At 50.8% G+C, this 97,284-nt stretch carries 84 protein-coding genes; 53 read left to right on the top strand and 31 right to left on the bottom strand.

Features of this window, described 5'->3' with window-relative positions:
- Positions 1-497: 497 nt before the first annotated feature.
- Positions 498-1,388: a CPBP family intramembrane glutamic endopeptidase gene (locus tag ACFOE0_RS22785; protein ID WP_248937569.1), complete on the top strand. Its 891-nt coding sequence runs from the start codon at positions 498-500 to the stop codon at positions 1,386-1,388.
- On the opposite strand, the gene ACFOE0_RS22790 is transcribed toward ACFOE0_RS22785, so the two are convergent.
- The 8 genes from ACFOE0_RS22790 to ACFOE0_RS22825 all read right to left on the bottom strand — a co-directional run bounded on the left by ACFOE0_RS22790 (position 1,360) and on the right by ACFOE0_RS22825 (position 10,719).
- Entirely contained in the window at positions 1,360-1,872 is a 513-nt protein-coding gene (locus tag ACFOE0_RS22790) for a hypothetical protein (protein WP_248937570.1), read from the bottom strand. The genes ACFOE0_RS22785 and ACFOE0_RS22790 overlap by 29 nt on opposite strands.
- Positions 1,873-1,941: 69 nt before the next feature.
- Entirely contained in the window at positions 1,942-2,268 is a 327-nt protein-coding gene (locus ACFOE0_RS22795; protein ID WP_248937571.1) for a DMT family transporter, read from the bottom strand.
- A 116-nt stretch (positions 2,269-2,384) separates the two neighbouring features.
- A complete protein-coding gene (locus ACFOE0_RS22800; RefSeq protein WP_248937572.1) occupies positions 2,385-3,512 on the bottom strand; it encodes an S-(hydroxymethyl)glutathione dehydrogenase/class III alcohol dehydrogenase in 1,128 nt (375 codons plus the stop codon).
- A 210-nt stretch (positions 3,513-3,722) separates the two neighbouring features.
- Positions 3,723-4,325 (bottom strand): paraquat-inducible protein A, encoded by a 603-nt coding sequence (locus ACFOE0_RS22805; RefSeq protein WP_248937573.1) that lies wholly within the window; start codon positions 4,323-4,325, stop codon positions 3,723-3,725.
- 76 nt (positions 4,326-4,401) lie between these two features.
- Positions 4,402-7,287 carry an alkaline phosphatase family protein gene (locus tag ACFOE0_RS22810; RefSeq protein ID WP_248937574.1) on the bottom strand — a complete coding sequence of 962 codons (2,886 nt, stop codon included), beginning with the start codon at positions 7,285-7,287 and terminating at the stop codon, positions 4,402-4,404.
- Between the two features lie 89 nt (positions 7,288-7,376).
- The gene (locus ACFOE0_RS22815; RefSeq protein WP_248937575.1) at positions 7,377-9,620 is read right to left on the bottom strand and encodes a M14 family zinc carboxypeptidase; all 2,244 of its coding nucleotides are present in this window, start codon (positions 9,618-9,620) and stop codon (positions 7,377-7,379) included.
- A 162-nt stretch (positions 9,621-9,782) separates the two neighbouring features.
- Positions 9,783-10,130, bottom strand: coding sequence for a hypothetical protein (locus tag ACFOE0_RS22820; protein WP_248937576.1), 348 nt, complete (start codon positions 10,128-10,130; stop codon positions 9,783-9,785).
- Positions 10,131-10,440: 310 nt separating this feature from the next.
- Complete coding sequence (locus tag ACFOE0_RS22825; RefSeq protein ID WP_248937577.1) at positions 10,441-10,719, bottom strand: 2Fe-2S iron-sulfur cluster-binding protein; 279 nt, start codon at positions 10,717-10,719, stop codon at positions 10,441-10,443.
- Positions 10,720-10,875: 156 nt separating this feature from the next.
- On the opposite strand from ACFOE0_RS22825, the gene ACFOE0_RS22830 reads away from it, so the two are divergent.
- Positions 10,876-11,118 (top strand): hypothetical protein, encoded by a 243-nt coding sequence (locus tag ACFOE0_RS22830; protein WP_346347873.1) that lies wholly within the window; start codon positions 10,876-10,878, stop codon positions 11,116-11,118.
- Between the two features lie 103 nt (positions 11,119-11,221).
- Here the strand turns inward: ACFOE0_RS22830 and ACFOE0_RS22835 are convergent, their stop codons facing one another.
- From ACFOE0_RS22835 to ACFOE0_RS22855, 5 genes are all read right to left on the bottom strand, one after another.
- The gene (locus ACFOE0_RS22835; protein ID WP_248937578.1) at positions 11,222-12,544 is read right to left on the bottom strand and encodes an MFS transporter; all 1,323 of its coding nucleotides are present in this window, start codon (positions 12,542-12,544) and stop codon (positions 11,222-11,224) included.
- A gap of 96 nt (positions 12,545-12,640) precedes the next feature.
- A complete protein-coding gene (locus ACFOE0_RS22840) occupies positions 12,641-12,928 on the bottom strand; it encodes a 4Fe-4S dicluster domain-containing protein (RefSeq protein WP_115138699.1) in 288 nt (95 codons plus the stop codon).
- The gene (fixC, locus tag ACFOE0_RS22845; RefSeq protein ID WP_248937579.1) at positions 12,925-14,217 is read right to left on the bottom strand and encodes an FAD-dependent oxidoreductase FixC; all 1,293 of its coding nucleotides are present in this window, start codon (positions 14,215-14,217) and stop codon (positions 12,925-12,927) included. Before fixC ends, ACFOE0_RS22840 begins: the two co-directional genes overlap by 4 nt.
- A 52-nt stretch (positions 14,218-14,269) precedes the next feature.
- Positions 14,270-15,202: an FAD-binding protein gene (locus ACFOE0_RS22850; RefSeq protein WP_248937580.1), complete on the bottom strand. Its 933-nt coding sequence runs from the start codon at positions 15,200-15,202 to the stop codon at positions 14,270-14,272.
- 18 nt (positions 15,203-15,220) lie between these two features.
- Positions 15,221-15,994, bottom strand: a complete 774-nt coding sequence (locus ACFOE0_RS22855) for an electron transfer flavoprotein (RefSeq protein WP_248937581.1) — start codon at positions 15,992-15,994, stop codon at positions 15,221-15,223.
- Positions 15,995-16,936: 942 nt separating this feature from the next.
- On the opposite strand from ACFOE0_RS22855, the gene caiT reads away from it, so the two are divergent.
- From caiT to ACFOE0_RS22895, 8 genes are all read left to right on the top strand, one after another.
- Entirely contained in the window at positions 16,937-18,535 is a 1,599-nt protein-coding gene (caiT, locus tag ACFOE0_RS22860; protein ID WP_248937582.1) for an L-carnitine/gamma-butyrobetaine antiporter, read from the top strand.
- A 38-nt stretch (positions 18,536-18,573) separates the two neighbouring features.
- Complete coding sequence (gene caiA, locus ACFOE0_RS22865) at positions 18,574-19,707, top strand: crotonobetainyl-CoA dehydrogenase (RefSeq protein ID WP_115138704.1); 1,134 nt, start codon at positions 18,574-18,576, stop codon at positions 19,705-19,707.
- A 61-nt stretch (positions 19,708-19,768) separates the two neighbouring features.
- Positions 19,769-20,986 (top strand): L-carnitine CoA-transferase, encoded by a 1,218-nt coding sequence (gene caiB, locus ACFOE0_RS22870; RefSeq protein WP_248937583.1) that lies wholly within the window; start codon positions 19,769-19,771, stop codon positions 20,984-20,986.
- Positions 20,987-21,084: 98 nt separating this feature from the next.
- Positions 21,085-22,650 (top strand): crotonobetaine/carnitine-CoA ligase, encoded by a 1,566-nt coding sequence (gene caiC / locus ACFOE0_RS22875; protein WP_248937584.1) that lies wholly within the window; start codon positions 21,085-21,087, stop codon positions 22,648-22,650.
- Between the two features lie 69 nt (positions 22,651-22,719).
- A complete protein-coding gene (caiD, locus tag ACFOE0_RS22880; RefSeq protein WP_248937585.1) occupies positions 22,720-23,505 on the top strand; it encodes a crotonobetainyl-CoA hydratase in 786 nt (261 codons plus the stop codon).
- A gap of 130 nt (positions 23,506-23,635) precedes the next feature.
- The gene (locus ACFOE0_RS22885) at positions 23,636-24,493 is read left to right on the top strand and encodes a MaoC/PaaZ C-terminal domain-containing protein (protein WP_248937586.1); all 858 of its coding nucleotides are present in this window, start codon (positions 23,636-23,638) and stop codon (positions 24,491-24,493) included.
- 301 nt (positions 24,494-24,794) lie between these two features.
- The gene (locus tag ACFOE0_RS22890; protein WP_248937587.1) at positions 24,795-25,553 is read left to right on the top strand and encodes a TetR/AcrR family transcriptional regulator; all 759 of its coding nucleotides are present in this window, start codon (positions 24,795-24,797) and stop codon (positions 25,551-25,553) included.
- 411 nt (positions 25,554-25,964) lie between these two features.
- Positions 25,965-26,117, top strand: a complete 153-nt coding sequence (locus ACFOE0_RS22895; protein ID WP_248937636.1) for a helix-turn-helix transcriptional regulator — start codon at positions 25,965-25,967, stop codon at positions 26,115-26,117.
- 100 nt (positions 26,118-26,217) lie between these two features.
- Here ACFOE0_RS22895 and ACFOE0_RS22900 read toward each other — a convergent pair whose 3' ends face one another.
- Positions 26,218-26,478, bottom strand: coding sequence for a helix-turn-helix domain-containing protein (locus tag ACFOE0_RS22900; protein ID WP_248937588.1), 261 nt, complete (start codon positions 26,476-26,478; stop codon positions 26,218-26,220).
- A gap of 250 nt (positions 26,479-26,728) precedes the next feature.
- Here ACFOE0_RS22900 and ACFOE0_RS22905 point away from each other — a divergent pair, with 250 nt between their 5' ends.
- The 11 genes from ACFOE0_RS22905 to ACFOE0_RS22955 all read left to right on the top strand — a co-directional run bounded on the left by ACFOE0_RS22905 (position 26,729) and on the right by ACFOE0_RS22955 (position 40,439).
- Positions 26,729-26,893: a helix-turn-helix transcriptional regulator gene (locus ACFOE0_RS22905; RefSeq protein ID WP_248937589.1), complete on the top strand. Its 165-nt coding sequence runs from the start codon at positions 26,729-26,731 to the stop codon at positions 26,891-26,893.
- Positions 26,894-26,985: 92 nt separating this feature from the next.
- Positions 26,986-27,246, top strand: coding sequence for a hypothetical protein (locus tag ACFOE0_RS22910; RefSeq protein ID WP_248937590.1), 261 nt, complete (start codon positions 26,986-26,988; stop codon positions 27,244-27,246).
- A gap of 74 nt (positions 27,247-27,320) precedes the next feature.
- Entirely contained in the window at positions 27,321-27,713 is a 393-nt protein-coding gene (locus ACFOE0_RS22915; protein WP_248937591.1) for a hypothetical protein, read from the top strand.
- Positions 27,714-27,870: 157 nt separating this feature from the next.
- Positions 27,871-28,044, top strand: a complete 174-nt coding sequence (mads1, locus tag ACFOE0_RS22920) for a methylation-associated defense system helix-turn-helix domain-containing protein MAD1 (RefSeq protein WP_031777608.1) — start codon at positions 27,871-27,873, stop codon at positions 28,042-28,044.
- On the top strand, positions 28,037-30,937 hold the full coding sequence (locus tag ACFOE0_RS22925) for an SNF2-related protein (RefSeq protein ID WP_248937592.1): 2,901 nt from the start codon (positions 28,037-28,039) through the stop codon (positions 30,935-30,937). Before mads1 ends, ACFOE0_RS22925 begins: the two co-directional genes overlap by 8 nt.
- A 12-nt stretch (positions 30,938-30,949) precedes the next feature.
- A complete protein-coding gene (locus ACFOE0_RS22930; protein ID WP_248937593.1) occupies positions 30,950-32,785 on the top strand; it encodes an AIPR family protein in 1,836 nt (611 codons plus the stop codon).
- Between the two features lie 54 nt (positions 32,786-32,839).
- A complete protein-coding gene (locus tag ACFOE0_RS22935) occupies positions 32,840-34,546 on the top strand; it encodes a site-specific DNA-methyltransferase (RefSeq protein ID WP_380712874.1) in 1,707 nt (568 codons plus the stop codon).
- 21 nt (positions 34,547-34,567) lie between these two features.
- Positions 34,568-37,309, top strand: coding sequence for a DEAD/DEAH box helicase (locus tag ACFOE0_RS22940; RefSeq protein WP_248937594.1), 2,742 nt, complete (start codon positions 34,568-34,570; stop codon positions 37,307-37,309).
- A 371-nt stretch (positions 37,310-37,680) separates the two neighbouring features.
- Entirely contained in the window at positions 37,681-38,706 is a 1,026-nt protein-coding gene (locus tag ACFOE0_RS22945) for a nuclease-related domain-containing protein (RefSeq protein ID WP_248937595.1), read from the top strand.
- A gap of 6 nt (positions 38,707-38,712) precedes the next feature.
- Positions 38,713-39,390, top strand: coding sequence for a class I SAM-dependent methyltransferase (locus ACFOE0_RS22950; RefSeq protein WP_248937596.1), 678 nt, complete (start codon positions 38,713-38,715; stop codon positions 39,388-39,390).
- The gene (locus ACFOE0_RS22955) at positions 39,387-40,439 is read left to right on the top strand and encodes an HNH endonuclease (protein WP_248937597.1); all 1,053 of its coding nucleotides are present in this window, start codon (positions 39,387-39,389) and stop codon (positions 40,437-40,439) included. The genes ACFOE0_RS22950 and ACFOE0_RS22955 overlap by 4 nt, the downstream gene beginning before the upstream one ends.
- Positions 40,440-40,711: 272 nt before the next feature.
- Here ACFOE0_RS22955 and ACFOE0_RS22960 read toward each other — a convergent pair whose 3' ends face one another.
- Positions 40,712-41,575: a YicC/YloC family endoribonuclease gene (locus ACFOE0_RS22960; RefSeq protein WP_248937598.1), complete on the bottom strand. Its 864-nt coding sequence runs from the start codon at positions 41,573-41,575 to the stop codon at positions 40,712-40,714.
- Between the two features lie 268 nt (positions 41,576-41,843).
- On the opposite strand from ACFOE0_RS22960, the gene rph reads away from it, so the two are divergent.
- Positions 41,844-42,557: a ribonuclease PH gene (rph, locus tag ACFOE0_RS22965; RefSeq protein WP_115138717.1), complete on the top strand. Its 714-nt coding sequence runs from the start codon at positions 41,844-41,846 to the stop codon at positions 42,555-42,557.
- 116 nt (positions 42,558-42,673) lie between these two features.
- Positions 42,674-43,315 carry an orotate phosphoribosyltransferase gene (gene pyrE, locus ACFOE0_RS22970; protein WP_248937599.1) on the top strand — a complete coding sequence of 214 codons (642 nt, stop codon included), beginning with the start codon at positions 42,674-42,676 and terminating at the stop codon, positions 43,313-43,315.
- 82 nt (positions 43,316-43,397) lie between these two features.
- On the opposite strand, the gene folE is transcribed toward pyrE, so the two are convergent.
- The 5 genes from folE to coaBC all read right to left on the bottom strand — a co-directional run bounded on the left by folE (position 43,398) and on the right by coaBC (position 48,728).
- Positions 43,398-44,045, bottom strand: a complete 648-nt coding sequence (gene folE / locus ACFOE0_RS22975; protein WP_248937600.1) for a GTP cyclohydrolase I FolE — start codon at positions 44,043-44,045, stop codon at positions 43,398-43,400.
- Positions 44,046-44,209: 164 nt separating this feature from the next.
- Complete coding sequence (locus tag ACFOE0_RS22980) at positions 44,210-46,180, bottom strand: alpha/beta hydrolase family protein (protein ID WP_248937601.1); 1,971 nt, start codon at positions 46,178-46,180, stop codon at positions 44,210-44,212.
- A 142-nt stretch (positions 46,181-46,322) separates the two neighbouring features.
- Positions 46,323-46,916, bottom strand: coding sequence for a nucleoid occlusion factor SlmA (gene slmA / locus ACFOE0_RS22985; protein ID WP_115138722.1), 594 nt, complete (start codon positions 46,914-46,916; stop codon positions 46,323-46,325).
- 160 nt (positions 46,917-47,076) lie between these two features.
- A complete protein-coding gene (gene dut / locus ACFOE0_RS22990) occupies positions 47,077-47,535 on the bottom strand; it encodes a dUTP diphosphatase (RefSeq protein WP_115138723.1) in 459 nt (152 codons plus the stop codon).
- Positions 47,532-48,728: a bifunctional phosphopantothenoylcysteine decarboxylase/phosphopantothenate--cysteine ligase CoaBC gene (coaBC, locus tag ACFOE0_RS22995; protein WP_248937602.1), complete on the bottom strand. Its 1,197-nt coding sequence runs from the start codon at positions 48,726-48,728 to the stop codon at positions 47,532-47,534. The genes dut and coaBC overlap by 4 nt, the downstream gene beginning before the upstream one ends.
- Before the next feature lie 179 nt (positions 48,729-48,907).
- Here coaBC and radC point away from each other — a divergent pair, with 179 nt between their 5' ends.
- The 5 genes from radC to ACFOE0_RS23020 all read left to right on the top strand — a co-directional run bounded on the left by radC (position 48,908) and on the right by ACFOE0_RS23020 (position 52,239).
- Positions 48,908-49,585 carry a RadC family protein gene (gene radC / locus ACFOE0_RS23000; protein WP_248937603.1) on the top strand — a complete coding sequence of 226 codons (678 nt, stop codon included), beginning with the start codon at positions 48,908-48,910 and terminating at the stop codon, positions 49,583-49,585.
- A 121-nt stretch (positions 49,586-49,706) separates the two neighbouring features.
- Positions 49,707-49,943 carry a 50S ribosomal protein L28 gene (gene rpmB, locus ACFOE0_RS23005; protein WP_011758449.1) on the top strand — a complete coding sequence of 79 codons (237 nt, stop codon included), beginning with the start codon at positions 49,707-49,709 and terminating at the stop codon, positions 49,941-49,943.
- 6 nt (positions 49,944-49,949) lie between these two features.
- Positions 49,950-50,123: a 50S ribosomal protein L33 gene (gene rpmG, locus ACFOE0_RS23010; RefSeq protein ID WP_011758450.1), complete on the top strand. Its 174-nt coding sequence runs from the start codon at positions 49,950-49,952 to the stop codon at positions 50,121-50,123.
- Between the two features lie 210 nt (positions 50,124-50,333).
- Entirely contained in the window at positions 50,334-51,665 is a 1,332-nt protein-coding gene (gene argA, locus ACFOE0_RS23015; protein WP_248937604.1) for an amino-acid N-acetyltransferase, read from the top strand.
- 64 nt (positions 51,666-51,729) lie between these two features.
- Entirely contained in the window at positions 51,730-52,239 is a 510-nt protein-coding gene (locus tag ACFOE0_RS23020) for a PH domain-containing protein (protein ID WP_248937605.1), read from the top strand.
- Between the two features lie 305 nt (positions 52,240-52,544).
- Here the strand turns inward: ACFOE0_RS23020 and rarD are convergent, their stop codons facing one another.
- Both rarD and ACFOE0_RS23030 read right to left on the bottom strand, forming a co-directional pair.
- Positions 52,545-53,444, bottom strand: coding sequence for an EamA family transporter RarD (gene rarD / locus ACFOE0_RS23025; RefSeq protein ID WP_248937606.1), 900 nt, complete (start codon positions 53,442-53,444; stop codon positions 52,545-52,547).
- 137 nt (positions 53,445-53,581) lie between these two features.
- Positions 53,582-54,052, bottom strand: coding sequence for a thioesterase family protein (locus ACFOE0_RS23030; RefSeq protein ID WP_248937607.1), 471 nt, complete (start codon positions 54,050-54,052; stop codon positions 53,582-53,584).
- A 220-nt stretch (positions 54,053-54,272) separates the two neighbouring features.
- On the opposite strand from ACFOE0_RS23030, the gene recQ reads away from it, so the two are divergent.
- On the top strand, positions 54,273-56,078 hold the full coding sequence (recQ, locus tag ACFOE0_RS23035; protein ID WP_248937608.1) for a DNA helicase RecQ: 1,806 nt from the start codon (positions 54,273-54,275) through the stop codon (positions 56,076-56,078).
- On the opposite strand, the gene ACFOE0_RS23040 is transcribed toward recQ, so the two are convergent.
- Entirely contained in the window at positions 56,075-57,838 is a 1,764-nt protein-coding gene (locus ACFOE0_RS23040; RefSeq protein ID WP_248937609.1) for a hypothetical protein, read from the bottom strand. The two genes, recQ and ACFOE0_RS23040, sit on opposite strands and share 4 nt — an antisense overlap.
- 401 nt (positions 57,839-58,239) lie before the next feature.
- On the opposite strand from ACFOE0_RS23040, the gene leuA reads away from it, so the two are divergent.
- The 5 genes from leuA (at position 58,240) to ACFOE0_RS23065 (ending at position 64,751) form a co-directional block, all read left to right on the top strand.
- The gene (gene leuA, locus ACFOE0_RS23045; protein ID WP_115138732.1) at positions 58,240-59,808 is read left to right on the top strand and encodes a 2-isopropylmalate synthase; all 1,569 of its coding nucleotides are present in this window, start codon (positions 58,240-58,242) and stop codon (positions 59,806-59,808) included.
- Complete coding sequence (leuB, locus tag ACFOE0_RS23050) at positions 59,805-60,893, top strand: 3-isopropylmalate dehydrogenase (RefSeq protein WP_248937610.1); 1,089 nt, start codon at positions 59,805-59,807, stop codon at positions 60,891-60,893. The genes leuA and leuB overlap by 4 nt, the downstream gene beginning before the upstream one ends.
- The gene (leuC, locus tag ACFOE0_RS23055; protein ID WP_248937611.1) at positions 60,893-62,359 is read left to right on the top strand and encodes a 3-isopropylmalate dehydratase large subunit; all 1,467 of its coding nucleotides are present in this window, start codon (positions 60,893-60,895) and stop codon (positions 62,357-62,359) included. Before leuB ends, leuC begins: the two co-directional genes overlap by 1 nt.
- Before the next feature lie 2 nt (positions 62,360-62,361).
- Positions 62,362-62,967, top strand: a complete 606-nt coding sequence (leuD, locus tag ACFOE0_RS23060; RefSeq protein WP_248937612.1) for a 3-isopropylmalate dehydratase small subunit — start codon at positions 62,362-62,364, stop codon at positions 62,965-62,967.
- Between the two features lie 491 nt (positions 62,968-63,458).
- Entirely contained in the window at positions 63,459-64,751 is a 1,293-nt protein-coding gene (locus ACFOE0_RS23065) for an outer membrane protein transport protein (RefSeq protein WP_248937613.1), read from the top strand.
- Positions 64,752-64,880: 129 nt separating this feature from the next.
- On the opposite strand, the gene nrfD is transcribed toward ACFOE0_RS23065, so the two are convergent.
- From nrfD to ACFOE0_RS23085, 4 genes are all read right to left on the bottom strand, one after another.
- Positions 64,881-65,828 (bottom strand): NrfD/PsrC family molybdoenzyme membrane anchor subunit, encoded by a 948-nt coding sequence (nrfD, locus tag ACFOE0_RS23070; RefSeq protein ID WP_248937614.1) that lies wholly within the window; start codon positions 65,826-65,828, stop codon positions 64,881-64,883.
- Complete coding sequence (locus ACFOE0_RS23075; RefSeq protein ID WP_115138738.1) at positions 65,825-66,397, bottom strand: 4Fe-4S dicluster domain-containing protein; 573 nt, start codon at positions 66,395-66,397, stop codon at positions 65,825-65,827. Before ACFOE0_RS23075 ends, nrfD begins: the two co-directional genes overlap by 4 nt.
- Before the next feature lie 4 nt (positions 66,398-66,401).
- Entirely contained in the window at positions 66,402-68,681 is a 2,280-nt protein-coding gene (gene phsA, locus ACFOE0_RS23080; protein ID WP_248937615.1) for a thiosulfate reductase PhsA, read from the bottom strand.
- A 279-nt stretch (positions 68,682-68,960) separates the two neighbouring features.
- Complete coding sequence (locus ACFOE0_RS23085) at positions 68,961-70,823, bottom strand: sensor histidine kinase (RefSeq protein ID WP_248937616.1); 1,863 nt, start codon at positions 70,821-70,823, stop codon at positions 68,961-68,963.
- Between the two features lie 159 nt (positions 70,824-70,982).
- Between ACFOE0_RS23085 and ACFOE0_RS23090 the strand changes: the two genes are divergently transcribed.
- Positions 70,983-71,600, top strand: coding sequence for a response regulator transcription factor (locus ACFOE0_RS23090; protein ID WP_248937617.1), 618 nt, complete (start codon positions 70,983-70,985; stop codon positions 71,598-71,600).
- Between the two features lie 59 nt (positions 71,601-71,659).
- Positions 71,660-73,144: a glycerol kinase GlpK gene (gene glpK / locus ACFOE0_RS23095; protein WP_248937618.1), complete on the top strand. Its 1,485-nt coding sequence runs from the start codon at positions 71,660-71,662 to the stop codon at positions 73,142-73,144.
- A 66-nt stretch (positions 73,145-73,210) separates the two neighbouring features.
- Here the strand turns inward: glpK and ACFOE0_RS23100 are convergent, their stop codons facing one another.
- The 3 genes from ACFOE0_RS23100 to ACFOE0_RS23110 are packed head-to-tail and all read right to left on the bottom strand — an operon-like array spanning position 73,211 to position 75,356.
- Positions 73,211-73,576, bottom strand: coding sequence for a hypothetical protein (locus ACFOE0_RS23100; protein ID WP_248937619.1), 366 nt, complete (start codon positions 73,574-73,576; stop codon positions 73,211-73,213).
- Positions 73,577-73,635: 59 nt separating this feature from the next.
- Positions 73,636-74,664: a 2Fe-2S iron-sulfur cluster-binding protein gene (locus tag ACFOE0_RS23105; protein WP_248937620.1), complete on the bottom strand. Its 1,029-nt coding sequence runs from the start codon at positions 74,662-74,664 to the stop codon at positions 73,636-73,638.
- Positions 74,661-75,356, bottom strand: coding sequence for a PepSY domain-containing protein (locus tag ACFOE0_RS23110; RefSeq protein ID WP_248937621.1), 696 nt, complete (start codon positions 75,354-75,356; stop codon positions 74,661-74,663). Before ACFOE0_RS23110 ends, ACFOE0_RS23105 begins: the two co-directional genes overlap by 4 nt.
- A gap of 374 nt (positions 75,357-75,730) precedes the next feature.
- Here ACFOE0_RS23110 and mraZ point away from each other — a divergent pair, with 374 nt between their 5' ends.
- The 15 genes from mraZ (at position 75,731) to lpxC (ending at position 92,751) form a co-directional block, all read left to right on the top strand.
- A complete protein-coding gene (mraZ, locus tag ACFOE0_RS23115) occupies positions 75,731-76,201 on the top strand; it encodes a division/cell wall cluster transcriptional repressor MraZ (protein WP_248937622.1) in 471 nt (156 codons plus the stop codon).
- A gap of 25 nt (positions 76,202-76,226) precedes the next feature.
- A complete protein-coding gene (gene rsmH, locus ACFOE0_RS23120; protein WP_115138746.1) occupies positions 76,227-77,168 on the top strand; it encodes a 16S rRNA (cytosine(1402)-N(4))-methyltransferase RsmH in 942 nt (313 codons plus the stop codon).
- A 20-nt stretch (positions 77,169-77,188) separates the two neighbouring features.
- Positions 77,189-77,503 carry a cell division protein FtsL gene (gene ftsL, locus ACFOE0_RS23125; protein WP_115138747.1) on the top strand — a complete coding sequence of 105 codons (315 nt, stop codon included), beginning with the start codon at positions 77,189-77,191 and terminating at the stop codon, positions 77,501-77,503.
- Positions 77,500-79,251 (top strand): peptidoglycan D,D-transpeptidase FtsI family protein, encoded by a 1,752-nt coding sequence (locus tag ACFOE0_RS23130; RefSeq protein WP_248937623.1) that lies wholly within the window; start codon positions 77,500-77,502, stop codon positions 79,249-79,251. Before ftsL ends, ACFOE0_RS23130 begins: the two co-directional genes overlap by 4 nt.
- Positions 79,248-80,741 (top strand): UDP-N-acetylmuramoyl-L-alanyl-D-glutamate--2,6-diaminopimelate ligase, encoded by a 1,494-nt coding sequence (gene murE / locus ACFOE0_RS23135; RefSeq protein WP_248937624.1) that lies wholly within the window; start codon positions 79,248-79,250, stop codon positions 80,739-80,741. The genes ACFOE0_RS23130 and murE overlap by 4 nt, the downstream gene beginning before the upstream one ends.
- Positions 80,738-82,105 (top strand): UDP-N-acetylmuramoyl-tripeptide--D-alanyl-D-alanine ligase, encoded by a 1,368-nt coding sequence (locus ACFOE0_RS23140; RefSeq protein ID WP_248937625.1) that lies wholly within the window; start codon positions 80,738-80,740, stop codon positions 82,103-82,105. The genes murE and ACFOE0_RS23140 overlap by 4 nt, the downstream gene beginning before the upstream one ends.
- Positions 82,105-83,187 carry a phospho-N-acetylmuramoyl-pentapeptide-transferase gene (mraY, locus tag ACFOE0_RS23145; RefSeq protein ID WP_248937626.1) on the top strand — a complete coding sequence of 361 codons (1,083 nt, stop codon included), beginning with the start codon at positions 82,105-82,107 and terminating at the stop codon, positions 83,185-83,187. The genes ACFOE0_RS23140 and mraY overlap by 1 nt, the downstream gene beginning before the upstream one ends.
- Before the next feature lie 5 nt (positions 83,188-83,192).
- On the top strand, positions 83,193-84,536 hold the full coding sequence (murD, locus tag ACFOE0_RS23150; protein ID WP_248937627.1) for a UDP-N-acetylmuramoyl-L-alanine--D-glutamate ligase: 1,344 nt from the start codon (positions 83,193-83,195) through the stop codon (positions 84,534-84,536).
- On the top strand, positions 84,526-85,740 hold the full coding sequence (gene ftsW, locus ACFOE0_RS23155) for a cell division protein FtsW (protein ID WP_248937628.1): 1,215 nt from the start codon (positions 84,526-84,528) through the stop codon (positions 85,738-85,740). Before murD ends, ftsW begins: the two co-directional genes overlap by 11 nt.
- Before the next feature lie 3 nt (positions 85,741-85,743).
- On the top strand, positions 85,744-86,850 hold the full coding sequence (gene murG, locus ACFOE0_RS23160) for an undecaprenyldiphospho-muramoylpentapeptide beta-N-acetylglucosaminyltransferase (RefSeq protein ID WP_248937629.1): 1,107 nt from the start codon (positions 85,744-85,746) through the stop codon (positions 86,848-86,850).
- A 2-nt stretch (positions 86,851-86,852) separates the two neighbouring features.
- Positions 86,853-88,298 (top strand): UDP-N-acetylmuramate--L-alanine ligase, encoded by a 1,446-nt coding sequence (gene murC / locus ACFOE0_RS23165; RefSeq protein ID WP_248937630.1) that lies wholly within the window; start codon positions 86,853-86,855, stop codon positions 88,296-88,298.
- 130 nt (positions 88,299-88,428) lie between these two features.
- The gene (locus tag ACFOE0_RS23170) at positions 88,429-89,193 is read left to right on the top strand and encodes a cell division protein FtsQ/DivIB (RefSeq protein ID WP_248937631.1); all 765 of its coding nucleotides are present in this window, start codon (positions 88,429-88,431) and stop codon (positions 89,191-89,193) included.
- 3 nt (positions 89,194-89,196) lie between these two features.
- Positions 89,197-90,432, top strand: a complete 1,236-nt coding sequence (gene ftsA / locus ACFOE0_RS23175; protein ID WP_115138756.1) for a cell division protein FtsA — start codon at positions 89,197-89,199, stop codon at positions 90,430-90,432.
- Between the two features lie 32 nt (positions 90,433-90,464).
- The gene (ftsZ, locus tag ACFOE0_RS23180; protein ID WP_248937632.1) at positions 90,465-91,652 is read left to right on the top strand and encodes a cell division protein FtsZ; all 1,188 of its coding nucleotides are present in this window, start codon (positions 90,465-90,467) and stop codon (positions 91,650-91,652) included.
- A 181-nt stretch (positions 91,653-91,833) separates the two neighbouring features.
- Positions 91,834-92,751, top strand: a complete 918-nt coding sequence (gene lpxC, locus ACFOE0_RS23185) for a UDP-3-O-acyl-N-acetylglucosamine deacetylase (RefSeq protein WP_115138758.1) — start codon at positions 91,834-91,836, stop codon at positions 92,749-92,751.
- A 10-nt stretch (positions 92,752-92,761) separates the two neighbouring features.
- Here the strand turns inward: lpxC and ACFOE0_RS23190 are convergent, their stop codons facing one another.
- Positions 92,762-93,214 carry a DUF721 domain-containing protein gene (locus ACFOE0_RS23190; RefSeq protein WP_115138759.1) on the bottom strand — a complete coding sequence of 151 codons (453 nt, stop codon included), beginning with the start codon at positions 93,212-93,214 and terminating at the stop codon, positions 92,762-92,764.
- 27 nt (positions 93,215-93,241) lie between these two features.
- On the opposite strand from ACFOE0_RS23190, the gene ACFOE0_RS23195 reads away from it, so the two are divergent.
- Both ACFOE0_RS23195 and secA read left to right on the top strand, forming a co-directional pair.
- On the top strand, positions 93,242-94,144 hold the full coding sequence (locus tag ACFOE0_RS23195) for a M23 family metallopeptidase (protein WP_248937633.1): 903 nt from the start codon (positions 93,242-93,244) through the stop codon (positions 94,142-94,144).
- Positions 94,145-94,199: 55 nt separating this feature from the next.
- A complete protein-coding gene (gene secA, locus ACFOE0_RS23200; protein WP_248937634.1) occupies positions 94,200-96,923 on the top strand; it encodes a preprotein translocase subunit SecA in 2,724 nt (907 codons plus the stop codon).
- Positions 96,924-97,284 lie beyond the last annotated feature (361 nt).

The raw sequence follows: 97,284 nt of genomic DNA on the forward strand, positions 1-97,284 counted from the left end.
AAACGCAGCTGCGCCGATGGTAGTGTGGGGCTTCCCCATGTGAGAGTAGGTCATTGCCAAGCGCCTAATAAACGAGAAAGCCCGTTGCTGATGCAACGGGCTTTTTTCGTTTATGCGCTTTTCACAATGACCCTCTCACATGGGGAGAGTAGAAAGTGCTTCACGCAGTGAAGCTTCCATTCATGTGATAGTAGGGCGAATATCGCAATAGCGATGTGCTTATGAGCGCGAAGCTTTAGCGTAGCTGGCCATTGCCAAGCACCTACCCCCGACGTCAGTCCTCCCAAAGGGTCGGTAACTGTTCCATTCGCTCCTCATTCCGCGTAAATCCAGCACTGAAAGCTGCTCATTGCCAAGCGTCTAATAAACAATGACCCTCTGTTTTAGTGTTGGTACTTCGTAACTTATTAAATGACCCAATTGCCTTATTCACTACTTCTCTTTTTATTCCGTAGTATCTTGTCATCGGCTTGGGGAGATGGATTTAAGGATTAGTGATGATCAATGGGGTGATCTGGGGGGCTTTGGGCCTGGCTGTTGTGCTTGGGTTTGGTCGGCAGCGGCTGCCTGTGTTGGGCATGGTAGCGCTGGCGCTGGTGCTGATGGCATTGGGGATGGCGTGGGCCGTGGATTACCTGACGCTGATGGGGCTTATTGGTTCCGGGGTGGGTCTTGCTCTTGGGTGGCTGCTTGGTCGTGAGGGCAATAATACAGATATGCCTGCCAATGACTCTGAGAGTCACTTGAGATGGCGCTCTTTTGCCACTGCTGCCGGTTATGCACTACTGCTGGTCTGGTCGATAGCCATGTTCCTGCATTGGCTGCCGGGTGTGTTTAATCAGCAGGTGCTGGATGGCGTTATCGTCAAGCCAGACAGTGTGCCTTTCAGCCTGTATCTGAATCTTGATAAGCCCCTGGTGTTCTTTGCCTGGTTGCTGGCGCTGCCGGGCATTCTGGGGCAGTCCAGAGCCTTTGACTATCGCAAGCTGTTACTGATCCTGCTTCCGCTTTTTGCCCTGTTGCCGCTGGCTGCAGGTTTGGGCGCATTACGCCCTGAAATCGGCTTACCGACCTGGTGGTGGCTGTTTGCATTGAACAACTTGCTGTTTGCTTGTGTGGCAGAGGAGACTTTGTTTCGGGGAGTGATACAGCAGACGTTGGCAAAGCGTTTTGGGTTAACCACAGGATTAGTGTTGGCCAGTGTGCTGTTTGGTGTGGCGCATATGGGAGGTGGTGTATTGCTTGTGGTATTCGCGACTCTGGCGGGCCTGGGCTATGGCGCTGTGTTTGCCTTGACCGGCAGGTTGTGGGCCGCAGTGCTGACCCACTTTCTGTTTAACTTTATCCACCTGGCCTGCTTTACTTATCCTGTGTTGCAGGCTCAGTAACTTCAGTAACAGTAACTTTGGCAAAGGAGGTCGCATTATTCGGTAATCTGCGCCAGACCTCCTCTTCTTTCAACACACCCTCTTCGATGCGCTGGGTATGCCATTGGTCACCGACCAGCTTAAACTGAAAGCTGAATCCCTGACCTTCAGGCACTTTGAATGAATTGAGGGTGGGGTATTCGGTATATTGATTGCCATCCAGGATGAAGTGACCACTGCCTGCGGCCCAAAGGGCTTTGCCTTTACTCTTCTTGTCCGGGGCGACTGTGGTGAAACTGAAATGACCGTCAGCAACCACCTTGATCGCCTCCAGGCCCAGTGTTTTGTATTCCACCCATTTGCCATTGCCGTCCAGATAACGGCCCGATACCAGCTCCCAGCTGCCTTCCAATTGTTCGGCGTCCATTGCCATGAGATTGGATGACAGGAGCACAGAGCCTGTACTCAGAGCCACCAGAGCGGCCTTTCCAAACTTGAATTTCATATTCAACATCCTGTTTTTATTGGTATTGCCAGAGTAAGACAATTTACCACAGGATTAACGCTTTTACAGTCAGTGACTGTGGCCCTGGCTGAGCGCGATCAGGCCCAATCCCACAGCAACAAATGCCATACCCACCCAGACAGAAGTGTCCAGATGCTGTTGATAGATAAAGGTCGACAGCAGGGTAACCGTCATAATGGCCAGACCCGCCCAGACGGCATGGGCAATTCCGACGGGGATCCCTTTCATTGCCAGGCCGAGGAAGATAAATGCAAACAGATGGCCAAGCGCCACCATAGCCAGTGGCAAAGGTTTGTTGAAGCCATCAGTCGCTTTCAGGGCAACGTGTGAAAGGGCTTCGGCAACAACGCCTAAAATCAGAAAAAGCCAGCTCATTTTATTTACCTGACCTAAAAAGAGGATGAAAAGAGAAGCAGTAAGAACTGTGTTCTTACTGCTTTGGAGTCAATGTTTAATTAAATGCCAGCCTGACAGTTGGCATTTCGAGTGCGTTAGTCGAAATGAATCACGGTTCTGATGCTCTTGCCTTCGTGCATCAGGTCGAAGGCGTGGTTCACATCTTCAAGCTTCATGGTGTGGGTAATAAAGTCGTCCAGTTTGAACTCACCTTTCATGTAGCGTTCTACATATTCAGGCAGTTCGCTGCGTCCTCTTACGCCACCGAATGCACTGCCGCGCCATACACGACCGGTTACCAGTTGGAATGGACGGGTTGAGATCTCCTGGCCGGCACCGGCAACACCGATAACGACGGATTCACCCCAGCCTTTGTGACAGCATTCCAGCGCACTGCGCATCACGTTGACGTTACCGATACACTCGAATGAGTAATCCACGCCGCCATCAGTCATTTCAACAATCACGTCCTGAATAGGCTTGTCGAAATTCATTGGGTTAACACAGTCGGTGGCACCCAGCTTACGGGCCAGTTCGAACTTGCTTTCATTGATATCAATCGCAATGATGCGTCCGGCTTTTGCCATGGTTGCACCGATAATGGCAGACAGACCAATACCACCCAAACCAAACACTGCGACTGTGTCACCTGGCTGTACTTTAGCTGTGTTGATTACAGCGCCCATACCTGTGGTGACTCCACAGCCCAGCAAACACGCTTCTTCCAGTGGTGCCTGAGGGTTTACTTTAGCCAGCGAGATTTCTGGCAGTACTGTGTACTCAGAGAAGGTAGAGGTGCCCATGTAGTGATAGATAGGCTGACCGTCTTTGGAGAAGCGGGTCGTACCATCTGGCATCAAGCCTTTACCCTGGGTCTCACGGATCTTCTGGCACAGGTTGGTTTTACCTGAGCGGCAGTATTTACACTCACCACATTCAGGGGTGTACAGAGGAATAACATGGTCGCCAACGGCAACACTGGTTACGCCTTCGCCGATAGATTCAACAATACCGCCGCCTTCATGGCCGAGAATACAAGGGAAGATACCTTCAGGGTCGTCACCGGAAAGGGTAAAGGCATCGGTATGACAGACGCCGGTAGCAACCATACGAATACGTACTTCGCCAGCCTGTGGTGGCATTACATCAACGGTTTCCATAGACAGTGGCTGACCGGGGCCCCAGGCAACAGCCGCTTTTGATTTGATAACTTGTGCAGTCATTTGTGCTCCAAAAAAATTGACCGGGTGCATGCATCAGGCAGGCACTGTGTTTCGATGGGGCACAGTATATTTATTTCTTGAGAGGTGATAATCCGCTTTTTATGCAATTAATCTTTGCTGATTGGTAATAATCTGGGGTGAGGGAAGTGGATTATTGATGCGGGCTGTTATTAGCCCGCATAGTAAAAGGTGAGTGTCAGAGCCAGTTTGCTATTGGCTCTTTGGCATCAACTGATTGGAGGCGATGGCAAACAGGCAGTAGCCGGTGAACAACCAGAAACCCATTTCCAGCTGGGCATTCATGATGATGAGATCACCCATCTGACCTGAGGCACTGCCCGCCATATAGCTGACAATAATGGCGACAACAAATACATCCACCATGCTCCACTTGCTGACCGCGCGGATGAAACCATAAAGCGCGGCAGAGATCTCGCCAGGCTTGATATACAGCAGCGCTGCCTGGGACAACAGCTTCAGGGTTGGGATAATCACAGAGAAAGTTGCAATTAACAGACCGACCAACAGGTTGCCACCGCGCATCAGATCTTCCACTGTGCCCATAATGCTGCGGGTTTTATGGAAAATTTCTACATGCCCCTGCAGATCATTGAATCCCATAAAAGCTGAGACAGAAGCCAGCAGGCCGCGAACATCATTATCCTGAGTCACCATATCGATAGTGGTTTTGGCGAATTGCGCCTTATCTGCGTCGGCAGTCAGGCTCAACATGGGTTGAGTGACCCCGGGAATAAGCAGGGCGAGGGCGATAAGGATCAGCAGTAGATGGGCCAGTTTGCGTTTGGCTGACATGGCAGCTCCAGTGATAAATACAGTGGAGTGGATCCTAACTCAGGACCCATTCCATTTCGACTCCGGTGTTATCTACTTACTTACTGTTATCGCTTTGCAGCTGCGGCCACAGAGAAGGGAATCCCCAGCCATCTTCGCCTGCCACGACGGGATAATTTGTCAGGTATTGATAAATAGTGGGGGCCAATGACCCATTTACCGCCGTTGCTATGGGCTGCCTGGTGGTCACCGGTGTGCCCCAGAAACCGATAAAGGCATCTTTTTCGTGGAAGTGCTCACCGGCATGGCGACCGGGGACCTTGGTGTTGAAACCGATACCCTGAGCAGGGAACAGGTTGATGGTGCCCGCTCTGTCTTCATCGTACAGATGAGCCAGCTGATTCACGCTGTCCGGTCTGGGGGAGAAGCGGGTCAGCTGCCGCCATTGGGTGGCGTCGCACCAGGTCTCAGGTTTGTTGGTGACAGCTTTGGTCATACAGGCGTCCAGCAGTTTTTGTCTTTGCGCCTGTTCGGATTCACTCAACTCATCGGCATAAGGGTTCAGCTCATACAGCTGCAGCAATTTGGGTGGGTTGCCGTTCAGGCTTTGATACAGACTTTTGTTGTTGATACGTGTGATGCGCTCGTCCAGCAGTTTGCCGTTGTGCCGGGCTTGCAGCCTCAGGGTACAGGTTTGCAGATCGCAGGCAGATTCCCTTACCGCCAGATAGTCGAGGCTGTCACCCAGCCTGTCGGTGATTTCACTCAGCAGCTCGATTGGCGCTGCATCTTCAGCACTATTCAAAGGTCGCCACTGGTTTATCTCTGTCAGTACTGGTTGGGTTTGCCAGCCCTGTGCAGAGTTGAACAGGTCAATCATATAGTTGCCACCTGCGGTGGAGGCGACAATCAGATCGATTCCCCGGTTGCTGGGATAGTTGAAGGTGTGGGTGATCTTGGGGCCTTCCCCCTCATCGGAAGAGATCTTGCGGATGTTGAGCGGCACATTATGGTCACTGCTGATACCGTCGAATACCTGCTGTTCCGGGTTCACTATATGATGGATAGGGGTCAGACCATGGTCGCCAGCCATACCCCACAGTACTCTGTCGTATACCCCTGCATCGCGATATACCCTCTCCATTTGTCCAAGCCAGTAATCCAGCCGGTTAAGCTCGCCGGTAGGGGCGAGAATCTCATTGGCGAAAGGGCCGGTGAAGTGGGCGAAATGATCGGGCCAGGGATTATAGGCCAGCACAAAGTCCGGCAATCCCTGTTGAGATTTATCAGCATATTCCCGGATCAACTGCTCTATGCGAAGGCTCTTGGAGATCCGGGTTGCCGGTGTCCACCAGGAGATCTCGCTGTGGTCGGCAATCATGTCGATCAGATCCAATCTGGCCTGCTGCAGGTTAACCTCCTGCTCGCCCCGACGCTCCAGTTCTTTCAGGCACCTTTGCTCACCAAAGTCGCGGATGGCTTCACCTACCCCCAGATTAATCAGGGGTTCAAAGCTGGATTCAGCGTACCAGTCATACTGGGCATTACAGTTCAGGGTGACCATGGGGACCAGTCGCTCGAATTGCGTCCTGGCGCCGTTATCGGCGAAGATTCTGTCCAGCTGCAGGGCATCATTGCCAAAGAAGTAGTAGGCCCTGTCCTGATACCGGTCGACAAAGTGGAAGTTGGGAATACCCGTGCCGCCAGGGCCTGCGACTTCTGCACCGGTTTTGATAATGGGCAGGTTACGCACGCTGATGGTGGGTGTGGTGGAAACGCCAAACTCGACAATGCCCGCCCTGTAATTCTGGTAGATACTCTTGAAGTAGGGCAGGTATCTGGGATCTGTCAGGGGTTGCTTTGCCAGTTGTGCAGCAAAGCTGTTATCCGGTATGTGCTCAGGCGCAGTGACCTCCATTCCTTTGGGGGTCATGGACTGGGCATTGTCCTCGTCAGCCATTACCTGTTGCAGAAACCGGGAAGGCTCAGGGCTGACCAATGCCCGCATTAACCCCTGCTGCAGACCATCGACGGTGATCTGCACCGCTAAAGGTCTGTGGTTCTGATGCAGCAGGTAGCTGATAAGCTTGTTGGGATCTTCATCGAACAGATCCTGCATCCAGTCGTTAAGACTGTTGGCCTTGGCTTGCTCCAGCAAAAACTGTCGGTAGCCCTTGATAACGGTCAGGCGCACAAAATCCACCAGGCTGATGGTGATTGCCTGCGCCTTGTTGTTGGGCTTGTTCTGATTCTCAGGTTTGCCATCTTCGATGATGGCCTGGACCGCAGCTTTGATATCACCTTCCGGCAGACTGTCGCTGTAGTTGCTCAGAGTGGCTATCAGAATACTTTGCACCCGGGCAACGGTTTGCCTGTCTTGCTCGCTGTCGGTCAGATACTGGTATTGATCCGGGATCTCATCGCCATACAGCAGCTTATCTTTACCAAACAGGGCATCGTACAGGGTTACCAGGGCCGCTATAAAAGTGCGGTTCATAGTGACAGCTGACTCTTGCGCAGACTCGCTACTCTCAGACGCCTCTTCAAGGGTGAACAGTGTATGTTGCCAGGGCTTAAGTTCCTCTTCGCTGTAGATGGTCAGCAAGTGCTGTCGAAAGATGTCCTGATTAACCACTTCCCCTGTGTACTTGTCGTAGAAGCTGTATAGCAGATGCCCGAGCTGGATAGAGTATCTGGGATTGGTGAGCTGAGCCATGACCCGGGTTTTGACCTTTGCCTCCAGGGGCAGCGTCAGAATAAGGGTATCGAGTGTCACGCTGCCTGCAGTAAACAGCGACAGGTCCCTTGAGGCGTCGAGACCGAACTCCATAGAGTTGAATATACCTGAATAGAGTATCTTGCTGCTGTTATAGACGGTTCCAATCAGTGGCTTGTTTCCCAACTCTTCGGTGCTTTCGGCTATTGCTACAGACAATGGCAGGGAGGCTGTCAGGACGGCGAGGGTCAGCTTCTTTATATTCATCAGTTGCTTGGAGTTGGTATCTATTTTTTGCTCAGCATACTTGAGTCTCAGGACGGGTTAAAGTTTATCCGCCCTGAGACTCGTCGCTGTTACTCTCGACTTGTGACAGCTGTGCGGGTCGGGATTAACAGCAACAAAGCCAGCAACCACAGGCTTAATGAACCGCCGCCGGACCCACCGGATGAGGGTTGTGATACCGATACATTGCGACTGTTGGTTTGGGTTGCCCCCTCATTGTCTGTCACTGTCAGTTGTACCTGATAACTGCCGCCGCTGCTGTAGCTGTGGCTGGCTTTGTCCCCGCTACTGCTGCTGCCATCTCCCCAGTTCCAGCTGTAACTGGCAATAGAACCATCGGGATCGCTGCTGCCGGTTGCATCTGCACTACAACTCAGTTCAGTACAACTGATACTGAAGCTGGCCACAGGTTTTTGATTACCCACTGGCGTCGCTGTTTTTTGGCTGTTTTGTTGAGCACCGGCATCGTCAGTGACTGTCAGGGTGACAGTGAAACTTCCACCCTCTGCGTAATCATGGCTCAGGCTTTGACCAGAGCCGGTTTCACCATCGCCGAATTGCCATTGATAGCTGCTGATACTGCCGTCCGGATCGCTGCTGTTCGACGCATCAAAGTCGCACTTGAGTTTGTCACAGCTGACACTGAAATCCGCTATCGGCAAGCGGTTTGCGGCTGCCGTGACATTGAGGAACATAGCGGACACGCTGCCGAACTGACCTGAAGTATCGCTGCTGCGCAGGTAAAGCCTGTGTTTACCTTCGCCCAGCTCAGTCAGGTCCAGGCTGTAGCCCGCTGATTCGGTCACTTCATCATAGCTGCCATCCGTTGGCGACAGCGTGATGGGTTGGGCATTGATCTCTTCGGGGTAGTTGTTGATAAACAGCTGGATTTGGCTGATCGCCTGGGTAGGCTCTGTACCCCGGCTATTGTTAAATCTGGCATCTGATGAGGTGACTTGAAGCTTGGCGTCATAATTGACAGGAATACTGAAGTCATCCCCGTCATTGAGCTTGATGGCGGTAATGTCCGGGCCCGCCGGGATCAGATAAGGCGCTTTAACCACTTTGGCGGCGTATTTGAGCGCTTTCAGGTTGTCCGGTTTGACTTTGCTGTTGTATGTATCACAGGCCTGAAAGAAGGCCGTGCCCAGCTCAAAGGTAAAGTGAGCAATCCCCAATTCGCCATAACTGATGTCATCGCTGGTGCCATCAGTAGGGTACAGGCCAACACTCTGAATCGGGGTATAGCCGTTAAAGCGTGCCAGTTTACGTCCCAGTGTTTGCAGGGCCGTGCCATTGGGAGCCGGAGTGTCGACATCCCCCCAGGGCCAGAGAACCAATTCGCTGTAAGAGTGGATATCGATATGCATGCCGGGAGTATCTGCTGGGGCGGCATCGGCGCGGTTTGGTCCGCGATGATCGCCAAACAGATTTCTGAGATATGCTTCCACCGCCTGGGTTTCAGGCTCAGACGCTGCGGACTGACCTCGATAGGTTTCGGCACACTGATTACCACTGGAGCCCACACCTCCGGTAGTGTTCCAACCCCAGCTGAAATTGCGGTTAAGATCCACCCCTTTGGCGTCTGGGTTTGAACAGACACTCTGGTTCATATTCTTGCGCCAGTAGACCTGCTTTTCAGCCTCTTTTCTGCCATCTGGGTTCATATGCAGCAGCAGATGGATCTCATGACGGTCAAGTATCCACTGACTGTCGGCATCGGTTTCATAGGTTTGCAGCAGGTGGGTCGCAAAATCCAGTGCCAGCGGCGAGGTGGCGTACTCTCTGGCATGCATGGCGGCGTGAATAAACAGCTTGGGTTTGTCGCCCGAGGTTCCTTCATTGGTGAGTTTAAGCACTTTGAGGTCGAAGCCACCGATACCATTTTGTTTCAGCCAGGAATCACCAATATCAGTCAGGCTGGCCAGCTTGGGGTACTGACTGACCAGTGAATCCATGGCATCAAAGGTTTCTTCCACTGTGGGGTAACAGGCATAGCCGGGAATGCCGCTGCTCTGGGTAGCATTAAGGGAAGTGACAGCCTCAGGAGAAAGGCCTGTCGGCGCTGTTACCCTCTTGTCCGGGGCCATCTTTATTCCCAGCGTCTGCAATTTTTCCAGGGTTTCAGCATCCAGCTCTGCCCAGTGGACAAGCGCCTGGCTGTCACTTTTCAGCAGTTGGCTGTGCAGGCTGATGCCTGCCTGTTGATAACGGGTCTTATCGTTAAATTCCAATCTATAAACCGGATCTGCCACAGCCGGCGCAGCAAAGGCTGCCGACAACAGCAGGGGCAGAGTGAGTCCTGGGGTTTTCATTGTATTCCTCTCCTCTTTGCGGGAGCTGTCCCTGATTTTGCAATCAGGGAACAAAAATTAGCCACACCTCATTATTCAGTTATCGCTAATAAAGGCAAATTCAGCGGGATCAAAAAAGCCCTCGGGCGAGGGCTTAGGGGAGTGTCAGTCTCAGTCTTAGTCTTAGAGGCTGATAATAAGCAGCAGTGCAATACTGAACAGGGTAATACCTAAAAGGTTATAGCCTCGACTGTCTTCTGAACGGCGGCTGCGTTGTCTGAGCAGGGAAAATGCCGCCAGACTCATCATGGAGCAAACCATGAGTATGATATACAGAAGTGGCTTGGTTCCTGTCAGCCAGTCTTCCCGGACATCTACCTGCATATAGCGCAGCAGGCCGTAATCTATCTCGGGGCGGGCGTAGTGGAACAATAGCAACGCGGCAAAGAACAGCGCCCAGCACAACAGGTTCACGATGCGGATCAGGCTGCTCAGCGGATCGGCTACCATGTGTCGTCTTTCTGTGTTCATAGGCATTCTCCCGTCTGTTCACTTCTGGCGGAATCGCTTCCAGCATACCTCAAAAGAGTCGGTCATCAAAATTTGAGCCGTTTTATCAAGTGGGATAACTCTGCCACCCAGGCATAGATAGCAGTGATATGGCCGGTCTGAGAGGGGCTTTTTGGGTTTCGAAGGAAAAGCGCTTCCTCGCTGTGCTCACATCGAATTTGTTATAAAAGCTATATGAGTATTTTTTAAATACCTTTTAAATAACAAGCTATTGGCAGATGTTTGCGAGGTCAAGAGGATTTGTTGGCACCGGGGTGCCAACCAGGATAATTCAGAGGGGCTGAATGGTGATATCTCCGGTCAGGATGCACTGACAGGCGAGGCGACGCTTATGTCCGTTCTCGTCGATATTATCCAGTACATCATTTTCTTCTTCGCTTTTGGGATTGAGGTTTTCCATCCCATTCAGCACTTCCATGGCGCAGGTGCCACAGGCGGCAGAGCAACAACCAAATGGCAGGACATCCTGCTCGAATTGGAGCTCCTGTAATGATGTTCCTGACGGGATTTCCAGTGGCTTGCTAATCCCGGCTATGGTCACTTTTGGCATTGCTGTCTCCCTGGACACTGACTCAATATCAGATTAGTTCCAATTTCATTGGCTTGCACTATGGTGACAAATTCAGGCGGCAGAAGATGACGTTTGTCACTGGTGGTACTTTGAACGATTGCGCATACTGGACCCATATTGTTCAGAAGGAGCTTAATGATGAATGCAGGAACACTGGCGTTACTTATCCCAATCGTGGCTATCGTTGGCAGCTTTATTATTTCAGCGATGAAGATTCAAAAGCAGCAGGGGCGTATGAGCAAGAAGCAGGAGGCTGAATTGACGGCACTGCGTGACGAGATTGCTGAACTGAAAAACCGGATTCAGGTATTGGAAGAGTTGGCTACCGATGATGGTGAGTCGCTCAAGCGTGAGATTAACAACCTCAAGCGAGCCTGATGAGCTGCAAAAAAGCCGGCACAAAAAGGGTGGCTTTGTGCCGGCAGAAGGTCAACCATTAAGGTTGTTTTGCGCAGTGTGCAAACTGATTATCAAACGGGTATCAGGCCTGTTTCAGCCCCATTTGACTGGTTTCTGCCAGTGACATCCCCTTGGTCTCCGGTGCCATAGCAATGGAGATACCTAAACCAATTAAAGAGATAGCTGCACCTGCCATCATGGTGGCAGAAATGCCGTAAGTGGTCATAAAGATCGGCAGGGCATAGGTGGAGATAATGGTACCTATGCGGCTGACAGACATGACTGCGCCGACGGCCGATGCCCTGATCTCAGTTGGGAACAGCTCATTGGGATACAGCCACTGCAGAATACCCGGGCCACCGGAGAAGAAGGCGTACAGACCGAAGGCTGCAACAATCACCCAGATGCTTGGATTTTCAAACAGTCCCAATAAGGCCAGCGCCGCTGTCATAATGGCGAAACTGCCGATCAGCAAAGGTCTGCGACCTATGGAATTGAGCCAGAATACCGCCGGCAGACAGCCCGCCATAAAGAAGGCGCTGATAACTATGTTACCCAGGGCTGCATCCCGACCATCCACCAGACCAAACAGGCCGATAATTTGCGGGCCAAAGGTGTAGATGGCGAACATGGGGATTACCTGGCAGCTCCAGATGGTGCCGATAAACAGGATGTTCTTCAGGTGTCTTGGCTCAAACAGGGTGCGGTAGGAAGTTTGTGTCGCTTCCTCCTCTTCCAGGGTGACGCCCTTGCCAAAATACTTGGTCATAATGGCCTGAGCTTCAGCATAGCGCCCCTTTTTCATCAACCAGCGGGGAGATTCCGGCAGGCTGAAGCGACCGAAAAAGATGATCACACAGGGTATAAGTGCGCTGCCGAACATCCAGCGCCAGCCGTCCTGCATATCGTAGAACATGTATCCCACAAAGTTAGCGGCAGTGGCACCCACGTACCACATGGCGGCGATAAAGCCCATGGTAAAGGCGCGCTGTTTGGTGCTGGAGAACTCGGCGACCATACTGGTGGCAATAGGGTAATCGGCACCGATCACCACACCGATAAGAAAGCGCAATACGATAAGTTCAACCGGCGAGGTGACAAACATGGTTGCCGCCGACAGTACGGCAATGGCCACCACATTGACCATAATCATCAGCTTGCGGCCAATCAGGTCGGCTACATAGCCAAACAATGCGGTACCGATAAACAAACCTGCAAGAGTGGCTGCGCCCACCAAACCTATCATTTGGGCGTCCAGCTGCAGTGTGGGGATCAGTTGTTCAAGCGCGATACCAATAATGACCAGTACAAAGCCGTCGAGGAAAGGCCCGCCGCTGCCCCACAACATGATTTTTCGGTGCAGGGGGGTGAATTCCAGGTCATCAAAACTCTTGCTCTTTTCCATAATAACTTACCTGCAAATAGCGGTATTGAATTGCTTTTATTGTGTAAATACAGAAAAGGGCAACCGCTGACTGTGGTTGCCCGTTAATGCTGTTTATCAGCCGTATCTGTATTCAATACCGAAGGTGCCGCGTGGGAATTCCCACTTTTCCAGAATGGTGTCGCCACAGAGGATTTTGCAGGTGCCGCACTCCAGGCAACCGGCATAATCAAACCGGATGGAGCCATCGTCCAGCAGCTTGTACAGGCCTGCGGGGCAGGCGATCATCAGCTTGCGGAACTCCTGCATATCAGGGTGATCTTTGATGACGATATGGGGCTGTTCTTCATCCACATAGAACTTGTTTACCCCAAGTTTGACATCCACATTGACTGCGTCGCTCATATTGCCTGTACCCCTTTAATTCCGTCTTTAATCAGGTTCATGTAGCCCACTTCTTTACAGCGCTTCATGATCTTCTTTCGAAGAGGCTCTGATGGGGTACCGTCGACAGTGAACATATCTGCCATAATATTGGCTACCATTTTGGGATAAGTGTTGAAAATCCTTGGATTTTCCATAAACGCTGGCGCGTTTTTGTAGAGTTTCATGTCCTGCATCACGAAACTCTCGTCCAGCAAAGTCTGGTAGCTGGCGAGACCCGCGGCGCTGAAGTCATTGGACTCTTTGGCTTTGAGTACAGCTTTGGCAGCGGCTTCACCGGCGGCAATCGCCAGGTCCATACCGCGAACGTTAAAGCCCAGATTCATACACAGACCTGCGGCATCACCGGTCAGCATTACGCCGTCGCGGATCAGTTCAGGCAGCATGTTAATTCCGGCTTCGGGAACTACGTGGGCTGAGTATTCAGTCATCTTGCCGCCTGCGATCAGTGGCTTGATAACCGGATGGTTTTTAAAGTCTTCCATCATCTGAGGCACGGTTTTATCTGAGTCTTCGATATGACCCAGGCCGCAAACCAGACCCAGAGAGATGGAGGATTCATTGGTATAGAGGAAGCCGCCGCCCATCAAACCGTTGGAAGGATTACCGGCGAACAACCAGGCGACGCCCTCTTCATCTGTGATATTGAATCTGTCCTGCAGCTGACCCTTTGGCAGCTCAATCAGCTCTTTAACGCAAACTGCGGTGGCATGGGCTGAGACTCTTGGCTTTACCATGCCCAGCTTTTCGCCGAGGATGGAGGTCACCCCATCAGCCAGAATCACTACTTTGGCTTCCAGCTCATCACCGTCGGCTTCCACGCCCACTACCTTGCCATCGCGCATCAGCAGGTTATCGACCCGAATCCCGGTAATAAACTGAGCTCCGGCGTTTTCAGCCTGCTCTGCCAACCACTGATCGAACTTACCGCGCAGCACAGTGTATGACTCTTTCACCGGCGCATCAGGACGCACTGTGTGATAGTCCATGGTCACGCCGGTATCGTCTGTCATAAAGGAGATCTTCTCCTTGGTGACCAGACGCTCGATGGGGGCATTTTTGGCAAACCCGGGGATTACCTTTTCCAGACTGTGGGCGTACAGGCGACCGCCTGTCATATTCTTGCTGCCGGCATAGTTGCCGCGTTCGATCACCAGTACATCGGCACCTGCCTGAGCCAGAACCAGAGCGGCGGTACATCCCGCCAGACCGGCTCCAACGATGATCGCGTCAAAAGCTTCTTCAGACATAATCAACTCACTATTTACAGGGGAGGAGGGCACCTTGGATGCCCTTGCTGAATCAGGCTTCCAGCGCCTTCACCAGAGCAGGCAGTACCTTGTTGATATCGCCCACCAGACCATAGTCTGCGTATTGGAAGATTGGCGCGTTCTTGTCTTTGTTCACCGCCAGAATAGTCTGGGCAGTGTTGACGCCAACCACGTGCTGGATTTGACCGGAGACACCTAGTGCCAGGTAGGTTTCAGGCTTGAGCATCACGCCGGTTACGCCGATATAGCGCTCTTTTTCCATCCACTTTTCAGTTTCAGCGATAGGACGGGTACAACCCAGTTCGGCGCCCATCAGCTCAGCCAACTTACCGGCAATGCCCAGGTTTTCCTGGCTGCTGATACCGTTACCGATACCGATAACTTTCTTGGCTACGCTTAAGTCGACGCTTTCACCTTCTTTGACGCGGCGCTCGATGCACTTGATCTGACCCTTTGGCTCAACAAAAGCGATGTTGATGGCTTCGCCCTGAGCTTCACCAGCCTGAGCTGGCTCGAACACACCGGCAGTCAGGGTGACCACTTTGATGTCAGACAGCAGGCGCTCTTCGCCCAGTGCCAGACCGCCGTACACCATGTGTTTGGCGCGCACTGCACCATCTTCAATGCTGATTTCACTGGCGTCGTTGAATACTGCAGCATTCAATTTGATACCCAGGCGGGAGGCAAGCGCCTTACCGCGACGGCTGTTGGCCATCAGTACCAGACCATTACCTTCGATGGCAGATGCCATGGTGGCTGCATAGTCTTCAACGATACGAGCTGAATCCTTGTCGCCCAGATACAGCACCTTGTTGGCACCCAGAATTTGTGCCTGAGTGATCTTGTCTTCGGCACCGATAACAAACACGTTTACTTGGTCAGCCAGAGCTTTGGCACCGGCGATGATGTCGGCCAGACGGGCTTCGCTGTCACTGAATACCCAGGCGTTGGTTAATTTGGTCATCTTAGTTCTCCCAAAAAATCAGTTGATGGCGTTGCGCAGGTGAGCGACGAAGGCAGCAATTTGTTCATCGTCATCGCCTTCGATAACGATTTGCTGACGCTGCTTTTGCTTAGGTGCATTCACGGCGATGGTTTCCGCCAGTGCAGGCACTTGTGCCATCTCGATATCAGCCACAGTCATGGCATTAACCGGCTTCTTGGCCGCGCCCAGAATGGCTTTCATAGATGGGATTTTTGGGTTGTTGATATCGGCTGAGACGGCGATAACTGCAGGCAGAGTGATTTCCAGCACTTCTACTTCGTCATCCAGAGCGCGTTCAACTGTGATACTGGATTCTGTGGCTGCAACAATCTTGCTGACGCCGTTGATGGTGGCTACCTCAAGCAGTTCGCCTGCCAGCAGACCTACCTGCTGGGCGTACAGGTCACCGCTGCCATCGCCGCAGATAATCAGGTCGAAACCTGTTTTTTGTGCAGCTGCCGCGATAGCACGGCCAGTGTGGTGAGGCAGTGCCTGCTCAAATTGCTCATCAATCACCAGAGCCAGTGAATCAGGGCCACGGGACAGCACGTCTTTACGGGCTTTAACTGCTTCCAGCGCTTTGCCACCCACACTCAGTGCGGTAATGGTGGCGTCACCCTGCATGGCTTTGATGTCTACAGCCGCTTCAATGGCATTCAGGTCAAAGGTATTGATTTTGAATTCGGCTCTGGAGGTGTCCAGGCTGCCGTCTGGGTTGACTGTGATGTCCTGATCTTCAGGAACCAATTTGTAGCAGGCGATAATGTTCATCTTCTCTCCGATTTACATTTCAATGATTCGGTAACCCGTTACCGGGTGGCAAAGAAGGTGTCAGCTGCGCGGGGCAGGGCTGATTGTCGGTGCATGCCGCAGGCGGCATGTGAGCCAAATTCCTTCTGGTTCACCAGGTTCGTTGTCACTGACGACGTAAGTGATGTTTTTATTCCCTGTATCTGTGGCTGCCAGATTTTGTGGGAACAGTGTGGAAATAAGTTCCGGACATTTATTTGAAATTAAATTCTGGAATTTATTTCCGGACAAATATCTATTAATTGTTTCTGGAATTTATTTCCGCTGATAAATCACTTTTTATTGGCTGGAAATTTATTCCGGAACTTGTTCAATAGATATTGTGGTAACGCTTTGTCTGAGTTCGAAGATATATATTTAAATTTTTAAGGTAAATAGAAAATTCGATGTGATTTATTAAATGTTATATCGATCACCAACTTATTTCCAAAGTAAGCCAGTGGCTTGTTTATGTCGGTGATCGCAACCTTGTGCTGTGCATAAGTGATTGATTTTAATTGGTTTGGTGTGCTGTTTGAACATGGTTTTAAGCTGTTATTTATCAAAGCTTTATGCGTGTTTGATCACATTTTTAGACTAACTATGATATCTGTTGTTAAACCTATTCCGGACTCTCATAAATATAAAAATCGCTTTTCGTATTTAATCGTGATTGTAATCACTGAATGTTGTTATTTCTGTCGGCAAGATTATTTTGCAATTTAAATCTGGCTGTTAATTACTGAGTTAATAAATACAGTCAGACCTATCACAAAGCATTTAACTGTCAAAAGTTAACTTGGTAATAGTACGGGATTGTTCCTATAGCATGCATGGCCAATTGCATCACTCCGTTCCGGAGCTGCGACTGAACATGCCGGGATGGGTGCTAACGGATAACTTCATTATTAGGAAATATGAAAGATGAGTGATGCAAACACACAGAAAAAGAAGATTGGCATTGAGCCAAAAGTCTTTTTTCCGCCGCTGATCATCGTGGGCCTCCTCTGTTACCTGACGGTACAGGATCTTGAGGCATCCAACCGGGTGATTAGTGCCTTTTTTACCTATGTAACCCATAACTTCGGTTGGGCGTTCGAGTGGTACATGGTGGCCATGGCTATCGGTTGGGGTTGGATGTTGTTCGGTCCATACGCCAATAAAAAACTGGGTGATGAAAAGCCTGAGTTTAATACTGCAAACTGGATCTTTATGTTGTTCGCCTCCTGTACCTCGGCGGCGGTGCTGTTCTGGGCTTCGTTTGAAGCTTACTCCTACGTGGCAACTCCACCTTTCGGTATGGAGCCTTTCTCGCAGGCGTCGAAAGAGTATGGTCTGGCTTACTCCCTGTTCCACTGGGGACCGCTGCCATGGGCTGTATTTGCCTTCTTTACCGTGGCCTTTGGTTACTTCCTGTTTGTGAAGCGTCTGGATGTGATCCGTCCAAGTGCCACCCTGGAGCCGCTGGTAGGTAAAAAGCATGCTTACGGTGCCTTCGGCGTCATCGTCGATAACCTCTACATTGTGGCGCTGATCCTGGCCATGGGTACCAGTTTGGGTCTGGCGACGCCGCTGGTAACTGAGTGTCTGCAGTGGATGTTTGGTATTCCACACACTCTGGGTCTGGATGCTGCCATTATCGCTTTCTGGATTGCCTTTAACGCCATCTGCGTTGCTTTCGGTCTGTCCAGCGGTATCAAGATTGCCAGTGATATCCGTTCTTACCTGAGTATCTTCGTACTGGTTTGGGTACTGTTGATTGGTGCCTCTACCTTTACCGTTAACTACTTCACCGATTCTGTCGGCATCCTGCTGAACAACTTCGGTCGCATGCTGTTCTCCACCGACCCTATCGGCCAGGGCGGCTTCCCACAGGGCTGGACCGTGTTCTACTGGGCCTGGTGGGTTATCTACACCATTCAAACCTGTGTGTTCCTGGCGCGTATCTCCCGCGGTCGTACCGTGCGTGAAGTGTGTCTGGGTATGGTACTGGGCCTGACTCTGTCTACCTGGTTTATGTGGACTGTACTGTCTTCCAACACCATGAACCTGATCCAGCAGGAACTGATCAATATGCCTGCGCTGGTGGCTGAATACGGCGCGCCTCGTGCAGTTATCGAAACCTGGGCAGCCCTGCCATTCAGTGGCTTCACCATCGCTGTGTTCTTTGTGCTGTGTTTCGTGGCAACCCTGACGCTGGTTAACGCCTGCTCTTACACCCTGGCGATGTCCACCTGTAAGAACGTGTCTGCCTACGATGAGCCTCCTGTGTGGATCCGTGTGGGTTGGTCTGTGCTGGTGGGTGTTATCGGTATCGTGCTGCTGGCACTGGGTGGCCTTAAGCCGCTGCAGACCGCCATTATCGCCGGTGGCTGCCCACTGTTCTTTATCAACATCATGATCATCTGGTCCTTCCTCAAGGATGCCAAGAAGAGTGCCTGGGGCACCCGTGATGTCGCTGAGGAGCCTGTAGCTGAGCCTGCAGTCACCGAAGCCAGGCCACAACTGGCTAAAGCCAAGTAATTATCAACCGAATTTAACTGAACAATTGGAAGTGAGTTATGGAATTCAAATTGAGTGAAGAGCAAGAGCTGTTTGTAGCCGGTGTGCGCGAGCTGATGACCCGTGAAAACTGGGAAGCCTACTTTGCCGAGTGTGATGACAAGCATGAGTACCCAATCCGCTGGGTAAAAGAGCTGGCTGATTTGGGTATCGACACCATGACACTGCCGGAAGAGCACGGCGGCATGGGCGCAGACATGGTGACTCTGGCAGCGATTTGGGAAGAGCTGGGCCGCCATGGGGCACCTACCTATGTGCTGTTCCACCTGCCTGGCTTCAACACCATTCTTCACTGGGGCACCCAGGAGCAGATCGACAAGATCTTCGAATACCGTGGTACCGGCAAGCAGATGTGGAACTCTGCCATCACTGAGCCAAGTGCCGGCTCTGACGTAGGCAGCCTGAAGACCACATATCAGCGTCGTGACGGCAAGATCTACCTGAATGGCCAGAAGTGCTTTATCACCAGCGCCGCCAACTCACCATTCCTGGTGGTTATGGCCCGCGATGCTGACGCCGAAGGTGCTGTGTATTCAGAGTTCTTCGTTGATATGAGCAAGCCTGGCATCAAGATGAACAAGCTGGACAAGCTGGGTCTGCGCATGGACAGCTGCTGTGAGCTGAGCTTCGACAATGTAGAGCTGGAAGAGAAGGACTTCTTCGGTGAGGAAGGCAACGGCTTTAACCGCGTGAAGGAAGAGTTTGACGCCGAGCGTTGGCTGGTGGCCTGTACCAACTATGGTGTGGCTCTGTGTGCCTTCGAAGATGCGGCCAAGTATGCCAACCAGCGTGTGCAGTTCGGTGAAACCATCGGCCGTACCCAGCTGATCCAGGAGAAGTTCGCTCATATGTCCATGAAGCTGAACGCCATGAAGAACATGATCTTCGAAGCGGCCTGGAAGTGTGACAACGGCAATATGACTTCAGGTGACAGCGCCATGTGCAAATACTTCTGCGCCAACATGGCTTTTGAAGTGGTGGACGACGCCATGCAGGTACTGGGTGGTATCGGCGTGACCGGTCACCGCGTGGGTCGCTTCTGGCGTGACCTGCGTGTAGACCGTCTGTCAGGCGGCTCTGACGAAATGCAGATCCTGACCCTGGGTCGTGAAGTACTGAAGCGCTATCGCTGATAAGGCTGGCCGGAGCCCAGTGGCTTCGGCCTCCTCACTGAATTTAAGAAGGATTTTAAGTATGTCCAAATTGAATGTTCCAGAGTTCGGCCCACTATCAGGCCTGCGTGTTGTGTTCTCAGGTATTGAGATCGCCGGTCCTTTCGCCGGTCAGATGTTTGCCGAGTGGGGCGCAGAGGTAATCTGGATTGAGAACGTGGCCTATGCCGATACCATTCGTGTGCAGCCAAACTACCCACAGCTGTCCCGTCGTAACCTGCATGCGCTGTCGCTGAATATCTTCAAGGATGAAGGTCGTGATGCTTTCCTTAAGCTGATGGAAACCACTGATATCTTTATCGAAGCCAGTAAAGGTCCTGCCTTTGCCCGTCGCGGTATTACCGATGAGCTGCTGTGGCAACACAACCCCAAGCTGGTTATCGCTCACCTGTCCGGTTTCGGCCAGTTCGGCACTGATGAATACACCCACCTGCCGGCTTACAACACCATTGCTCAGGCCTTCAGTGGCTACCTGATGCAGAACGGTGATGTTGACCAGCCAATGTCAGCCTTCCCTTATACCGCTGACTACTTCTCAGGTATGACAGTGACTACCTCTGCACTGGCAGCGTTGCATAAGGCACAGCAAACCGGCGTGGGTGAGAGCATCGATGTGGCCATGTATGAAGTGATGCTGCGCATGGGCCAGTACTTCATGATGGATTACTTCAACGGCGGCGAAATGGCACCACGTCAGTACAAGGGCCGCGATCCTTACTACGCAGGTTGTGGTCTGTACAAGTGTGAAGACGGCTACATCGTGATGGAGATGGTGGGTGCCAACCAGATTGAAGAGCTGTTCAAGGATATCGGTCTGGCGCATTACCTGCACACTGACGCAGTACCGACAGGTTGCCAGCTGATCCACCGTATCGAGTGTCCACACGGTCAGGAAATCGAAGATGCACTGGAGCGTTACATCGGTCTGCGCACCATTGAGCAGGTGCGTGAGCGCTTTGCTGAACTGAACATCGCCTGCGCCAAGGTACTAACCCACGCCGATTTGGAATCCAACCCACAGTATGTGGCCCGTGAATCCATCACCACCTGGGAAACCATGGATGGTAAGACCTGCAAAGGCCCGAACGTGATGCCTAAGTTCAAGAACAACCCGGGCAAGATCTGGCGCGGCATGCCAACCCACGGCATGGATACCGCTGCCATTCTGAGTGATATCGGTTATGGCGAAGACGCTATTCAGGATCTGGTAGCCAAAGGTCTGGCCAAGACCGGCGAGTAAGGCACAGCCATGTAGTTAACCAGTTCCCCGGGGCCTTTCACTCTCTCCCGCCCCGGGGAGCTGGCATTGAGTCTCTCTAGGTATTTGAAAGGTGCACGATGGATATTATTGGAAGGCAGAGTCTGCGTCAGGCCTGGGATGATTTGGCTGAACTCTATGGTGAAAAGACAGCCCTGATTGTCGAGGATATTGCCGGTCATACCCAGCAGTACTCTTACCGGGAATTGAACGAAGAGATAAACCGGGCTGCCAACCTGTTTACCGTGCAGGGCATAGTCAAAGGTGACAAGGTGGCAGTGCATTTGCGTAACTGCGCCGAGTTTATTTTATGCTGGTTTGGTCTGGCAAAAATTGGTGCCATCGTGGTGCCTGTAAATGCCCATTACCTCAAAAATGAGAGCAGTTACCTGCTGACCAAGTGCGATGTGCACACTGTGGTCACAGAGAAAGAGTTTCTGCATATCTATGAAGAACTGGCGGAACTGCCGGAGCACAACCTTAATCAGCTGATGCTGGCCCGTTGTCATGATGGCGAAAGCTATGAAGGCACACTTAACTTCAACCAACTGCTGCACCAACAATCGGCGATCCTGATGTCCGATGTGCCTCTCAGTGCTGAGGACACAGCGGAGATCCTGTTCACCTCAGGGACAACTTCCCGTCCCAAAGGGGTGGTGATTACCCACTACAACCTGCGTTTTGCCGGTTACTACACCGCCTGGCAGGCGGCCATTCGCAGCGATGATGTGTATCTCACTGTGATGCCCGCATTCCATATCGACTGTCAGTGCACCGCAGCTATGGCGGCCTTCAGCGCCGGTGCCACCTTTGTGCTGCTGGAGAAGTACAGCGCCCGCAAGTTCTGGAGTCAGATCTGCAAATACCGGGCAACCATTACCGAATGTATTCCCTTGATGGTGCGCACTTTGATGCTGCAGCCCAAAACCCCCTGGGAGCAAAACCATTGCCTGCGTGAAGTCTTCTTCTATCTGACCCTGTCTGATCAGGAAAAGCAGGCCTTCCTCGACAGGTACAAGGTGTCGTTTCTGACCTCCTACGGCATGACGGAAACCATAGTCGGTTTGATTGGCGATCGCCCCGGAGACAAGCGTCGCTGGCCCTCTATCGGTCGTACCGGATTTTGCTACGAAGCCAAAATCATCAACAGTGAAGGCGAGGTAGCCGCTGTGGGTGAGATGGGGGAGATCTGTGTCAAAGGCGAGCCGGGCAAGACCATATTCAAAGAATACTACCGCGACCCGGAAGCGACAGCCAAAGCCCTGAGCAGTGATGGCTGGCTGCGCACCGGTGACGCCGGCTATATGGATGAGGAAGGCTTTTTCTACTTTGTTGACCGCAATATCAACATGATTAAACGTTGCGGCGAGAACGTCTCCTGCGTCGAGATTGAAAATGTCATCTCGGCTCATCCCAAGATTTTTGAAGCTGCGGTAGTTGGCGTGGATGACGCCATGTGCTGCCAGGCCATCAAAGCCTTTGTTATCCCCAAGGAAGGTATGGAAGTGACAGAGGATGAGTTGATCACTTACTGCGAAACCCATCTGGCCCGCTTTAAGGTGCCTTCCAGCATTGAAATCCGCAAAACCTTTGCCCGTACCAGTACCGGCAAGGTTCAGAAACATTTTTTGTGTGGCATGAACTGAGATGGGTTTTCCCGTCTGCAAATGAAAACAGTGAATGGAGTCAGTTCTGACTCTTTATGGAGAATGAAGATGAGCGAATCGTTACACGTTACCCGCAATGGTCATATTCTGGAGATCGTTCTGGATCGTCCAAAAGCCAATGCCATTGATGCCAAGACCAGCTATGAAATGGGTGAAGTCTTTCTGATGTTCCGCGAAGACCCAGAGCTGCGGGTAGCCATTATTACCGGTGGTGGTGAGAAGTTCTTCTCTGCCGGTTGGGATTTGAAAGCCGCCGCTGAAGGCGAAGCGCCTGATGCTGACTTTGGCCCGGGCGGTTTTGCCGGTCTGACCGAGATTTTCGATCTGGATAAGCCGGTAATTGCTGCGGTTAACGGTTATGCCTTCGGTGGTGGTTTCGAACTGGCACTGGCTGCGGACATGATTGTTTGCTCTGAAAATGCCAGCTTCGCACTGCCTGAAGCCAAACTGGGTATCGTGCCTGACAGCGGCGGTATGCTGCGTCTGCCTAAGTTGCTACCTCCAGCCATTGTTAACGAGCTCATGATGACTGGCCGTGGCATGGATGCGCAGGAAGCGTTGCGTTGGGGCGTGGTCAACCAGGTTGTTGAAAGCGACAAGCTGATGGATGCTGCCCGTGAACTGGCTGCGCAGATTGGTCAAAGTGCCCCTCTGGCGCTGGCTGCCATCAAGGAAGTGTACCGCGAGACCAGCGAACTGTCGGTGGAAGAAGGCTACAAGCATATTCGCAGTGGCGCTCTGAAGCACTATCCTTCTGTGCTGCATTCTGAAGATGCGCTGGAAGGCCCGGCTGCCTTCGCTGAGAAGCGTGAGCCTGTGTGGAAGGGTAAGTAATTCCATACTGATCCGGGAGCCGCGCCTCCCGGATCCCTGCACGCCGGACTGGCTGCTATCGACCTTCCCTTTTCCAAACCCCCTTTGGCAACAGTCCGGTTTGTTTGATGCTTTTTGATAAGGATTGATCATGGCATTGAAACTGGAAATGCAGGGCCAGACCTATGGCCCTTTTATCAATGAATACACCCCACGTGATTTGATGTTGTTTGGCCTTGGCTGCGGTGCCGGCTTTGATGGCCAGACTGATCTGCAATATGTCTACGAAAAACAGCTTAAAGTCCTGCCTATGTTCGCTGCCATGCCCATAGTGGATGGCGAAGTCACCAAGACCATAGATTATGGTTTTGAATGGGGTGGCAGTTTGCACTGGGGCTTTGACTTCCACATTCATCAACCTCTGACTCCAGAGGCTGTTACCGGCAAACTCAGCACCAGTGTGCTGCTCAAAGCCCTGTATGACAGAGGCGAGGGCAGGGGCTGTTTGGCTCAGCATATTGGTGAAACTGTTAATGAAGCGGGTGAGAAGCTGTTTACCACTGAAAGCTGGGACTGCGCTTTGTATGACGGTGGATTCGGTGGTCCCAGGGCACCTGTGGATATCGTCGAGATCCCCGACAGGGAGCCGGATTTTGAGATTATTGAGCAGGTGCCGTTGAATCAGGCGCTGATCTATCGCCTGTCCGGTGACGATCATCCCCAGCATGTGGATTGGAAGTATGCCCAGGAATTTGGTCATCCCAAGCCAAATCTGCATGGAGTGAGTACAGCAGGTGTTGCCTGTCGCCATATTATTCAAGCGGTGATCCCGGGTGAGCCAGAGCGTTTGACCCGATTCAAGACCCGGTTAACCAAGTCTATCTATCCCGGTAGTACCCTGAAAACCCGTATCTGGAAATGGGGTGAAAATTGCGTTCACTTCAATGTCCAGGATGCTGAGGACCCTGAGGTTTTCTACCTGAATTACGGGCTGGTGGAGTGGCGTTAATCCCGGTTTTAAAGTGACAAAGCAGGCTTGGTTCAGGCCTGCTTACCTGTATTTAAAATCAATCCTGGAATTATGACGAACATCTGGTTTTTATTTAACTATTCAAAGTAGGAGTTATAAATATAGATTCATCATAATTAATGAATTAAATTAGCAATGAATATATCAGCAAAATAAACCCCTACGGTAATCACAGTTGCAGCTTTCAAAACTCTGAATTGGTTGACTGGGAAATAAGTCAGACCAATACTCGTTTAAATGTTGTCGATACTGAAAAAGTATCCAAACTAAGGATCTATCTATGGGGTGCCAAAAGTCCGAGCAGGATCGTGAGATCTGCAATGGAATTATGCGGGAAGCAGAAAAGCTGATTTTGGAGCACGGAGTGCTGTCTTTTCCCTATACCAGCATTATCAAGAAAAACCTCTGCTCTGCACGGGTGTTCTATAAGCATTTTTCCAGCCGTGAAGACATACTGGTCTGTACCCTGATGCGTCGCAGCATCACCTGGGATGTAGAGCATTTTCTGGCAAAGAACCCGGACCTGTCGAAAAAGGTGCAGGTATTCATTCCTACCCTTATCAGCCTTGAGATCTCCAGGGTTGATCCCGTCTATGTATCTGCCTGTCTGATCGCCAATAACTCCAGTGTGTGGCAGCTTGCCAGCGAGGAGAAGATGCGTCTGCTGCGTATGCTTGATGAGAGGTACTACAAGTGCATCCGTGATGCCACCAGACAGGCAGTAGATGCAGGCATTCTGGAAGTGACCCAGGAAGAGTGCGACGCACTGACTGATGACCTTTATTATTACTGCCTTGGAAAACTCGCCTCTGTACCGTTAATTATTACTAACTATCGCCCGTTAGCCTGTTTAAAAAAGAATGAAGTCCAAAGTTTGATATCGCTCACCAGCCATCACAACTGGAAAGAAGCTGTTACTAAAGAAGAATTAGAAGAAGCCTATAAACGGGTAGTTGATTATTTCCATGACGCCAGAGATGGTATCGACTGCGAGCGTTGTATTTATATTCGTGAAACACAAGAAAAAGTGACTCACTGATATATGGATTGAAAATAAAAAGCCCTGCTGAGCAGGGCTTTTTATTATTTTAAATGGAATAACTTGTTTATTCCATATTCTGGATCTATTTCGTCATCGGTAAACTAAAATTATTTATAAACAGTGTCTTAAGCTGTTTTTGTGAAAATTTTTCAAGGTCAAGTCACCACAAAGTCACCACTCAAAAATTGTGCTGGATGTTTAACATTGAGTAGTCGCGAGCCAAGGTGGAAAATATCTATACAAATCAAGAGGATATTGTTTTGGCAGTGTACAACTCCCTAACATATGGCATGTCTAAACTGCTTGTCTAAGCATAATCACTTTTTTTGTAAATTTTTTTGCTGGTTCAACATGAGGCTCCTTTTACAGCGAAATGGAGTAATCCTTATGAAGCCTCTTTTCATCAGTATGGATAGCCTTGTTGTGCTAGTCGACCTGAGTGAGTCAACCATCAGACGTCGAATACTAGAGGGTGCTTTTCCCCAATCTGTTGAGCTCAGCGACAATCGCGTTGCTTGGTTCGTGAGTGATATCGAACAGTGGGCCGCATCACGTAGGTAAGGCAGCCACTTCAATTATACCTTTTATGAGAGCCATCACTGCCACCAGTAATGGCTCTTTTATTCTTGTTACTCTTCAATTTCGTTTAGTCTCTTAGCGTTTACCAATCTTCCGGCCATGCATTTTCAGCTGCTTTTGGGTTCTTACTGTTATTTCTTGGCTTTAGCTCGAGTTCTAGTTCCAGTGCCGATAACAGCTTGAATAGTGTTTCTAGAGTAGATTTGTCTGGACGTTGCTCGAATTTTGAAATGGTGGCTTGTCTTAAGCCGACTCGTTCGCCGACTTGGGTTTGCGACATGCCATCTTGCTTACGGATGTCTTGGATATAGTTGCTAAGTTGCTTTGATGTGGTGACTTTCATTTTCTCCCCTGCCCTTACCTGCGATTGAGCTGTTGAGTATTCAGTGAATGATAGAACAAGTTATTGAGTTCAATTTTCACCTGATAAAGTAATCTATACGCGATTGCGTATAGGTGTTCAGTTATACGCTTTTGCGTATTTTTTGCTTTGATAAGGTATTGTTGAATCAGGCTCCAGCATAATCTGAAATTAGTTGGCTAAAAATTATCGTTCATGATGCCCATGTCTTTTACCTGATGTGGAGTTTCAAATGAATTACCGAGTTGCCGATATGCTGAAGATGTTAACTGTTGGCCGGACTACGTTGTGGCGTATGGTTAAAGCGGGGCAGTTTCCAGAGCCGAACCGTGAAAACAGCAGGAAGATTTTCTGGACAGAGGAGCAGTTGAAACAATGGGCTGCGTCTTTGAAGTGAACCTGCGATTGCCGCTAACGCTTAATAGTCCTCAATAATTTGCCTTTTACCCTCCTAGTTACCTCCTGAAGACAATTAAACAGGAGGTAACTATGCCAACCCAAGTCTGTACACAAGCAAAAGATTCTGAAAGCAAAACAACCTATCAATTTCGGTTAGCCAAACTCGAGCAGGCACTCTTTGTCATGCACTGTATCGTTGCCAAGGAGCTATCTATGCCGATTGCTGATCAGCCTGATGATGGCATCGAGCAGCAAATCTTGATGATGTTACTGAGGCGTGCCATCACTAAAGAGGATTGTTTGCCTGAGATGGCTTTAGGATTTGTTGAGCAGTTTTTAGAACAGGCCTGATTTTCCTCACTGGGAGCTTATTTACGGCTGTGGACACTTGTATAGACAAGAGCGATTAGTAAGGAGAGGCCAACATGAATCCATTGATACGAGTATATAAACGACCATCCAAAAGCCCCTGGCAGGATCATCACACCGTAATGCTACTGGCAGATACGTCAGTGAATAATGAAGGGGATTTGCTACTGGGGTTTGGGCGATACATCTATCTTCACCGCGACAGCCAAGGCCAACAGTTAGGGATTAGTATCAGCAAAGCTATGCTGGCTGATATGCCTGAACTTGAAAGCCAGTACCTGTCCGGAGATGAGATGAAAGCTGTGCTGTATCTCTACCTGGATGAAATTTCAGCCTTTTGTGAGCTTTTCAGTGATGACTTTGAGCAGGTGTTTGGCCTACCACCATCCATCTACATTGAAGCGGCTGAAAACCACTTGGCTGAAGCGATACTCCAGCTTGAATGCTGATATTATGAGCTTGAGTATCAACGACTAGCGAGCCGTAAGGCTCGCTTTTTCGTCGCTTGTAATAAGTTGTGTATCCAGATCATTGTTGCTTCCTCAATTTTCCCATATTCTCCCTTAATTCAATTTATCTACTGAAGCTTAGAGAAAACACTCAGCAATGGATGACCAAATATTAACACTTAAGGAAGTGGCTGCTTACTTGAAGCTTGCAGAAAAAACGGCGTACCGACTTGCAAGTGAAGGCAAGCTACCAGGCTTCAAAGTCGGTGGCTCTTGGCGCTTTAAGAAAGACGACTTAGAAAAGTGGATAGAGAGCCAAAAGCATGCTTAACAATATCACGCCATACCACGCGAAATATTTTGCGCATGAGTTAACTATCAGACACGCTGAAAATGGTGTTGATAAGCTGTCGCAATCGCTTTTTGATGCGAGTGTCGATCTCAACCCGCACCAAATTCATGCTGCACTTTTTGCACTGAACAACCCTTTAAGCAAAGGTGTGGTGCTAGCTGACGAAGTGGGACTGGGGAAAACAATTGAAGCGGGTCTTGTATTGTCACAGTACTGGGCAGAGCGTAAACGTCGCATTCTGATTATCTGCCCTGCTTCGCTACGACGACAGTGGGCACAAGAATTAGCTGATAAGTTTAACTTGCCTGCTCAGGTTCTAGATGCAAAAACTTGGCGAATAAATGTTAATAGTGGGCAGGTGAACCCGCTTGCCAATCAATGCATTTCTATTATGTCTTACCACTATGCTGCGCGTATGGAGGCGCAGCTAATGCTAGAGCCATGGGACATTGTGGTTATCGACGAAGCTCATAAGTTGCGAAATGCGTACCGTGTTAGCAACAAAATGGGACAAACGTTACGCCGCGCATTGGAGGGCAGTAAGAAGCTATTACTTACTGCCACTCCACTACAAAACTCACTAATGGAGTTGTACGGTTTATCAACCATCATTGACGATCAGATTTTTGGTGATGAGCGTAGCTTTAAACAACAATTCGTTTATAACGAGAGTGCGTTAGTTCACCTTAAACAACGGCTAAATGGATTCATACAGCGTACATTGCGTAAAGATGTCCTTGAATATGTCCGCTACACCCAACGACAAACGTTGACTGTGCCGTTTACTCCTTCTATTGCGGAAATCGAGCTTTATGAAGGCATTAGTGCCTTATTAGAAAAAGAAGAAAGCTATGCGCTACCTAAAAATCAGCGTCACTTAACAGGCTTAATTCTTAGAAAGCTGCTCGCGTCCAGCTCGCACGCGGTACTTAATACTCTCGAAACGATAAAGCGCCGACTAGTTGACTTAAAAGTACAGGCTAAATCCGAACTCGATCTTATCAGCGAGCTTGTTGAAACTGATGATTTGGGAGAAGAGTACAGTGAGTTTATGTATGACGCACACAATGTTTCTACTGAACAAGACATTGATTTAGAGCTGCTTGATACCGAAATTGTAGAGCTAGATCACTACATAGAACAGGCTAAATCAATCACTACAGACAGCAAGACCCAAGCCTTGCTTACCGCTTTGAATCTGGGCTTTGCCAAGATGGAAGAAATGCAGGCACCTCGTAAGGTCATCATTTTTACCGAGTCTAAGCGCACACAAGAATACCTAGCTCGATTCCTTGAGGTGAATGGATTTGCCGACAAACTAGTGACTTTTAATGGCAGTAATAATCACCCGGAGGCGACCAAAATCTATCAGCAGTGGCTTGTTGAAAACCAAGGTAGCGATAAGGTTAGTGGCTCGCCACAAATAGACCGGCGTACCGCACTAATTGACTATTTTCGCCATCATGCTGAAGTGATGATCGCAACTGAAGCGGCAGCTGAGGGAGTGAACTTACAGTTTTGTTCATTACTCATTAACTATGATTTGCCTTGGAACCCACAACGAGTCGAGCAGCGCATCGGTCGCTGCCATCGTTATGGCCAGGAGTTTGATGTTGTTGTTATCAACTTTCTAAATGAAGCGAACCAAGCGGATCAGCGTGTATTAGAGCTACTTACCGAAAAATTTCACTTATTTGATGGTGTGTTTGGAGCATCTGATGACGTGTTAGGTAGCATCGAATCGGGTATTGACTTTGAAAAACGTATCCAACACATCTATGAAACTTGTCGCCAACCAGCTGAGATTGAAGCTGCTTTTGACCAACTACAAAAAGAGCTTGAAACTGAAATAAATCAAAAGATGCGTGAAACCCAGCAACTTTTGCTTGAGAACTTTGATGAAGATATTCATGACTTACTCAAAATCCAGCTTGATGCTGCTCAGCAGCGGCTAGACAAAGTAGGTCGATGGTTTTGGCAACTAAGCTGCCATGAACTAGCTGACGTAGCAGAGATTAACGCAAGTAACCATAGCTTAGATCTTAAGCAATCAATCAACAATGCACCAGCGGGTATTTACCAACTAGTTCGTCGTGGCCAACAAAGTAGCACGGATGAGTCAGGTAAACTTCCACATGCGCATATTCTTCGTATTACCCATCCAATAGGCGAATGGGTCATTGATAGGGCGTTGGAGCGGAAACTTCCTGATGCAAAGATAGTTTTTGACTACAGTAATCATCCAAATAAAATCAGCATGTTAGAGCCGCACATTGGTTCTTCTGGCGTACTAAGCCTACAAAGGTTTAGTGTTGAGTCATTGGAGCGTAGTGAGGACCACTTGCTCTTTGCTGCTCAGAACCAAAATGGAGAAGTATTGCCAAGTGAGGTTTCACAAAAACTGATGCAGCTTAACGGTAGTGCCCAAGGTAAAGTGACAGAACAGGATTTAGAACACCAGTTCCCTGGTTATCAAGTGGCTCTCTCTGACGCGTTTACGCTGGCGCGTCACACGATAGAAAAACAAGTAAACGAACGCAATCTTGGTTTTTTTGAGCAGGAAGTTAGCAAACTAGATGCATGGGCTGATGATTTAAAAGAAGGGATTGAGCAATCAATCAAAGAGCTCGATAAGCAGATCAAACAAGTTCGTCGAGAGGCCAAAATAGTGGCAACGCTGGAAGAGAAACTGAGTTTACAGAAACAACAACGACAACTCGAAAGTCTACGTAACAAAAGTAGGCGAGAACTGTTTGATCGACAAGATGAGGTGGACGAACGTCGTGAGGTTTTGATTGAAACCTTAGAACAGAAGCTCAATAAGAAAACTGATGTGGCAACGCTATTTACGATCAGTTGGCAATTAAAATAAGGAAACTGAAAATTGGCAGCATTACAACCACAATTTCTTGCCCCATTAACGGAACTGCTACAGCAGCGTTTTGTGCCGCATTTACCGCCATTGCTTGGGCAAGGTGGGCGAGAAGATAAACCCAAAAAGCAAATTTCTAGGGCTTTTAGTGCATTCGTACTTCAGCAAAAATTCGATTTAGACGTAGTGACTGCGGCAAAAGCTGTGGTGGACGACTATGAAGACCATGGTATCGATGCCATCTATTATCACGAAGCAGACCAAACGCTGTACTTAGTGCAGTCAAAAATGAAGGAAGATGCGCAATTCCAACTGGGCGAAGCACAGGCTTTTATTGAGGGTGTAAAGTTACTTTTAAACAAGCAATTTCAACGCTTTAATCAAAATGTGCAAAATCTTCAAGCAGATATTGAAACAGCATTAGATGAGTGCGAAAGCATTCAACTGCTTGTCGCATACACAGGCAATGGCATTACCATACAAGCACAAAACTACCTACAACCAGCGATCCAAAAGCTAATTGATGAAGGTGAAGAGCAAATCGAACCTGGTTATCAAGAGTTCACTGCCACCTATATTGAGCAGGCTCTTCGCAGTGAACATGCGGTTGATACGGTAAACGAGCGTGTCGCCGTATATAAGTTTCGAGTGCAAGAACAACCACGAAAAGTCGTATTTGGTATCGCCAAACTAACCGATTTAATTGCTTTGCACACTACTCATGACCGTAAACTTTACGAGAAAAATATTCGCTATTTTATTGGTGCAGGTAGGCGCGGTGTAAATAAGGCGATTAAAGATACCCTTTTACATGAGCCAGAAAATTTTATTTATCTTAACAATGGCATTACGCTGGTTGGCAATACAGTAAAACCAAAAGGGAATATTAGAGGCCACACAGGTAGCAAGCATGTTGCAGTCGATGGCCTGTCTGTCGTTAACGGTGCACAAACCATCGCCAGTGCTGCACAGTTTATGCGTGAAAACCCAACGGCGGATATTAGTCAAGCAAAAGTTATGGTAACTATTATCAACACGGGTAACGATGCATTTCACAAACAAGTAACCAAAGCGCGAAACCTGCAAAACCCGGTCGATTTAGCCAACTTTGCTGCGCTTGATGATACCCAAGAACGCTTGCGCCAAGAGATGAGAATGTTTGGTGTCGAATACCTCTATCGGCCACAACAAAGCGCAGCAGCGGGTATTCGCAGCATCACTATCGACACCTTGGCAAAAGCGCTGGCCTGTATGCAAGCTGATGTACGCGTGCCTTATCAACTAAAGGCAGAGCCAGGTAAGTTTACCAACCAGGAAAGTGACGAATACCAAACCATTTTTAGTTCAAATTTACAGGGGGCCGTCGCTATTAACGCGGTGAACTGTTACTTGGCAATACAAGGCTTATGTACTGCCGCTGAGCGCAGTAATCCAAGCCCCGAAAAACTGGTATGCCGCCATTTTACTTACTGTATAACCACGTTATTAATGGCGCAGTTTAAAGGCGCTATTACTGCGCCCGAGGTTACCGAGCAAGTCGTATTTGAGGGCTTAATCAGCCACGCCTTTGATGAGCTGCGCCAGCAATTTTTTGATAGTTTTACGGTATTAGCATTGGGCAGTGCGCCGCACGCATACTTCAAACGCTTGGGGGATACCGCGCGTTTAATGCAAACGGTGTGGATCAGCCATTTAAACTCGGCAGAAAGTCCGGCAGTTGTTGCAAAACAACGACTGCAACCTAATGACCCACACAACCAGAATTTATTCAGTTACTTAGCCGAACAAGCGCATCGCCAGCAAGAGCAAAACGCCCAAACTGCTAATCGGCATGCACAGCCAGCGTAGTCATTGCGGTGGAATAAAAACGCTAAGTAACGAACACAAAATAAGAGCACAGAAATGATGAGTAAAACCAAATTAGAACTGACCTGGATAGGAAAAAACGAGCGCAAAAAGCTTGAACCGCGCATTTTATTAGAGGACTCAAGCAAGTCTTACCACGCCAGCCAAAAAGTTACAGACAACGACATTTTTGATAATAAACTGATTTTTGGCGACAACCTTTTGGCGTTAAAAGCTTTAGAGCAAGATTATGCAGGGAAAGTCAAGTGTATTTATATAGACCCTCCATATAACACTGGCGCAGCATTCGAACATTATGATGATGGTTTAGAACACTCAACTTGGCTGTCTCTGATGAAAGACAGGATGCTAATACTAAGATCTCTTTTGCATAAAGAAGGGGTCATTTTTGTTCAAATAGATGACAAAGAAATGGCTTACCTTCGTATTCTAATGGATGAAGTATTTGAGAGAAGAAACTTCCTTAATATGATGGTAGTTAAAACATCTGATCCATCTGGCCACAAAACTGTTAACCCTTCTCCGTATTCTCAAACTGAATATATTCTGATGTATTGCCGAGATAGGCAGAGTTATCAATATGAGCAACAATATATAAAATCTGAATATGACACATCCTATGGTAAATATATCAAAAATATTGAAGAGCATTATTCTGATTGGGAAAGTTGCTCTCTAGTTGAGATAGTTGCAAAAAATCGGGGATATGAGGATGCTAGAGCAGCGAGAAAGGCCATAGGTAAACTGGATTTTGAATTATTGGTTGCTGAATTTGCAAACAAAAACTCGGGTTCAGTTTACCAAGCAACTGCTATAAGTAATGCCGCGGGAAGAGCAATCGTTGAAATGCGGGATGAGTCTAAGTCTAATCCAGGAGTTGTATATAAATTTCCTCGAGATGATTACGATGATGTTTATATTCTTAACGGGCGTCAGATTTATTTTTACTCAAACAAAATGAAGGAAGTTGAAGGTGAGCTTGTCCCCGCGAAGCCTCTAACAAATTTATGGTTAGACATTCCATGGAATGGTATCGCGAGAGAAGGTGACGTAACGTTTAAAAATGGAAAAAAGCCAGAGAAGCTTATTAAGCGCTGCATTGAGATGACAACAAAGCCAGGGGATATTGTATTGGACTCCTTCGCTGGTTCAGGCACAACAGGTGCTGTTGCACATAAAATGGGACGTCGTTGGATTATGGTTGAGTTAGGTGAACATTGTCATACGCATGTTATTCCACGCCTGAAAAAAGTGGTAGATGGTGAAGATCAAAGCGGTATTTCCAAGGCAGCGAATTGGCAAGGTGGTGGCGGCTTCCGCTATTACAAACTCGCGCCGTCTTTAATTGTTAAAGATAAATTTGGATTGGAAGTGATCAATAAAGAGTACAACGCAGAAATGCTCGCCGAGGCTGTTTGTAAGCTGGAAGGCTTTACTTATGCGCCATCAGAAGTGGATTGGTGGGATCACGGCTTTTCAACCGAAACAGATCATATTTATGTCACCACACAGAGCCTATCAGTCGACAAGTTAGAAGCGTTGGCCGAAGAAGTGGGTAGTGATCGTACGTTATTGGTGATGTGCGGTGCATTTCGCTGTGAGGTCGATCGTTTTTCTAACTTAACCCTCAAAAAGCTACCGAAAACTATTTCGGATAAATGCCAGTTTGGTCGAGATGATTACTCATTGAATGTCACCAATTTAATGGATGACGCAACCGATGATGAAGATGAATCTGAATAATAGATTTTATAAGGAATTAGTATGACCATGGATTTATCAAGCTTAAAAGCTGATCAGTTTCGCGCCATTAACGACGTTATCGGCCGATTAAGTTTACGCCAGCCGCAACAAGATTCGCTGCGTGCTTTGGCTGTGGCAATTGGAGTTTCGGAGCATAAACTGCTTAACTCCAAACGCGACGTACCGCAGTTATTAGAAACCTTAAAAGCACAATTCCCCAAACTTAGTGACTTTGAGCGTGAGTTTCCATCACTGTGTTTTGCCTTGGCTACCGGTGTAGGTAAAACCCGATTGATGGGGGCTTTTATTGCTTATTTGTATCAGGTTCACGGTATCCGCAATTATTTTGTGTTGGCACCAAACCTGACCATTTACGAGAAACTGATCAATGACTTTTCCCCCGCTTCACCTAAGTACGTATTTAAAGGCATTAACGATTTTGTGCTAGAGCCTCCGATTGTTATTACAGGGGATAACTACAACCAAAGCGGTGCCCAATTAGCTAATGACTTATTTGGTGACCAGCAAATCGTGACTGTGAATGTTTTTAACATTTCTAAAATCAACACTGAGGTGCGAGGTGGCAAAGCCCCTCGAATTAAACGTTTAGCGGAAACCTTAGGTAAAAGTTACTTCGAGTACTTATCAAACTTACCTGACTTAGTGCTGCTAATGGACGAGTCACATCGGTACCGTGCAGATGCAGGTATGCGTACGCTTAATGAATTGAATCCCTTGTTCGCTTTAGAGCTTACGGCAACACCATTTACCGAATCTAACCGTGGCCCAGTGCACTTTAAAAATGTGGTGATTGATTACCCTCTAGCATGTGCTATGGATGATGGTTTTGTTAAAGAACCCGCCGTTGTCACGCAGCGTAATTTTGATGCCAGCCAATATGATAAAGACGAACTAGAAACCATTAAATTGATGGACGGCATTCGTTTACATGAGCAAACCAAGGTGGATTTAACCACTTATGCACATGAAAACGATGCCAAGTTAGTTAAGCCTTTTATGTTGGTGATTGCCCGTGATACCACTCATGCTGCCGAGCTATTAAGTAAGCTTGAAAGCGTATTCGAAGGGCGCTACCGTGGCAAAGTAATTCAGGTTGATAGCAGTAAAAAAGAAGAAGAAACCATTCAAGCACTGCTGAATGTTGAACACGTCGATGAGCCCACAGAGATTGTTATTCACGTTAACATGCTGAAAGAAGGTTGGGACGTGACTAACCTGTACACTATCGTGCCACTGCGCGCCGCCAACGCAAGAACCCTAATTGAACAGTCGATTGGTCGTGGTTTACGTTTACCTTATGGCAAACGTACTGGTGTTGAAGCCGTCGATACGCTAAGCATTGTCGCACATGACAAGTTCCAAGAGATTGTTGATGAGGCCAACGACCCTAACAACCCGCTGCGTCTGAAAACGCGAGTATTAGATCGCCCAGAAGAAGATATAACTAAACAAAGTGTGCAGGTGAAATCGAACCTAGAGCAACATCTCACTGGTTCTGGTGTAACCGCAACTGGTGCGGATGGTAACCGTGAGGTACAAGAACCTAAAGCCACTTATACCACGGAGAACCAACAAACCGTTGCCCGCGCTGCATTGGATGTGATCAAGCAATATCAAACACGACCAACCGATGCGCCAACCAGCAAAGCATTGTTAACGACAGAGGTAAAAGCACAGATCACCGAACAGGTCAAAGCTGCGTTAACTCAAGAACAACGAGAGTTATTTACCGAAGAGTCGGTGGATATTGCGGCGATTGTTGAGCAAGTCACCAAGCTCACGGTGGATAATACCATAGATATTCCGCGTATTATTGTTTCACCATCAGGTGAAGTGCGCACCGGTTATCATCCGTTTGATTTAGACATTGCTGCAATCAAAGGTTTAAAACCTATCGACCGAACGCTGATCCAACAAAGCCTGCAAGACAATCACCAAACCATTCGTGGCGAAGGAGATTCAGGTAACTACGAGCCGGTGAAGCAGAACTACATTTTGAAGAAGCTGTTCGACTACGACGATATTCCTTACGACGAGCAAGCTGAACTTTTGTATGACTTGGCCACGCAGGCTGTTAATACGCTGACAGATGAAAACGAAGATGATGTGGTCGAGAATATTCTGCAAAACCAAAGTGATGCGATTGCGAAGTTAATTCATGCTCAGTTGAACAACCATTTCTTTGAAGAGGCGACTGAGTATGTCGTAGATGTACGCAGTGGCTTTAGCACCTTACGTGAATGTGCTTATACCATTGCGCAAGACCAGCCGATACAAAATTATCGTGACACAGTGCGCGAAGTAGGCCGAATCAAACAAATACTCTTTGGCGGCTTTAGCCGGTGTTTATACCCATTGCAAAAGTTTGACTCAGACACTGAGCGCCGGTTTGCAGTGATATTGGAACGCGACTGCGAGAAGTGGTTCAAGCCCGCTAAGGGCCAGTTCAAGATGTACTACAAGCGCGGAAGTGAACACCCTGAATATGTGCCTGATTTCGTGGCAGAAACCGCCGACTATGTATTGATGATTGAAACCAAAAGTACTCAACATCAAAACCAAGATGGCAGTTGGAATGAGGAAGTCAACGAAAAAGCTCGCAGCGGTGTGAAATGGTGTGACCACGCTAGTGAATACCTTGTGCAACACGGTGGTAAGCCTTGGAAGTATTTGCTAATTCCACACGACATAGTGAAAGAATCTAATTCTCTGACACATTTTATTCAAAAGTATAGTTTTTAGAACTAGTTTGTCACTTTCACAGTACATCAATGCGCCACCATGTTGGTGGCGTTCACAAAAGCAGTCCCTGAAGTTGGAGCGTAAATCGGCACGTACTTTCCCTAAGTGGGGCTCGGCTATGGTCGTCAGAACCACCAAAAAAGGACTCGGGGTTGGCAATCAATTTTGGGGGTGTTCGGCATTTCCTTCCTGCCGAAAAACGATTGCTATTGAAGCCGCGAAGTTGCCGAATAAGTACTGAAGCTTGTAGGGCTTAATTTTCCACGGTTGAGGAAAGTTTTAACCACACTGTTTTAAGTGTCTATTTCGCTGTTATGGTGGCATGCTAGACTGCCAACCTTGATGCATTAATCAAAGCCAAGGACAGTATTTTGATTATCAAAGAGAAAGCACCTCGTCAGGTGAGTCACCAGACTGCGAGAGCGGGAGATAAGCAAGAGTTTGATGTTGCTTTTTATCTCAATCGGGCCTTTAAAAATCACCCTAAGGTGATGGTCTTCAATGATATTAAGATCTCCTATGAAGGCGAAAATGCCCAGATAGACCATCTTATTTTGTACCCCTATGGATTTGTGCTGATTGAATCGAAAAGCATTACCGGTGAAGTCAGTGTCAATCAGCATCAAGAGTGGCAGCGCAGCTATAAAGGTCAATGGCGAGGAATGCCATCCCCTATAAAACAAGTCGAACTACAGCAGCGGTTATTGAAGGAGCTACTGTTCCAGCATCGGACTGAAATTTTGCCCAGTTTTTTGATGGTGAAGCAGGGCTTTGGCGGCCGCTGTTGGGATAACCTTTGTACCATCTCAAGTAACGCCATTATTGATAGGGAGTCGATTCCCAAAGCCATTAACGAGCAGATGGTCAAAAACGAGTTTCTGGTGGAGAAGCTAGAAAAGATCATGAAGCTCAAGTTTCTGGCATTGTCGGCGATTAACATTATGGATACCCGCCCTACCTTCAGTGATGATGAAATGGCTTCCATCGCTCAGTTTCTGCTTGCTCAAGATAAGCGTGTCCAGGCTCATTCACCCCACATCGAACCAGCTCTAACGGCAAGTGAATCACAATTTGCTGCACTAGATGTCGATGATGCCGTTCAACCTACTTCTGCTCCAGTAGGGACTGAATTCATAGAATCACCACTTAATCAACAAGATAGTGGGTTGGTCATCAATATTTGCTGCAAGCATTGCGGTTCTAATCAAGGTTTGGTCGACCAGTGGGGCAAGTTTGGCTACTACGTCAAATGCGGTGAATGCAGTGGCAACACGCCGATGAAAAATGCATGTCCTGTGTGTGCCAGTAAAGAAGCCAGAGTCAGTAAAAAAGGCGAGAGTTATACCTTGCAGTGCAAGGCTTGTAACACGACAACACCTTTGCATTTTGCTCCATAAAGAGTGATGAATTCATTGAACTACTACAATACCCACGCTGAAGAATTAGCAGCCCAATACCAGAGTTTGGCCGCCGAAAATGTGCATAAGGATTGGTTAGGCATATTACAACAACCGGAATTTGAGGGGCCTCTTCGAGTATTAGATATCGGCGCTGGTAGTGGTAGAGATGCCGCTTTTTTCGCTACTGAAAGGCAAGGCAATCAGGTTATAGCGGTCGAGCCTGCTGATGAGCTAGTCAGATTAGGTAAGATTCACACCCAGGGACTGGCTGTGACTTGGTGTCAGGATTCAATGCCAGATCTTGCCGGACCAGAATTTGCCGCGGTTGAGCATTCGGAAACTGGCTTGGATAGTCGTTTTAACGTGATTTTGCTTAGTGCTGTGTGGATGCACCTGCCAGCTGAGCAAAGACCAAAGGCACTAATAAGGCTGGCAGAATTGCTTGCTGACAACGGCCTGCTGGTTATCAGCCTTCGACTGACCATTTCAGAAGATGACATACATACCCGGAAGATGTTTCCTGTCAGTGCGTCTGAGCTTGAATCCCTGGTCTTATCGGTTGGACTAAAGCGTTACTTGGTCTCGCATGAAGAGGCGGATCAGTTGGGACGTTCTCTTTCCTGGCAAACAATCGTACTGAGCAAAGGCCACAGGAGTTTATGTGCGGGAGTGAGTCAATGACACCAGCTACTGCCGAGCATCAGTTGGCTTTCATCAGCTACCTGCAAAGGATATTTGTAGAGGGCGATTTTGTCGCGACTTATAAGTTTGCTTTGCTTCACGCCATTGCCGATATCTGTATTTCCCGCTCCGTTGAACTTGAGCAGGGCAGTGAAGTTGATTTGATTACTCTGGATGAGTTAGCTGATAAGTTCATTGAGCTTTATTGGCGTCATTCTCTACCCTACGGCATTGGGCAGAACGAAGCACAGATACTCAAACAAAGCACAGGTAAACAAGCGGGCATGCTGCAATTACTGGGTGGCCTTCGACAAGATGGGGTTAACAGCCTCAATGGCATCAAGGTGCATGGCAGCATTAGTGCGCTTCATAGAAAAGCCAAACAGATTATTAAAGATGGGCCACTGTGGCGACTGCAAATACTGGCGGGTAAAGCTGAGTGTTTTATGTACCCTCATGACGGCGGCAGTAGCATTCGTCTAAACCCGGGTATCATGTTTTGTATGCGTCGTTTCTATGACTTGGTTATCTCTCTTGCGCGTACGCACTGGGTGCAGAAAATTAGGGATCTAAAGGATAACCAGCATTTGATTGGCCAGGATGCAGGGTTAAATGAGTTTTTGTTTGGCAGTGACCGCCAACCACTGACAAGCTTGGCTCCAACCCTGACAGAGATCCAACATGGCAACTGCTTCTATTGTGGTAAGCCGATCAAGTCACAGGGGGAGGTTGACCACTTCATACCCTGGTCTCGATACCCGGTCGATTTAGGTCATAACTTTGTGCTGGCCCATCGGAGTTGCAATAACAATAAACGCGCCTTTCTGGCCGCAGAAGTGCACAGAGATGCCTGGTATGAGCAAAACATTATTGAACATGGCAAACTGTTGTTGGATGCCTTTTCTCCATTGATGACGGTAGATGTAGAGCGTTCGGTCGCTATCACCACCTGGGCATATCAGCAAGCAGCCAGCGACGGCAGCCAATTGTGGCTGGGGATCGATAAGTTTGTTGATTTCAATAATAACAAACATGCACTTGCAAGCTAGATACGATGTATGGCTTAGCAAACAAGTTGCCAATTTCCCCACTCGTTAGCATACATATGGATGAGGTCATCAAACCAGGTCGTTATAAGCGCTACCACACTTTGAAGGCGCCGGTTTTGCCCTCAAATTATGAAGCTTACTGTTCTAGTTGATGCGTGTAGTCGACCAACTTGTTCTTGGTCATACAGGTTAGAGCCTAGGCATATACTCTTGTGTACGAAAAAGCCCAGCAGTTGCTGGGCTTTTTAGGTCAAAACTGGGCTCGTCAGAGTTTATTCCATATTCTGGATCTGTTCGCGCATCTGCTCGATTACAACCTTCAGTTCTACAGCGGCGGCAGTGACTTCACTGCTGATGGACTTAGAGGCCAGGGTGTTCGACTCGCGGTTGAACTCCTGCATCATAAAGTCCATGCGACGGCCTTCTGCGCCACCTTTTTTAAGGATACGGCGGGCTTCGGTTACGTGGGCTTCAAGGCGGTCCATCTCTTCGGCAACATCCTGCTTTTGTGCCAGCAGTACCATTTCCTGTTCGATACGGGCTGGGTCCAGCTCGCCCTGGATCTCTGCCAGACGATTGGTCAGCTTGTCACGCTGATACTGCATCACCTTAGGCATGTGCTCACGCACAATGGCAACCTGTGCCATAACGGCGTCCAGGCGGGTCTCCAGCATGGCCTTGATGGCGTCACCTTCACGGCCTCGGGCTTCGATAAACTGATCGACGGCACCATTGAAAGCAGTCAGTAGTTCGACACCAATAGCATCCATATCCTGCTCGGCAGTGGCGACAACACCCGGCCAGCGCAGAATATCGGTCAGGCTGATTTCACCGTTGCCAGCTTCCTGCTTCAGCCAGTTGGCAGCGCCCAGCAGTTGCTTGGCCAGCTCTTTGTTGACCTGCAGTTCGGCATCAGCTTTGTCGGCCAGCTCGACTCTCAGGTTCACCTCCACTTTACCGCGGTGCAAACGTTTGCGCAGACGGTCACGCAGGACAGGCTCCAGGCTGCGGAATTGCTCTGGCAGTCTCAGGTAAGTTTCCAGATAACGCTGGTTTACTGAGCGGATTTCCCAAGAAGCAGTTCCCCAATCGGCTTTGTGCTCGATGCGGGCATAGGCTGTCATGCTTTGGATCATGTGAGTTCCTGAATATCTGAAAGTTAGTCGAAGGGATTATATACCCTTATGTGAAAGCTGCGAACCTGCACATGGAGTATTCAATCAGGATTGAAAGCGAGACAGGGATCTTATCCAATTGAATTTGTGGTGTGATTCAGGCTCAGCTTTGTTATTGATGATCATCTTGTGAGCGGCTTTGTCTTTGTTGGCATGGCATCCGGCGCTGCAACTCCCTATAATATCCAGCCAAATTTGCGTGTTTACAGATAACAAGACAGGAATTGCCATGCGTCCAGGTAACAGAACTCCGGCCCAGACCCGTCCAATCACCATCACCCGTAACTTCACTGCCCATGCTGAAGGCTCTGTGTTGGTTGAGTTTGGTGAAACCAAGGTGCTGTGTACTGCCAGCTTTACCGAAGGCGTGCCTCGCTTCCTGAAAGGTTCAGGCCAGGGTTGGGTAACTGCCGAGTACGGTATGCTGCCTCGTTCTACCCACAGCCGTATGGATCGTGAAGCTGCCCGTGGCAAGCAATCCGGTCGTACTCAGGAGATCCAACGTCTTATCGGTCGTGCTCTGCGCGCTGCCGTGGATATGAAGGCTCTGGGCGAAAACACCATTGTTATCGACTGTGACGTGATTCAGGCTGACGGTGGTACCCGTACTGCTGCAATTACCGGTGCTTGTGTGGCTTTGGTTGATGCACTTAACTGGGCCCGTGCCAAAGGTTCACTGAAAACCAATCCGTTGAAGTTCCTGATCGCTGCGGTCAGTGTAGGTATCTTCGACGGTGAAGCTATCTGTGACCTGGAATATGTTGAAGACAGCGCTGCAGAAACTGATATGAATGTGGTGATGACTGAAACCGGCAAGATTATTGAGGTTCAGGGCACTGCAGAAGGCGAGCCGTTCAGCCACGAAGAGTTGCTGACCATGTTGGATCTGGCCAAGCATGGCATTCGCGAGATTATTGATGTGCAGAAAGCTGCACTGAATTGATTTTTTAAAAGAGGACCCGTTGAGGGTCCTTTTTTTAAGTGCAAAAAACTGAAATACAGATATTTGCACCAGGTACCCCAGGAAAGACCCTAGAAAGAGAATAGTGAGGAGTTAGAGTGAAAGCCTATCAGCGTGAGTTTATTGAGTTTGCCCTTGAGCGTCAGGTATTGAGATTTGGCGAATTTACGCTTAAGTCGGGCCGTCAGAGTCCTTACTTCTTTAACGCTGGCCTGTTCAATACAGGTCGTGACCTGGCCCGTCTGGGTCGCTTCTATGCAGCCGCTCTGGTGGACTCAGGCATCGACTATGACCTGGTTTTTGGTCCTGCCTACAAAGGTATCCCAATCGCGACCACTACCACTGTAGCTCTGGCTGAGCACCATGATGTGGACATGCCATACTGCTTCAACCGTAAAGAGAAGAAAGACCACGGTGAAGGTGGCTCTCTGGTCGGTAGCGAGCTGAAAGGCAAGGTCATGCTGGTGGATGATGTGATCACTGCCGGTACTGCTATCCGTGAGTCCATGGATATCATCAACGCCCACGAAGCGTCTCTGGCTGGTGTACTGATTGCGCTGGACCGTCAGGAGAAAGGCAAGGGCGAGCTGTCTGCGATTCAGGAAGTTGAGCGTGACTACGGCTGCGCCGTGATTTCCATTATCAAGCTGGCTGACCTGATTGCTTACCTGGCCGAAAAGCCTGGTATGGAGAAAGAGCTGGAAACCGTGAGTGCCTACCGCGAGCAGTATGGAATTTAACTGTATCTGAGACGTTTAAGTCACAAATGATGGATACAAAAAACGCTGCATGATTGCAGCGTTTTTTATTGCTTTGAAGGCATCAGGCCTTCAGCAGGAACTCAGCACGGGTAGCCGGATTGGACTTGAAGATACCGCCCAGTGCAGTAGTTGTAGTGGAGCTGGTGGCATCCATCACGCCGCGGGATTTCACGCAGTAGTGCACCGCATCTATTTTTACCGCCACATCTTTGGTTTCCAGCAGTGTCTGCAGGGCAACCAGCACCTGTTGAGTCAGACGTTCCTGCACCTGAGGGCGCTGGGCAAAGAAGCGCACAATTCGGTTAATCTTGGACAGGCCAATAATCTTGGTGTGTGGCAGGTAAGCGACAGTGGCTACGCCGTCTATGGTCACCAGATGATGCTCACAGGTACTGGTCACACTGATGTCCTGTACCCGCACCATTTCATCAAACTGCATCTTGTTGTCGATAACAGTGATCTTGGGGAAGTTGGAATAGTCCAGGCCGGAGAAGATCTCATCGACATACATTTTGGCGACACGCTTTGGTGTTTCCATCAGGCTGTCGTCGCTCAGATCCAATGACATCAGCTCCATAATGGCGCGCATATGCTCTTCAATCTTCACTTTGCGCTCATTGGATGACAGGGTATTGGGCGTCATTGGGGTTTCCAGTCCACGCTCCAACAGAGCCGCCTGCACCTGAGATGCTGCTTCACTTAATGCCATATTACCTCCACAAAAAACTCACCTGGCCGCCGGATTGGGCTGACGTTCAGGGGGGAGGAGAATACCGCGATTTGTGGAAGATTCATACATTTTGACCCATAAAAAAACCGATTAACCCACTCAAGTATTTGGGCTAACCGGTTTTCGTTATTCAATAGGCGAAATTAGTTCAGATGCTGCTCCAGGAATGCCAGCATCTCGGCATAGTATTTCGCCCTGTGTTCATCCTTGTAGAAGCCATGACCTTCGTCGTCCATCACCAAAGTTTGGAACGGGTGATTGGCTTTCTTTAGCGCTTCTGCCATGGCTTCATATTGCTCGATTGGAGCTCGCTCATCGTCACCACCGTGAACCAACATGACCGCGGCTTTGATTTTGTGGGCATTATATGTGGGTGACATTGATTTAAGTACGGCTTGGTCTGTACCTATGGCTCTTTGCAGATAGCTGACGCCGGAGCGACGCTCCTGGACATCCCCCTCCTCGTACATCATTGGGAGGTCATAGACTCCAGCAAAGCCTATCGCACACTTGAACATATCTGGCTCTATCACTGAACTTTGAAGGGCACTGTAACCGCCGAAGCTTCCACCGGAAATACACATACGATCAGCATCAGCGATTCCTTGTTCAATCACATATTTAGTACCATCGATAATGTCGTGTTGAATACCTGTGCCCCACTGTAAATAACCTGACTGCTCAAAGGCATCGCCATAACCGCCACTGCCTCGGAAGTTAATTTGAAGCACGGCAAAGCCTTTCTGGGCCAGCAACTGATTTTCTGAGTCAAATTGCCACCAGTCGCGAGGGCCATGCGGGCCGCCATGGGGAACGACTACCATAGGCAGGTTTTTTGCTTCCGTGTTGGCGGGTAGGGTCAGATACCCTTTGATGATATGACCTTCGCGGTTTTTAAATTCTATGGGTTTGACCTCTGCCATCTGCTCAGGATCCAACCATTTTTTGGAGGAGAAAAGATACTGCAGCTTTACAGGATCCGTGGTGAACAGGTAGAAGTCCCCCGGATTTCTGTCATTAAATGCGTGTATCAAGAACTTATTAGCGTCACGATTTTCGCTGACAATGCGTACCTGATGGCCGGGGAGTGTGGCCAGCAACTTTTTTAGATACTGGCTTTTCGGGTTCTTTTTATCAACGAAGGCGTAAGTGGGGTAGCCATCTTCAAATTCCACCGCATAGAGCTTCTTGGTGGCTCCATCAATCCAATAGTTACTTGCTTCTACTGATTCATCACTGACGATGGGAGTTTGTTTTCCTGTTTTCAGGTCAATATGTAGTATTTTGCGGGGTTCACCATTTGTACTGGCCTCGGCGTAGATAGCCTGGTCACTTTCTGCAAATGAGATTGGTCCAAAACCGTTTAGGTCCAAGCCAGTGATATTGTCTGTATCGACCCAGTCTCTGTCTTCCCAGCGGAAGATTTTGATATCTGAATTAGCGTTGCGTCCCATGGCGAATCTGACATCACCATTGTGGTCAGTCATAAATGCAGTATTACCAATGGGTCCTTTGGTAACTCGCTTGCGCTTACCGTTATAGACATCGACTTCGTAAACATATTTCGCTTTGTCGTAGTCCAGAGTTCTTGAGTTATCCCAATGAATGGCTGAGACGAGCATTTTCTTTGGATTGTCGTGCAGAGGATCCAGCATAAAGCCAGTGGCTTTGATAGAAGTCGAGCGCTTGATGTTGGAGCCGGTTTGCATGTTTTGGTTGTTATAGCCAAACACATAGGAGGTTCTGCTGCCATCGACATTGGTCGCCAGCATCTCGCCATAGTAGAGAGGAGAGTCACTCCAGCCTTTCAGGTATTCTTTTGACACTACCAATCTGTCATCGTTGACCCAGTGGAAATTACCCACCTGGCCACGTTCACCAAAGTGCACAGCATGTATCGGCTTGAGGGTTTTGATATCCAATATTGCCAGGATGTCTTTACCGTCGACTTTAGATTCCACCCCTATGTATTCTCCTCCCGGAGAAATTTTAGGGTTGAAGAACTGACTGCCTTTGGCAAATACTTCTGCCAGCCTAAGGTTGGCGTTTTCGGCTTGCGCCTGAGTGCCCGAAATTGCCAGCATAACGGCAAATAGTTTGGTGATTTTGTGCATACCTGTTCCTTGGCGTTATTATTCATCGCTTGTTTTTTACTCTATGGCAGGTGTTCCAATAAGATCAATTCCACCTAGGGACTAATTTTAGGCACAAAAAAAAATGCCGCGCTGTGGCGGCATTTTCACTGGATACTTTGACTCAGCTTTGCAGTAGTTGCTGCTGGATAAAGGTCCACTGCTGATCAAAGTGGGAAGTTGGCTTGAGTTTGAACTCACTGCGCACGAACTGGGCAATTCGGCCCTCGGCGACGGCGAGCAGCAGGTTAGCGAGAATCGCTTCATCAAGGTTAAAGCCTTTGCCTTCACGCAGAGTTTTTTCGCGGAGGATCTGCTTCAGCTGGGTTTCAATCTTGGCAAATAAACCGCTGATACGGCTGCGCAGGCGCTCGTTTTCTCCCAACAGTGCATCGCCGTTCAATACGCGGGAAATGCCCGGGTTGCGTTCAGCGAATACCAACAGCAGCTGTAGTGACAGCTGACAGCGGCGCATAGTGTCTTTTTCCTCATCCATGATGAGATTGATGCGGGTCAGCAATGACTCTTCGATGAAGTCGATCAGCCCCTCAAACATCCGTGCTTTGCTGGGAAAATGACGGTACAGCGCCGCCTCGGAAACGCCTACTTCGGCAGCCAGTTTTTTGGTCGTGATACGTTCTCCTGGATTGGTTTCCAGCATCTGTGCCAGGCATTGGAGAATGTGTTCACGACGATTGATTTTTTGGCTTACGGCCATTGCAGTATCCTTCGCTCAATTACAACTTTTATTCAGCAGGAGCCGCTCTGCCGGGCACTGCACAATCCAATGTTGGCAGCCACAGGCGCGGAGCGGTGTTAACGCTGAGTATTATTATTTGATGCCCGAACTGGCAGTCAGCCCGGTAATAAGTACCTTCTTACTTGGTACCAGAGTGACCAAATCCGCCTTCACCACGATCGGTATTGGCAAACTCATCCACCAAACGGAACTCGGCCTGAACCACAGGGACAAATACCAGCTGCGCCAGACGATCGCCCACCTCAATGGTGAAAGGTTCGCTGCTGCGGTTCCAGCAGGACACCATCAAAGGTCCCTGATAATCGGAGTCAATCAGACCAACCAGGTTGCCCAGCACAATGCCGTGTTTATGTCCCAGACCAGAGCGAGGCAGAATGACAGCCGCCAGAGAAGGGTCTGCCACATAGATAGAGATACCTGTTGGGATCAGCACGGTTTCGCCGGGAGCTATGGTCAGAGTGGTTTCTGTCATGGCCCGCAGATCCATTCCTGCACTGCCGGGAGTTGCATAGGCTGGCAATGGGAACTCAGAGCCGATACGTGAATCCAGGATTTTCAGTTCAATAGGTGTTTTCATCTTGCTTCTTTAACTCTGGCGATCAAACCGAGCAATTGCCCGGCGAGGGTGTACTTGTCTGTTGCTGGCAGCTCTTCACAGCCCTGTGGCCAGAAGACTTTCAGTGCATTGGTATCGGCGTTGAAGCCCTGTCCGGAAATAGATACGTCGTTGGCGGCTATCATATCCAGTTTCTTACGCTGCATTTTATCTTTGGCGTAATGTTCAACGTCATGGGTTTCTGCAGCAAAGCCAACAGTAAAAGGTCGGGCATCCTGTGCCGCGACCGTGGCTAAGATATCAGGATTGCGAACCAGTGCAAGCTGCATGGATTCCGCTGACTTCTTGATCTTTGCCTCGGCAATTTTATCCAGACGATAATCGGCCACGGCCGCGCAACCAATAAATATGTCCTGGGTGGCGACTTCAGCCATTACCGCATCCAGCATCTGCTTGGCTGATTGCACATCAATGCGATTCACCCCAATTGGGGTTGGCAGATTAATCGGGCCAGAAACCAGAGTGACTTCGGCACCCATTTCAGCTGCGCGGGCGGCGATGGCAAAGCCCATCTTGCCTGAACTGTGATTGGAGATATAACGCACCGGGTCAATGGCTTCGCGGGTTGGCCCTGCGGTCAGCAACAGCTTTTGACCTTTCAGTGGCTTGTCACCGAAGAAGGCTTCGCAGCGCTGTGCAATATCCAAAGGTTCCAGCATACGTCCGGGGCCAATTTCACCACAGGCCTGACTACCTGCGCCTGGCCCCCAGATATGAATGCCACGCTCACTCAGAACCTTCAGGTTATGTTGAGTTGCAAGGTGCTGATACATCTGCTGATTCATGGCTGGACATACAACAACCGGAGAGCCGGTAGCCAGGGCACAGGTGGTCAGCAGCTCATCGGCCATGCCAACCTGCATACGGGCCAGCACATTCGCCGTGGCTGGCGCGATAACAAACAGGTCGGCCCAGCGAGCCAGCTCGATATGGCCCATAGAGGCCTCAGCAGTGGGATCCAGCAAGTCTGAGGCTACGGGGTGACCGCTCAGCGCCTGCAGTGTTAAAGGCGTAATAAACTCCATAGCACTTTGGGTCATTACCACGCGCACTTCGGCGCCACGTTCTTTCAGGCGGCGAACCAAATCTGCACTTTTATAGGCGGCAATACCTCCGCCAATACCCAACAAAATTTTCTTGTGATTCAGGCTCACGGTCGTTTTCCCAAGGCTCAATCCAATGGCGCTAACCTTACCATATTCCCATTTGGGTTAGGTATCAGTGTTATCGCAACAGACTCTGATTTCTTTGTTTTATGTACAACATGGTATCTGCCAGGCCGATTTCTGAAACTGAACCATACTTGTTTGGGAGTTGGCTCAGGGAAGACAGTATGGGAATAAAGGATTGGCCAGAGGGGGAAGGCCCCAGGGATAAGTTGTTGCAACACGGCAGTGGCACGCTTTCTGATGCGGAATTACTGGCGGTATTATTACGAAATGGTGCCCGGGGAGAGAGTGCAGTAGCCCTTGGCAGGCGGCTTTTGACAGAATTTGGTGGTTTAAGAGCACTGTTTTGCGCTTCTAAGCCCAAGGTATGTCGACTTCATGGCGTGGGATCGGTAAAATACGCGCAGCTTCAGGCGGCCGCAGAAATTGCGCGCCGTATTGCCCGCGAAAACCTGCTCAGAGGGCAGGTATTGACCAATCCTGATTTAACCCGGGATTACCTGATGACACAGTTGGCAGACAGGTCTTATGAAGTGTTTGCCATCTTGCTGCTGGACAGCCAACACAGGGTAATTCAATTTATCGAATTATTCCGTGGAACCATAGACTCGGCTTCGGTTTATCCAAGAGAAGTGGTGGCTATGGTGCTGGAGCATAATGCTGCGGCCGTCATTGTTTGTCATAATCATCCGTCTGGTATCGCCGAGCCCAGTCAGGCTGACCGGCGAATAACTGAGCGATTGAAAAATGCGTTGGCAACCATAGACGTATCCTTGCTGGATCATATGGTTGTAGGGGATCGTGAGATAGTTTCCTTTGCAGAAAGAGGGTGGATTACTTAATCACCGCTTGATCTTTCCCCGGCAATCCTGTATAAAATGCGCCCTTCGTGTGCCTCGGGCGACGGCCATACGAGGCACATTAATGCTCGAGCGTTAAAATTGTTTTTTGGAGAAGATTGACATGTCAAGAGTATGCCAAGTTACTGGCAAGCGACCAATGGTTGGTAACAACCGTTCGCACGCAAAAAACGCGACCCGTCGTCGTTTTTTACCTAACCTGCAGAACCACCGTTTCTGGTTGGAAACTGAAAAGCGCTTTGTACAGCTGCGTGTTTCCACTAAAGGTATGCGTATCATCGATAAGAAAGGTATCGAAGTAGTTGTTGCTGAACTTCGTGCCCGCGGCGAGAAGGTGTAATAGATCATGGCTAAAGCTAAAGGTAATCGCGAGAAGATCAAGCTGGTATCAAGCGCCAAGACTGGTCACTTCTACACTACTGACAAGAACAAGCGTAACATGCCTGAAAAGATGGAGATCAAGAAGTTTGATCCTGTAATCCGTCAGCACGTTATCTACAAAGAAGCTAAAATCAAGTAATTGGTTTTATAGCAGTTCTTGGAAAAGCCCCTCTCATGAGGGGCTTTTTTTTCGCCTGTGTTTTCCCATCTTTTGGCCGTTTCGCTAACTCACTGTGATCAAACTCTCACTCCAATCTGGCTTTGGTGCGAACAAATGCTTTTTATCTGCATATTAATGCATTATTATTCGGTTTAAATGAATTTGTATGGTTTACAGTGAGGTAGTCCATTGAACGCCGCCACCGCGCAGCTGATTGACAGCTTTCGTCATTCTGCCCCCTACGTAAATGCCCACAGAGGGAAAACTTTTGTGGTGATGTTGGGAGGAGAAGCCATTGAAACCGGGCAATACCGAGCCATCATCAATGATGTTGCGCTGCTGCATAGCCTGGGGATTCGCCTGGTGCTGGTTCACGGTGCCCGTCCACAGATAGACAGTGAACTGGCTGAAAGAAGTCTGGAAGCCGGGTTTCATAACGATATCCGGGTAACAGATGAATCTTCCCTCAAGGTTATCAGGCAGGTGTGTGGCGCACTGCAGTTTGATATTACCGCCCGCCTGTCTATGGGCTTATCCAATACTCCGATGCAGGGAGCCAAAATCAATGTGGTCAGCGGCAATTTTGTGATTGCTCAGCCCCTGGGAGTGGATGATGGTGTGGACTATTGTCTGTCCGGTCGTGTGCGTCGTATCGATGTGGAAGGTTTGCAAAGCCAGTTGGACAAACATTGTATTGTGCTGCTTGGGCCTATCGCCGCGTCAGTGACCGGCGAGAGCTTTAACCTCACTGCGGAGGAGGTCGCAACTCAGGTGGCTATTCGACTTAAGGCTGACAAGATCATTGGCTTTAGCCAACAGCAGGGGTTGTTGGATGACGAAGGCCTGGTGATCAGTGAAATGATGCCCAATGAAGCCCAGGCCTATGTTTCTCAGCCACAGCATAACATTTGCGCCTCAGCCCAGGCGTTTATCGGTGCCAGTGTAGAAGCCTGCCGACGTGGTGTGCCCAGATGTCACCTTATCAGCCACCAGGAAGATGGTGCCCTGTTGCAGGAGCTGTTTACCCGGGAGGGCATTGGCACCCAGATAGTCACCGAGAGCGCCGAACGCCTGCGCAGAGCCAATATTGCGGATATTGGCGGTGTACTGAATCTTATTCGGCCACTGGAAGAGCAGGGCATACTGGTGCGCCGTTCCCGTGAACAGCTGGAGATGGAAATCGAGCAGTTTATGGTGATCGAACGGGACAGTTTGATTATCGGCTGTGCCGCTTTGTACCCGTTTGAAGAAGATAACGCCGGTGAATTTGCCTGTCTGGTGGTTCACCCGGACTATCGGGATGCAGACAGAGGCAGCCTGTTGTTACAGCAGATCATAGGTCAGGCCAGAGCCAGAGGTTATGACAGACTGTTCGCGCTGACGACCCGCAGCATTCACTGGTTTCTTGAGCAGGGTTTCAGCATAGTTGAAGTGGATGCTCTGCCGGCGAAAAAGCAGCAGATTTATAACCTGCAACGCCGTTCAAAAATACTGGCACTGGAGCTGAAAGCGATCGCTTAAGTTGACATAATATGTCTTGCGTGCAAGTCTGAGCTTCCGAAGGGGAAAATGGGAAAGTCCTGCTATGCATGAACAGACATACGATATTGCGCAACTCAGCAGTACCGGGAATCTGAGTTTTCTGGTATTGCTGTTGATACTGGCTGGCGTGCTGTTGTTGGTGTGGCGCAAGTCCTTGCCGGATGCGGCCAGGAAAGTCTCAGGTACTCTGATGATTGGCGTCATCCTCATGTTCTCCTGGGTGTGGTACAAGGCGCAAAGCGCCAATATTGCACTGGATATGAAAGAGTTCGAACTGGATGTGCCTTTCTATGGCGTGACCTTGTCGCGTACCGATATTTTATCTGCTGGTATTCGCCAGTGGGACCGTAATGAGGAGCCGGGCTTAATGCCGGATCTGCGCAGCAACGGTATTGGTATGCCGGGATTTCAGCTGGGTTGGTTCAGACTGAAGGATGGCCGAAAGGCGCTGGTCGCCGGTGGACAGGGTGATTGGGTGGTGATCCCGACCCGTCAGGACTATCTGATAATGGTGACGACGGATGATGCCGAGCGACTGATGAAGGCGCTTTGAGCCAGGGTCTGTTGACCTTTGAAGATGGTTTTTGCAGCTCTTTGTCGTTGTTTTATACAAAGCAACGCGATTGAAGTGTAGTTGTTCTACATAAATGAGCGTTAATGCAGTAGAAAGCGACGACAAACGCTGCCCGAAGGGCTCGGCTATCCGCGCTTTACTCTTTGTTGCCAGGTATTTGCTTAGGCCCACTAGGCAGCACACCTAGCGCCGCGATTAAAGCGCGTCTATCTCGAGCAAAATTCAACCATGAAAGGTCAACAGACCCTAGAATAACAAAGGGAGCCGATTGGCTCCCTTCTTTGTTATTCAGCCGCTTTGATTTCACGCTTGCGCTTGTAAACCATATCCATGGTAAAGGCGATTAGTGCCAGCCAGATAAAGCCGAAAGTAATGCTCTTTTCCATATCGAAAGGCTCGCCATACAGCACCACAGCCAGCATGAACATAATACTTGGGCCAATGTACTGGAAGAAGCCAAGTACGGTCAGAGGGATGCGGATCGCGGCACCGGCAAAACACAACAGAGGAATGGAGGTAACAATACCCGCGGCTATCAGCAGCAGGTTCATATCCCAACTGTTGGTCAGCATGTTGGCGCTGGCATCCTGAGGCATCAGGATAATGTAGCCAATAGCCAAAGGAACCAGCAGCGCGGTTTCCAGCAGCAGGCCGCTCTGAGCATCAATGTTTACCTTCTTACGCAACAGGGCGTAAAGGCCAAAAGAAACAGCAAGGCCGATGGATACCACAGGTACAGAGCCGAATGAGATCAACTGAATTGCGACACCAATGGCGGCCAGCGTGACAGCAAGCCACTGCAGTTTACGCAGGCGCTCGCCCAGAAACACCATGCCCAACATGACGTTAATCAAGGGGTTGATATAGTAGCCCAGGCTGGCATCCAGCATATGGTCATTGTTAACCGCCCAGATGAACAGCAGCCAGTTACCTGCGATCAACACGGATGTGATGCAAAGAATGCCGAGCTGTTTGGGGTTCTTCAGAACATCACGGACCTTTTTGAAATTACCAACAAAGGTCATAAGCAGCATCATAAAGACGAAGGACCAAATGATGCGGTGCAGCAGAATTTCGGTCGCTGACACCTGTTGCAGCAACTTAAAGTAGAGCGGGGCAAATCCCCAAAGGCTGTATGCGCAAAGGGCCAATGCCACCCCTTTGCGGTGTTCAGTATTTTCCATGGATATCAGATTCGTTCAGACAAGGCCGGCGATTGTAAGGCCTGGCGGTGGAATTGTCAGCAGAAGTGGCGGCATGCTGCACAAATTTCACTGTCTTGAACTTGTATATACAAGATAAGCTTTTATTAGCTGAATGCTCAGCCGGTTAAATAGGTGCCTGTTCCAAAAGCAATATGTTGTCCGGATTCGTTATGCAGCTCCATTCGGCAAACTGAGACCTTATTGCCGGAGCGAATCACCTGGCCGGTACCGGTAAACTTTTGTCCACGACCTGGACGAAGATAGTCCACCCGCATATCTATGGTACCCAGGGTTTGTAATCTGGCCCTCAGCTCTTCCTCCTGCCAGTCGTCCCGACCGGCGACCAGCGCAGCGAATGCTGTCAGTCCACCCACAACATCCAATACCGTTGCAGTCACGCCACCATGCAGGATCTGCTGATGGATATTGCCTATCAATTCAGGCTTCATTTCTACCGTGACCTCGACACCTTCCAGGTCATATCGCTGGATTCTCATCCCCAGCAGGTTATGGAAAGGGATGTGTTGGTCAAATACCTCAGCCACCATTGCCAGAACTTTCTCTGAGATAGCTTCTGATTGGGACATACTTTTCAATCCGTTAAAAAGTGGAGTTATCACTCTATAACTTCGTGTTGCCAGGCTGCAACCCTATGACCGGATTGGGCAATTACCATTATCTGAATTTGCCGCTGATAGTGCCTGCATTTTCATCGTCATTGCAGGTAGAATAGGGCGCTTTGGCACCCGTTGAGGGTGTCTGTTTTCGGGGTTGTTTTTCAGGGTCAGCATGCAAGAAAACACACAAATGTCTCCACAGGATCCCTTCCTGGGCTGTTTGCAACAGGTCTTTGGATACAGGGAATTTCGCGACGGCCAACAGGATGTGATTGAGCGCAGTTGCCGTGGAGAGGACTGCATGGTGATTATGCCTACAGGCGGAGGCAAGAGCCTGTGTTACCAGCTTCCCGCGCTGATGCTGCCCGGTTTGACCGTGGTGGTCTCTCCCCTGATATCACTGATGAAAGATCAGGTTGATAGCCTGCTCCAGACTGGGATTTCCGCCGCATTTCTGAATTCAACTCTGCCCAGAGAGCAGGCGATGGAGGTTTACCGCCAGTTGCGCATGGGGGAGATCAAGCTCCTTTATGTATCGCCTGAAAGACTCATGGGGGGCGATTTTATGGATCGCCTGCACTCATGGAATATCAGCCTGTTTGCCATTGATGAGGCTCACTGCATCAGTCAGTGGGGCCATGACTTCCGCCCTGAATACGCGTCCCTGGGCAAGCTTAAGCAGGAATTTCCCCATATCCCTTTAATGGCGCTGACTGCGACTGCAGATGAGGCGACCAGAAAAGATATATGCGACCGCTTGAGCATCACGCCTTATACCCTGCTATCCAGTTTTGACCGGCCCAATATTCGCTACACAGTGGCGGAAAAATTGAATGCTTCCAACCAGCTGCGTCAGTTTATCGAGTCACAGAAAGGTGCCAGCGGCATTATTTATTGTGGCAGTCGCCGCCGGGTGGATGAAGTGGCTGAGCGCCTGCGTCTGCAGGGTTACAGAGCCGAAGGTTACCACGCGGGCATGACTCAGGATGAACGCGCCAGTGTGCAGGAGCGTTTTATCAATGATCAGCTGGATATCGTGGTGGCAACAGTGGCCTTTGGGATGGGGATTAACAAGTCCAATGTGCGCTATGTGGTGCACTATGATATTCCCAAGAGTATCGAGTCCTACTATCAGGAAACCGGTCGTGCCGGTCGTGATGGGATGGAGGCCGAAGCTTTTATGTTGTTCGACCCGGCGGATATCGGTCGGGTGCGTCATTTGATTGAGCAGCATGAGCCGGGGCCACAGCAACAGGTGGAGCACCATAAATTAAACTCAATGGCAGCTTTTGCCGAGGCTCAAACCTGTCGCCGTCAGGTATTGCTGCACTACTTTGATGAGAGTGCCAATCAGCCTTGCGGCAACTGCGACATCTGTTTGGATCCGCCCAAGCAGTATGACGGTACTCAGGATGCCCAGAAGGTACTGTCATGTATTTACAGGTTGAATCAGGGTTTTGGTATTAATCACTTGATTGAAGTGTTGCGGGGTTCCAAGGCTGCCAATGTGGTGGATAGAGGTCATGACAAGCTGTCGACCTGGGGGATAGGTAAAGACAAGAGTCATGAGCATTGGCTCAGTGTGACCCGTCAGCTTATTCACCTGGGACTGGCCAGTCAGGATATTACCCGGGGGTCCCGGGTCAGGCTAAACCCATCGGCCAGACCTGTGCTCAAAGGGGAAGTGGCATTGATGTTGGCGGTACCGCGTCTTGCCATTCCGGTCACCACTCGCCGCCGTAATTCAACCAAGGCGCCCATCAACTACGATAGAAAACTGTTCGCCCGACTCAAGGTGTTGCGACGGGCCTTGGCAGAGGAGCATGATGTGCCGCCGTATCTGGTATTCAATGATGCTTCACTGGCAGAAATGGCATCCATGCTGCCCACCACCGAAGCGGAAATGCTGGCGGTGAACGGCGTGGGAGAGCGCAAACTTGAGCGCTTCGGTAATGCCTTCCTGGATGAGATTGAATCTTACCTGACCCGGGGCTAACCCCGGGCACCTATCTGGTACAACTTGACTTCATTGGACTTTTGTCTGGAAACCTGACTCGCCATCGCCCGTTTGACCAGTGAGGTGGAGGTGTCAAACTGCTGCATACTGGCGACACCTATGCTGATGATGGCGTGCTTGTGCCAGGGCTGTATGCGGCCAATCAGTTGTTCCATCACCTGCTGTGCACCCGTGTGGGAAGTACCTGGCAAGATCACCATCAAAGACTCGGGAGACAGGTAAACCAGTTTGTCCTGCTCTCTGAGTTTGGACTTTATTTTCTCCTCCAGAGTCGGAAGATCATCTGCCACTGTGGGGCTTAAGCCAAACAGTAAAATGGTTAACGGATTCTGAGCCCGCTTGGCGTTGTTCATCGCCAATTCCAGCACCTGATAGTGGATTGGCGCACGACTGCTGATGCTGAAGTCGGTGGTGACTTTCTGCTTGCGATAAATCAGCAGGTAAAGACAGGTGGCCGGCAGTATCACGCCCAATATGACCAGTACCCACATCCAGCCCAGCGGAATCAGAATAGCCGATTCATTAACACTCGTGGGCTCTGCGCTTTGCTCCCGGTTCAGCCGTGCTTTGTATTGAACAAACCTGATATCAGCCAATTGCTTATTGGCCAGTTGCGCTGCCTGGAAAGCCAATTGCAGATTGTCGTATGCCAGCTGGGCCTCACCTCTGTTTTCGTAGTAATCGCTGAGGGTCAGATAAAGTTGTTGCAGATAGCCCTGCTGTCCCATTTGCTGTGCGGTATTGATGGCGGCCAGCGTATAGTCCACAGCTTCTGCAGCTTTGCCCTGCTCGAACTTAATGTCGGCCAATAACCTGTTGGTTTGCATTATGCTCAGACGTTGACGGAATCTGACGAAGGTCGACAGGCTTTGCTGGGCAAGCTCTTCAGCTTTGCTGAAATTGCCCTTCTCCACTTCGATGGAGGCTATGATGGCGTAACTGTATGCTTGCTCCAGTTGAGTAGATAAAGTGGGCAGTAATTGCTTGCCTTCATTCAACAGATTTTCACTGGCGCTGTAGTCACCGGCATCTCTCAACATTCTTGCTGCATTCAGCAGCAGGATATGGCGAACCTTACCTTTGGCATCATCCTGCTCCAGTGCCCGGTAAGCGTACTGTACCGCTTGCAGCAGGTCACCGCTGGCATACAAAAGGTTACCCATTGCACTTAATAAGTAGGCGTGTGGAGGCCAGGTCCAGGAGTTTTCCTGGGTGTGGTACTGCTCGGCAACATCAAGTGCCAGTCTCAGGTCTTCCATCGCAGGAAGATAGTTTTCCTGATCTGTATCCAACTGGCCGCGCATACGCAGGAGATTGGCAAGCGCCTGTGGCTGTTTGAATTGCTTGGCCTGAGCGATACCGGTTTCCAGTAATGGCATTGCTGATTTGAAATCGCCTGTACTGGCTTGTCCTTCCGCTTCACAGGCATTGAAGTAGGGAACGGTTTGCTCAAGATCATGCTTTTTTGCGTTAACCCTCCCCAGTGAGGCCAGCTGAATGGCTGCCTGGTATTCGCCTTGCTGGATCAGAAGCTCGCACTTGAGCATTTGCAGTCTGACAGCATGAATTGGCGGTGATGAGGGGGAGAGCTGATTCTCCAGTTCAGAGATCTGCTGTTGGGCCAACGAGGGAGACTGATAAACCAGTTGATTGAGCTGATCCATCTTGCTCATGGCCGCATGTGCGCCCATGCCTGTAATACTCAGGGTGATCCCGAGAATGAAGGCGTATAAATCCATTTAACGCTCCGGGAGAAAGGGGAATGTGCAAATTGCTCCCATCATGGTAACAAGGTTTGCAGAAATTTTGCAGGCTGAGATCAATTTTACCTCCACCGGAGAGATCTAATGAATTATCAATGCGACCAAAGTTTCTGCAACTTGAACAAAATTTGGTTGACACCTTTTAGCCCAGCGGGTTAAAAGTTAATCGTTATCTTAACCATAAACTGAAAATAGATACTAACTTAATGCATAACTTTTCAACTCAGTTGCTACTAAACCTACTCATTCTGGCACCAGAAGCGCGGAAGGTTTAATCATGGTTAAGTGTTAACAACCAAATTCCATAACCCCGCGCAAATGTCGCGGGGTTTTTTTTGTCTCCTGAGCAGTGGAGATGCAGGGCAGTGGAGAAGGATATGACTGACAGTGTGATAATTTTTGATACGACGTTAAGGGATGGGGAGCAGGCGCTGGCAGCCAGCTTGTCAGTGAAGGAGAAGCTGCAGATTGCTCTGGCCCTGGAACGTCTGGGAGTCGATGTGATGGAAGTTGGCTTCCCTGTATCTTCTCCCGGTGACTTTGAGTCGGTGCAAACCATTGCCAGAGAAGTTAAAAACAGTCGGGTTTGTGCACTGTCCCGGGCATTGGAAAAGGACATTGATGCCGCTGCCCAGTCACTGAGTGTGGCCGATCAGTTCCGTATTCATACCTTTATTTCCACCTCGGATATTCATGTACAGAGCAAGCTCAAGCGCTCTTTCGATGATGTATTGGATATGGCGGTAGGCGCCGTTAAATATGCACGCCGCTTTACCGACGATGTTGAATTCTCCTGTGAAGATGCCGGTCGCACACCGATAGATAACCTGTGCCGCATGGTAGAAGCGGCGATCAAAGCCGGTGCCCGCACCATCAATATCCCTGACACTGTGGGCTACACAGTCCCCAGCGAATTTGGCGGCATTATTCAGACCCTGTTTAACCGTGTACCCAATATCGACGAGGCGGTGATCTCGGTTCACTGCCATGATGATCTCGGCCTGTCTGTGGCCAATTCCATCGCGGCGGTGCAAGCGGGGGCCAGACAGGTTGAGTGTACTGTTAATGGAATCGGTGAGCGTGCCGGTAACTGCTCGCTGGAAGAGGTGGCCATGATTCTGGCAACCCGCAAGCATCTGCTGGGACTGGAGACCAATATCAACGCCAAAGAGATCCATAGAACATCGGCCCTGATCAGTCAGCTGTGCAATATGCCAATCCAGTCCAACAAGGCGATTGTCGGCACCAATGCCTTCAGTCACTCATCCGGTATTCACCAGGATGGCATGTTAAAGGCTCAGAACACCTATGAAATTATGACGCCGGAAAGCATAGGCCTGACCCGCAACAACTTGAATATGACCTCACGCTCTGGTCGCCATGTCATTAAGCACCGCATGAGTGAGATGGGTTATAGCGAGCAGGACTATGACATGGATGCTCTGTACAAGGCCTTCCTCAAGCTGGCGGACAAGAAGGGACAGGTGTTTGATTACGACCTCGAGGCTTTGGTGTTTATTAAGGCTCAGCGCCAGGACGATGACCACTACCGACTGAAGCAACTGGTGGTGCACTCAGACTCCAAAGAGGGTGAAGCGACCGCTACCGTCAGACTGGAGATTGGCGGCGAGAAAGTGACAGAAGCGGCAACAGGTAATGGTCCTGTCGATGCGGCCTATAACGCCATCGCCAGAGCGACCGACCGCAAGATAGATATCGCCTCCTATAAGCTGGGCGGCAAAGGAGAAGGCCAGAATGCCCTGGGCCAGGTGGATATTACCGCCCGTTACCATGGCCGTAATTTCCACGGCGTGGGGCTGGCGACCGACGTGGTTGAAGCGTCAGCCAGAGCTCTGGTGCATGTGATGAACCTGGTGCACAGAGCCGATGAAGTTGCAGATAAAAAACAAGAGATTCAAAAAGCTAGGGAGTTAGGTGGAGTATGAGTTACCAGATTGCAGTATTGGCGGGCGACGGTATTGGCCCGGAAGTGATGGCGCAGGCGCGTAAGGTATTGGCGGCTGCTGAGCAAAGATTCGAGCTGAACATTGAATACAGTGAGTACGATATTGGCGGTATTGCCATCGACAATCATGGTTGCCCATTGCCCAAAGAAACCCTGGCAGGTTGTGAAGCCGCCGATGCCATTTTATTTGGCTCGGTCGGTGGTCCCAAGTGGGAAGGTCTGCCACCTGACAGCCAACCTGAACGTGGCGCTTTGCTGCCATTGCGTGCCCATTTCGGTCTGTTCTGTAACCTGCGTCCGGCCAAGCTCCACGAAGGGCTGGAGCACTTAAGCCCGCTGCGCGCCGATATCTCCGCCCGCGGTTTTGATCTGGTGTGTGTGCGTGAACTGACCGGCGGCATCTACTTTGGTAAACCAAAAGGCCGTCAGGGTGAAGGCGAGGCTGAGGAAGCTTTCGATACCATGAGATACAGCCGCAAAGAGATCCGTCGTATCGCCACTATCGCCTTTGAAACGGCCCGTGGCCGTCGCGGCAAGGTGACCTCTGTGGATAAGGCCAATGTGCTGGCCTGCTCGGTGCTGTGGCGCGAGGTGGTAGAAGAGGTCGCCAAAGAGTTCCCTGATGTCACTCTGGAACACATCTATATCGATAATGCCACCATGCAGCTGCTGCGCCGTCCTGACGAGTTCGATGTGATGCTGTGCTCTAACCTGTTTGGTGACATCATCTCTGACGAAATCGCCATGTTAACCGGCTCCATGGGACTGCTCTCATCTGCCAGTATGAATGAGTCAGGTTTTGGCCTGTATGAGCCTGCCGGTGGCAGCGCGCCGGATATTGCCGGTAAAGGGGTTGCCAACCCGATTGCTCAGATCCTGTCTGCTGCTTTGATGCTGCGTCACAGTCTTAAACAGGAGGACGCTGCTGCGGCCATCGAGCGCGCCGTGGGCAAGGCCTTGTCAGAAGGCTTCCTGACAGGCGAACTGGCGACAGATGCTGCCGCAGCCAAAACCACTGCAGAGATGGGTGACTTTATCGCCAAGGCCGTTGCGGAGGGGATCTGATGACTGACAAGACACAAGCTGCTAATACCCAAGCTGCCAATAACCAAACGCCTAAAACCCTGTATGAAAAGATCTGGGACAGCCATGTTGTGACTGAGCCCGATGGAGAGGCTCCGATCCTCTACGTTGATCGTCATCTGGTACATGAGGTGACCTCGCCTCAGGCTTTCAGCGGGTTAAAGGCCGCGGGTCGTCCTGTGCGTGCACCTCAAAAAACTTTTGCCACTATGGACCACAACACCTCCACCAAGAGTGCCAGTCTGGATGCTTTAAGTCCCATGGCCCGCACTCAGGTGGAAACCCTGGCGCAGAACTGCAAAGAGTTCGGCATTCGCCTGTATGACATTCACCATCCCAATCAGGGCATTGTTCATGTGATGGGGCCTGAGCTGGGCATTACTCTGCCGGGCACTGTGATTGTATGTGGCGATTCCCACACTGCTACCCATGGCGCTTTTGGCGCGCTGGCCTTCGGTATTGGTACCTCTGAGGTAGAGCATGTGCTGGCGACTCAAACCCTTCGCCAACTGAAAGCCAAAACCATGAAGGTTGAGGTTAAAGGCAAAGTCGGCGAGGGCATTACAGCCAAAGATATTGTGCTGGCCATTATCGGCAAGATAGGTATGGATGGCGGCACTGGCCATGTGGTGGAGTTCTGCGGTGAAGCGATTCGCGATCTTTCCATGGAAGGTCGTATGACCCTGTGCAACATGGCCATTGAAATGGGCGCCAAGGCCGGGCTGGTGGCACCTGATGCCAAGACAGTGGCCTATCTGGAAGGCCGTGAGTTTGCGCCATCAGGTGATGCCTGGCAGCAGGCGGTGGAAGCCTGGCAGGCATTGAAAACAGATGATGGTGCCAGCTTCGATGCTGTGGTTGAGCTCAAGGGAGAAGATATTGCGCCGCAACTGACCTGGGGAACCAATCCCGGACAGGTGGTCGCAATTGATCAGCCTGTGCCCAACCCCAGAGATCATATTGATGCCTCAGTACGGGATTCCATGGAGAAAGCCCTCAATTATATTGGGCTGGAAGCCGGTACCCGTATGACAGATGTCGCCATCAACAAGGTGTTTATTGGTTCCTGTACCAACTCCCGCATTGAGGATCTTCGTGCTGCCGCTGCCCAAATCAAAGGTGGCAAGGTGGCATATGGCGTAACGGCAATCGTGGTGCCGGGGTCGGGGCAGGTCAAGCTGCAGGCTGAAGCTGAAGGTCTGGATAAGCTGTTTATGGCTGCCGGTTTCGAATGGCGTTTGCCAGGTTGTTCCATGTGTCTGGCGATGAATGATGACAGGCTGGAGGCGGGCGATCGCTGCGCTTCAACCAGTAACCGTAACTTCGAGGGGCGTCAGGGGCGGGGCAGTCGTACCCACCTGGTGAGCCCGGCTATGGCTGCGGCTGCCGCTATTGCCGGTCGCTTTGTCGATATTCGTCAACCTTCACAGACAGCTACCGGAGCCTGAACATGCAAGCATTTACTCAACATATAGGTCTGGCTGTGGTGCTGGATAATGCCAATGTGGACACAGACCAGATTATTCCCAAGCAGTTTTTGTCCAAAGTGACCCGTGACGGTTTTGGTGTGCACCTGTTCCATGACTGGCGTTATCTGGATGACGCCGGCGAGCAACCCAATCCTGATTTTGTGATGAACAAACCCAGATTTGAAGGGGCGTCTATTATGCTGGCCCGTGAGAACTTTGGTTGCGGCTCCAGCCGGGAGCATGCTCCCTGGGCGCTGGCAGATTACGGACTGCGGGTGATCATTGCTCCCAGCTTTGCCGATATTTTCTATGGCAACTCCATTAATAATGGTTTGCTGCCGGTGGCACTTGCTGAAGAGCAGGTTCAGCTGATTATGGATGAAGTGATGGCGGCAGAGGGCGCGGCTGTCACTGTGGATCTCGAGTCCCAGATTGTGACTTCGCCTTCGGGGTCCCAGTTTGTGTTTGAAATTGCCCCTTCTGCCCGTCATAAGCTGCTTAACGGCCTGGATGCTGTTGGCCTGACTCTGGAGCACAGCGATGCAATAGCTGGATACGAAACTCAAGTCCCTGCCTGGAGACAATAGTCAGGCGTACGCGTGTACCACGCCTGTTCGCTGAACAAGCTGCATGAGCCCAGGCTTATGCAGCTTTTTCTTTTTTAGTTTGGTGTGGCTTTTATATCTTCTTGAATTTAAAGTTGTTTTGTGTTTTCGGTTGAGTGGTTTTTAGACTGTCTGTACATGTGTTAGTGATTTGTTCTGCTTTGAATCTTGATAAATTCGGTACATGTGTTTTTAAGTTGTATTTATTTTATCTTGCTGATTTTTAGGTTTTTTTGTTGTGTTTGTTTCGTTTTTTCTCTTGGCTTCAGCGAGCTTTTTTCTGAGTTTGTACGCCATGAATTCCATAGGTTTGGTGAAGGTGCTCACATTTAGGTATGTGTTCGGCATATTTTGTGGTGATTTATGCTGTTTCGGGTTCCGTTATTGCAAAAATATGCTGCATGAGTACACTGCCTGACTAAATTTTAGAGTGCTAACTCTAATTTGTTGTCGTAAACAAACAGAGAATAACAATGAAACAGCGTACATTGACTCTTGCCGTAGCTTCGGCGCTTTTGGGGATGACGGCTCAGGTTCAGGCAGCCGGTTTTCAGTTGGCTGAATACTCTTCCACAGGTTTGGGCCGTGCTTATGCAGGTGAAGCGGCGATGGCCGACAATGCCGCAGCCCAGTTCCGTAACCCGGCTATGCTGACCTATCTCAAGGGAACTCAGGTTTCTGCCGGTGGTATTCTGGTTGTGCCTAATATTGATGTAGAGGGGCAGGTAATAAATAAGAGCCCTGTTTCAGATGAGCTAATCTACACACCTACAACGGCTGACGATATTGCGCACACTGCTTTCGTGCCTAACTTCTATGTTTCTCATCAGCTGAATGAACAATGGGTAGTTGGCCTGGCTATGGGCACCAACTTTGGTATGGCGACTGAACTGGATGATTCATTTTTGGGTACTCAGTTCGGTAATGAAGCCTCGATAACCACAATGGAGTTCAACCCAAATATCGGCTATCGCATGAACGATCAACTGAGTATCGGTTGGGGTTTACGTTTGGTTTACGGCGAAGGTAGTTTCGGCGCCACTTCACCTGCTTCAATTGATATGATTTTGCCTCAAGGCACGCCACTTAAGTATATGAAAGGCGATGATATCGCTTTCGGTTGGCAAGCGGGCGCTGCCTGGCAGATTAACGACAGTAACCGGATCGGTGTTAGCTACCGCTCAGCTGTAGATCTCGATTTGGAAGGTGATGCAAACGGTTTGGGTTTTGATCCAAAAGATCCCCGTAAAGCTTATTCAGGAGCGATGGAGCTGAGTCTGCCTGCTACTGCAGAAATCGCCTCTTTTCATCAGTTGAGTGACAAGTTTGCTATGCACGCCAGCATCAACTGGACCGATTGGAGCTCTTTTGAGAAGCTTGAAGCTAAAATTCCATCAATATCTGCACAGCCAATCTTGGTAAAACAGGAGAACTGGAAGGACAACTATCGCTTTGCCTTAGGTGCAACTTACCAGTTAACAGATAAGTCGGCTCTGCGCGCGGGTGTTGCTTATGACACTGCCGCTGTTGATGATGAGTATCGCACTGCGACAATCCCTGAAGTGGACCGTCTGTGGCTGAGTGCCGGTTATGGATATCAGCTCAGTGATAACCTGGATCTGGACTTCGGTGTTACTTATATCTTTGCTGATGAGTCAACTATGCATGAAGATGAAATGCCATCTGCAGCCTTTGGCGGAGCCTTTGATGGTAAAGTATCAGGTAACATCCTGCTGTTCGGCGTACAGGCCAGCTATAAGTTCTAAGCTGGAGCCGGATGCAGCCTGGCTTGTATAGACAAGTTGTTCTGGCTGTAAATTGAATAAGAAAGGGGCGCCGATTGGCGCCCCTTTTTCGTTGTGTCTGTCGGTGATGTAGGAGTTAAACGCCTGGGATTAGCTGATGTAGCTCTGACCGGCGTACACCACGAAGTGTCTCAGTGCCAGTACCCCAAGGATGGTGCAGCTGGAGACAGCAATCAAAAAGCCTTTGCTGTGTTTCCAGGACTTGGGCGCCAGAGTGGAAGCCAGTACCGGTACCGCCAGGCCCAGACCCACTACGCCAATCCAGAATACCCCGGCCCAGGCACCTGTGGTAATGGCTGAAGTAGCGGCTTGAGCCGCTGGACCAGAGAAGTTCAGACCCACAAACAGCAGCACCAGACACAGGGCTTCGTTAAAGGCGACCGGGTACTCGATTCTGTGTACTTGCTCGATACAGTCAGACTCTTTCTTGCTGAAGAACAAAGTCGCCACCAGGATGTTACCGGCTGAGCCCACAGACAGTGCTGAGGCCAGGAACAGCGCAGGCAGTACGGCGGTGTTCAGGATTGGGTAACTGATCATGGCCGACAGCAGGAAGCCTGTGTACACACCCACACCCAGCGCCAGGGCGAAGATTAACTTGTTCAGCGTGCCTTCTACCTGACGGCAGGCTTTTAATACCCCGCCCAGCCAGGGAGCGAACTTGAGCACCTGTTTTTCAAATACCAAACCTGCGAATACAAACACCAGTGGGATATACAGCAGCAGGGCAATCACACCCCAGGCCATCACAGAGGTCAGGTTGTAGTTAATCAAAATCAGGTAGAAGTGGAACGGCTTGGTCAAATCCAGTACCAGCAGCGCCATACCCAGACAGATAGCCAGTGGGCCAAGCACCCCGGCTGCCTTGATAACCGGCAGACCTTCCGATGGCAGGCCGCGGGCCTGTTTGTACCACTTCAGGCCGATTGCCACCAACATGGAGCCGGCGGAGAGACCGGCCATAAACAGGTAGACGGCGATAATCCAGTTCCAGACGACGGGATCATATTGCTCCATGGAGCCCCAGATATTGTTCATGCTTGGATCCCTCCTTTACGGCCAGGAATACGGTACAGGCGTGGTTGAGTGCCCAGGTGTACCTTTTGCTGATAACTTGGTTTGGTATCCAGTACCTTGCGAACTTCGCTGTCCGGATCATTGGCATCGCCGAACACCAGAGCCTGGGTTGGACATACGCTGACGCAGGCAGGTTGTTCGCCGCGGGCCAGACGTGTGTCCTTACAGTAGTTACACTTGTCCGGTACCCGGGTTTCAGGGTTGATAAAGCGCACTTTGTAAGGGCAGGCGGCCACACAGTAGAGGCAGCCAACACACTTGTCTTCCTTGATGGAGACAATGCCGTTGTCGTCCACATAGGCGGCGCCGGTTGGACACACCTTTACGCAGGGGGCGTTTTCACACTGCTCACAGGACACCCGGTTGTACTTGAAGTGCAGATGCGGGTAGTTGCCGTAAGGGCCTTCGATACGAACCTGCAATCGGGTTACCGATTCAGGTACATTGTTTTCACTGCGACAGGCCACGTTGCAGGCCTGACAGCCGATGCACTTGTTTTCATCGTGCACGAGAACATAACGCTTGGTCATAGTCTTAAGCCTTCTCAATCTTTACGCCAGTGGTGTGCAGGTTCATACCTGTTACCGGTGAGGTCACGTGGGGCAGCAGGTTGCCACAGTGCACGCCTCTGCCGGTTGCCCGGGCCAGCTCTTTGTTTTTACTGCCAAAACCCATATAGGCGAATACTGTGTCAGGGCGGATCCCCGGGGTGACCAGTGCATGACCTTCTTCGCTGCCGGTATCGTTATAGATGCGGATCTTGTCGCCGCTCTGGATATTGAGCAGACCTGCCGTGACCGGGTGGATCCATACGGCGTTGTCAGACATCAGGTTGGCCAGCATAGGCACGTTCTGGCTGCCTGCGTTGGTATGTACTGCTACCTTGCCCTGGATAAAGAACAGCTCGTCGGCTTTCTTCATGGTCACTTCGCGGTAGCGGATTACGCCGCGGCCCGGTGCCATCTTTTCAACCTTGTCTGAGCTCAGTTCAATCTTGCCGCTTGGGGTTTTGAACTTAAGGTGGCTGGCGTAGGTGCCATCACCATCTGGCGCGGTGGCATTGGGGTAGGCAGAGACAAAGTTCTGCACCATAGCGCGTTCGCGCAGCATCAGAGGTTTGCCATAGCTGACAAAGCCATCCTGTTTAATCTTGTTCAGCAGGGCGACATCACTGCCTACCTGGAACAGCTGCAGAGTGTCCATATTGTCCCATGGGAAGTACTTGTTCAGTCCCATGGATTCGCCTACTTCCTTCCAGATCTGCCAGCTTGGACGGGTGTTGCCGATAGGCTCAACCACCTTCTGACGCACATAGTAGGCCGGGTTCTTGCCTGACTTGTCGGCGATCTCTTCATCCCGCTCCAGGTAAGTGGATTCAGGCAGGAAGATATCGGCATAGGCGGCGCTTTCACTGATGTAGATATCGCAGCAGACCACGAAGTCCAGTTTCTTCAGGGTTTCCACAATGCGGGCCCTGTCTGTCATGGTCTGCATTGGGTTGGTACGGCTCATCACCCAGCCACGCAGCTGATAAGGCTTAGCTTCCAGAGTCGAGTCCAGAATGGTCTGGTAGATACCACCTGAGGACCACATCATGGCGTACTGCTCATCCACCATGTCGATGCGTTTAGCGTCGGACTTGGGCATATCTTTAACGCCAGGCTTGGCCAGTACCGGGGCAACCTGCTCACCGGCAAACTTGTTGTAGCCAGAGGCTTTCTTACCGAAGTACAGACCACCTTTACGCTCGATATTGCCAATCAGAACGTTGGCGGCGTACAGGGCGCGGCGCATCTCAAACTCTTCAGTGGTGAAGGTTGAGCGGTGACCAAAGTCGACACAGGCGTGAGGCGCGGCAGCGGCGTATTCACGGGTGATGCGGCGGATATCTTCGGCCGGTACATCGGATACAGATTCGGCCCACTCAGGGGTATAGGCTTTTACTTCGCTGGCGAAGGAGTCGAAGCCGGTGACATAGCGGTCGATAAAGGCTTTGTCGTAAAGTTCTTCTTCGATCAGGACATGACAGATAGCCAGTGCCACGGCAACGTCAGTGCCCGGTTTGATGGCGTACCACTCGTCCGCCTTGTCGGCGACGATGGAGAATCTTGGTTCGAACACGACCAACTTGGCGCCTTTTTCCATCTGGGCGTTCATCATGCCTCGGGTTTCCGACATGTTGATGCCTTCGTACAGGTTGTGGCCGAAGTTAATAATGTACTTGGAGTTACCCAGATCCCGTTTGATCTTGCCGCCGAACATGGCTTTGGCGGCAATCACATAACCGGCCGGACAGGTAGAGGCGTGGGTAAAGGTGTTGGGGCTGCCATAGGCCTTAGCCAGATGAAACAGGTGGCCGGACAGGGAGCCGGACTTGGATGAGAAGGCGACGGCTTCCGGGCCGTGCTCATTCTTAATACGGGTCAGATTATCGGCGATGATGGCATAGGCTTCATCCCACTCAATCTCCTGCCAGTTACCTTCGCCACGCTCGCCAACCCGCTTAAGCGGTTTAACGATACGCTGCTTGTCATACAGCTGGCTGTGGCCAGCGCCACCACGGGCACATACAGCGCCACCAAATGACTTGGCCTTAGGGTTACCCAGAATGGAAACGTTTTTACCGTTAACAATGCGGGCAGAGATTGGGCATCGGGTAGAGCACATTTCACAGATACTGGCGACTTCGCTGCCAGTGCCTTTCAGTTCGGTGCGTTCCAGCGCGGCCAGTGAGCCTGGCAACATGCTTGCCAGAGCACAGGTTGCGGTACCTGCGCCGGCACCTTTGATAAAGGTTCGCCGATCTAAATTCATTATTATTGTCCCCGTTTATTGCTGTTGCTGCGGGCGGGTCAGCCCGTCATCTGGGGACATTCTGTGGCGAGAAATGGGGACGGGATATTGTGGTAAACCACATACAGAGAAAAATCTTTTCTCCAGTGTGAGACCCCTCAAAGTTCGCTTTTCGACCAACAGTTAAGGGGGGGAATGTCTATTGTGGTAAACCACATTTAGGCGGAGAGCAGCGGCAAAGTGCGAGAAATACGTCACTTTGCCATCTCAGTGTGAACCAGGATTTAGCTCTTAAGGAGGTCAATTCACAGCTTCAGTACTGCCTCTGCGTTTCAGCTTTAGGGTGGCAGTGCAGCCTGTCTCCTGGTCGCTGCGGTTACTCAGGTTGAAGCTGCCTTCGTGTTGCTTGAGTACATCGGAGCAGATAGCCAGACCCAGTCCCAGACCATTGGCCTTGGTGGAGAAAAAGGTCGCCATCAACTCATCGCCGGGCAGTGCCAGACCCGGACCATTATCGGTCAGGGACAGGTTGACCTGATGCTCCAGAAAATCGAAATGGATGGCAATGGAGCCTTCATGGGGCTGCGGCATCTCGGCCAGCGCATCCAGGCTGTTCTTGAGCAGGTTCACCAGTACCTGCAACAGGCCAACCCTGTCGGCGGTCACAAAGAAGGGCTCGCCTTCTACCCTGGTGGTGACTCTGACGTCACGTCTGTCCAACTCCAGCTTAAGCAGTGCCAGGGATTCATCCACTAAAGACAGCAGGTTCACATCCTCCATTACGGCTTCCCGGCGTTTGAGCAGGCCACGAATACGATGCACCACTTCTCCGGCGCGCACCGACTGACGGTTAATTTTTTCCAGCAGGGCGACGCATTCCTCAAAGCCTTCGCCTTTGGCTTGCAGACGCATAATGCCACCTTCGCTGTAACTGGTTATCGCAGCTATGGGTTGATTGAGTTCATGTGCCAGGCCAGCACCAATTTCACCGAGAATAGCGCTGCTTTGCAGACGCTCCATGGCAACGGCCTTGAGCTTCAGTTGACGCTCTGTCTCTACCAGGGTGTCGCTCTTCTGGCGGAATTTATACTCAATCCAGAGGTGATAGATAGTGGCGACCAGAAAGATCAGCACCGCCAGTATGCCCCAGTGCTGGTTGGCTTTGAGCCAGTGCATAACCGACTCCCATTTGGGATGTTGATCTTTAGCGACCTTCAGCTCGCCAAATAGCTTAATGACCTGCAGTTGGCTGATAGGTGAAGTCCAGCCTGCCAAATCGGCCTTGATCGCAGCCGGGCTGTCTTTGGGCAGAGACAGCAGGGCCTGGGTGATACGTTTGGTCAGGCGGGCGTTCACATGCTCACTGGCGGCAAACGACCAGTTGGGGTAGAGGTTGGTTGAACACTGGCAGTCGTAACCTTCGGGACGGCTGGGGTTGAGTACTCTGAAATCCTGCTCTTTCACCAGACCGCGCTTCACCATCTCTTCCAGTGTACACAGAGGGGTAATCGCAGCATCCACATTGCCATCCCGTACCTGATATACAAGAGGGTCCAGTGGGAAGCCGAGGAAGCGGGTTTCCTTAAACCAATGCTGCGGATCCATACCCAGTTTATTCATCAAGCCAACAGTGGCCTGATAGCCCCCTAACGCATGGGGGCCGCTGGCAGCCACTGTCTTGTCTTTAAGATCATACAGGGTGCGATAGTCACTGTCGGCCCGCACCAGAATGGCCGATCCTATGGCCTTGGTGGTGCCATTGTGCTGGCGTGAACGCATGGTCGCCAGCCAGGACAGAGGATACTGATTGGACAGATACAGATACTGCCCCGGGTTGGTGATGATGAACTGGATTCTGTTATCAAGTAGCGCCTGATTCAGTTCTTCAAAGGTACCGGGTTGGACTTCAAACTTGGTGCCGGGCACACGTTCACTGAGGTAATCCATCATAGGTTGCCAACGCTCTTTAGCCTTTTGATATCCCCAATTAGCCAATACCCCGACTTTATACACCTTGTCTTTATTCGTTTTTTCATTGGTCGCAGCTGGAGGCGTTGGCTTGGATTGCACCGCTTCAGATGCATAGCCGGGCAGGCAGCAAAAACAGAGCAGCCAGGTGAGACACAGGGTTAAACACAGGGAAAGCAGCAAAGGCCGGGGCAAGATATCAACTCCAGAGTCAGCAGAGTGCGTAAAAGCGGAACCATAACTCAGTGTTGGCATAACCAATGTGGCGGGATTCAAATTTCCGCACGCCGGATTCGCGTGAGTGGCAAAACTGGGATATGACTCAGGTAGTTAACCATACAGAGGTACAAAGCAATGACATTCGCTGCTCAACAAAAGATTTATCTGGTGGACGACGATGAGGCGATTGCCGACTCCCTGAGTTTTTTGCTGGAAGGTTTTGGCTATCAAGTGGTGTGGTTCGATGATGGCCAGCAGTTTCTGGACACTGTTGACCTGAGTGAGCCAGGCTGCGCCATTCTCGACTCCCGTATGCCGGGGTTAAGTGGTCAGCAGGTGCAGCAGTTGTTGAATGAAACTGCCAGCCCCTTGTCAGTTATCTTCCTCACCGGACACGGTGATGTGCCTATGGCAGTGGATGCCTTTAAGAACGGCGCGTTTGATTTCTTTCAAAAACCGGTGCAGGGCAAAGCTTTGGCTGAAGCGATTGATAAAGGGCTGGCTCACAGTGAACGTCAGAGCTGGAAACTGAAACATCAGGCGTTAATCGACAGCCTGACTGACAGGGAGAAGGAGATTTTTCAGCTGGTGGTTAATGGCAATACCAATAAGCAGATGGCGGAAGCCCTGTTTGTGGCAGTGCGTACCATAGAAGTACACAGAGCCAAGGTGATGAAGAAGTTGGGGGTATCCAATATGGCACAGCTGCTTAAACTGGCGCCACTGCTGCATCGCCCTGACCATGAGGAATGACGATCGGCGTCAGCTATGGTTAAATGCAAGCAGGTAAAGTTTCACAAGGAAACCCAAGGGTGACAAAGAAATATGTGGTGGCGCTGGATCAGGGCACTACCAGTTCAAGGGCCATTGTATTCGACCATGATGCCAACATAGTATCCGTCTCCCAACGGGAGTTTACCCAGCACTACCCTCAGCCTGGCTGGGTTGAACACGATCCCATGGAGATTTGGGCATCCCAGTCTTCCACTCTGATAGAGGCTCTGGCTCGCGCCAATATTCGCAGCCGCGAAGTGGCCGCCATCGGTATTACCAATCAGAGGGAAACCACAGTGCTGTGGAATAAGTCCACAGGCAAACCTATCCACAATGCCATTGTCTGGCAGTGTCGCCGCAGTGCAGAGATTTGCGATGCGCTCAAAGTTCAGGGGCTGGAAGATGAAGTACGCCGCCGCACCGGGCTGGTACTGGATCCTTACTTCTCTGCGTCCAAGATAAAATGGTTGCTGGATAATGTCCCCGGTGCCCGCGAGCAGGCGGAGCAGGGCGAGTTGCTGTTCGGCACTATAGACACCTGGTTGACCTGGAAGCTGACCGAGGGTGAGGTGCATGTGACTGACCCCACTAATGCTGCCCGCACCATGCTGTATAACATTCACGATCTTAAGTGGGATGAGCGCCTGCTGGAGATTTTCGACATCCCGGCATCAATACTGCCGGAAGTGAAAGGCTCATCTGAGATAGTGGGAAAAACCCGTATTGCCGGTCAGGGCCAGGAGATCCCTGTGGCCGGTATGGCCGGGGATCAGCAATCTGCACTCTTTGGTCAGCTGTGCACCGACAAGGGCACGGCTAAAAATACCTATGGTACTGGCTGCTTCCTGTTGATGAATACGGGTGACAAGCCTGTGTCTTCAGAGCATGGCCTGCTGACCACAGTGGCCGTGGGTGCCAAAGGCGAAGTGAATTACGCGCTGGAAGGCGCAGTATTTATGGGCGGTGCCACCATTCAATGGCTGCGGGATGAGCTGGGACTTATCCGTGATGCTCAGGATACCGAGTACTTTGCCTCCAGAGTCGCTGACACCAATGGTGTATATCTGGTGCCCGCCTTTGTAGGCCTGGGTGCACCTTACTGGGATCCCAATGCCAGGGGGGCGCTGGTGGGACTGACCCGGGGCGCCAACCGAAACCATATTATTCGCGCTGCACTCGAGTCCATTGCCTATCAAAGCCGGGATCTGCTGGATGCCATGGCCAAAGATTGTGGAGTGCCACTGAAGCAACTCAAGGTGGATGGCGGCGCAGTTGCCAATGATTTTCTGATGCAGTTCCAGGCGGATATTACTCACGCCGAAGTGTTACGACCTGAGCTGACGGAAACCACGGCTATGGGGGCGGCATTCCTTGCCGGTTTGGCGGTGGGTTTCTGGCAATCTACTGAGGAGCTTAAGCATAAGGCCGCAGTGGAGCGCTGTTTTACGCCGCAAATCGATGAGCAGAGTAAAGAGGCTCTGTATCTGGGCTGGCAACAGGCGGTGGCCAGAACCCGCAGCTAATCTGCTGAGGTCTCAAAATGACAAAGCCGGGCAATCGCCCGGCATTTTTTATCTATTGGTGAGTTATCACGCCTCAATATCCACATGGTTGCCTTTGGCATCTCTGGGGCCGGTACTGAGTTTTCCCTGTTGCTCCTGAGCCAACTCTCTGGCTTCTCTTTCCAGCTCTTCCTCTGTGGCAGGTACGAATTTGTCTTCATGTTGGTGAACGGCGGCTGGTCGATCTGTGCGTCGTCGGCCGCCGAGCCTGAACTTTCGGCGACTTGAGTTCTGTTTACGCCGCTCGATTTGATAGCTGGGTTTGTCGGTGACCGGCTGGTGGTCATCGGCGTTGGTGGCGGCCTCGGGTGTGACCTTCTGTACTTTGCGGGCACGTTCAATCCCGGCCTTCACCGGTTTTGCCAGCATATTGTAAATAGCATCCAATCCCATAAGTCAGTCCCGACCTGTAATCCAGTCTTACCTGTTTATCGACCGTCTCTGGTTAAATTTTAGCCTTTGGTGGCCGGATGTGTATCGTCACTGGTTTGTCGCTGCCAGTATTTTTGTTGAGCAGGCGTGGACAAAGCAACTTTCATATTGCCTGCTTTATGCTGACAACCGAGTCTTACACCTTCTGTCAGCATGGCTTCCGACAATGCGAACCTGTCCTGTTTGGTTGGTTCAGGTGCATCCTCGAGCCAGCGTAATCTGCACATGCCGCAGCTGCCACCGCCGCCGCAGCGTGTTGTCAGTGTCTTTTGCTTATGGTTAATGCTCTGTAGCAGGCTGCCGCGGCATTTGAACTCTGCCAATGGCCTGTTTTCCAGATCGAAGACTTCGAGGGTTTTACTGCCCGCTAGTTTAAAGGGGAGTACCAGAGTACCGGCCAGCCCTCTGGATATCAGGGTCGCAACACCGCTTAGTCCCATGGTCAGCGCCAGCAGCGCCATAATCTGTATTGGCAGGGCATTGAACCCCAACCCATTGTCCGGGAAGTAATCCATAAAGTGGATCATCAACAGCCACTGCTTTATTTGGCTGCCGGTATGTTTATGGGCAATGACTCTGGCTGAGGCGGTATCAATATAGATTTGGGTATCACCGGCGGTGACCAGATAGACAGGCGTATTGGAAATACTCTGTGCCGGGGAAGTGATCAGTTCAGGCCGGGACAGAGGTGCATTGCCACTGTAACTGGCTGCCGCAACCCAAGTCAGCTCTGCTATGGTCGGAGTGAAAGGTGCAAGAGGCTTGATACGATACCAATGGTCCCCCTCGGTCGTTTTTACCTGATAGACAGCCTGGGGAAGGTGATGAGCGACATCGACTCCCAGCAGTTTGTCTCCATGTTCTCTCAGTAATGGAGTCAAATCCGGCAGAGGTGTTGCTATCACATTGGGGGAGCTTCTGACTCTGTCCTTGCTGTCATTCAAAAGATCTGCAGGCAGAAGGCTCAGAGTGAGGCCGGTTATCAGCCAGAGTATCATCTGTAGTCCGGCCATCCACGCCAATATCCGGTGCCACTTTTGCCATTTCATAATGGACGCCTCCTGCGACTGACCCAGAGCAGGACTATGCCACTCAGTGCTGAAATCAATGCCAGAGAGGCGGCTATTTGCAGCAGTGGATTATGGATATTCTCGCGGGTGTCATAATCCATAATGTGCAGCATCCAGAACAGATCGAAAACCTGCCAGTAGTTGTGGCGTTTGCTGATCAGCTCCCCCGTTTGCGCGTTGAGATAGAGTCGGGGCTCTCCCACACCTGTAAAGCTCACCTGCCAAACCGGTGGTGTGATCCAACTGACTTCGTCAGGTGGAGTTTCCAATAAAGCGGCAGTAATCAGTTCACCCGCGCCATTAAATCTGGCCAGGGCCGCCTCAATTGCCTGATCGCGGTTCAGTGTGTCGGGCAAGGTCCGTCCATCGACAGCAGAAATCAGTAAACTCCGCTCGTTGTGATTAACCAGATAGGCAGGGCCACTGGGATGGGCCAACAGGCGAAGCGATGAAATGGGCCCCAGACGGCTTTGTATGTCAGCGGGTTGCACTTTAACGGTATCCGCTGCAATGACGGCAGTCTGAGTTGGCGCAATCAGATGCTGGCCCCGGATAAAATTAATATCCATCAATACCATGTAACAACCGGTAATCAGCCAGATCAGTATTTGAATACCAACCACCAGGTTCAGGCTGTTATGTATTTTTCTTGTGCCAGCACTGGAAATCATCTCAGTTGGAATAAATTGATGAGTGTTGTCAATATGTTAACTTATTCTTTCCACCAGTGACCAGTCAGGTAATCAATCTGGATTGCTGATCTGAGTGTTGACGATACTTTCGCCATCTGATTTCCCACTCAACTGACCTGCAGGCCTGCTGTGGGTGCATTTTTTCACCAAAATTCACTTAATTAGCGTTCAGCTTTTCCACAAATTCCCACTTTATCAACCAAGTGTTCATACCCTGAAAACTCCCTTATAACCCGCTTGAAGACTGGCCTTGGGCAGCTTGACAATGCTTGCAGCCTGTCCCTAAACTTAGCAGTTGTGGGAATTTGTGGATTTTTGTGGATCATGTAATCGGAATACAGGAATAAAGACTAATGTTTCGTGGGGCCAGCTCGATTAATCTCGATGCCAAAGGACGGATCGCCATACCTGTGCGGTACCGCGAAGCCCTGCGCGATCATCAGGATCCGGCCATGGCTGGTCATCTGGTGCTTACCGTCGATATCAAGTCTGCCTGCCTGTTGCTCTACCCCCTCTGGGAATGGAACAAAGTTGAAGAGAAGCTTTTCCAGTTGTCTGACACTCAACCTACTGAGCGCGCACTGAAACGCAAATTGTTGGGATACGCCCATGAACTTGAACTGGATTCCAATGGTCGAATCCTGTTGCCACCACCTTTGCGTCAATACGCTGGGCTGAATAAGAAAGCCATGCTGGTGGGGCAGTTTAACAAGTTTGAGTTATGGGATGAACAAAGCTGGATGCAGCAGATTGCCGATGATCAACAAGTAATCCAGGAAACTGAGCTGGACGCCAATGAGCGTTTGGCTGATTTCTCATTGTAATGAATTTAATTGAAAGAAGAGTGCCATGAGCCAGGAATTTGCCCATTTAACCGTATTGCTTGATGAAACCGTTGACGGTCTCAATATCCGTCCTGACGGCATCTATATCGACGGTACCTTTGGCCGTGGCGGGCACTCTCGTCTGGTGCTGCAGCAGCTTGGTGAAAACGGTCGCCTTATTGCCATTGACCGCGATCCACAGGCGATTGAAGCTGCTAAGCAGTTTGCCGATGACAAGCGTTTCCAGATTGTTCACGGTGGGTTCGGCCAGCTGGCTGACTATGTGGAAGATCTGGGGCTGACCGGCAAGATTGACGGCGTACTGCTGGATCTTGGGGTGTCTTCACCTCAGTTGGATGATGCCGATCGTGGCTTCAGTTTTCTGCGCGATGGTCCTTTGGATATGCGCATGGATAACAGTCAGGGTGAAACCGCTGCCCAGTGGCTGGCCAGAGCCGAGATTGAAGATATGGCCTGGGTGTTTAAAACCTTTGGTGAAGAACGTAACGGCCGCCATATCGCCCGTTGTATTGCAGCAGACAGAGAAAAAGAGCCATTTGAACGTACCAAGCAGCTGGCTGACTTGATCGCTCGTGTGGCCAAAACCAAGGAGCGTAACAAGCATCCGGCGACCCGGGTGTTTCAGGCGATCCGTATTTATATCAACAGTGAGTTGGAGCAGATTGAGCAGGCGCTGGAAGGTTCTCTTAAGGCACTGGCTCCACAGGGAAGGCTGTCCATTATCAGCTTCCACTCACTGGAAGACAGAATCGTTAAGCGCTTTATCCGCAAGCACTCCCAGAAGGAGGAAGTGCCTTACGGCTTGCCTGTGACTGAAGAGCAGATCAGCAGCAACCGTAAGCTCAAGCCTGTGGGCAAAGCGATGAAACCATCAGAGGTGGAATTGGAGCGTAACCCACGCGCCCGCAGCAGCGTTTTGCGTGTGGCTGAGCGCCTGGATTACTGAACAGGGAATTGGATACGCGAGTGAGCAAGTCACAACTGAACTTAACCCGCATTGTGTTGCTGGATCTCTGGCATCACAAGTGGTTGTGCCTGTTGGCGCTGACAGTTGTGCTGAATGCTGTGGCTGTGGTGTATGCCAGCCATGTTAATCGTCAGCAGATCAGTAAGTGGGATCAGTTGTTGCAACAGCGGGACAGGCTGGATATTGAATGGCGCAATTTACTGCTGGAAGAGCAGGCCCAGACAGAACACAGCAAGATTACCCGCATTGCTACCAAGGAGTTGGGGATGCACAGACCTGCCCCGAGTGAAGAAGTGGTCGTGAGAGTGCCATGAGCAGAAAAACCAAACAGGCCAAGCGTAATCAGAAACCGACCTTGATCCCTATGCGGGTTCAGGTGGTGCTGTTTTTTGTGTGCCTGCTGTTTGGCGCTCTGGTGGCTCGTGCTGCATATATTCAGATTATTGAACCGGGCAAGTTGCGTCACGAAAGTGATATGCGCTCGCTGCGCACCACCAGTAACGAGGTACAGCGGGGACTGATCACTGACCGTAATGGCGAAATGCTGGCGGTCAGTGTTCCGGTTAAGGCGGTTTATGCTGATCCCAAGCGGGTGTTTGATCATGATGGCTTCAAGCCGGGCAATGACAAACGCTGGCAGGCACTGGCAGATGTGTTGCATCTGGATGAAGCCGATATGGTTGCCCGCATTAAACGCAACCCCAAGAGTCGCTTTACTTACCTGAAGCGTCAGGTCACCCCGGAAGTGGGTGAGTATATCAAGCAGCTGAAATTGAAAGGTATTTCTCTTCGGGAAGAGTCTCGTCGTTACTATCCAAGTGGTGAGATTACCGCCCAGGTTGTGGGGATCACCAATATCGATGATGTTGGTATTGAAGGGATTGAGAAAACTTATAACGATTGGCTGACCGGCAGCCCTTCCAAGCAGAAGGTGCGTAAATCCCGCGATGGCAAGGTGGTTGAACGTCTGGGTGTGGTACAGGAGGGCGAGAAACCCAATGATCTGGTGCTGAGTATTGATCAGCGGATCCAGTCCCTGGCCTATCGCGAGCTGAAAAAAGCGACCGAACTGAATCAGGCTACCGGCGGCAGTGTGGTGGTACTGGATGTACACTCGGGCGAGATCCTCGCCATGGTGAATACGCCATCCTACAACCCCAATTCAAGAGATCAGCTGCAAAGCTTCCGCATGCGCAACCGCGCTGTGACCGATACCTTTGAGCCGGGTTCAACCCTTAAGCCTTTTGTGGTGGCTGCAGCTCTGCAGGCAGGGGTAGTGAAGTCTGACGAGCTTATCCCAACTTCTCCCGGTTGGATGCGTATTGGTGGCCGTCAGGTGCGTGATGCTGTCAACTATGGCGATATGTCGCTGGCAAAAATTCTGGTCAAGTCCAGTAACGTGGGTGTGAGTAAGCTGGCTCTGTCCATGCCGGTCGAGCAGTTGCTGGGAACCTATTACAGCATGGGACTGGGCAGCCAGTCAGGCAGTGATCTGACAGGTGAAAACTCAGGGCTGATCCGCGAGCGTTACCGTTGGTCTGACTTCGAACGCGCGACTCTTTCTTTTGGTTATGGCCTGACTGCAACCACTCTGCAGCTGGCGCGTATGTACGCCACGCTTGGCTCGGGTGGTGTGCTCAAGCCGGTATCGATTCTGAAGATGAAAACCCCGCCTGAAGGCGAACGTGTGCTGTCTGCTGATGTGGCAGAGGATGTGATGCATATGCTGGTCGGGGTAACTGAAAAGGGCGGTACCGCCCGTAAAGCTCATATTGAAGGTTATCCCGTTGCCGGTAAGACAGGTACCAGCCGTAAGGCGATTGCCGGTGGCTATGGGGATGACTACTGGGCGCTGTTTGCCGGTGTGGCTCCGGTGAATAACCCAAGATTGGCTATTGCCGTAGTAGTGAATGATCCCAAAGGGGACAGATACTACGGCGGTGACGTGGCAGGCCCGGTATTTGCGAACGTAATGTCCGGTGCGCTGCAGATGTTGAATGTAGAACCTGTAACCCAACGCGAACAATTGCAGTTGGCGTCGGTTAAGGGGAGAGCAGAATGATGTACTTACGGGATCTGCTGGCTCCCTGGATGCACTATGCCGGGAATGAACAAACCGGCGATTTAACTTTGGACAGCCGGGCCATTAAGCCCGGCAGTGTGTTTGTTGCTGTGCCCGGTCACGCGACTGACGGTCGCAACTATGTTGCCAAAGCACTGGAAAATGGCGCGGTCGCCTGTCTGGTGCACACGGATGATGCGGAGCAGCATGGCCAGGTCTCCAATGACAATGGCCTGATGATTTACTTCCATGACCTTGTTCATCAGGTGTCAGCGCTGGCAGCCCAGGCATGGCCCCTGCTACCGGAAAAGCTCAAGGTTATTGGTATTACCGGTACCAATGGCAAGACCTCGGTCAGCCAATTGATCGCTCAACTGCTGGTGCTCAACGGCCAGCGTGCCGCGGTAATGGGTACCATGGGTAACGGCGAGTGGCGCAATGCTGACCCTGCCAGCCTGCACGATGTGGGCAATACCACAGCGGATCCTCTGACTATTATGCGTCAGCTTAATGGCTTTGAGCGTGACGGCCTGAGTGCCTGCGCCATGGAAGTATCCAGCCATGGTCTGGTTCAGGGACGGGTGGATGCTGTGCCGTTCAAGGTCGCGGTATTTACCAATCTGAGCCGGGACCACCTCGATTATCATGGCGATATGATCAGTTATGGCGCTGCCAAAAAGCGCCTGCTGGACTTTGCCAGCGTGCAGTCTGCACTGATTAATCTGGACGACGCCATTGGTCAGGCCTGGTATTCCACCAACCCTGACAGGTACACAGGTTTCTCTACCGAAGGGCATGCCGACGCCGACTATTTTGTCACCGACGTTGAATATCACCCCGCCGGTGTCAGTGCCACGGTGAATTGGCCCGGAGCCAGTGCCCGCATCCAGTCCCCTTTGTTGGGCGCATTTAATCTGTCCAACCTGCTGGCTGCACTGAGCGCACTCCATGCCTGTGGCTTTGATATGTCCGCCATGTGTGCTGCTGTGTGCAGGCTCAAGCCGGTTGCCGGTCGTATGGAGTGTTTCCCCGCTGAAGGTAAGCCCACTCTGGTGGTCGACTATGCCCACACACCGGATGGTCTGGAGCAAGCATTGAAAGCGGCCCGCATTCACAGCGAAGGCAAACTATGGTGCCTGTTTGGCTGTGGCGGTGATCGTGACAAGGGCAAGCGCCCCATGATGGCTGCAGTGGCGGAAGCGTTCGCCGACGGCATTATGCTGACCAGCGACAATACCCGCAGTGAAGATCCCATGGCGATTATTGCTGATATGCAGGCGGGTCTTAAACAGCCTGATTTAGCGCTGGTTAATCCGGATCGCCGTGACGCCATCAAACAAGTTTATTCCCGTGCCAGTGCTGGTGACATAGTGCTTCTGGCTGGTAAGGGACACGAAACCTATCAGGAAATAGCCGGCGTGAAGCATGACTATGACGAGCGGGCTCTGGCCGCAACCTTGGCTGCGCAGGCAGTAGGGGAGGCGCAATGATCCGCGTTGAATTAACCCAATTGCTTGAGCCACTTCAGGCCACTTTGGTGGGTGATAACAAAAGCATTTCGAGCGTCACCACAGACAGTCGCAACATAGAGGCTGATGGTCTGTTTATCGCCTTGAAAGGTGAGCGTTTTGACGCGCACGATTTTGCTCAGACCGCAGTGGACAATGGTGCCGTCGCCCTTCTGGTGGAGCGACAACTGGCCGTTGATGTGCCTCAGCTTATTGTCGCTGATTGCCACAAGGCATTGGGACAACTGGGAGCCCTGGTCAGGCAGCAGGTCAACCCAAAGAGTCTGGCACTGACCGGTTCTAACGGAAAAACATCGGTGAAAGAGATGGTTGCGACCATCTGCTCACAGCAACACCGGGTGCTCTATACCGCAGGCAACTTCAACAATGATATCGGCGTGCCGCTGACGCTTTTGCGTTTGCAACCCGGCGATGAGATTGGCGTGTTTGAGTTGGGTGCCAACCATATTGGTGAAATTGATTACACCTCTGCGCTGGCGCGGCCAGATGTCGCTCTGGTGAACAATGTGGCCAGTGCTCATCTCGAAGGTTTTGGCTCTGAGGCTGGTGTAGCCAAAGCCAAGTCTGAAATCTTCAATCATCTGGCTGAGGATGGTGTGGCCATCATCAATGCCGATGACCAATATTGCGATGTGATGTTTGCCGCCGCCAAGGGGCACAGACAACTGAGCTTTGGGATTGAAAACCACGCCGATGTGCAGGGTTTACAGCTGCAACCGGATGCTTTTGGCCGTTTCAGCTTTGAATGCCGCGCAGGTAATGACTCGGTACAAATTCAGTTGCCGCTGGCCGGGCGTCATCAGGTGTCCAATGCACTGGCTGCCGCCGCTATCTGCCTGGCTGCCGGTTTCTCCTTAGGGGAAATTGCGACGGGGCTGAGCCTGCTTGAGCCGGTAAAAGGCCGCATGATGCCGGTGGAGCTGGGACGGGTAACTGTAGTTGATGACAGCTATAACGGTAACCCCGCCTCTGTGGGTGCGGCTATCAACTGGCTGAAAGAAATTGAAGGAAATCGCGCCCTGGTACTGGGCGATTTGGGTGAATTAGGCGACAATGCGTCCCTTTTGCATGGCGAACTGGGGTCTTCGGCGAAGCAGGCAGGTATTAACCAACTGTTTTGTTTGGGAGAACTGTCCAGAGCGGCCAGTGAAGCATTCGGCTCCGCTCATTACACAGAGTTGGATGCACTGGTCAGCGCGTTAATCAGCCATATACAGGCGTTACCGGGACAGGTGACGGTATTGGTAAAAGGGTCGCGCAGCGCGGGGATGGAACGCGTTGTTGAGGCTTTGAAAACCGCCTTCGGGCGCGGGGAGTTGTCTTAATGCTGGTTTATCTGGCGGAATATCTAACCCAGTTTTATACCGGGTTTAACGTATTTTCTTATCTGACCTTCAGAGCGATTCTGGGCCTGCTCACTGCCCTTACTTTCAGTCTCTGGTGGGGACCTCGTCTGATCGAGCGTCTGCAACTGCTGCAGATCGGTCAGGTTGTTCGCAATGATGGTCCTGAGTCTCACTTCAGCAAGCGTGGCACCCCAACCATGGGTGGTTTGTTGATCCTCGCCGGTATCTTTATTTCCGTGCTGCTGTGGGGTGATCTGGACAGCCGTTACGTTTGGGTGATGCTGTTTGTGCTGGGTGCCTTTGGCCTGATTGGTTTCATTGATGATTACCGCAAAGTGGTGCGCAAGAACACCGATGGCCTGATTGCGCGCTGGAAGTACCTGCTGCAGTCGTTGGGTGCGCTGGTTGTCGCCTTCTACCTGTATTACAGCGCTTCAGCTCCGGGTGAAACCCAGCTGGTTGTGCCTTTCTTCAAAGACGTGATGCCTCAACTGGGTGCGCTCTTTATCCTGCTGGCTTACTTCACCATTGTGGGTTCCAGTAATGCGGTAAACCTGACCGATGGTCTCGATGGTCTGGCGATTATGCCTACTGTCATGGTTGCTGCAGCCTTTGCACTGATCGCTTATCTGTCAGGTCACGTGCAGTTCTCTGCTTATTTGCATATCCCCTATCTGCCGGGCGCCGGTGAGCTGGTGATCGTCTGTACCGCTATCGTAGGTGCCGGTCTGGGCTTCCTGTGGTTTAACACCTATCCGGCTCAGGTCTTTATGGGCGATGTCGGCTCCCTGTCTCTGGGGGCTGCGCTGGGTACCATGGCGGTATTGGTGCGTCAGGAAATTTTGTTGGTGATCATGGGCGGCGTTTTCGTGATGGAGACCCTTTCAGTCATCCTTCAGGTGGGCAGTTATAAACTGCGTGGTCAGCGGATTTTCCGCATGGCTCCTATCCACCACCACTATGAGTTGAAAGGTTGGCCTGAGCCAAGAGTGATTGTCCGTTTCTGGATTATCTCTCTGTTCCTGGTGTTGCTGGGACTGGCCACCCTGAAACTGAGGTAATAGCGATGAGTAGTGCAGATGTAGCTATGACAGGCACAGCCCCAACCCACATTGTGCTGGGTCTTGGTGCTACTGGCCTGTCTGTAGTTCGTTACCTCTGCGCCAGGGGCATAGTGCCCATGGTGATGGATAGTCGGGATAACCCGCCCGGTGCCGCTGATCTGGCCCGTGAGTTTCCTGATGTGGTGCTTGGCAGCGGTGGTTTTGATTGTCGTTATCTGGTGCAGGCGCAGCAGATCATTATCAGCCCGGGAATTGCCCTGAGCACGCCTGAAGTGCGGGCCGCGCTGGATATGGGCATAGAGGTGATTGGTGATATCGAACTGTTCGCCCGTGACCTGAAAGATCAATCGCCCAAAACTATTGGTATTACGGGTTCCAACGGTAAAAGCACTGTGACCACTCTGGTGGGACTGATGGCTGAAGCCGACGGTAGATCTGTGGGTGTTGGCGGCAATATTGGTACGCCTGCGCTGGATCTGCTGGGTAAAGGCCATGAGCTGTATGTACTTGAGTTGTCCAGTTTTCAGCTGGAAACCACCCAGAGTCTGAACTGTGTTGCGGCGACTTGCCTGAATATCAGCGAAGACCATATGGACAGGTACACAGATCTGGTTAGCTATCGATTCGCCAAAATGGGTCTGTATCGCCAGAGCCATCTGGATCTGTACAACAGAGAAGATGAGCTGACGCTGCCGCTGGAGCCGGGCAATCGCGAGAGCTTTGGTTTGGACAATCCTCAGGGTGATGACTGGGGTATTCGTGATGGCATGTTGGTTCATGGCACATCAGAAATTATGCCTGTAGGCGATGTCGCGCTGATAGGCCGTCATAACGTGGCCAATGTGCTGGCGGCGATGGCATTGGCTTACGCCGCAGGTATCAGCAAGGCTGCCATGGTGAAAGTGGCTGCCAGCTTTACCGGCTTAAGCCACAGATGCGAGCGGGTTGCCCGCCGTAACAGTGTGACCTGGGTAAATGACTCCAAGGCGACCAACGTGGGAGCGACAGCCGCAGCGTTGGCAGGACTTGAAGATTACCCGGGCAAGGTGATTTTAATCGCCGGTGGTGATGGTAAAGGCGCAGATTTCTCATCGCTGCAGCCATTGCTGGAGAAGGTGGCGACTGTGATTACTCTGGGTCGTGACGGCCACAGAATCGCAGCTCTGAAAGAGGGCGCCATTGAGGTGCAGGATATGGCTCAGGCAGTGACCAGAGCTGCCCAGCTGGCTGAAGCCGGTGACATTGTGCTCCTGTCTCCTGCCTGTGCGAGCCTGGATATGTATCCGCACTTTATGGCCCGGGGGGATGACTTCAGGGCTCAGGTGGAGGCTCTGGATGGCCAGTAACGAACGTCAGTTGGGGCTGTTTGAACGCCGTCCTGACTGGCCGTGGCGGAACTGGTTAGGCGGTGGTGACGCACCCGGCATGCAGCTGTATGACAGAAGCCTGCTGGGTACTGTGCTGGCACTGATCGCGTTTGGTTTTGTAATGGTGATGTCGGCCTCGTTGGCCGAAGCCCAGACCCTGACCGGTAACCCGTTCCACTTTGTGGTTCGACATCTGGTCTATTTGGCCGGTTGTGTGGTGATTGCCGCCGGGGTGTTGAGAGTACCTATCGTCTATTGGGATAAGTACAGCAACAAATTGCTCTTTACCGTACTGGGGATGTTGCTGCTGGTGTTGGCCGTGGGACACACGGTTAATGGTGCAACCCGCTGGCTGGCTGTGGGGCCGATCCGTATCCAGGTTGCTGAGTTGGCCAAGTTTGCCTTTGCAATCTATATGGCGGGCTACCTGGTCAGACGGCACGAAGAGATTCGGGAAAACGCCAAAGGCTTTTACAAGCCGATTGGAGTGCTGGCGGTTTATGCCTTCTTGATTCTGCTGCAGCCGGATCTGGGCACTGTGGTGGTGCTGTTTGTGATTACCGTTGGTCTGTTGTGGCTGGCGGGCGCCAGATTGAAGGATTTCATTATCCTGATCATGGCGGGTTTGGCGCTGTTCGTGCTGCTGGTTGTAGCCGAGCCATACCGGATGCGAAGGGTAACCTCCTTCCTGGATCCCTGGCAGGATCCCTTTGGCACGGGGTACCAGTTAACTCAGTCTTTGATGGCCTATGGTCGTGGCGACTGGTTTGGTCAGGGGCTGGGCAACAGTATTCAGAAACTTGAATACCTGCCGGAAGCGCACACTGACTTTATCTTCGCTGTAGTAGGTGAAGAGTTGGGCTTTGTCGGCATTATCGCCGTGTTGTCAGTACTCATGTTCTTGGTGATTCGGGCGGTGCAGATTGGCAACTGGTGTCTGACCTCAGACAAGGCATTTGAAGGTTATCTGGCCTATGGCCTGGGGATCTGGATAGGGTTCCAGACCGTGGTGAACATAGGCGCTAGTATCGGCATGTTGCCGACCAAAGGATTGACCCTGCCCTTTATCAGCTATGGGGGCAGTAGTTTATGGGTTATGACAGCCGCAGCCATGATTTTGCTGCGGATTGATTATGAGAGACGCCTTAGTCAGGTCCAGGCGGTACAGGGCAAAGGCAAATAACTGATGGCCGAGAAGAAAGTGGAAAAACGAATTCTGGTAATGGCAGGTGGAACCGGGGGACATGTGTTTCCGGCGCTGGCTGTTGCCAAAGCATTGGCCAAACAGGGATGGCAGGTCAGATGGCTGGGTACAGCCGACCGAATGGAGGCGCGACTGGTTCCTCAGTATGGCTTTGATATCAACTTTATCGATATCAAGGGAGTACGTGGTAACGGTTTGATCCGCAAATTGGCAGCGCCATTTAAGATCCTGCGCTCCATTATGCAGGCGCGGACTGTGATAAACGAGTTCAAACCCGATGTCGTGCTGGGTATGGGCGGCTTCGCCAGTGGCCCGGGCGGTGTAGCAGCCAGGTTGGCCGGTGTGCCTTTGGTACTGCATGAGCAGAATGCGATTCCCGGTATGACCAACAAATTGTTGTCCCGGATAGCAGCCAGGGTGCTTTGCGCCTTTGATAACGGCACATTTACCGGATTGCGTGATGACGCTCAGGTGGTTGGCAATCCGATCCGGGAAGAGCTGATGCAATTGGGGGCATGTCCCAGAGTCTGTAAAGACGATCAGGCACTGAAAGTCCTGGTGGTCGGTGGCAGCCTGGGAGCCAAGGTATTCAACGATCTGATGCCGGATGTGGTTGCCGCGCTGAGTAAGCAGCAGTCGGTCACTGTGTGGCATCAGGTTGGCAGAGATAATGAAAGTCAGGTCAAAGCGCACTATCAGCAGCTGGGACAGGACGGCGGCGTAAAAGTCGCCGAGTTTATCGATGATATGGAAGCGGCTTATCGCTGGGCTGACGTTGTGGTCTGCCGTAGTGGTGCCTTGACTGTATCTGAGCTGGCAGCGGTTGGGCTGCCGAGTCTGTTGGTGCCATATCCACACGCTGTGGATGACCATCAGACGCTGAACGCCAAGGTGTTGGTGGATGCAGGTGCTGCGTTCCTGCTGCCACAGCCCATAGTCAGTGTTGAGAAGCTGGCCGACAAGCTGCAAATGCTGGCCAGTGACAGAGAAGAATTGGTCCGTATGGGACAAAGAGCCAGAGAAGTGGCGGTGTTGGATTCCACTACCAGGGTTGCAGATATCTGCAAGGCTCTGGCTGAAAAAGGTTAAACATGAGAACGACAGAGAAGTACAAGCAGTTCCGTAAAATGATCCCCGAGATGCGTCGGGTACGTCGAATCCACTTTGTGGGTATCGGCGGTGCTGGTATGGGCGGTATCGCGGAAGTACTGGTTAATGAAGGTTATGACGTCAGCGGTTCGGATATTGCTCAGAGCGCGTTGACAGATCGCCTGCTGGCACTGGGTGCCGAAATCACCATAGGCCATACACAGGAGTGTATGAAGGATGCCGACGTGGTGGTGGTATCTACGGCGATTAATCAGGAGAACTCTGAAATTGCCTACGCCAGAGAGCAGCGTATTCCCGTGGTGCGCCGTGCTGAGATGCTGGCTGAGCTGATGCGTTACCGTCACGGTGTGGCTGTTGCCGGTACCCATGGCAAGACCACGACCACAAGTTTGATCGCCAGCGTGTATGGCGAAGCTGAGCGTGACCCGACTTTTGTTATCGGTGGTTTGCTTAACAGTGCCGGTACCAATGCCCGCCTGGGCAGCAGCCGTTATCTGATTGCCGAGGCCGACGAGAGCGATGCCAGTTTCCTGCATCTGCAACCTATGGTGAGTGTGGTCACCAATATCGAAGCCGACCATATGGATACCTATGGCGGTGACTTTGAACAACTGAAGACCACCTTCGTGGACTTCCTGCACAACCTGCCGTTTTACGGTGTGGCTGTAATGTGTATCGACGATCCTGTGGTGCGCGAAATTTTGCCGCGAATCGGTCGCCATATAGTGACCTACGGCTTCAGTGACGATGCCGACGTGCAGGCACTGAATTTTGAGCAAAAAGGCCATCAGTGCAGTTTCACCCTGCGCCGCAGAGATAAAGACGATCTGGATCTGGTGCTGAATTTGCCAGGCCGTCACAACGTGCAGAACGCATTGGCAGCCATTGCAGTGGCCACTGAGGATGATATCGACGATGACGCCATTGTGCGTGCATTGGCGAGCTTTGAGGGTATTGGCCGTCGCTTCCAGCATTTGGGCGAGTACGACACTGCCAACGGTAAGGTGATGCTGGTTGATGACTATGGACATCACCCCAGTGAGGTAGCTGCCACCATTAAGGCTGCTCGCGCCGGCTGGCCGGACAAGCGTTTGGTGATGGCCTATCAGCCGCACAGATACACCCGTACCCGGGATCTGTATGAGGATTTCGTGGATGTGCTGTCCCAGGTGGATGTGCTCCTGTTGCTGGATGTGTATGCCGCCGGAGAAACACCGATTGCCGGTGCCGATGGCCGGGCGTTGAGTCGCTCCATCAGGGTGCGTGGGCAGGTTGATCCTGTGTTTGTTGCGACCCCTGAGCAGTTGCCGGAGATGCTGCCGGACATTCTGCAGGATGGTGATCTGTTGCTGACTCAGGGGGCAGGCAATATCGGTGCATTATCCCGTGAGCTTGCCAGTACCAAACTGGGCTTTGATAAAAAGTAAAAATAACGCCATCGCAGTTTGAAATTTGAACTGTAACCCGGTGCTTTAAATGAATTTTTGACCCCGGGGGTGAGCGCTATATAATTGCCGGTTTTCGCCATGCGTAGCCGGTGTATGGGGCGGAAACAGTGTGAGCTGGAAGGATAAGATGCGCCACTGGCGGCAACGACTTGCTGCAGTGGATTGGTACTTGGTCAGTGGGCTGGCATTTTTGCTGCTGGTGATCAGTGCCTTTTCCCTGAGCGCACTGAGGTTACACGACCTGCTTGGCGACGCTGAGGCGTTGCCCATCGAGTCTGTGATTATCAAGGGCGATCGGCAATATACCAGTGATGCCGAAATCCAGGCCGCCCTGCAAAGCCTGATGCGCAGAAGCTTTTTCAGCGCAGACGTTAATCAGGTGCAGGAAGCACTGGAAGAGCTGCCCTGGGTATACCAGGCATCGGTCAGAAGAAAGTGGCCGGCGCGTCTGAAGGTGTTTTTGCAGGAACAACAACCGGTCGCCCACTGGAATGGCGACAAGTGGTTGAACGAACACGGGCAGGTGTTTGAGGCCCCCGATAAAGAGGGGATAGATCAACTGCCGCAACTGGCGGGTCCTGATGCCATGGCAAAGGATGTGTTGACCAGTTACAGACAAATCAGGGAGCTATTGCAAATCAATGGCTTCGGATTGAAGAGTTTAAGTTTGAACGCCCGTCATGCCTGGCGGGCCGTGCTCGACAACGGCGTGATGCTGGAGTTGGGGCGCGAAGATAAAATGGCGCGGATACAGAGGTTTATTAATGTGTATCCGGTATTGGCCAAGCAGCCGAACAAGGTCGCGCGGGTAGACCTGCGTTATGACACTGGGCTGGCAGTCGGCTGGGATGATGCACAACAAGAGAGTCGTTAAAGAATGACCAAGAACCTGGATAGAAATCTCATTGTTGGCCTGGACATTGGTACGTCCAAGGTTGCCGTGATCATCGGTGAAGTGATGCCAGATGGCGAGATCAGTGTGATCGGCCTGGGCAATCATCCGTCCCGGGGGATGGACAAGGGTGGGGTAAACGACCTCGACTCAATCGTTCGCAGCGTGCAGCGGGCATTGGATCAGGCTGAATTGATGGCGGACTGTCAGGTGTCATCTGTATACCTGAGCATTTCCGGCAAGCATATCGCCTGTCAGAACGAAAACGGCATGGTCTCCATCAATGATGAAGAGGTGACCCAGGAAGATGTGGACAACGTCATCCACACCGCCCGCTCGGTAAAAATACCGACAGAGCGTCGTATCCTGCATGTGTTGCCTCAGGAGTACGCGATTGATGTTCAGGAAGGTATCCGCAGCCCAATTGGTATGTCGGGCATGCGTATGGAAGCCAAGGTGCATATCGTCACCTGTGCCAACGATATGGCCAAGAACATCACCAAGAGTGTTGAGCGCTGCGGCCTGAAGGTGGATGACCTGGTGTTTTCCGGTATCGCCTCTGCTGATTCAGTGCTGACCAATGACGAGAAAGATCTGGGTGTCTGCATAGTGGATATCGGTGGTGGTACTACAGATATCGCGGTGTACACCAATGGGGCTTTACGTCACTGCGCCGTGGTGCCGGTAGCTGGTAACCAGGTGACCAATGACATTGCCAAGATTTTCCGTACTCCTCTGTCTCACGCTGAGCAGATCAAAGTGCAGTACGCCAGTGCGCGCAGTGCTGCTGTGAGTCGGGAAGACAGTATTGAGGTGCCTTCCGTGGGTGGTCGTCCATCCCGCACCATGTCCCGCCATACATTGGCGGAGGTGGTAGAGCCAAGGTATCAGGAATTGTTTGAACTGGTTCTCAAGGAGCTGCGTGACAGCGGACTTGAGGAGCAGATTGCTGCCGGGATTGTATTGACCGGTGGTACCGCATCCATTGAGGGTGCAGTCGAAGTAGCGGAAGCGACCTTCGGCATGCCGGTCAGGGTGGCATCACCTCTGCCGGTTAAAGGGTTACATGAATATGTCGACCAGCCTATCTATGCAACCGGGGTAGGTTTGTTGCATTACGGCGCCAGACAGGTACTGGAACGTCAGTACGAACGTCCTGAGCGCCAGGGGGTTACCAGTCTCTGGAATCGGGTTCAGAGCTGGTTTAAAGGCGAGTTTTAAAAGATAACGCAGGCAACAACGGAGAATTGACCATGTTTGAGATCATGGACACCCATTCCGACGAAGCGGTGATTAAAGTCATCGGTGTCGGTGGCGGCGGTGGTAACGCCGTCGAACATATGGTGAAGCACAACATCGAAGGTGTTGAATTCATCGCAACCAATACAGATGCGCAGGCTCTGCGTAAGTCAGCAGCTGGCTCCACTATTCAGCTGGGCCGTGATGTGACCAAAGGTCTGGGGGCTGGAGCCAACCCGGAAATCGGTCGTCTTGCTGCTGAAGAAGACAAAGAAAACATCCGTGCTGCGATCAAAGGGTCAGATATGATCTTTATCGCGGCCGGTATGGGTGGTGGTACAGGTACTGGTGCTGCTCCGGTAGTGGCTCAGATTGCCCGTGAAGAGGGTATCCTGACTGTTGCTGTGGTAACCAAGCCGTTCCCGTTTGAAGGTAAGAAGCGTATGACCTTCGCGGAGCAGGGTATTGGTGAGCTGGCCAAGCATGTTGACTCGCTGATCACCATTCCTAATGAAAAGCTGCTGAAAGTGCTGGGGCGTGGTACGTCTCTGCTGGATGCCTTTGCTGCTGCCAACAATGTATTGCTGGGCGCGGTACAGGGTATTGCCGAACTGATCACCCGTCCGGGCCTGATTAACGTCGACTTTGCAGACGTTAAGACTGTTATGTCCGAAATGGGTAATGCCATGATGGGTACTGGTGTGGCTTCCGGTGAAGACCGTGCAGAAGAAGCCGCCGAAGCGGCTGTTGCCAGCCCATTGCTGGAAGATATCGATCTGGCAGGTGCACGCGGCGTACTGGTGAACATCACCGCCGGTATGGATATGAGCATCGAAGAGTTCGAGACTGTAGGTAACCATGTTAAGGCTTACGCTTCTGACAATGCCACAGTAGTTGTTGGTGCGGTGATTGACCCTGAAATGAGCGATGAGCTGCGCGTAACTGTGGTTGCCACTGGTATTGGCGCTGAGAAGAAGCCTGATATCCAGCTGGTATCCAAGCCTGCTCCACGTCCAGAGCCTGAAGTGCGTGTGGAAACTCCGGTTTACGCCGAGGAAACTCCAGCACCTCAGCCATCTGCCATGGGCAATACTGCGCCTCAGCAGACTCAGGCCAAGCCTCAGCCTGCAGCGGCTCCAGCGCCAAAGAATGATCTGGATTATCTGGATATTCCAGCGTTTTTGCGTAAGCAGGCAGACTGATAAAAGCTGTGTTGACAGGGCGAAGGCAGACACTGTTGCCTGGTGATTGCCCGCCCGTCAATTGCAGGAATTTTTGCCAATTGGTGGTTTTGTGCTAGCATATCCGACCAGCTTGAGCTGGAGGGGCTGTTTTTAGCAACAATAACACCAGCGATTTGTTGAGACTTACACGGGTAACTGAATGATTTTTCAAAGAACTGTTCAAAAAATGGTAAAGACCACCGGCGTTGGCCTGCATTCGGGCAACAAGGTGACTTTGACCATCAAACCCGCGCCGATTAACTCGGGTATTAAACTCGTGCGCACCGATCTTGAACCAGCAGTGGTGATTCCAGCTATTGCGGATCAGGTTCGTGAAACCACCATGTGTACAGCACTGGTGAACGATGAAGGCGTACGTATCTCAACAATCGAGCACCTGTTCGCTGCCCTGGCTGGCCTGGGTATCGACAATGCCATTATCGAAGTGGATGCACCTGAAATCCCAATTATGGATGGCAGCGCCAGCCCATGGGTATTCCTGTTGCAAACCGCTGGTATTGAACAGCAGCGTGCAGCCAAAAAATATCTGCGTATTAAGCGTACCGTTCGTGTTGAAGACGGAGACAAGTGGGCCGAACTGCGTCCATTCAATGGTTTCCGTGTGAACTTCGCCATCGACTTTGCGCATCCTGAAATTGCCCGCAGTCAACAGCACATGGTAATGGATTTCTCTACCGATGCTTTTGTCAAAGATATCAGCCGCGCCCGTACTTTCGGATTTATGCGTGATATCGAATACCTGCGTGCCAACAACTTGGCGTTGGGTGGCAGCATGGAAAATGCGGTTGTGCTTGATGAATACCGCGTCCTCAACCCCGATGGTCTGCGTTATGAGGATGAGTTTGTTAAGCACAAAATTCTGGATGCATTCGGTGATCTGTATGTATCAGGTCATGCGATTCTGGGTGAGTTCTGTGCCTACAAGACTGGCCATGCTCTGAATAACCAATTGGTTAGAGCTGTGCTGGCACAGGAAGATGCCTGGGAGTTGGTGAGCTTCGATAATGAAGCTGAAGTGCCAGTACGCTTCGCCTCCGGTGCAATGGCACTGGCATAAATTCGAAATGTTATGACTGCCGATTACGGCTGGCTAATGCAGCCAGCCGTTTTAGTTTCTGGGCCAGACTGCCATCGGTATGCTCTGCCAGGGCTTCAATATGAGCTGCAGCATCTGGCGATAGTTGCCTGTGCGTGATTTTGGACTCAGTCGCTCTTATGGCCAACGCCGGGTTGACTTTGACCTCGATAGCAGTAAGCATTGGGAGCGTTTGTGCCTGAAGTTGCGTCAATAACATGGACTTTTGAAAGTTGATGCGGGCTGCCCAGGCAGCAGAGGTGGTTTCGATCACCAGCACGCCCTCGCGGAGATTAGCCACCTGGAGCTGCTCGGCAACGTGCTCTGACAGCATTTGTTTGACCTGCTGATCCAATTGTCTCAGTAACTCTGCTTTCTCTGCCAGATTTGGCAGTTTACCTGAGTGATGCATGAGTCGACTGAGGTCTTGAGGGTGCTTTTTCATAGAAAAACGAGATGGCTAACTAAGGCTATGAGTGTAACAGTTTTAATTCAGGGTCGGAACGGGGTTACCCGTTGGCAACCGGGCAAAAGCTGGTTGGTGCTGCCAATACTATTATTGGCAGCAGGGGCTGGTGTCGCGCAATATTCCTTCGAAAAATTTTCCAATCAAGAAACGCGTGTAGATAGTGAGCGTCAGGCTCGCAAAGTTCAACAGCAACAAGTTGAAGATCTCAAGCACGCTACCGAATCCCAATTGGCCACCCTGGCTGCCCATGTCGCGCGTATGCAGGCGGAAATGACCCGTCTGGAAGCCATGGGGCAACAGGTTGCCCAAACTTATAAACTCGAGGACCAATTCGACTTCTCCGCCAAAGCCGGCGTGGGAGGTATGAGTGATCTCGGGCAAAGCATTGAACTGGATCAGTTGATCCAGGACATGGATGCCATGGTGCAGCGGATGGACACAAGCAAAGTTCAGCTTCCGCTACTTGAAACTGTGGCGTCCAATCTCCATATAGATCAGGAGCGATATATTTCCGGTCGACCAATTGGCAAAGGTTGGTTGTCTTCCCCTTATGGGCTAAGGAATGATCCATTTAATGGACGTCGCACCATGCATAAAGGCATCGATTTCGCGGGCAGTGAAGGGGCTGATGTCATTGCCACTGCCGGCGGTGTAGTAACTTGGGCAGGCAGTATGTTTGGTTATGGTAATTTGGTTGAAATAGACCATGGTAATGGACTTCGAACCCGTTACGGCCATAACAAGACGGTTCATGTCAGCGTAGGTGACGTCGTTGCCAAAGGTGCAAAGATTGCCAGTATGGGAAGCACAGGAAGGTCGACAGGCCCTCATGTGCATTATGAGGTGTTGCGGGGTGGACAGCAGATCGATCCGAGTAAGTACGTCTACCGCAAAGCAAATAATTAATCCTGGCTCACACCATGAATAGTGGAACAGCCTACAAAGATAATAAGTGAATCAGATGTTTGGTAATTTACTGACAAAAATTTTTGGCAGTCGCAATGACCGCACCCTTAAGTCCCTTGGCAAAGCCGTCGACAAAATCAATGCACTGGAAGCAGAATTCGAAAAACTCACCGATGAAGAACTGAAAGCAAAGACTGCTGAGTTCCGTGAGCGCCTGGAGAAAGGCGAAACTCTCGAGTCCCTTATCCCTGAATCTTTCGCCACTGTGCGTGAAGCGTCCAAGCGCGTATTTGAGATGCGCCACTTCGACGTTCAGCTCATCGGTGGCATGGTACTGGACAGTAACCGCATCGCCGAGATGCGTACCGGTGAAGGTAAAACCCTGACCGCGACTCTGCCAGCTTACCTGAACGGCCTGACCGGCAAAGGTGTTCACGTCATTACCGTGAACGACTACCTGGCCCGTCGTGACGCCGAAACCAACCGTCCACTGTTTGAATTCCTGGGTATGAGCGTCGGCATCAACGTTGCCGGTCTGAGTCCAGACCAGAAGAAAGACGCCTATAACTCAGATATTACCTACGGTACCAACAACGAGTTTGGTTTCGATTATCTGCGTGACAACATGGCTTTCTCTCCTGCTGAACGTGTGCAGCGTCCACTGCACTACGCGCTGATCGATGAGGTTGACTCCATCCTGATCGATGAAGCCCGTACTCCGTTGATTATCTCCGGTGCGGCAGAAGACAGCTCTGAGCTGTACACCAAGATGAATACCCTGATCCCCCATCTGGTACGTCAGGATAAAGAAGATACTGAAGAGTATGTTGGTGAAGGTGACTACACCATAGATGAAAAAGCCAAGCAGGTTCACCTGACTGAACGTGGTCAGGAGAAGATTGAGCAGCTGCTGATTGAAAAAGGCATGCTGCCTGAAGGTGACTCTCTTTATTCAGCGGCCAACATCTCATTGCTGCATCACGTAAACGCCGCTCTGCGTGCTCACACCCTGTTTGAAAAGGATGTGGACTATGTGGTTCAGAATGGTGAAGTGGTGATTGTTGATGAGCACACTGGCCGTACCATGGCTGGTCGTCGTTGGTCCGAAGGTCTGCACCAGGCGGTAGAAGCTAAAGAAGGTGTGAAGATCCAGAACGAAAACCAGACCCTGGCCTCTATTACTTTCCAGAACTACTTCCGTCAGTACGACAAGCTGGCTGGTATGACAGGTACCGCAGATACCGAAGCTTTCGAATTCCAGAGCATTTATGGCCTGGATACCGTAGTAGTACCAACCAACCGTCCAATGGTTCGTAACGACATGGCTGATCTGGTTTATCTGACCGCTGCCGAGAAGTACAACGCCATCATTGCAGACATTAAAGACTGTCGTGAGCGTGGCCAGCCTGTGTTGGTGGGTACTGTTTCTATCGAACAATCTGAATTACTGTCTCACCTGCTCAACCAGGATAAGATCCCGCACCAGGTACTGAACGCCAAGTTCCACGAAAAAGAAGCTGAAATTGTTGCTCAAGCGGGTCGTGCAGGTGCAGTCACCGTTGCTACCAACATGGCCGGTCGTGGTACCGATATCGTGCTGGGTGGTAACTGGAAGTCAGAAATTGAAGCCCTGGGTGAACCCTCCGAAGAGCAGGTTGCTGCAATCCGTGCCGATTGGCAGGAGCGCCATGATGCCGTAGTGGCTGCAGGTGGTCTGCATATTCTGGGTACCGAGCGTCACGAATCCCGCCGTATCGACAACCAGCTGCGTGGTCGTTCCGGCCGTCAGGGTGATGCCGGTTCATCCCGTTTCTATCTGTCCATGGAAGACAGCCTGATGCGTATCTTCGCCTCCGAGCGTGTATCCAACATGATGAAAGCGCTGGGCATGGAAGAGGGCGAGGCTATCGAGCACAAGTGGGTATCCCGCGCCATTGAAAACGCCCAGCGTAAAGTTGAAGCCCGTAACTTCGATATCCGTAAGCAATTGCTGGAATTCGATGACGTGGCCAACGACCAGCGTCAGGTGGTTTATGCTCAGCGTAATGAGCTGATGGATGCCGAAAGCATTGAAGACACGATCAAGAATATCGAATTCGACGTACTGGCTTCGCTGATCGATCAGTACATCCCACCTCAGTCTGTTGAAGAACTGTGGGACGTACCTGGCCTTGAGCAGCGTCTGCACCAGGAGTTCGCTCTGCAACTGCCGGTACAGAAGTGGCTGGACGAAGAGGAAGACCTTTACGAAGATACGCTGCGTGAGCGCATCATCGACGCCTGGAGCACATCTTACAAAGCGAAGGAAGAGATGGTCGGTGCGCCGGTTCTGCGTCAATTCGAAAAAGCGGTAATGCTGCAGACTCTGGATGGTCTGTGGAAAGAGCACCTGGCTGCAATGGATCATCTGCGTCAGGGTATTCACCTGCGTGGTTATGCGCAGAAGAATCCTAAGCAGGAATACAAACGTGAATCCTTCGAGCTGTTCCAGCAGATGCTGGAAAGCCTGAAGCATGATGTGATCAGCATTCTATCCAAGGTTCAGGTACAGGCTCAGTCTGATGTAGATGAGATGGAAGAGCGTCGTCGCCAGGAAGAAGCTAAACTGCAACGTGATTTCCAACACGCAGAAGCGGAATCAGTTACCGGCGAGCCAGCTATGCCAGAACAGCAGGGTCATGTACCAACAGTTCGCCAGGGCGAAAAAGTTGGCCGTAACGATCCTTGCCCATGTGGCAGTGGTAAGAAGTACAAACAGTGCCACGGTAAACTGAGCTGATAGCAATAGTACAAATATAGAAAAGGCGACCTTAGGGTCGCCTTTTTACTTATATAGCTAATAAGTACTAATCAAATACTCGCTGAACACAGAATTAAATAAACTTAGCTTGATTAATACAGGCTAAAAACTGGCTAAAAATAAGCCTTCTGTTGATAACTCTGGGGGTAACCCGTAGTTAGTTTGTGCTTAACCCATAAATCATCAAAAAGTGCGAATTTTCTTTGAAAAAGGGCTTGCGCAAATAATTCAGCTCCCTATAATGCGCCTCCATCGACACGGCACAACGGGCAGCAAAGCTTGATGAGCAGGTCGAGAGGGAAGGTCGCTAACGGCAACTGCCCCTGGCATGAAAAGCCTC

Source organism: Shewanella submarina (genome assembly GCF_042646185.1).
GTDB lineage: Bacteria > Pseudomonadota > Gammaproteobacteria > Enterobacterales > Shewanellaceae > Shewanella > Shewanella corallii.

Bases quoted from the DNA above. Each gene is read 5' to 3' on its own strand.
- ACFOE0_RS22785 (WP_248937569.1), top strand. From the start codon at position 498: ATGATCAATGGGGTGATCTGGGGGGCTTTGGGCCTGGCTGTTGTGCTT.
- ACFOE0_RS22790 (WP_248937570.1), bottom strand. From the start codon at position 1,872: ATGAAATTCAAGTTTGGAAAGGCCGCTCTGGTGGCTCTGAGTACAGGC.
- ACFOE0_RS22795 (WP_248937571.1), bottom strand. From the start codon at position 2,268: ATGAGCTGGCTTTTTCTGATTTTAGGCGTTGTTGCCGAAGCCCTTTCA.
- ACFOE0_RS22800 (WP_248937572.1), bottom strand. From the start codon at position 3,512: ATGACTGCACAAGTTATCAAATCAAAAGCGGCTGTTGCCTGGGGCCCC.
- ACFOE0_RS22805 (WP_248937573.1), bottom strand. From the start codon at position 4,325: ATGTCAGCCAAACGCAAACTGGCCCATCTACTGCTGATCCTTATCGCC.
- ACFOE0_RS22810 (WP_248937574.1), bottom strand. From the start codon at position 7,287: ATGAATATAAAGAAGCTGACCCTCGCCGTCCTGACAGCCTCCCTGCCA.
- ACFOE0_RS22815 (WP_248937575.1), bottom strand. From the start codon at position 9,620: ATGAAAACCCCAGGACTCACTCTGCCCCTGCTGTTGTCGGCAGCCTTT.
- ACFOE0_RS22820 (WP_248937576.1), bottom strand. From the start codon at position 10,130: ATGAACACAGAAAGACGACACATGGTAGCCGATCCGCTGAGCAGCCTG.
- ACFOE0_RS22825 (WP_248937577.1), bottom strand. From the start codon at position 10,719: ATGCCAAAAGTGACCATAGCCGGGATTAGCAAGCCACTGGAAATCCCG.
- ACFOE0_RS22830 (WP_346347873.1), top strand. From the start codon at position 10,876: ATGATGAATGCAGGAACACTGGCGTTACTTATCCCAATCGTGGCTATC.
- ACFOE0_RS22835 (WP_248937578.1), bottom strand. From the start codon at position 12,544: ATGGAAAAGAGCAAGAGTTTTGATGACCTGGAATTCACCCCCCTGCAC.
- ACFOE0_RS22840 (WP_115138699.1), bottom strand. From the start codon at position 12,928: ATGAGCGACGCAGTCAATGTGGATGTCAAACTTGGGGTAAACAAGTTC.
- fixC (WP_248937579.1), bottom strand. From the start codon at position 14,217: ATGTCTGAAGAAGCTTTTGACGCGATCATCGTTGGAGCCGGTCTGGCG.
- ACFOE0_RS22850 (WP_248937580.1), bottom strand. From the start codon at position 15,202: ATGACCAAATTAACCAACGCCTGGGTATTCAGTGACAGCGAAGCCCGT.
- ACFOE0_RS22855 (WP_248937581.1), bottom strand. From the start codon at position 15,994: ATGAACATTATCGCCTGCTACAAATTGGTTCCTGAAGATCAGGACATC.
- caiT (WP_248937582.1), top strand. From the start codon at position 16,937: ATGAGTGATGCAAACACACAGAAAAAGAAGATTGGCATTGAGCCAAAA.
- caiA (WP_115138704.1), top strand. From the start codon at position 18,574: ATGGAATTCAAATTGAGTGAAGAGCAAGAGCTGTTTGTAGCCGGTGTG.
- caiB (WP_248937583.1), top strand. From the start codon at position 19,769: ATGTCCAAATTGAATGTTCCAGAGTTCGGCCCACTATCAGGCCTGCGT.
- caiC (WP_248937584.1), top strand. From the start codon at position 21,085: ATGGATATTATTGGAAGGCAGAGTCTGCGTCAGGCCTGGGATGATTTG.
- caiD (WP_248937585.1), top strand. From the start codon at position 22,720: ATGAGCGAATCGTTACACGTTACCCGCAATGGTCATATTCTGGAGATC.
- ACFOE0_RS22885 (WP_248937586.1), top strand. From the start codon at position 23,636: ATGGCATTGAAACTGGAAATGCAGGGCCAGACCTATGGCCCTTTTATC.
- ACFOE0_RS22890 (WP_248937587.1), top strand. From the start codon at position 24,795: ATGGGGTGCCAAAAGTCCGAGCAGGATCGTGAGATCTGCAATGGAATT.
- ACFOE0_RS22895 (WP_248937636.1), top strand. From the start codon at position 25,965: ATGGATAGCCTTGTTGTGCTAGTCGACCTGAGTGAGTCAACCATCAGA.
- ACFOE0_RS22900 (WP_248937588.1), bottom strand. From the start codon at position 26,478: ATGAAAGTCACCACATCAAAGCAACTTAGCAACTATATCCAAGACATC.
- ACFOE0_RS22905 (WP_248937589.1), top strand. From the start codon at position 26,729: ATGAATTACCGAGTTGCCGATATGCTGAAGATGTTAACTGTTGGCCGG.
- ACFOE0_RS22910 (WP_248937590.1), top strand. From the start codon at position 26,986: ATGCCAACCCAAGTCTGTACACAAGCAAAAGATTCTGAAAGCAAAACA.
- ACFOE0_RS22915 (WP_248937591.1), top strand. From the start codon at position 27,321: ATGAATCCATTGATACGAGTATATAAACGACCATCCAAAAGCCCCTGG.
- mads1 (WP_031777608.1), top strand. From the start codon at position 27,871: ATGGATGACCAAATATTAACACTTAAGGAAGTGGCTGCTTACTTGAAG.
- ACFOE0_RS22925 (WP_248937592.1), top strand. From the start codon at position 28,037: ATGCTTAACAATATCACGCCATACCACGCGAAATATTTTGCGCATGAG.
- ACFOE0_RS22935 (WP_380712874.1), top strand. From the start codon at position 32,840: ATGATGAGTAAAACCAAATTAGAACTGACCTGGATAGGAAAAAACGAG.
- ACFOE0_RS22940 (WP_248937594.1), top strand. From the start codon at position 34,568: ATGACCATGGATTTATCAAGCTTAAAAGCTGATCAGTTTCGCGCCATT.
- ACFOE0_RS22950 (WP_248937596.1), top strand. From the start codon at position 38,713: ATGAATTCATTGAACTACTACAATACCCACGCTGAAGAATTAGCAGCC.
- ACFOE0_RS22955 (WP_248937597.1), top strand. From the start codon at position 39,387: ATGACACCAGCTACTGCCGAGCATCAGTTGGCTTTCATCAGCTACCTG.
- ACFOE0_RS22960 (WP_248937598.1), bottom strand. From the start codon at position 41,575: ATGATCCAAAGCATGACAGCCTATGCCCGCATCGAGCACAAAGCCGAT.
- rph (WP_115138717.1), top strand. From the start codon at position 41,844: ATGCGTCCAGGTAACAGAACTCCGGCCCAGACCCGTCCAATCACCATC.
- folE (WP_248937600.1), bottom strand. From the start codon at position 44,045: ATGGCATTAAGTGAAGCAGCATCTCAGGTGCAGGCGGCTCTGTTGGAG.
- ACFOE0_RS22980 (WP_248937601.1), bottom strand. From the start codon at position 46,180: ATGCACAAAATCACCAAACTATTTGCCGTTATGCTGGCAATTTCGGGC.
- slmA (WP_115138722.1), bottom strand. From the start codon at position 46,916: ATGGCCGTAAGCCAAAAAATCAATCGTCGTGAACACATTCTCCAATGC.
- dut (WP_115138723.1), bottom strand. From the start codon at position 47,535: ATGAAAACACCTATTGAACTGAAAATCCTGGATTCACGTATCGGCTCT.
- radC (WP_248937603.1), top strand. From the start codon at position 48,908: ATGGGAATAAAGGATTGGCCAGAGGGGGAAGGCCCCAGGGATAAGTTG.
- rpmB (WP_011758449.1), top strand. From the start codon at position 49,707: ATGTCAAGAGTATGCCAAGTTACTGGCAAGCGACCAATGGTTGGTAAC.
- rpmG (WP_011758450.1), top strand. From the start codon at position 49,950: ATGGCTAAAGCTAAAGGTAATCGCGAGAAGATCAAGCTGGTATCAAGC.
- ACFOE0_RS23020 (WP_248937605.1), top strand. From the start codon at position 51,730: ATGCATGAACAGACATACGATATTGCGCAACTCAGCAGTACCGGGAAT.
- rarD (WP_248937606.1), bottom strand. From the start codon at position 53,444: ATGGAAAATACTGAACACCGCAAAGGGGTGGCATTGGCCCTTTGCGCA.
- ACFOE0_RS23030 (WP_248937607.1), bottom strand. From the start codon at position 54,052: ATGTCCCAATCAGAAGCTATCTCAGAGAAAGTTCTGGCAATGGTGGCT.
- recQ (WP_248937608.1), top strand. From the start codon at position 54,273: ATGTCTCCACAGGATCCCTTCCTGGGCTGTTTGCAACAGGTCTTTGGA.
- ACFOE0_RS23040 (WP_248937609.1), bottom strand. From the start codon at position 57,838: ATGGATTTATACGCCTTCATTCTCGGGATCACCCTGAGTATTACAGGC.
- leuA (WP_115138732.1), top strand. From the start codon at position 58,240: ATGACTGACAGTGTGATAATTTTTGATACGACGTTAAGGGATGGGGAG.
- leuB (WP_248937610.1), top strand. From the start codon at position 59,805: ATGAGTTACCAGATTGCAGTATTGGCGGGCGACGGTATTGGCCCGGAA.
- leuC (WP_248937611.1), top strand. From the start codon at position 60,893: ATGACTGACAAGACACAAGCTGCTAATACCCAAGCTGCCAATAACCAA.
- leuD (WP_248937612.1), top strand. From the start codon at position 62,362: ATGCAAGCATTTACTCAACATATAGGTCTGGCTGTGGTGCTGGATAAT.
- ACFOE0_RS23065 (WP_248937613.1), top strand. From the start codon at position 63,459: ATGAAACAGCGTACATTGACTCTTGCCGTAGCTTCGGCGCTTTTGGGG.
- nrfD (WP_248937614.1), bottom strand. From the start codon at position 65,828: ATGAACAATATCTGGGGCTCCATGGAGCAATATGATCCCGTCGTCTGG.
- ACFOE0_RS23075 (WP_115138738.1), bottom strand. From the start codon at position 66,397: ATGACCAAGCGTTATGTTCTCGTGCACGATGAAAACAAGTGCATCGGC.
- phsA (WP_248937615.1), bottom strand. From the start codon at position 68,681: ATGAATTTAGATCGGCGAACCTTTATCAAAGGTGCCGGCGCAGGTACC.
- ACFOE0_RS23090 (WP_248937617.1), top strand. From the start codon at position 70,983: ATGACATTCGCTGCTCAACAAAAGATTTATCTGGTGGACGACGATGAG.
- ACFOE0_RS23100 (WP_248937619.1), bottom strand. From the start codon at position 73,576: ATGGGATTGGATGCTATTTACAATATGCTGGCAAAACCGGTGAAGGCC.
- ACFOE0_RS23105 (WP_248937620.1), bottom strand. From the start codon at position 74,664: ATGAAATGGCAAAAGTGGCACCGGATATTGGCGTGGATGGCCGGACTA.
- ACFOE0_RS23110 (WP_248937621.1), bottom strand. From the start codon at position 75,356: ATGATTTCCAGTGCTGGCACAAGAAAAATACATAACAGCCTGAACCTG.
- mraZ (WP_248937622.1), top strand. From the start codon at position 75,731: ATGTTTCGTGGGGCCAGCTCGATTAATCTCGATGCCAAAGGACGGATC.
- rsmH (WP_115138746.1), top strand. From the start codon at position 76,227: ATGAGCCAGGAATTTGCCCATTTAACCGTATTGCTTGATGAAACCGTT.
- ACFOE0_RS23130 (WP_248937623.1), top strand. From the start codon at position 77,500: ATGAGCAGAAAAACCAAACAGGCCAAGCGTAATCAGAAACCGACCTTG.
- murE (WP_248937624.1), top strand. From the start codon at position 79,248: ATGATGTACTTACGGGATCTGCTGGCTCCCTGGATGCACTATGCCGGG.
- ACFOE0_RS23140 (WP_248937625.1), top strand. From the start codon at position 80,738: ATGATCCGCGTTGAATTAACCCAATTGCTTGAGCCACTTCAGGCCACT.
- mraY (WP_248937626.1), top strand. From the start codon at position 82,105: ATGCTGGTTTATCTGGCGGAATATCTAACCCAGTTTTATACCGGGTTT.
- murD (WP_248937627.1), top strand. From the start codon at position 83,193: ATGAGTAGTGCAGATGTAGCTATGACAGGCACAGCCCCAACCCACATT.
- ftsW (WP_248937628.1), top strand. From the start codon at position 84,526: ATGGCCAGTAACGAACGTCAGTTGGGGCTGTTTGAACGCCGTCCTGAC.
- murG (WP_248937629.1), top strand. From the start codon at position 85,744: ATGGCCGAGAAGAAAGTGGAAAAACGAATTCTGGTAATGGCAGGTGGA.
- murC (WP_248937630.1), top strand. From the start codon at position 86,853: ATGAGAACGACAGAGAAGTACAAGCAGTTCCGTAAAATGATCCCCGAG.
- ftsA (WP_115138756.1), top strand. From the start codon at position 89,197: ATGACCAAGAACCTGGATAGAAATCTCATTGTTGGCCTGGACATTGGT.
- ftsZ (WP_248937632.1), top strand. From the start codon at position 90,465: ATGTTTGAGATCATGGACACCCATTCCGACGAAGCGGTGATTAAAGTC.
- lpxC (WP_115138758.1), top strand. From the start codon at position 91,834: ATGATTTTTCAAAGAACTGTTCAAAAAATGGTAAAGACCACCGGCGTT.
- ACFOE0_RS23190 (WP_115138759.1), bottom strand. From the start codon at position 93,214: ATGAAAAAGCACCCTCAAGACCTCAGTCGACTCATGCATCACTCAGGT.
- ACFOE0_RS23195 (WP_248937633.1), top strand. From the start codon at position 93,242: ATGAGTGTAACAGTTTTAATTCAGGGTCGGAACGGGGTTACCCGTTGG.
- secA (WP_248937634.1), top strand. From the start codon at position 94,200: ATGTTTGGTAATTTACTGACAAAAATTTTTGGCAGTCGCAATGACCGC.